The sequence below is a fragment of the Rhodanobacter sp. B04 genome (assembly GCF_002001125.1).
GTDB lineage: Bacteria > Pseudomonadota > Gammaproteobacteria > Xanthomonadales > Rhodanobacteraceae > Rhodanobacter.
In genome coordinates this window covers 173,015-288,357 of sequence record NZ_MUNV01000009.1, presented here as the reverse complement: position 1 = coordinate 288,357, position 115,343 = coordinate 173,015, and the positions used below count along the sequence as shown (strand labels likewise).

Below are 115,343 nucleotides of genomic sequence, written 5' to 3'. Positions count from 1 at the left end.
TTCGCCAGGCTTACGTAGGAGATGCCCACGCGGGCCTGCACCGTGCTGCCGGGAGCGAAGCCGACCCACGCACCGGAGCCCTTGCCCAGCGGCGGGAAACCCTTGGCGGCGTAGCTGGTGCCACCACGGGCCGAGCTGCCGCCGGGATGCACGCGGGCATCTTGCCAACTGCCGGTGCGGATGAACGGCTGGTCGAATTCGGCGACGAAATACAGCGTGTAATAGCTGCGCTGGTCGGCCTTGGCCAGGTAGCCGCAGAAATTGCCGCTGGTGACCGCGCCGGTAACGGTGCGGCTGGCGGGATCGATGCGAATGTCGGCCGCGCTGCTGCCGACCTCGGAGTCGGAGGCGCGTATCAGCAGGTTGGCCGGCTTGCCGGCGGGGAAGCCGAAACTGGCCATGCCGCTGTGCATGGCTGCACTCAGCTGCACATCGGCGCCGTTGGCCAGCTGTACCTGGTAGTAGCCGGCGGCGGCATGTTCGTCGGTGTGGCGGAAATCGCTGGCGTAATAGCTGTCCTTGTCATCGGCGGACGGCGAGATGGGGATCGCCGTGGTGATGGGCATGAACGGCACGTCGCCACTGGCGCCAGCACAACCGGTACCCGACAGGTGGGTGAGGCTGAAGCCGCGAATGCGCGGGGCGCTGTAGAGATAACCACCCGGTGCCGCGGTGCGATTGTGCTTGCCGCGGGTATTTTCCGGACTCCACTGCAGCATGCCGAACGGCAGCAGCGCGCCGGGAAAGGTATTGCCGCCGTTGCTGCTGCCGATCAACGGATTGACTGCCGACGCGGGTGACGATGCTGCGTCCTGGGTCATGGCGCCGCTACTGGCGAGCAGGGAGATCAGCATGGCGACAAGTGGAATGGGTCGGAACGGACGTGACATGCAATTCTCCAGTTCGGCGCGCTGTCGGAGCGATTTCAGTCGTGATCGCTCTGCGCCGATCGATCGGCATAGCGAGCATTGCGACCGACGTCGCTCCCGCAGGAATTCAGCGTGCCGGCATCACATGCAACAGTTCGTAGCACGCGCCCATGGTGTGGTAGTCGGTCTTGCCCGCCGGGCTTTTCTGGTCGTCGATCTTGCGATTGTCGCGGGTGAGGATGCGGTACCACGCACCGTATTGGTGATCGACGAAATGCTGCCATGCGTAAGCCCACAGCTTTCCGTACCACTCGTCGTAGACGGCCAGGCCGGTGCGCGCATGCAGCAGGGCGGCAGCGGTCAGTGACTCGGCCTGCACCCAGAAATACTTGTCGCCGTCGCAGACACTGCCATCCGGTGCGAAGCCATAGCAGATGCCGCCGAATTCCTTGTCCCAGGCGCGCGCCAGCGCGGTGTCGAACAGTTGCCGCGCGGTCGGCAACAGCCAGTGTTCCTCGCGGCCGCGCTCAAGCAGCAGGGGTTCCAGGATCAGCAGCAGCTTGGCCCATTCGGTCTGGTGGCCCGGCTGGAACCCCCAGGGGCGGAACAGGTGCTTGGGATCATCGCGGTGGTAGTCCCAGTCGATGTTCCAGTGGCTGTCGTAGTGCTCCCACACCAGGCCACCGGCCTTGGCGGCCTGGCGGCGTGTCATGCGGTCGGCGAGCATGAGCGCGCGATCGAGATAGCGCGGCTCGTCGCTGGCCTGATAGGCCGCCAGCAGCGCCTCGCACAGGTGCATGTTCGCATTCTGTCCGCGGTATTCGCTGAAGTGCCATGCCGTATCCGCCTCGTCTCGATAGAGGCCGGCCGCGGCATCCCAGTAACGCTGTTCCAGCAGGCGCCAGGTTTCGTCCATCCATGCCTCCGCCTCGATGATGCCGGCCCGGTAGGCGGTGGCGTAGGCGAGCAGCACGAAGGCCACACCATAGGCGTGGTTGGTGCGGTCTTCCGGTTGGCCGTCGCGGATCGTCCAGGCATAGCCGCCGGTATGCGGGTCGCGGTGCACTTCGCGCAGATAATGCAGGCCATGCCGCACGGCATCGAGATACTCGCGGTTGAGTGCAGCGGACGTGTCGAGTTCGATCGCCGCCATGGCGTAGTTGAAGACGAAGCGTGTACTGCTGACCAGGTGGCGATGCCGGCGATCGTAGATCGTGCCGTCGTCCTTGAAGTAGTGGAAGAAGCCGCCGGCCGGATCGATGGCGCGCGGGTGGTAGAAGGCCATCGTCTGCGCCACATGGCTGCGCAGGAACGCGGAGGAGCGAAAATCGGGAGTGGCGGCGGTGGGCGCGTTCATGCCTGCTGCTCCATGAAGGCCAGCACTTCGTTGCCGCGCGGCATCGCGCTGAACGAACCCTGCCGGGTCACGGTGAGCGCGCCGCAGGCGGCGGCAAAGCGCAGCATGGCGTGCAATCGCGGCAGTTCGGTCACCAGGTGTTCGATGCGGTCGGGAGTGGCCGCAAGCTCGGCCAGGCAGCACAGCAGGCCGCCAACGAACGCGTCGCCGGCAGCGGTCGTGTCGACGACCTCGGCCGAATAGCACGGCAGTTCGCCGTCGGCGTCGGGATGGAACCAGCGCAACGGCTTCGCGCCATCGGTCACCACCACCAGCCGGGTGCGCCCCAGCCACAGCCGATCGAGCGCGGCCTGCTCGCCATCCACGGCCAGCCAGGCGAATTCCTCCGCGCTCAGCTTCACTACATCGGCCAGGTGCAGGGCTGGCCACAGTAGCGGGTAAGGATCGACTTCGGCTGGCCACAGCGCGAGCCGAAGGTTGAGATCGAAGCTGACCAGCGCGCCGGCGCCGTGGGCCCGCTGCATCCCTTCGCGGGTCGTTTCCGCTGACGCCGGATCGGTCATGCTGTTCGAGCAGACATGGAACACGGCGATATCGCGGAACGTGTCTTGGCGAAAATGCGCCGGGCGGAACAGCAGGTCGGCCGTGCGCTCGCGGTAGAAGCTGAAGCTGCGTTCGCCGTGGGCATCCAGCGTGACCAGCGCGAGTGCAGTGTTTGCCAGCTTGGTGCGCACGACGTCATCCGTGCCGACGCCGGCCTGCCGCAGGCTGTCCAGCAGGAAGTCGCCGAAGCGGTCATGCGACAGCATGCCGGCGAAGCGTGCCGCGCCGCCAAGACGGGCGGCCGCCACCGCCACGTTGGCGGGCGCGCCACCGGCAAACGGCACGAAGTGCTGCGCAAAGCCGCGGCCATCGCCGCCCTCGGCATGAAAGTCGATCAGTGCCTCGCCGAAGCACAGGATGGGGCGCATGTTCATGGTCAGGATTCTTGGGTGAAAGGTGAATCGCCGCTGCGCCATCGCTTGCGATGGCGGCTCACGGGATGCCGCGTACTCGGGAGCCGCTGATGCCGTAGAACACGATGTAGAGGTAGCACAGCAATGGCAGGAAGAAGGCATGCTGCAGGCCGATGTGATCGGCGAACAGGCCTTGCAGGGGCGGAATGATCGCGCCGCCCACGATCGCCATGATCAGCAGGCTGGAGGCTTTGCTGGTCATCGGTCCGAGTCGCTCGATGCCGAGCGCGAAGATGGTCGGGAACATGATCGAGTTGAACAGGCCGATCGCGATGATGCTGTACATCGCCACGCTGCCGCTGCTCAGCATGGTGGTCAGCACCAGCAGTGCGTTGATCGCGGCGAACAGGGCAAGCAGCCGGCGCGGCGAGAACTTCGCCATCAGTGCCGAACCGACGAAGCGCCCGATCATCGCGCCGCCCCAGTACCACGACACGTAGTTGGCGGCCTGTTGCTCGCTCATGTGGCCGATGTCCGGCATCGACAGGTAATTGACCATGAAGCTGCCGATCGACACTTCGGCGCCGACGTAAAAGAAGATGCCGAGCACGCCGAACAAGACATGCGGATGGCGTAGCACTTCGGCGAAGCTGTGTTTGGCGTGGTCGCTCTTGCCGGTGGCTTCGGTGAGTGCCGGCAGACGGAACAGCCACACGAACACGGCCAGCAGGAACAGCACCACGGCCAGCGCGATATACGGGCCTTGTACCGCGTGCGCCTGCTGGGTCTGGTAGGCCAGTTGCTCGGCTGGCGCCAGCTTGGCCAGTTCAACCGAAGACAGCACCACGCTGGACAGGATCAACAGGCCGCCGAGCCTCGGTGCCAGATAGGTGCCGAACGAGTTCAACGCCTGCGCCAGGGTCAGCCGGCTGGAGCTGGTGCGCTCCGGGCCGAGCAAGGCGACATAGGGGTTGGCCGCCACCTGCAGCACGGTGATGCCGGTCGCCAACACGAACAACGCGGCGAGGAAGGCCGCGTACAAGTGCAGCCCTGCGGCGGGCCAGAAGCCGAGTGCACCAAGGCCGGCAATCGCCAGCCCGGCCACAATGCCTTTCTTGTAACCCAGCCTGGCGACCAGCCAGCCGGCCGGCAATGCCATCAGGAAGTACGCGCCGAAAAAGGTGAACTGCACCAGCATCACCTGCGCGTAGCTGAGTTCGAAGATCGACTTCAGGTGCGGGATCAGGATGTCGTTGAGGCAGGTCAGGAAGCCCCACATGAAGAAGATCGTGGTGAGCACGCCCATCGCCATCGGGTAATCGGTATAGCGCTCGCGGCGTCCACCGGAGGCAGATGCGGGCGACGGTTGGGGCGGAGTGGCGAAGGCCATATGGGGTTTCCGTGGGCTGGTCAGACGGTGGCTGGAGGGCAGCTGCTCGCGCGTACCACCAACTGCACCGGTGCGATGGTGCGGCGGGTTGCGGCGGCGGGGTCGCGCAGGCGCAGCAGCAGCAGTTCGGCCGCCTGGCGGCCGCGCGCGAGCGGCGCGGTGGTCAGTGTGGTCAGCGGCGGCGTGCTCATCGCGGCTTCGGCGATGTCGTCGAAGCCGGTCAGGGCAAAATCGCGGCCCGGCCGTAGGCCGCGCTGGCTCAGGCCCAGCATCAGGCCAAGCGCCACCGCGTCGTTGTAGCAGACGGCGGCGGTCGGCGCCGGCGCAGTCGCAAACAGTGCGGCGGTCTGGTTGGCGGCGTCGAGCCGGGTTGGCGCGCATTCCACCTGCCAGTGCGGCTCGATGCGCAGGCCGGCTGACTGCATCGCTTCGGTATAGCCGGCTTGGCGCTGCCGGTAGGAGCTGGCCGTGGAATGGCCACCGAAGAAGGCGATGCGCCGATGGCCTTGCGCGATCAGGTGCTCGGTGGCGAGTCGCGTGCCGTGCTGGTTGTCCAGCGCCAGCAGATCCCAGTGCGCGTATTCGGGCAGGCTGCCGCCCAGTTCACGGTTGAACAGCAGCAGCGGTGTCTGTGCGCCCATCGCCGCCAGTACCTGCTGTGCACTGCTGCCTTCGGCCGGCGACAGGATGATGCCGGCCGGCCCATGTTCGATCAGCGAGCCGAGCACGGCCTGCTCGCGGGTCGAGGATTCGCTGGTGCAGCCGAGCAGGGTGACGAAGCCGGCTTCGCCGACCACCGCGTCGACGCCGGCGGCGAACTCCGCGAAAAACGGATTGGTGAGGTCGTTCAGCACCAGGGCGATACTGGAGGATGTGCGTCGGCGCAGGTTGGCGGCGGCGCGGTTGTAGACGTAACCCTGTCGGCGCAGCTCTTCCTCGACCCGGGCGCGGGTGTGCTTGTTCACCAACGGACTGCCGCGCAGTACCAACGACACCGTGGCGCGCGATACGCCGCACCCGGCAGCCACGTCGCTGAGGGTGATCTTGCGCCGGACCGGGGTGATGCTCTGCATCGTTATTTCCAGATTGGAACGATCCAAATGTAACCATGTCTGTGCAACGCCGTCGATCTCGCAGCGCAACATGCGATGCGCGGGCGGCAGTGCTAGCGTGCCGCATTTGGAACGATCCAAACTCGGAGTATCGCGCGATGGCCAGCCCCTGGTTCCGCCTGTTGATGGTCGCCCTCAGCCTGGGTCCGGTGTCCGCGATGGCGGCTTCCGGCCATGCCGATGCGGTCGATCCGCGCATCGGCACCGGTGGCGATGGGCATACCTTTCCGGGGGCGACGGTGCCGTTCGGGATGATCCAGCTGTCCCCCGACACCGCGGTGCCGGATTTCAAGCACGCCTACAAGTGGGCGGCCGGCTACCAGTACGGCGACCCCACCATCATGGGCTTCTCGCACACGCACTTCTCCGGTTCGGGCCATTCGGATCTGGGCGATGTGCTGGTGATGCCGATCACGGGCGACGTGAAACTCGATCCGGGTGATGCGACCAAGCCCGGCAGTGGCTATCGCTCGCGCTTCAGCCACGCCAGCGAAGTGGTGCAGGCCGGCTACTACGCGGTGACGCTGAGCGATTACGGCGTGCGCGCCGAACTCACGGCCGGGCGTCGGGTGGGCTGGCATCGATATGGCTTCCCGGCCGGCAAGCCGGCGCATGTGCTGCTCGACCTGCGCCCGAGCATCTACGACTACGCCGGCAAAGTGCTGTGGGCCAATCTGCGGGTCCATCCGGATGGCACCGTCACCGGCTGCCGCACCACCCGCGGTTGGGCACCGGGGCGCGAGCTGTGTTTCGCGCTGCGCTTCTCGCAACCGATGACGTCGCGCGAGCTGTACGACCGCGAGACGGACGTGGTCTACAAGGGGTTCGCCGGACCGGGCAACCAAGCGGAAGACCAGAATGCGCAGAACGGGCGGGCCCTGGTCGGTGTGTTCGATTTCGGCGTGCTGAAGCAGCCGCTGGAAGTGAAGGTGGCGATCTCGTCGGTGAGCCAGGCGAACGCGATCGCCAACCTCGACCAGGACGGTGCCGGTTGGGACTTCGATGCCCGTCGCGCCGCGGCGACGGCGGCCTGGAACAAGGCGTTGTCGGTGATCGATGTGGACGGCACGCCGACGCAGCGCACCGGCTTCTACACCTCGCTGTACCACGCGATGCTGGCGCCGACGCTGAGCATGGACGTCAACGGCGACTACCGCGGCCCGGATCATCAGGTGCACCACGCGGACGGTTTCGAGTTCTATTCCAGCTGGTCGATGTGGGATGTCTACCGCGCGGAGGAGCCGCTGATGGTGCTGCTGCGCCCGGACCTCAGCACGCAGTTCATCCGTTCGCTGATCGCCGCGCAGCAGGCCAGTCCATTCGGCATGCTGCCGGTGTGGAGCTATCAGGGACTGGAGACCTGGTGCATGACCGGCTATCACGCCGTGGCGATCATTGCCGATGCGTACATCAAGGGTGTGCGCGGTTTCGACAATGACAAGGCGCTGCAGGCGATGGTGTCCACCGCCACCTATGGCAACTACGGCGACCTCGCCGATTACATGAAGCTCGGCTACGTGCCGATCGACAAGGAAGTGGAGGGTGGCTCCAAGACCCAGGAATACGCCTATGACGACTGGGCGATCGCGCAGATGGCCAAGGCGATGGGCAAGAGCGACATCGCCGCGACGTTCGAGAAGCGTGCCGGCAACTGGCGCAACGTGTGGGATCCGAAGACCGGCTTCATGCGTGCGCGCCTGAGCAACGGCCAGTTCCGCGAGCCGTTCGATCCGGCCTCCGCCGCGTATGGCAGCGACTACACCGAGGCCAATGCCTGGCAGTACTCATGGTACGTGCCGCAGGATGTGGCCGGACTGATTGGCGCCTTCGGCGGCGATGCGAAGTTCGTCAGCAAGCTCGACCAGCTGTTCGACGCCAAGGTCGATCCGTCCATCTTCAAGGACGTGGAGGACATCACCGGCCTGATCGGCTGGTACGCGCACGGCAACGAGCCCAGCCATCACATCGCCTATCTTTACGACTACGCCGGCGCGGCGTGGAAGACGCAGCAGCGGCTGAAGCAGATCATGGACAGCCAGTACGCCACGCGACCGGACGGCCTGGTCGGCAACGACGACCTTGGCCAGATGTCGGCGTGGTACGTGTTCACCGCACTCGGTTTCTATCCGGTCACGCCAGCCAGCGACGAGTACGCGATCGGCCGGCCGTTCGTGCCGAAGGCGGCGATCCATCTGCCCAACGGGCATACCTTCACCGTGGTGGCCGAAAAGCTGGATGACGCGCATCCCTACGTCGGCGCGGTGACGCTCAACGGCAAGCCGCTGGACCGCGTCTATCTGCGCCACGCCGACATCCTTGCCGGCGGCGAACTGCGCTTCACCATGCAGCCCGAACCGAACCGGGTGTGGGGCCGCAGCGACACCGCGCGACCGGGTTCGACGAGCCGTTACGGCCAGTGAACGGAAGCGCGGATGTCGTCGATGCAATGAGCTGATGGCACCATCGGCTAGGCCGGTGGATGGCCTGCGAAAACATGCCAGAATGACCGAAGTTGCTCCCATGTCGGGCTGGCCGGTGTTGCAAGTCGAATGAAAGTCAGAGGGATCCTGCGCTGGCGCACAGCCGGCTTGCTGCTGGCGATGCTGATCATCGTCATCCTGCCGTATATCGTCACGCTGACCAATTCGCGCGAAACCGAGACCGCCACCGAGTGGGTGCCCCATTCGGCGACGGTGAAAGCGCTGACTTACCAGATCGCCTTTGTAGTGCACGACAGTGAGGTCGGGTGCTATCGGCTGCTGGTGGGGGACGGCACCGACATGACCCGCAAGCGTGCTGCCCGGGCCGGCGAAGATGTGCCGGGCATGCTGAGGGATCTGCGCGAGATGACGCGCGACAACCCTGATCAGCAGATCCAGGTCGGTGCGCTGGAAAGCAGCGTCAACGGCCGCATCGCCATGATGGGCCAGGCGCTGGCCCGTCTGCAGCAGGACAATCCGGCCGGTGCCCGGCAGTCGCTGCGCGACGCCGCCGATCTGTTCCCGATGAACGCGAAGATCGGCGCGATCGTGAGCACGGAAGAGCATCTGTTGCAGGCCCGCCGCATGCGGGCCGCGAAGAAGGCTGCCAACGGCCGCCTCGTGCTCACCATCACCGCGCTGGCACAGCTGCTGCTGCTGGTGATCATCGTGATCGCGTCCGAGCGTCAGATTGGCCAGCGTCAGCTGGCAGAGACCCGCGAAGGGCGTGCGGTGCTGCGTTCGCAGCTGATCTTCCAGGCCGTGCGCGAACCGATCGCCTTGTTCGATGAGAACCTGAACAGTCTGCTGGTGAACAACGCCTTCAGCGAGCTGTACGGACTCGATCCGAAGCGGCGGGTGCAGCAGCTGGCCCAGATCGGCGAGGGTGCGTGGAGCGATGGCGTGCTGTTGCAGCGGCTCAATGACGTGCTGCTGCGCGACCGCGAGCTGTGGGATTACGAGATGATCCAGCGCACCGCCGACGGAGTCGAGCGGCATGTGGTGATCAATGCACGCAGGCTGCAGCAGCAGGACAACGATGCGCATGCGCTGTTGTTGACGGTCAGCGACGTCACGGCGCGGGCACTGGCCGAGCAGCGGGTGAACGAACTCAACCACCAGCTCGAAGGCAAGGTGGCGCAGATTTCCGACGTCAACCGCGAGCTGGAGGCGTTCAGCTATTCGGTGTCGCACGACCTGCGCGCGCCGCTGCGGCACATCGCCGGGTTCGCGCGCAAGCTGGAGCAGCACCTGGGTGAACGGGTCGACGACAAGGTCGGCCATTACATCGAGGTGATCAGCAGCTCGGCGCAGCGCATGGCACTGCTGATCGACGACCTGCTGGTGTTCTCGCGACTCGGCCGGGGCGCCTTGCGCCTGCAGGCGGTTGACATGCAGTCGCTGGTCGACGAGGCGCGCGCGCTGGCCGAATCCGTTGAGCCGGACCGGCGCATCGTATGGAACATTGCGCCGCTGCCGATGGTGATCGGCGACGAGAACATGCTGCGTACGGTGTGGCAGAACCTGCTCGGCAACGCGGTCAAATACACCGGCCATCGCGAGGTAGCGCACATCGGGGTGAGTCTGCAGCAGGGTCGCGACGGCGAGTACGAGTTCACCGTGGCCGACAACGGCGCCGGCTTCGACATGCAGTACGCGGACAAGCTGTTCGGTGTTTTCCAGCGGTTGCATCGCAGCTCGGAATTTCCGGGCAACGGCATCGGGCTGGCCAATGTGCGGCGCATCGTGGCGCGGCACGGCGGGCGTGTCTGGGCCGATGCCGAACCCGGGCAGGGCGCCCGCTTTCATTTTTCGCTGCCGGCCACCGATCTGGCCGGGGCACGTACCTGAGGACCTGGCATGAACAAACAGGATCTGCGCACCATCCTGCTGGTGGAAGACAGCATGGCGGACGCCGAAATGGCCATGGACGCGCTGGCCGAGGCGCATCTTGCCAATCCGGTCGTGCACCTGGAGGACGGTGTGGAATGCCTGGACTATCTCCATGCGCGTGGCGCGTGGGCGTCGCGTGAGCCGGGCGATCCGGCCGTCGTGTTGCTGGACATCAAGATGCCGCGCATGAACGGGCTGGACGTGCTGACCCATATGCGCGGTGACGAGCGGCTGCGGCGGATTCCGGTGGTGATCCTGTCGTCGTCGCGCGAGGAGAGCGATCTGGCACGCAGCTGGGACCTCGGCGCGAATGCCTATGTGATCAAGCCGGTCGACGTGGATCAGTTCTTCGATGCGGTACGCACGCTGGGGCAGTTCTGGGCCGTGCTCAACCAGGCGCCGGAGCAGGACTGAGCAGATGATGCAGTGGCAGGGGGCGCGGACGCAGGACTGCGGTTCGCGAAAGGTGGCAGGGCGTCGATGCAGGCGAGAGCGGTCGTGAGAACCCAGATGTCCAATCCGCAGCTTCGAACCATGCCGAGCATCCGTGTGCTGCAGGTCGAGGACAGCGAGCTCGATGCCGAGCTGGTGCTGGCCGAACTCGATGGCGACGGCATCGAGCACGAGGTGCAACTGGTCGACGACGAGGCAAGTTTCCTCGCCGCGCTGGATGAATTCAGGCCGCACATCGTGCTGTCGGATCTGAGCATGCCGGGCTTTTCCGGCCAGCGCGCGCTCGAGCTGCTGCGCCAGCGCGACGAGGACCTGCCCTTCATCTTCGTCTCCGCCACGCTCGGCGAAGAGGCGGCGATCGAAGCGCTGCGCAACGGTGCCACCGATTACATCCTCAAGCAGAATCCGGCGCGGCTGGCCAGCGCGGTACGTCGCGCACTGGCCGAGGTCGAGGCGCGCAAGGCCAGCCGCCGTGCCGAGGCGGAGCTGATCCGTGCGCAGCGCTTCGAGAGCCTGGCGATGCTCGCCGGTGGCCTCAGCCATGACCTGCGCAACCTGCTGCAACCGCTGTTGCTGGCCGGCGACAGCCTACAGGACTACCAGCACGATCCGCGCCTGGCCCGCCTGGGCAAGCTGGTGCGCGACTGCGGCAAGCGCGGCCTGGACATGGTGCACTCGATGCTGTCGTTCGCGCGCGGCGCGCGGCGCGCGGAACAGGTGCGGCTGGGTGCGCTGTTCAGTGCCTTCGACCTGCTGATGCAGGGCAGCGTACCGCGCACGGTGACGATGGAACTGGCCATCGATAATCCCGAGCTGTCGTTCGAGGGCAACCACACCGAGCTGCAGCAGTGCCTGCTCAACCTGTGCCTGAATGCGATCCAGGCGATGCCGGAGGGTGGGCACCTGCGTATCGAGACTTCGCAGGTGCAGCTGTCGGAGGATTTCTTCCTGTTGCCCCAGGAGTCGCCGCGGTCGGGCCACTATCTGCGCATCAGCGTGATCGATAGCGGTCCCGGCATGGACCAGACGGTGCTGGAGCATCTGTTCGAGCCGTTCTTCACCACCAAGGAGGCCGGCACCGGGCTGGGCCTGCTGTCGTGCAAGCGCATCGTCAGCAGTCATGGTGGCGTGATGCGGGTGGACAGCGCGCCGGGCCGCGGCACCCGCTTCGACCTGTATATCCCGCTCGACGAGCTGGTTGCCGACAGCGAGCAATCGGACGAGATGGACAGTCTGGAAGGTGCGGCCGAGCGCGTGCTGGTGGTGGTGGAGGAGGCCGGCCAGCTGTCGCTGCTGGCCGACATGCTGGATGCCTACGGCTATCAGGCGCACGCCAGCCAGAGCGGCACCGCCGCGTTGCAATGGATCGAGGCCGGCGGCCTGCCCGACCTGGTCCTGCTGGATGCGGACATGAACCTGTTTACCGGCGTGCGCACGCTGGCCGCGCTGATCGAGCAGGGCTACGGCGGCGCCGTGGTGCTGCTGGCCCGCCCTGACGCGCGGCCGGATCTGCACGAACTGCCACCGCTGCAGCATCTCTACCTGCTGGACAAGCCGGTCACTACCCAGGCGCTGTTGCGTACTCTGCGCAAGGCGCTGCAAGCCGCCGATGGCCACGGCTGAGTCGATCGCCGCGCACATGACAGCAACGGCGCCCGGCACATGATGGCGTACTACCTCGGTCTGGCCCTGCGCAGCTCTCGCCGCAGCCGGGCGCTGACCGCGCTGGTGATCGTGCTGATGGGGTGCGGCGTCGCCACCTGCATGGTCAGTTATGCGGTGTTCCGTGCCACCGCAGCCGATCCGATACCGTGGAAATCGAACCAGCTGTTCGTGGCGCAGGTCGATAATTTCGGCCCCACCAAAACCTATCAGGGCGAGCCGCCCGATCTGCTCAGCTACACCGATGCCACGGCGCTGCTGGCCGCGAGCAAGGCCGTACGACAGGCCCTGGTCTACCCGGTCAGCCTGTCGATCGTGCCCGGCGACAGCCAGCGGCAGCCGTTCTCGCTGCCCGGGGATGCGGTCACCAGCGATTTCTTCGCGATGTTCGACGTACCGTTCCGGTATGGCAGCCACTGGAGCGCTGCCGATGACGCGCATCGCGCCGCGGTAGTCGTGATCAGCGATGCGCTCAACCGGCAGCTGTTCGGCGGAGCCGATAGCGTGGGACGCGTGATCAACCTGGATGCACACGATTACCGCATCGCCGGGGTACTGGATGACTGGAATCCACGCCCTCGCTTCTTCGATCTGGCCAGCAGCGCCGGTGGGGCTTTCGGCGCTCCAGGGCAGATCTATATCCCGTTTGGCCATGCGATCGATCTGCAGAAAAGCAGCAGCGGCGCGTCCTATTGCAGCAGCACCGACGACAGCAGTTCCCATGGCCCCGGCTGGAGCGCCTTCCTGCGGGGCGAATGCGTGTGGATCAGTGCCTGGGTGGAACTGCCGACCGCTGCCGACACCCGGCGGTACCGGCAGTATCTGGGCAACTATGCCGCCGAGCAGCAGCGCGTCGGCCGCTTTGCATGGGCGCCGAACGTGCGCCTGCGCAGCGTGATGCAGTGGCTCGATGTCGAGCATGTGGTGCCGAAGGCGTCGAAGCTTTCGATGATCGTCTCGATGGGTTTTCTGCTCATCTGCCTCGTCAACGTGATGGGTCTGTTGCTTGCAGGATTCATGCGCCGCGCGCTTGAGGTCGGTGTGCGCCGTGCACTCGGTGCGTCGCGCGGGGCGATCCATCGACAGTTCCTGGTCGAGGCGGCGGCGCTCGGACTGGCCGGCGGCGTGCTGGGCCTGCTGCTGACGCTACTCGGCCTGTCCGGCATCCGGCTGGTGTTCGAGGCGAAGATTGCGGGCTTGGTGCGGCTGGACCCGGCATTGGTGCTGCTGACCGTGCTGGTGGCCGTGATCACGACCTTGATCGCGGCGCTCTATCCCGTTTGGCGTGCGGCGCAGGTGCAGCCTGCGTGGCAGCTGAAGTCCAGCGGATGAACGCGATGCAGATCCAGCCGATCCTCGTTGCGTTGCGCCGGCATCGGGTGGCGACGAGCCTGATCGTGCTGCAGGTCGCCTTGACCTTGATGATCGTCAGCAATGCCCTGTTCATCGTGCAGACCCGGTGGGTGCACCTGTCGCGCCCGACGGGCACGGACGAGGCGCATCTGTTCGTGATCAGGAACGAATGGGTGGGCAAGCTGGATGTGGCGCAGGTCGATGCGCGGATGCGCGCGGATCTGGCCACGTTGCGCAGCATGCCAGGCGTACGTGACGCATTCGCCAGCGAGGCCTATCCGCTGGAAGGCGGCTGGGGGCTGCTGGCTGGCGTCAGGCGGCAGCCGCAGCAGACGCAGCGGCCACAGTTTTCCATCGTCTACTTTGCCGACGAGCACGCGCTGGACACGCTGGGCATCAGCCTGCTCGCCGGCCGCAACTTTCGCGCCGACGAGATCGGCAGCCTGGGACCGTACGACCGTGTCGCGCCAGCCGTGGTGATCATCACCCGCGACCTGGCATACAAGCTTTTTCCGGATGGCTCGGCGTTGGGAAAAACCGTGTACCTGGTCGGTGGCCCGACCACCATCATCGGAATCGTCGATGTCCTGCAGGGTCCTTATGCCGGCAGTACCACGCGTACGATCGACGAGGACTCCATCCTGGTGCCCGCGCGACTGGCCGATCCGGCCGGCGCTGTCTACCTGGTGCGTGCACGCCCTGGCGAGTTGCCGGCGCTGCTGCAGGCGGCGCCGGCAGCCTTGCTGGCGAACAATCGGTTGCGCGTGATCAATCCGGATGGCGTGATCACCCTGGCCGAGGCGCGTGCCGGGGGTTACGCCACCGACCGCGGCGTGGCGATCGCGATGGGCGTGGCTTGCGTGCTTCTTCTGCTGGCGACGGCCGGCGGCATCGTCGGCCTGAGCAGTTTCTGGGTCAGCCAGCGGCGCCGGCAAATTGGCATTCGACGGGCGCTGGGCGCGACGCGTCGTCACATCCTGCGCTATTTCCAGGTCGAGAATTTTCTGATCGTCAGCGGTGGCATCGTGTTGGGCGCGCTGTTCGGCGTGGCGGCCAATCTGATGTTGATGAAGTACTGGGAACTGCCGCGAATGCCGTTATGGGTACTCGGCATGGGAGCGTTGCTGCTGTGGCTGCTGGGGCAGGTCGCCGTGTTCGGTCCGGCGCGTCGCGCAGCGGCGGTGCCACCGATAGAGGCGACGCGGGCAGTGTGATGGTTGTGCGCCCGGTGCCTCCGGGCGCAGGGTCCGGCGTATCAGTCGATGCCGAGTTTCTTCAGCTTGTAGCGCAGCGCGCGGAACGTGATGCCTAGTTTCCGCGCGGCGGCGGTCTTGTTGTAGCGCGATTCTTCGAGTGCCTTGACGATGGCGGTGCGCTCGATGTTGCTGATGTAGTCGTCGAGGCCGCCATCGGCACCGTTGGCGGCGGGCGGGGCCGGCGTGGCTTCATGGCCGGAGGCGGGCAGGTCGGGGCCGGCCGCGCGTGCACTGCGTTGCGGCAGCATCAGATCCGACGCGTCGATGCTGTTGCCGTCGCACATCGCCATCGCGCGTTCGAGGATGTTTTCCAGTTCGCGCACGTTGCCCGGGAAGTCATAGCCCGCCAAGGCTTCGCGTGCGGCCGGCGACAGCTGGCCGACGCTGTCGCCGCTCTTGCCGGCGAGTGCCTTGAGGATGAAGCCGGACAACAGCGGCACGTCGCCGCGACGCTCGCGCAGCGGCGGCACGCGCAGCTCGATCACGTTGATGCGATAGAACAGGTCCTGGCGGAACTGGCCCTGCTCGACCAGTTGGCCGAGGTTCTTGTGGGTGGCGGACAGGATGCGCACGTCCACCGGGATCTCGTCGCGTCCGCCGATCGGGCGCACCGCCTTCTCCTGGATCGCGCGCAGCAGTTTCACCTGCATGTGCAGCGGCAGTTCGGCCACTTCGTCGAGGAACAGCGTGCCGCCCTGGGCGGCCTGGAACAGGCCTTCCTTGTCGGCGCTGGCGCCGGTGAAGCTGCCCTTGCGGTGACCGAAGAACTCGCTTTCCATCAGTTCGGAGGGAATCGCGCCGCAGTTGACCGGCACGAACGGACCGCTGGCACGCGGACCCTGTTCGTGGATCAGTCGCGCGACCAGTTCCTTGCCCACGCCGGATTCGCCGGCGATGTACACGGGCGCCTGGTTGCGCGCCAGCTTGGCGATGGTGGCGCGGACCTGCAGCATGGCCGGCGAGTCGCCGACCAGGCGTTCGCTGGAGCCGCCACCTTTTGCCGCCGCGCCGCCGTTGCGCTTTTCCTCGGCCAGCCGCAGGGCAGTGCGCACCAGGCCCCGCAGCATCTGGATGTCGACCGGCTTGGAGACGAAATCGAACGCGCCGGCCTTCAGCGCATTGACCGCGGCGTCGACATTGCCGTACGCGGTGATCATCGCGACCGGGGTGTCCGGGCAGGTCTCGGCAATCAGCTCGATGATCTCCTGGCCATTGCCGTCGGGCAGCCGCATGTCGGTGAAGCACAAGTCGTAGCTGCGTTCGGTCAGCGCGCGGCGCGCCTCGGCCACGGTGCCTACGGCTTCGACCTGCAAGTCCATCCGACCCAGCGTGATGGTCAGCAGCTCGCGAATGTCGCGTTCGTCATCAATGACCAGGACGGTCTGTGGGTTCATGGCACGGCGCGTGGCTGTCGATGCACCAGAGAATACCCGGCCCCACGCTGCGGGGCAAAGGCTGTCATCGGGCGTTCGGCGTTCTAATGTCCCAGCATGCGGTTAAAGAATCTCGCCGTGACGACATAGGCTTCGCGGGACTCGGGCAGCTCAGGGTCCGAGAAGAACGAGTGCCACATGCCTTCCCACACATGCAGCTCGGTCGGCACGCCGGCCCGGTCGAGCAACTGCTGACTGTGGACCACCGAGCTCATCGCCATGTCGCGGGTGCCGGTGATCAGCAAGGTAGGCGGGAATTTCGCCAGCAACGCCGGGGAAAGGCCAGGTTGCACCAGCGGGTCCTGGGGATTGGCGCCATGGAAATAAGGCAGGTCGGTCAGGCCGAGTCGCTGCCTCGGGACGCCCTGGCCGTTCAACAACGGCGCGACATAGGACGAATCGCCGCTGAGGTCGGTCAGCGAGCCGCAGAAGGTACCGATGGCGCCCGGCACCGGCAGCTTGTCGGTGATGAAGCGGGCGACGGCTTCGGCGGTGAGTATGCCGCCGGCGGAGCAGCCGTAGATGCCGATCTCGGCAGGCTTGTACTGCTTGAGCAGCGCGCGATAGACCGCCTCCACGTCGTCGCTGGCGGCGGGGAAGCTGTACTCGGGACCTTGCCGATAGTCGACACTGATGACCTTGATGCGGCCGATGCCGGCGATCGGGATGGACTCGACCAGGCCGCCGCTGTGCGCGCCCCACAGGAAGCCGCCGCCGTGCAGATTGATCAGCACGCGATGCGCATTCTCCGCGGCCACGCCTTGTGCGGGCAGCACGACATCGGTGCCGACGCCGGCGATGGTCTCGGCGTGGATCTTCACCGGATACAGTTTTTTCATGCGCGCGGCCCGATCGCTGTTGATGCGGTCGTAGAACGCGCGACTCTGCGCGATCGGTGCGGTCAGCGGTGGCGCCTTGCTGCCGGCAGCAAGCATTTTCGGAAAGAACGCTCGTGCTTCCGGCGACGCGAGATCCGAATAAGGCACGGTTGCCGCGGGCGACGTCACGCTGCCGTCGGCCTGCACGCCGGGCGACGACGTCTGCGCGAGCGCTGCGGTGACCGAAAGGCCTGCGCACAGCACGATGCCGGACAGGATGCGTGGAAGACGTGGTGCATGCATGGTGTTTCCTCCGGTATCACTTCATCGTGTTGTCTGCCGATATTTCCGATGCGGGCATGGCGTCACCGTGCAGGAGCTCCTGCAGCTTCAGGTACACGCCATTCGTCCAGCCGAAGCCGACGACGTTCTGGGTGTAGCCGGCGCTGATATGGACGTCCGCATTGCCGAGCACCATGTTGTATTTCTCGCGGATGGTGCCGTCCGTGGCCACGCCGCGATCGACGGTTGCGCAGAACTTGCCGGCGAGGCGGCGCGCGTCATCGTGGTAGCGATAGGCATCTAGGCCCGAGATGGCGAGCCAGTTCGTGGGTGCCCAGCCGAAGGGCTCGTCCCACTGCGCGCCGCTCGGCTGATCGTCCATGGCGAGGCCGCCCGACCGCTCGAAGATCGATAGATGTTTACGCGCCGCGCCGGCTTGCTGCACGGAAGCTGCGTGTGCCCAGAGCGGATAGAAAGCCGTGATGTAAGGGTGGGTCGCAGGCTTCCCGGCAACGAAGTCGTAGTCCATGTAAATGCCCGTGTCGGGGTGCCACAGGTAGCGATCCATGGCCTGCTTGCGCGCCTGTGCGACGTTTGCCCAGTGCGCGGCCTCGGCCGGTTTGCCGAGCTGCAGTGCAAAGTCGTGCAGATCCGTTTCATAGCGATAGAGCAGGCTGTTCAAGCCCACCGCCGCATAGTGATGGGTGGATCCGGCAAACGGACCGAAGTGGAAATTGACGTCGAAACCCGATTCGCGCATGGCGCGATCACCCAGGTAATAGTCGGCGCTCAGCCGGAAGCCGCCCAGCCACGCGTCGGCGCACACCTTCGAGCTGCGCACGTCGCAGCTCGCCGACTTCAGATGGGCGGCTTCGGCGTCGTCCGGATGTCGGGATGCCTTCACGAGGTAGCCCGGATTTTCCGAAGGATGCGCAAGCAACCACTTGATGACGCCGCGGTAATAGTCGGCGTCGCGCGCTTCAAGCACCGGGCCGCTGCCCAGGTCGAAGTAACGTGCCAGCCCGGTATCGCCGGCAAGGTGTTCGGTGCGGGTCCAGATATCGTGGTTGCGCACGGCCAGGGGATACGCCTGCGCCAGCCATGCTTGCCTGTCCGCGTTGCCGTGGAAACTGGCCGGATCGCCGAGTACCGCGGACATCATCGCCGCAAGAAAGGGTGGCTGCGAGCGACTGAGGTAGTAGGTGCGGTTCGCATTCAGCACGCCGCCGTAGTACTCGACCTCGAACAGGGCATTGTCGACCATGTCGCGTGCGAGTCCGCTGCGATGGTCGGCGACCAGGCCCAGCACGATGAAATAGCTGTCCCAGCCATACATCTCGTTGAAGAAGCCACCTGGCACGACATAGGGATGCGGCAGGTAAAGCAGCCCCTGCACGGGCAGTTGCGTGGGGTCGATGTCGCCAAGCTTGCCGATGGTGCGCGGCAAGCTGCGCAGCCCGACGCCGCAGCGCTTCGCGATCCCGCGAAGCTCCTCCGACACGGGCAACTGCGCGGGCAGATAGAGCACCGAATGCGTGCTCACCTTGCTGTCGGCCAGTGCCGAGCAATCATCCAGCGAGCGGGTCAGGGTGTCCCACGCATGATCGATGTAGACGCGGGTCTTGACCGGATCCGGGCTGGCTGCCGCGGCGGTACTGGCCGCGAATGCGATGGCGAGCAGCACGAAGATGCGCAGGGCGCCGTTCGCTGACTGACCCAGCCGACGGGCGTGCGCATGAGCTGCATGGTTGTGCTTCCGGGACAAGTCTTGCGGGTCGGTCATGTCTTGCATCCGGTTCGTCGAGTGCGAGCACCCTGAGGTGCCCGAGTGGGATCGGCGTATCGCGTGGTGAAGCATCAAAGTGTTTTCCGCGTCAGGCGGGTCTTCCCGCTGGCATCGCGATCAAGGGTGATGTCGTAATGCCTGCCGCGGAACGTGATGTCCTTCAGCGTCATCGATTTCCATGTCGGCGGCAGCACCGGCGGATAGGTTTCGAGCAGGCCATCCGGTTCGATGCGCAGCCCGGTCAAGCCGTAGAGCAGGCCCTGCACGTAGCCACCCGAGCCGGTGAGGAAGTAACCCGTGTTGTTGGTGGCGGTTTCGGGGCGCACGTTGAACGGCGGCTTGAACATGTCATCGGCGGCATTGCGCGCGATCCAGCGGGCCGCTTCGGCTGCATTGCCGCTGGCCGCAGCGGCGATCGGCGCCGGGCCGAGTCCCATCGTGGTGGGGATTCGCTTCGATGCATCCATCGGCTTCATCGCGATCGCGTAGTCGTTGCGGCGTACCTGCGCGCTCATCGGCAGGTCGAGGGAGGGAAACGCCAGGAAGGTGAGGTCGCTGCCGCCGCCCAGGTCGTGCCGCACCGTCTCGTCCATGTCGAGGTGATGTTGGCCATTGGCGGAAGACGGCAGGTAGAGCTTCGCGGCGATCTCGGCCCAGCGCGGATCGGGCTGCTCGCCGACGATGGCCGCGGCAGCCGTCGCGATCCGCAAGGCCTTGGCCGCGTCGGCATTGGTGAAGGTGTCGTTGGGCACGTCGTTGTAGTTCTCCTCGACCGAGGTGACGTGGAGGATGTCGTAGCGCTGCTTGCCGGGGTTCCAGCTCGCCCGGCTGGTCCAGTAGCGCGCGACGTCGCGGATCACCGGCCAGCCGTCTGACTTCAGCCAGGCTTGGTCACCGCTGGCCAGGTAGTACTGCCATTGCGCGATCGCCACGTCGGCATTGACATGGATCTCGCGCTCGCCCAGCACCCAGGCGGCATGCACGACCTGCTCGGTGCCGTTTTGCGGGTCGGCCTCCCACGGAAACATCGCGCCCTTCAGCCCGCGTGCCTGTGCACGCTGCTGCGCGGCGGGCAATGTGCGGTCACGGAACATCACCAGCGACTTGGCGAATTGCGGATGCAGCAACACCAGTGCCGGGAAGATCCACGAATCGCTGTCCCAGAAGATGTGGCCGACATAGCCGGTGGTCAGGCCGCAGGCGCCGATCGCCCATGCGGTATCGGGCGTCGCGTTGGCAAGCAGGTAGTACAGGTCCGAATGCACGACGCGTTGCGCGTTCGGATCGCCGTCGATGCGGATGTCGGTTTTCCACAGGTTGGTCCATGCCGCCTTGTGTGCATCGAGCAGGGCGTCGAAGCCTTCGCTGCGAGCAGCTGTGGCCAAGGCGAGATCGGCCTTGGCATTGCCGCCCCAGTCCGCGCGCGATGCCGCGACGTATTTGGTGAAGGTATAGGTCTGGCCCCTGCGCACCTGCACGCGAAGATCGAGCGAGAGCCGATAGATGCCCTTGTTCAGCGTGACCTCGACCGGCGTGAGTCCCGTGGGCAGGCTGACCGCGGCCGCCTCGGCCATGCCGAGACCCTGCTCGGCGCGGCCATCGAGCCACAGGGTCAGATTCTTGCTGTCGCCGTCATCGGCCAGCACGTGGGTGTCGCCGTGATACCACACGGCGGCGCGATCCGGCGTGGCCGGTGGAATCGCCTGGAAGTTCAGGTTGTGCGCGGCCACGGCGGTCTGCATCTCGTCGCCGCTCAACGTCGCCAGCGGCAACCTGGGCTGGTATGGCGCCCACAGGTTGAACGCGAACGACAGTTGCACCACGCCATCGAACTCCGGCGTGACCGAGATCTGGCTGGCAGCCAGATGCGGCGACGCTTCGCTGACCAGGGTCACCACCTTGATCCGCGTGGCCTTGCCGTGATCGAGGTAGCGATAGCTGGTCGTCAGGGTGGCATCGTGCAGGTTCAGCACCTGCTGGTAGTCCTGGAATACCGAAGGATCCAGGTCGACCTGGTTCATCCAGAAATGACCCGCGTCGGACTGGCCGGTGCTGTAGTCGATCTCGGTCCAGCCGGGAATGGCGGCGGGCCGGGACATGTCGTCCTTGCCGTAGTCCATGAAGCCGACCAGGTAGGACAGGTTGCCCTCGGTGCCGCGTGGCGCAGTCGTGGTGGACAGATAGCCGTTGGCCAACTGGCCGGGGAAGTAGCTGGCGAAATCCTTCGAGGTGGCGGTCAGCAGGAAGCTCGGGTCGGCAGTGGCCTGCACGATCGACGCATAGCAACCGATCGCTGCTAGGAGCAGCACGACGAACTGCTTGGCCTGATGCTTCATCTGACCTCTCCGAAGTGCCGCACCGGGATGCCCGGCCCGGCCTCTATTCGACTATTCCGCGTGACGGGTGAGCGTGGCCTTGCCGCTGGCATCGCGCCCGATCACGACGTCGAAGCGCTTGCCGCGGAAACTGATCCGTTTGAGGGTCAGCGATTTCCAGGACGGTGGGAGCACCGGGGCATAAGCCTCGACCAGCCCCTTGTCCTCGATGCGCAGGCCGGACAGGCCGTAGACGAAGCCCTGCACGAAACCGGCCGAGGTCGCCAGGATGTAGCCGGCGTTGTTGGCGACGGTTTCGGTGCGCACGTTGAACGGCGGTTTCAGGAAGCCGACCAGGTTGCGCTGGATCCAGTCGCCCGCGGCCTTGCCGTCGCCCAGTTCGGCCTCGCCGACGGCGAGCATCACCATCATCATCTCGTTCGGGTCGTCGCCGTGGGTCTTCAGCTCCTGCAACTGGAACGCGAAATCGTTGCGGCGCACCTGCGCGGACATCGGCAGGTCGAGGTTGGGATACATCAGCCATGCCAGCGACGAGCCCATCCAGGTGATCTTGTCGTGCGGCACCGAGGCATCGAAATCCAGATGCCGCTGATTCGCGCTGTCGAACGGGATATACATCTTCGCGGCGATCTCGGCCCACTTCGGGTCGGCTTCGGCGCCGACGACCTTGGCCGCCTTGCCGGCGATCTCCAGCGCCTTGCGCGCCGCGGCGTTGGTGAACGAGTCGTTCGGCACGTCATCGTAGGCTTCGTCCGGCGACGTGACGTGCATGATCTCGTAACGATCCGCGGCCTTGTTGTAGGTCACCCGGCTGGTCCAGAACTCGGCGATCGCCTGGATCACCGGCCAACCGTCCTTTTTCAGCCATGCATCATCGCCGCTGGCGAGGTAGTACTGCCATTGCGCGATCGCGATGTCCGCGTTGACGTGGATCTCGCGGAAGACGCCGTAGGCGAAGTGGGGCGTGTTGTCGACGCCGGTCTGCGGATCCGCCTCCCACGGGTACATGGTGCCGCCGGCGCCGTATTGTTTCGCGCGCGCGCGCGCCGGCTCCATCGTGCGGTCGCGGAACATCACGATCGGCTTGGCCCGTTCCGGGTGCAGCAGCAGCAGCGCGGGGAACACCCACGAATCGCTGTCCCAGAACGCATGGCCGGCGTAGCCCGGGGTCAGCGCGCAGGCACCCATCGGCCACGCGGTGCCGACGGTGGTGTTGGACAGCAAGTAGTACAGGTCCGAATGCACGGCCGACTGCACCTTCGGATCGCCCTCGACCACGATGTCGGACTTCCACAGCTCGTTCCATGCTGCGGCATGGCGGGCGAGCAGGCTGTCGAAACCGGTCTTGCGCGCCGCCTCGGCAAGCGTCACGTCGGCCTTGGCGTCGCCACCCCAGTCCTGCCGCGAGGCGGCGATGTACTTGGTGAAGGTATAGGTCTTGCCCTTCTGCACGCTGACGACCAGGTTCAGCGACAGCTTGTCGGGACCTTTTTCGAGTTTCACCTCGTCGACCTGGATCCCGGCCGGCAGGCTGATCGCCGCTGCCTCGGCCATGCTCAGTCCCTGTTCGGCCTTGCCATCGAGCCAAAGGGTCAGTTCGCGGGTGTCGCCGTCGCTGGACAACACCTTGGTATAGCCGGGATACCAGACCGCCGCCCGATCCGGTGTCGGTACCGGCTTGTTCTGCAGGGTCTGACCGCTGGCGATCACCGCGTCGATCATCTCGTCGCCGGTCATGCTTGCGATCGGGAAGCGCGGCTGGTGTTCGGACCAGAGTCTGAGCGGGAAGGTCAGCTGTACCTTCCCATCGAATTGCGGGGTGATCGAGAGCTGGCTGGCGGCGAGGTGCGGATTGGCCTGGCTGACGAAGGTGGTCACCTTCACGTCGGTGGCCTTGTTCGCGTAGGCGAAGCGGTAGCGGGTGGTCAGCGTGCCGCCGTGCATGTCCAGCGTCTGCGCGTAGTCGACGAAGATCTTCGGGTCGAGGCGGATCGAGTTGAGCCAGCCGCCGCCCGGGTTGTAGTCGATTTCGCTCCAGCCGGGGATCGCCGCAGGGCGCGAGATATCGCCCTTCGCATAGTCCATGAACGCGACCATGTAGCCCATGTTGGGCTCGGTCCCACGCGGCGAGGTCATCGTCGAGAAATAGCCATTGGCCAGGTAGCTGGGGAAATAGCTGTCGAAATTCTTCGCCGTGCCGGTGAGCAGGAAGCTCGGATCGGTCTGGCCGAATGCGGGTGCCGTGACGATGGCTGCAATCACGGAAAGACAGACAAGCTTGATGAGACGAAATGTCATGGTGGCTCCATCGTGGCGACGTGCGCGTTCCTCCTCCGGGAGGGCGCCTATTTGGCGGCAAGACCGACCTTGACCGAAGTGACGGCGGTCGAGCGATCGGTTTCGCGCTTGAACAAGAACAGCAGGATCAACAACAACGTCATCGGGATCAGCGAGAAATAAAACGCATGGATGCCGTCGAAGCGCGCGAACACGATCGCGGTGATGCGCGAGCCCAGCGTGCCGCCGAGCGCGGAGAAGATCACGATCAGCCCGGTCATCGCCGCATGCGAAGGTTTCGGCAACGAACTGAGCGCCACCGAATTGATCACCGGATAGATCGGCGCCATCAGCAGGCCGATCAACGGAATCAGGTAAGCCGCGACCGGTGCGTTGAACCAGTCGATGTCGGCACGCGCCACCACGTTCCTGGCCAGCGGCAGGACCACGATGACCAGCAGGCCCATGCCGACCACGCAGATGTTCAGCAGCACATGCCAGGGCACCCGGCGCAGCACCTGACCGGCGAGCAGGCGGCCGATCGCGGTGGCCCCGGCGAGGATGCTGGCAACCTGGATGCTCATCGCGTTGGGCAGTTTGAGCACCTCGTTGTTGAACGTCGGCAGCCAGGTGCCGAAGCTCTGCTCGATCAGCACATACAGGAAGGCGGAAATCAGGAACACGTAGACCAGCGGGCGCAGGAACAGCTGCAGCATCTCCTGCAGCGAGCCGCGCATCGAGTTGGTCTTTTCGCTGTGTGCGGCCGATTCGTCCAGTTGCGAGCTCGCCAGCAGCACGATCACCAGCGCGCAGATCGCAGCCAGCAGCCAGTAGACATGCAGCCAGGACGGGTTCGCCGGGTCGGCATGGTCGATGAAGGCACTGAAGATCCAGCCGCCGGCGAGCACGCCGACCATGAACAGGCCCTCGATGGTATTGGTCAGGCGGCCGTGTTCCGCCTTGTCGCGGGTCAGCAGTCCGATCGACGAATAGACCGCGACCTTGGTCAGCGCAAACGAAATGCCGATGCAGGTGAACAACAATTCGGTGGTGTGGAAGCCCGGATACAGCGGCATCAACAGGCACGCCGCGCCGACGATCGCCAGTGCCAGCATCATCGCGCGCCGGTAACCCAGCAGGGGCAGGAACGAGGCGACCAGCAGCGAGGTCACCGCGATGGTCAGGTCCTTGAACAGTTCCAGCAGGCTGGCCTGTGGCTTGTCCACGCCGAAGGTGTGGATCGCCTGCAGGATCACCGTGCCCACGCTGTTGAGCAGGATCGCGAACACCATGTAGATCAGTGCCAGTGCAGCGATCATGCGCAATCGGTTCATGGGCGCCTGCTTCGTGTGGGTTCACGGATGAAGAGCGATCTGCGTTGTTTCCGGGTGCGCGGCAGATCAGCCATGCGGGGTCGAATCGGGGCATGCAATCACAGTGTGCCGAAAAATGATATCGGTATCAATCGAGTCGGCGGTATCATCCAGGCCGGGTTGGCCCGAGGCAAATCACAGCGACGGCGTCCGGTTGCGATGCTCGGGCCATTGATCGGCGGACTCGCCTCGTGATCCTATGCAGGCTTGGTGATCGGGGCCTCCCCGGACGGGCAGATCCTGGTTCGCCCAGGTTGCGGCCTGAAGGTCGTGGCTGCCCAGCCGCCGGCTCGACGGCATCAGGGAAGCAATCGCAGGCCGATGAGGATGGGCCTGCGATCTGGCGCCGCCAACATAGAGGGTTGGGAATTGAGTCGGACTGGCAAGAAGCAGGTGGACAAACTGGGCTCGACCGGACCGACGATGGCTGATCTGGCCGAACTGGCCGGGCTGTCGAAGATCACCGTGTCGCGGGCCTTGAGCGACAGTCCGCTGGTCAATCCGGAAACGCGCGAGCGGATTCGCGAGCTGGCGCGGGAGCACGGCTACAAGCTCAACATCAGCGCCCGCAACCTGCGCCTGCGCCGCAGCCACACGGTGGCGGTGATCGTCGAGATGAAGCCGTCCTCGGATCGCACGATGTTCGATCCCTACCCGTTGGGGTTGCTCGGCGGCATTTCGCAGGAGTTGACGGCGGCCGGCTACAGCGTGCTGCTGACCACGCGGCAGGGCGCCAATGCCGCCGCGGTGCAGGCGGCCGACGGGCTGATCCTGCTCGGTCAGGGCGTGCATCAGGATGCGGTGCACCGGTTCGACAAGCTGGGCGTGCCGATGGTGGTGTGGGGAGCGGGCCTGAAGGACGACTCGCATGTGGTGGTCGGCAGCGACAACCGGCTTGGCGGCGCGGTGGTGGCCGATCGTTTCTTTGGCCTGGGCCGACGGCGGCCGGTCTTCATCGGCAATCCCAGCCACCCCGAGATCTATGACCGACTGAATGGTTTCGTCGATGCGCTGGGGGTGCATGGCATCAAGCCCCTGCTGATGCGGCGCGACGAGTTCACGCCGGACTCCGGGACCGACGCGGTGCACTCCCTGCATGCTCGTCGGGTCGATTTCGATGCCATCTTCGCCTGCAGCGACCTGCTGGCGATGGGTGCCATCCGCGGCATCCAGGAAATGGGCCGTTCCGTGCCGGGCGATGTCTCGGTAGTGGGTTACGACGACATGCCGCTGGGGGCCAGCTTTCTGCCGCCGCTCAGCTCGGTCCGGCAGGACTGGCAGGAGGGCGGCATCCTGCTGGCGCGCAAGGTACTGGCGTTGATCCGGGATGAGCCGGCCGAGTCGGAGATCCTGCCCGTGAGCCTGATCGTCCGCGCGACCTAGACTTCTGCAAGCGGGTTGTCATGACGGTCATGACGTGCGTGCTGCGGGAAGCGCCTCACGCTGGACGCACGTCCTGGTAAGCGCTGTACCCTTCGCGTCCGATGTCCGGAAATGGGCGCAGCGTCGCTGCCGCGCCACCTGTGCCGATGCGCCAGGACGAGGCGTCGTCATGCACATGCTGTGCCGACAGCAGCGTGCGCCGGTCCAGCGGAACCGGCACAGTCGCATCGCGCGGGCGCATCAGCACCAGGGGGCCGGCGAGCAGGGCCACCGTGTCCGGATGTTCGGGATCGATGCTTTGCAGCCGCATGTGCAGTGGCAGGTCGAGCTCGATCCGGTCTCCCGCATGCCATGCGCGCCGAATCGTGGCGAAAGTTCCCGCGGCCAGCGGATGCCTATCGAGCTTGCCATTGACGCGCAGGCTTGCACCGGCGGCCCACGCAGGAATGCGCAGGTTGACCGAAAACACCTGTGCTGAGGGCGTCTGCACGGTGATCGCGATCGCGCTGGCATACGGGTAACGCGTGTCGATGCTCAGCCGCGACTCGGTGCCACCCTGGCGCCAACGGATCTGTGCCGGCACGTACAGGTTAACGTAGATGCCTTGCGGATCGGTAAAGGCACTGCTGATGTGATAGTCCGCTGCAACAAGCGGCAGCGTGCCGGAGCAGCATGGCCAACGGTCGGGGTGAAAGCCCTTGTGCGCCTGGCGGGTGTAGTCGGAATAGTAGAACGCGTGACCGTCCGGCTGGATCGGCAACGCGCCGAGCACGGTGTTGTAGAGCACCCGTTCCATGCTGTCGCCATACCTCGGGTCGCGCGTGACGCGCAACAGGTAACGGGTCAGCTTGAAGTGCGCATAGGAGCCGCACGGTGTCTCGAAACTCTTGTGCTCGGTCGCCAGGCCGACGCCGAGCTTGCCACTGCCGGGTGTCACGAAATGCTCGTCCGGACCCCAGCCGCCGGTGGCGAAGCTCTGCGCATCGACCATGGCAAAGCCTTGCTGCGCGGCCCGCAGGTAGACCGGCTGGTTGAGCGACAGATACGCCTGGGCCGCCGAGCTCAACGCGTTCATGTGGCTGTAGGCATGCTTGCCCGGCAACACGTTTTCCCCGCGCGCCAATGGCAGAAAGAAATCGTCGTAAAGGAAGCGCTTGGCCAGCAATCGATGCTGGCTGTCACCCGTGAGGCGAAAGGCGAGAAACTGGTTTTCCGGCAAGGTATAGCTTTCGTCCCAGGCGTGCTGGCTGAAATCTTCGCCGGGCCTGGCCGCTTCATTGCGGGGCACCGCGTGCGGCGGAAGATAAGGTAGTGCAGCCCGGGTCGTGCGCCCGAGTGTGTCGAGCGCGATGCCATTACCGGCCAGCTGCCTCGCATCGACCAGGCCGGCGACCAGCTTGTCGTAGATATAGGAAGGGAAGCGGTTGTCGCGATAGAACTTGCCGCCTGCATCGATCGTCGCGGCATATCCGTGCACCAGTCGATCGATCTTCGCGCGCGTCTTGGCATCGCCGGTGATGGCGTAGTGACGCGCCAGGGCACTGAGCCATTGACCGAATGTGGCGCCTGGTGCGAACCCCCACGTGTCATACCAGCCGCCAAGTTCCTGCCCTGGTGCGGGCAGGCCGCCGCGCAGGCGAAACGGCCGCAGCAACGAATCCTCGTCAAGCTGCAGGACAAGTTGATGGTTCTCGCGGACCTGTCGCTCCAGCGGACCCGGCCCGAACTGCACTTGCCCGTGATGGAGTTCGCTCAGTGGCGACAGCGCCGCTGACATGGCTGCCGCGTTCGGATTGCCTTGCCGCAGCAACCATCCCGCCGTCGAAAGCGCGCCGTATTTGAGTACCGACCGGCGCGCCGGATTGAACTCGCTAGCCATGGCGACGCGACACCATTTGGATCGATCTGCGCCTGATCCTACGCCGGGCAAGTGGGCGTGTCACGGCGCTGGGAATGGCCTTGTGGCGCAGAGCTGATGTGCATCCGCAGCAAATGTTATCGGTATCTTGATACCGATAACATTTGCTGTTAGGTTCGCACCCAGATCTGCCAGGGGGCGGGTCGAACACTGCTATCGGTGCGTGTGCCAGTCGGGAGGGGGATGCTTGTCATCGGGAAAATCCATCATTCGAGATTGCGCATGGCCAGGTCGGCCGAAGGCGTCGTCTTGGGCTGTAAACAGCCCGGTTCACTGGTTCCCATGAGCGGCAATCACCTACACACGAGACCGCAGGTTGTCCGAGGTGTCGATCTCGCCGGGGAAGCGGTGCATCCCGACGGGTTCGATGCGCCTGTTGCAGACGCCGACACGTGGCGGCTGACCCAATCGCATTGGCAGCCGGCCCATGCCGCGCGCGACGAAACCCTGTTCGCGCTGGCCAATGGAGCGCTCGGCGTACGCGGCGGCTTTGAGGAATCCCGCAGCCCAACACAGGGAAGCTTTCTTGCCGGCGTATGGGAACGCGCGCCCATCCACTATCACGAACGCCACTTCGGTTTCGCACGCGACACGGACACGCGCCTGCCGGTCGCCGAAGCGACCGCTGTACGCATTCGTCTGGGCGATCTGCATATCGACCCGGCGCATGGTGAAATTCTTACGTTCAAGCGAGTGCTCGATCTGCGTGAAGGAAAGCTCTCCCGCTTCCTGCGCTGGCGTACTGCGCAGGGACATACGTTCGAGCTCGAGACGGAACGCGTGGTGCCGATCGCGCACCCGGGCCTGCTGTGCATCCGCATGCGCCTGCGTTCGGTCGACTATGCCGGTCCGGTGTCTTTCGAGTCATCGATATCCGGCGATCGGGCCGCGGCGGCGCAGGGTGACGATCCGCGCTTTGGCGCCGGCAGCGGTCTGGCCCTGCACGTATCGCATACGTCCGCCACGGAAGGCGAGGCATGGCTTGCGCAACGCACCGGCGAGAGTGCGATTGGCGTGGTCTGCATGCAGCGCCACCGGATCGGCGGGCTCGCCTTCTCCGGTGCCGCAGCGGACGCTGGCTGCGTGCAACAGAGCTATCACGGGCATCTCGCTGCAGGCGAGTCGGTGCTGATCGAAAAGTTTGTCGCGTATGCGTGGAGCCAGCCGCAGCAGGAGATATCCGACGCCGCCCTGCATTTGCGTGCCGTGAGCGAGCTTTCCAGTGCCATCGACAAAGGTTTCGACGCGCTGCTGCAGACCCAGGCGCGCGATTGCGCCGCTTTCTGGGATCGCGCCAGCCTTTCGATCGAGCATGACCGGCGCAGCGAACAGGCGCTGAAGTTCAACCTGTTCCACATCTTCCAGTCCGCCGCGCGCGACGGTCATGGCGGCATCGCCGCGAAAGGCCTGACCGGCGAGGGCTACGAAGGCCATGTGTTCTGGGATTCGGAAACCTTCGTGTTGCCTGCGCTCGCGCTGACCGCGCCGGCGCTGGTCAAGCCCAGCCTGCTCTTCCGCCTGCACACGCTCGATCACGCACGAGCCCATGCCCGCGAGATGAATCATGCGCGTGGCGCGTTGTACCCGTGGCGCACGATCGGCGGTGACGAATGCTCGGCCCATTACCCGAGCGGGTCGGCGCAATATCACATCAACGCCGCGATCGCCTTCGCGATCAAGCTCTATGTCGAGGCCAGCGACGATCGCGCATTCCTTGCCGAGGGTGGCGCGGAAATGCTGATCGAGACCGCGCGCATCTGGCTGCAGGTCGGGCATTTCAACCAGCGTCGCGGCGGTGCGTTCTGCATCAACGACGTGACCGGGCCGGACGAATACACCGCGCTGGTCGACAACAACTACTACACGAACCGGATGGCGCAGGAGCATCTGCGCTATGCGGTCGAGGTGGTGCGCGAACTGGCCAAGAGCTCGCCAGGGACGTTTGCCGCGCTCCGGCAAAAACTCGCATTGTCGGAACCTGAAATCGCCGACTGGTCGCGTGCGGCCGATGCGATGTACCTGCCGCATGACGAGCGTCTTGGCATCGTCGCGCAGGACGACACGTTTCTGGACAAGCCGCGATGGGATTTCGCCGGCACCCCGCCGGAAAAATACCCCCTGTTGATGCATCACCATCCGCTGACGCTGTATCGGCACCAGGTGTGCAAGCAGGCGGATGCGCTGCTGGCGCTGGTGCTCGCGGGCGAAAACATCGATCGTGCCACCAAGCGGCGCAGCTTCGATTATTACGAGGCGATCACGGTCCACGATTCCACGCTTTCCGCGTCCACCTTCGCGGTACTCGCAGCGGAAATCGGTTACGCCGACAAGGCGCGCGACTATTTCATGGACGCGTTGCGCGTCGATCTCGACGATCTGCACGCCAACACCAGCCACGGTGCACACATGGCCGCCATGGCCGGAAGCTGGTTGGCCCTTGCGTGGGGATTCGGCGGCCTGCGCATCGCGGCTGGCGGCATTGGCTTCGATCCGATCCTGCCGCCGGGATGGCGCGGGTACCGCTTTGGCGTGGCGTGGAAGAACCGGAACATCACCGTGGCCGTCGATGCGCAGACGGTCCGCTACACCCTGGCCGGCGGTGCACCGCTGGGCATCATGCATGCCGGCGAGCCGTTGCTGCTGACGGAAGGCAATGCGCAATCGCTGATGCTGGACAGACATCTGCCGCCCGTCGATGCGTCGCAACATGCGGCGGTGGTGTTTCCGCGCGCATTCCGGGCGTTGCTCTTCGATCTCGATGGCGTACTCGCGGACACCGCACATCTGCATCATGCCGCCTGGAAACGCTTGACCGAGGAGATCGGTCTGCCGTGGAACGAGGACATCGGCGAGAAGCTCAAGGGTGTCGACCGCGCCACCTCGCTTGAAATCGTTCTCGGTACAGCCGCTTCCGGATACACGCGCGAGCAGAAGCAGCAGCTTGCCGATCGAAAGAATGGCTATTACCGGAAGGCCATCGAGACCTTTTCGGCCGGTGATCTTCTACCGGGTGCGCTGGCTACGCTGAAGGCCGCGCGCAAGGCCGGCTTGAAGATCGCGCTGGCGTCGGCCAGTCGCAGCGCCGGCGAGCTCGTCGAACGCATGGGCATCGGTGAATTCTTCGATCACATCGTCGACGCCTCGACGATTGCGCGGGCGAAGCCCGATCCGGAAATTTTCCAGCGCGCCGCCGCGGCGCTGGGTGTCGACGCTGCCGACTGTCTGGGCATCGAGGACGCGCAAGCTGGCATAGCGGCGATCAAGTCTGCGGGCATGGCCGCCCTGGGTATCGGCGATGCACGGATCTTGGGGGAGGCGGATGCAGTACTGCCCGATCTGGCGTCATTCAGGCTGGAGCAGTTTGTCGAGCCGGGCTGAGATCTGCGCCATCGCGGTGTCGTCAATGAATTGATAAATCAGAACGAAAACAACGTCGAGTCGAAACCGGTGTTCCAACACCATCTTGAGGAGGGATTACCATGAATCACCCCGAACTAGTCAAACTGGCACTGGTGACCGCGATCACGGCGGCGCTGCCGCAGATGGTCTGGGCGGCAGGCCAGGATGCAGCTGCACCGGCCGCGCAGACCGACACCAACACGGCGCCTGCCGGCAAGGAAAAAACCAGCACAGGGCTCAAGGAGGTCAAGTCCCTGCAAGCTGTCGTCGTGACCGCCAACGCGGGTGGCGTCAAGAAAATCGACGCGAGTTACAACGTCGTCACCGCCGACCTTCAGCAGATCACGGACGCCAACCCGAAGAGCACCGCCGACCTGCTCAAGATCTCGCCGGGAATCTGGCCTGAATCCAGCGGCGGCCAGACCGGCGCCAACATCGAGATCGCCGGCTTCCCGGGTGGCGGCGATGCGCCGTTCTTCACCATGATGGTCAATGGCACCCCGTTGTATGGCATGCCGTCGTTGTCCTTCATGGACAGCAGTTCGCTGTTCCGTCTCGATGACACGATCCAGCGCGTCGAGATCGTGCAGGGCGGTCCGGGCGCCATCTTCGGTCCGGGTCAGATGGGCGCCACCGCAAACTTCATCCTGCGCCAGGGTACCGAGGTGCCCTCGGGTGACATCGGCGTGACCTACGGCTCCGAAGGGCTGTATCGCGTGGATGGCTTTTACGGCTTTCCCATCGCGGAGAACTGGTATGGCAGCATCGGCGGCTTCTACCGCAGGTCCGATGGCGTGCGCGATCCGCAATATCCCTCCGACAACGGTGGGCAGCTGACCGCGACCCTGACCCACGACCTGGACAACGGTACGCTGATGTTCTGGGCACGTTCGCTCGACGACAAGAACCAGTTCATTACCCCGACCGCATTGATCCAGGGCAGCGGTTCGAACTACTCCAGCTTTCCCGGCATCGATGCGCTGACCGGTACCTACTACAGCCACGCCATCCAGAACGTCCAGGTGCCTGGACCCTACGGCAACATGCTGAACGCGAATCTTGCCAATGGCCGTGGCGGCAAGCTCAACTACTTCGGTGGCACCTACAGCGCCGACTTTGGCGACGGCTGGAAGGTGGACGACCACTTTGTCGTGGGCGGAGGCCAGCTCAATACCAATGCGCTGTTCTCAGGCCCCAACCCGAAGCCGCTGGGCTACTACCTCTACGGCTGCAACACCGCGCAGCCGGCGGGTTATTGCAGCAGCACCAACCAGCCGGTGGACAGCGACACCCTGGGTCTGCCGGCCGGCACCAACGTCCAGGCCAACTATGTCGGCGGCGGCGCGGTGCCACTGAACCAAAGCGTCATCCATCAGGGTTGGTGGTATATCCAGAAGCAGCTGCATACCTTCAACAACGATTTCCGGCTGAGCAAGGAATTGTTCGACGGCAATACCCTGACCGCGGGCTTCTACTTCGCGCGCTCGACCGACAACGACAACTGGTCGCTCGGCAACCAGATGCTGATGAGCAACACGAACAACGCCAAGCCGATCACGGTCAGCTATGTGCAGAATGGACAGACCTATTACGTCACCAACCCCCAGGGCTTCGTCAGCTTCAATGGCAATTACGACATTGCCGAGAATGGCGTGGCGACCAACAAGGCGTTCTACCTGTCTGACTCGTGGAAGGTGGGTCCGTGGCTGCTGGATGCCTCCGCACGAATTGAAAACATCCATGCCACTCAGAACACGTGCAACTTCGTGACCGTCGACCTGGATGGCAACCCCTATACGCTGTATGACAATGCCGTCTCGATCTGCAATGGCACGTTCACGCACCTTGACTACAACAAGACCCATCCGTCGTTCACGGTCGGCGCCAACTATGAGCTGGCCAGCAACATGAGCATATACGGCCGTGCCAATACCGGCGGCCATTTCGACGATTTCGACAACGGCATCCGCGGCAGCGGCGGCAATTTTTCGCCGATGGAGAAGATCCGCAACCTGGAAGGCGGCTTCAAGTACCAGACCCCGGTTCTCTACCTCGATGCCAGCGTCTACTATCGGAAATTCACCGGCCTGCAGTACCAGGAAACCAACGGGGCGGGCGTTCCGATCGGCGCGATCTCCAATTACGGATCATCGACCAAGGGTTTGAATCTGAACGCCACCTGGTCGCCGATTGAAAACCTGAAATTCGCCTTGGTCGGCGACTACATGGACGGCCACTACACGAATTACAACGGCTGTGCCCAGTACACCGATATCAATGGTGGTGTGCAGTGCGTCGGCCTTGACGGCGAACCTCTGCAGCGGCAACCCAAGGTGCGTTACATGTTCACGCCGAGCTACCGGATCGTGACCAGCTGGGGAGACATCACTCCCTATGTCACGTACACCCACATTGGTCAGCGTTACGAAGACCAATCCGGGTTGCAGCCGCTCGGTTCGTATTACACCCTGGACGCAGGCATCGTCGCCAACTACAACCAGAACTGGCAATTCACCCTGCGCGGAACCAATCTGACCAACCAGATCGGCCTGACCGAAGGCAATTCACGTGTCTTTGGCGTCAATACGGGCATCGGCGGCGTCATCATGGCGCGTTCCATCGAGGGGCGCGAAGTGAATCTGCAGGCGAAATACAACTTCTAGGTCTGATGGCCTGCTTCGCTTGCGGTACTGGACGGCCCGGATCGTTTCCCTCGACGATCCGGGCCGTTTCGTTTGACCGCGTGGCGCGCTAGATTTGTGCTTCAGTTTCGTTTCCACGGCAGTGGCGCGCTTCGGGAAGCTGGCGGGCAGAGGTCGATCTCGCGTGCCTGGAACAGCCCGTGTCTTGCGGCTGATGCCTGCGGTCACGAACCGGGGATCAAGCAAGCTGTTCCCCTCTTTCGCAAGCGAAATCATGCAATGCCCGCATGCAGGGGCGAGTCGTTTTGACGATGAATCAATCAAGCCAGTCCGCCGTGGGATACCCATGATCTCGTCCGCTGTCATTGAGTCCCTGCGACACATCAGTACGTTGCTGCAGGCCGGGAATTTCCGGCTTGCGCATGAGCAACTCGAAGCGGTCGTAAGCGAAAACCCGCAGTTCGCCGAAGCGCGCCGACTGCTCGCCGGTGCCAAGCAGGCGCTTGGCGATGCTGCCGGTGCGGAAGCCAGCTTGCGTGAAGCGCTTGCGCTCGATCCCGGTTGGACGCCCACGTTGGCAACCCTCGGCGAGCTGCTGCTCGGCAGCGGTCGGGCCGGCGAAGCCGAGCCCCTGCTGCAGCGCGCCTGTGCGGGATCGCCGCCGTATCCACGCGCAGCGTTGGTGCTTGCGCGCTACTACAACGACACGCAGCGTCCAGCCCAGGCGGTGGAGGTGACTGCCCGCTTTTGCGCGAACGGTCAGGCGGACGCGGAGTTGGTTGCGCAGCATGTCGCCGGTCTTGCCGCGCTCGGGCGTCAGGGCGAAGCGGTGGCCACGTTCCGCCAGGCGGTGGCGGCTGCGCCCGGGCATCCTCTCGCTGCGCATGCCCTGGCGATGGCCCTGGATGCCGCGAACCAGCCTGCCGAGGCGGAGCGCGTCGCCCGCCAGGCGCTGGCCCAGGGACAACCGAATGCGATGCTGCATTACACCCATGCGCGCAGCTTGATCGCGCTCGGCGACTTCGATCGGGCCGAGACGGCGTTGCGCGCCTGCCTGCGGCTGGAGCCGCGCCTGCTGGAGGCGCACAACCATCTTGCACGGCTGGTATGGATGCGTACCGGTGACAGCGCGCAGGCAACCGCCACGATGGATCAGGCCTTGCGGACGTTTGCCAACGACGATGCCCTGTGGGCGGCGAAGGCGGCCATTCTGCAGGGGGCGGGGGATGCGCGCAGCGCGTACGCCTGTCTCGCCGAGCCGGTTTCGCGTGCGGGTGCTCCGCCGGCACTGCTGGTGCGCGCCGGTCTGGCGGCGCTGGAATTCGATCCCGCGGCCGCGTTGGGCCTGGCCGGGCGCGCCTTGCGTGCCATGCCGAACGACATGGGGGCACGCAAGCTCCTGCTCGCCGCCCAGCTCGGTATCGGCGACGCTGCCGGCGCGTTGCCCCATTGTGACGCGTTGCTGGCGAGCACTCCCGACGACCAATATCTCATCGCGCTGCAGACCACGGCCTGGCGCCTGCTGGGCGATGCGCGTTACCAAGAGCTTTGCGATTACCAGCGATGGGTCGTGCCGCAGCAGCTCGACGTGCCATCGCGATGGTCGGATCTGGGCAGTTTTCTCGCCGATGTGAAGAGCAGCCTCGAGCGCCTGCATCGTGCCCACAACCACCCGCTGCTGTTTCAATCCTTGCGGCATGGCACGGAGACCACCGAGGAACTGACGCGCAGTACGGACCCGGTGATCCAGGCCTTGTTCCAGGCCTTCGAAGCGCCCATCCGGCGCTATATGGAGCAGATCGGTCGCGGCAACGATCCGCTGCGCCGGCGCAACCAGGGGAGCTGGCGCTTCAATGGCAGCTGGTCGGTGCGGCTGCGCACGTCGGGCTTCCACACCAACCACGTGCATCCGCGCGGATGGATTTCCTCGGCCTGCTATATCGAATTGCCTGACAGCATGGCCGATCAGCGAAGCCAGGACGGGCTCCTCACGTTCGGCGAGCCCAGCATCGCCACGACGCCTAGCTTGCCGGCCGAGCACGCGGTACGTCCCGAGACCGGCATGCTGGTGCTGTTCCCGTCCTATTTCTGGCATGGCACGGTGCCTTTTTCAGGCGACCAGACGCGTCTTACGGTGGCCTTCGATGTGGTGCCCGATCGCCGGTAGCTTGGTGCCCCTGGTCTACGCCGTCACCGCATTGAAGGAGATCGAGATGCGCGGCTCGTCGCTGTCGTGGGGTTCCACGAAGTGTTCCATCCAGCTCGGGAACAGCACCAGCAAGCCGGCATCGGGGGTCAGCTGGATATCGCTGTAGCCGTTCGGCACGGCACCCTTCACGTAGCCATGAATGACACCGGGCCGCGGATCGCGGAACACCAGCTTGCCCGAACCCGCGGGCACTTTGAGGTAGAAGCAGCCCGACAGCAGGCAGCCTTCGTGCACATGCAGGAAGTTGAAGCCGCCGCGGTCATGCAGGTTGATCCATGATTGCAGCTGGAACGGGACATCGCGCACGCCCATCTCGCTCAACGCGCTGGTGCAACCCGAACGTATCGCCTGTCGCAGCGGCGCAAAGACGGGCTGCTCCAGTACCGCCATGTCCTCGCTGTTCCAGCCCTGGCGATTGGTACGTCCTGCCGGTCGCGGGCTGGCAGCCCGTAGCGCCAGCACGGTACTTGCCCACTCCTGCAGATGCGTTGTCAGCGCGGGCATCTGTGCCTGCCAGATACGGGTAGGGAAGAGATCGAACGATCGCAATGCCGGGGCAACCGTCGGCGTGGCGACGGAGTAACTGATTGAGCCGGGCGCGCTGGAGCTGACCGTGAAACCTGCCTGATTGCCGCTGTGCGATCCCTTGGAAGGGAAACTGGAATTGCCCGCCATTCGTCGATTTCCTGTCCTGCTCGGTGATTCCCATACTGCGCGCGAGCCCGCGTGGCCCGCAAGATTCACCCGCGCGGTCAGTGTGTGGATTCCACATCGAAATGCAGGGCCGCCGTACTTGGTGTGGGGTGCGCCGGAGCCCCATGCAGCTTCGCGATGTATTCGGTGAAGAATGCATTGGGCCAGCCGAAATCCTCGCGGGTGAATTTCGTGGGATCGCGAGGATCGAAGGATTCATGCAGCCGGTGGTCGCCCGGGTCGCTGGCCAGCAACATGGCCAGCACGCGCTGCTGCTCGGCCGGGTCGTTCGTGGTGAATCCTTCGGCAAGCAGCCCCAGCGGCCAGATCATGCCGACGGGAGTGTGCGGGCTGCCCAGTCCGGCTGCGAGCGGACCGGAGTAGTAAAACGGGTTGGCCCGTGAGAGCACGAAATGCCGGGTGTTCCGGTAGATCGGATCGTCAATGCCGACATAACCGAAATACGGCGCCGAAAGCAGGTTCGGAAGGTTCGCATCGTCCATCAGGTTCGCGTGGCCGAGCCCGTCGACTTCATAGGCATAGATCGGTTTGCCGTCAGGCCCCTTCACGATGCCGTATCTCTGGATGCCTGCATGCACTTGCCGGCGCAGCTTCCCGGCGCGTGCTGCCATCCGCGGATCGCGATAGACCGCGGCGATATCCACAAGCGCCGACAAGGCCTGCACCGCCATCATCTCGGCGGGGATCAGGTAGTTGTAGACGCACGGGTCGTCCGAGGGACGGAAGCCGGTCCAGATCATGCCGGTATGGGCGACCGGATTGATGCCGGCTTCCTCGGTGTCGGACTTGAAGCGGTACCTGCTGCTGCGTCGGTGATCCTGCTCGATCTTCATGACGTCGAGCACGTGCAGAAAGGCTTGTCTGAGCTCTGGCGTGAATACCGACGCATCGCCGGTCACCCGGTAATACTTCCACGCGAGCAGAATCGGATAGCACAGCGAGTCCAGTTCGAACTTGCGTTCCCACACCGTGTAGTCCTGTTTGAACGCGTTGGCATACGGATCGACGATCAGGTACTTCGCCTGACGCTGGATCACGGCCTTGAACAGGGCGCGTACCTGCGGATCGCGGGCGTAGTCGAGATAGGTTGCCTCGACCTGCACGCTGGAGTCGCGCAGCCATTCGGCGGGAATGTCGCCGGTTCTCACGTAGGCGGTGCCATCGCCCGCTTCCACGATCTGCGTGCCAGTGTTGAGCAGGGCCGAACGCAGCATCGCCTGCAATGCCGGGTTCGGATTCCGATACGCGGCTGCGGCCGCGATGATCACCCCAGGCTGGACCACCAGCCTGCCGTTCTGCAGCCTGTCGTCCTGATGCGTTTGCGTCGCGGATGCGTTCGTTTCGACCTGGGCCCCGGCAGCCTGTCGCGACGTGAATACGGCGCAGGCAAACAACACTGCCAGCACCAGGTGATGTCTGGAGGTCATCGCAAGGCCTCGATCGTCACCAGTTCGGACGAGTCCGCCATGGGCAGCGCCACGACAAGGCCAGCCTGCATCAGCTCGCGCCCGCTTGCTTCGCGATCAGGCGACGAGTGATCCCTGAAATGCAGCCGGTATCTGCGATTGCCGCGCAGTCCACGCAAGTTGAAGCGGAATCCGCCCGGCGTGGCCGCGCTGCCATGGAAAGCGTAGAGCACGCCCCGGTCCCGGCCGGCATCGAAATATTCCAGTCCGTCCCAGCCCTTGCCGTCCGGCCGGGGTCCCACGTGGTACAGGTCGGCATCGCGGATCAACGGGCGCAGGGTCGATTTGTAGAATGCGATCTCCCTGGCCGCGGCGGCATGCTGCTGCGGACTCCAGCTGTTGCTGTCGATCATCACCGTCAGCCAGCCCATCATCCCGCTGCGCAGCATGTAGCGGAAATTCTCGATGTGCGGCGTCGGCCATGCCTTCACATAGGCCTCGAGCATCGCCGGTGGCAGTACGTGGCTGGCGTCGTAGAACGCCTGCCGGTTGGATAGCGGGTCGTAGGCGTCGACGATGGAGAAGTAATCGCCGTGCGCGGCGCTGCCGAAATCGACCATGCGCCCGCCGTCGTTGCAGATTTCGAGCATCAGGCCTGGGTGCGCGCGTCGCAGCCCTGCCTGTATCTCGTAGTAAGCCTGCGTGGCGTGCAGGCTGACATCGGTCGAATTGGAACTGTCGACCCAGAGGAAATCATCATCGCTGTAGCGCCGGGTGCCGGCGGGGTCGGCCGGCGCATGCGGATGATCGGCGCGGGCGCAGCCCTGGGCGACGACATAACCGTCGTGCTCAAGCATGTCGACGTGATAGTCGCGCACGATGCGATCGACTTCGCGCGTCGCCCACGCCTGTGCGGCGGGTGCGCCCAGGTCGATGGTGATGCCCTTGAACTCCGCGGGTTGCCAGCCCGCTGGCGGATCGGTGGTCAGCCAGTCGCGCACATGCGGATCGGCGACGTTAAGTGCGCCGCGCTGCGCACTCGTGCCCGCCTGCGCCCAGTCGGTCCAGAGGCCGAACTTCAGGCCGCGGCTATGCGCGTAATCCGAAATCGCCGCAATGCCGTGCGGAAATTTCCGCGGGTCCGGATACCAGTCGCCGACCGCGCGGAACCAGCCGGCATCGAGATGGAACATCTCGAAACCCAGGCGGCGTGCATCGTCGATCATGTGCCGGGCCTGTGCGTCGGTGATCGCCATCGCGCTGCCCCAGCTGTTGACGGTCACCGTCGGATAGGCGGGATCGCGCAAGATGGCGGGATCATTCAATACCTCGCGCACCCAGCGCCGCAGCGTGTTGCCGGTAGTGTCCACGTCGCCATCGCTGGCGCCGACGAACACGGTCGGGGTGCTGAAGGTTGCTCCGGGCGCCAGGCGTGTGCGGAAGGGGCCGGGTTCGGGATCGAGCCCCGCCACGCCTTCGAGCACATCGCCGTGCCGCTTCAGCGCCATCGCGATGCGGCCACTGAACTCCACCCCGACATACCATCCACGATGCGTGGAGCCCTCGTCACGGACCAGGAAGTACGGGATGATCTCGCGCGGCTCGCCCGCTGCCGGATGTGCGAACGTGCTCGATGCGCCATGCCAGCGATAACCCTCGCTGACCGGCACCAGATGCGTCCCGACGGGTGGCGCTTCGCCGGCGCCCTTGTCGATCCACAACTGCTCCAGCGGCTGATCCGCGGCGACCTTCCAGGCAAAGCGAAAACTGTCCTGCAACGGGATCCAGACCTCGTGCCGGCCCGGGTTCTCGATGCGGATCACGTGTTCGATCGGGCCATGCCGTGCCGTCGCCCGCCATTCCCAATAAAGCCGCAGGCCGGTCGACCGATCCGCGTAGGCGAGGCTGACGGAATCGCTGCGGATGCGGCTGGCGCCAGGGTCGAATCGCCAGTGCAGCGCAACCGCCACACCATCGATCGTCGCGCTGCCGACAAAGGTCTCGGCATCCATGCCTTGCCAGGTGGTACCGCCGCTGCCGGCCAGGCGCAGCACCTGCGGGACAGACGCCGCGGGTAGCAACGCGATCTGGTTGTCCGTATTCCCGACCAGGATCGGTGTGGACGCAGTGTCGGCAGCAGCATGCTGCGTGAAGATCAGGCCGAGCGAGAGGCAGATCCATGCGGCGGGCTTCATCGTGTGACCTGTCTTCGGTTATCCAGCAAGGTCGCAACGGTTCACGCCCGAAACGTCAACGCGAAGCGCCTTGGGTGGTTTCGGCGGGTTCGGCGAGGCCGCGGGCCGGCGGTGTCAGCACCAGCCGGAAACAGCTGCCGCCCCCGGCCACGCGAACGTATTCCAGCGCGGCCTGGTTGGCCTCGCTCATCTGCCGGGCCAGGTACAGGCCCAGCCCGGTGCCGTATTCGTGGGTGGTATAGAACGGTTCGAAGATCTGCGCGGCGACCTTGGGCGCGATGCCGGGGCCACGATCGATCACTTCGAGGATCGGCACGCCGTGCTCGCCCTGCCGGGTCACCACCATCACCCGCGCCGGCTCGCCCGGCAGGCGGCCATAACGCAGCGCGTTCTGCACCAGGTTCCACACCACCTGCTGCAGTTGCTGCGGATCGGCCACCGCCGCCACCGGCGCACCATTGCTCGCGATCGCACGCAGCGAATCGATGCCGAGGTCGTTGCCCTGTGAATATTCCTCGACGAAGGCCTGGGCCCAGTGGCCGAGGTCCAGCGTTTCCGGGCGCGAGCGCTCGCGGCGCGACAGCTGCAGGATGTTCTCGATGATCTCGTTGAGCCGGATGCAGTGATTGTTGATGATCTCGACCATGCGCTGGTCGGTGGCATCCATGCTGGTCGATTCGGCCAGCAACTGCGCCGAGTAGCGGATGGCTGCCAGCGGGTTGCGGATCTCGTGGGCGATCGAGGCGGACAGGCGGCCCAGCGAGCTGAGCGTGAGCTCTTCCGCGCGGCGCGACAGCAGCGAGGTGTCGTCCAGGAAGATCAGCACGTGTGAGTCATCGTTCGGCGCCAGCCGGCTGAAGCGCGGCACTACCTCGGGCACGCCGTCGGCGAGCTGGGTGGCGGTTTCGTCCAGCTTGCCCGAGGTCATCCAGTGATACAGCCGGCGCGACAGTTCCGGCGCCAGCTGGCCCAGGTCGCGCTGGTCGGCACGGGGGTTGCCCATCAGCATCCAGGCAGATTCGTTGATCTGGTGGATGCGGTTGGCGTCGTCCACCAGCAGTACGCCGGTCTTCATGCGGCGGATGATCAATTCGTTGACCTGGGCCAGGTTGGCCAGATCGGTGCTGCGCTGCTCGGCCAGCGCCTCGGTGGCGCGCAGCTGGCGGCCCAGCACGTGGCATAGCGTGCTGCTGGCGAAATAGGCCAGGCCGAACAGTGCCGCCTCCAGCAGGTCGCGATCGGCCGGATTGTTCGACGACGTGCCGAACAAGGTATGGCCGAGGATGCCCAGGGTGGCCAGCGCGGCAAAGAAACTGGACAGCCGCAAAGGCAGGATCAGCGCGCCCGCGCTCAGGTTCACCGCCAGCATCATCGCGATGCCGATACGCGCATCGTGCATCGCGCCAATGGCCAGCACGGCGGCGAAGATGTCCACGGCCAGGGTCGCCGAAACCGCGGTGTTGACGTATGCCATGCTGCGCCGGTTGAACAGCAGCGCAATCAGCGCAAACAGCAGATAAGCCGAGGTTACCCCACGGGCAAGACCGGGCTTGGCCAGTTCCGGCCACCCCATCCCGCCCGGACTGAACGCCAGCCCGGCGTAGACCAGCGCCTGCACCAGCCGGAACACGTTGAGGAAGGTCAACTCGTGGCGGATCGTCGCAGTACCCGCGCGGGGGGTGGTGAAGGGTGGCGTGCTGGACACGTGGGATGCACTCCATGGCGGTTCCGGGCGAGTATAGACGGGCTGATCGGCGTTGGAGTGCGCTCGCAAGGCGCATGAAACCGGGCTGCGGGGCGGCCCGGACACGCCGCTCTTTCCATTACCGCCCGCTTCCGCGAAAATAGGCGGCCGTATTGCGCGGTTTTTGCCGGTTCACTGGCATGCGCACTGCTTTCGGCAGCGTGCCACTCCGCTGTCCGATCTTCCCTGACCCACGTCGTGTTCAAGCGTGCGGCCGCCATGTTTTCCCGTTCGCTCGAGGTATCGAATGAATTTCCACGAATACCAGGCCAAAGAACTGTTCGCGCAGTACGGCATTGCCGTGCCGCCGGGCAAAGTTGCCAACTCCCCCGACGCCGCCGTCGATGCCGCCAAGCACCTCGGCGGCACGCAATGGATGGTCAAGGCGCAGATCCACGCCGGTGGCCGCGGCAAGTCCGGCGGCGTCAAGTTCTGCCGCAGCTTTGACGATGTGCGTGCCGCCGCCAAGGGCATGCTCGGCACCCACATGGAAACCTACCAGTCCGCCGGCCGCGCGCTGCCGGTGAACCTGGTGCTGGTGACCGACGCGACCAATATCGCCCGCGAGCTGTACCTGTCGATCCTGGTCGACCGCGACAGCAAGTCCGTTTCGTTCATCGCTTCCAAGCATGGCGGCGTGGACATCGAACAGGTCGCCAAGGACACCCCGGAAGACATCCACACCATCGTGGTGGATTTCGTCGAAGGCCTGCAGCCGTACCAGTGCCGCCAGCTCGGTTTCGCGATGGATCTGACCGCCAAGCAGGTGAACCAGCTGACCAAGATCATGCTGGGCCTGTACAAGTTGTTCAACGAGAAGGATCTGGCCCTGGTCGAGCTGAACCCGCTCGCGGTGCTGGAAGACGGCAACCTCGCCGCGCTCGACGGCAAGGTGAACTCCGACGACAACGCCGAGTTCCGCCATCCCGACCTGGCCGCGATGCGCGACCTGACCCAGGAGGACGCGGCCGAAGCAGCCGCAGTGCAGAACAACCTCAACTACGTGACGATGGACGGCTCGATCGGCTGCATGGTCAACGGCGCCGGCCTGGCGATGGCCACGATGGACGTGATCAAGCTGGCCGGCGGCGAGCCGGCCAACTTCCTCGACGTCGGCGGCGGCGCCACCAAGGAGCGCGTCACCGAGGCGTTCAAGCTGATCCTCTCCTCCGACAAGGTGAAGGCCATCCTGGTCAACATCTTCGGCGGCATCGTGCGCTGCGACCTGATCGCCGAGGGCATCATCGCCGCGGTGAAGGAAGTGGGCCTGACGATTCCGGTAGTGGTGCGCCTGCAGGGCACCAATGTGGAGAAGGGCCGCGAACTGCTGGCCAACTCCGGCCTGGCGATCACGCCGGCCGACGATCTCAACGACGCGGCGCAGAAAGCCGTGGCTGCGGCCAAGGCCTGAGGAGCAATCGAACCATGAGCGTTCTCGTCAACAAGAATACCAAGGTGCTTGTGCAGGGCTTCACCGGCCAGCAGGGTACCTTCCACGCGCAACAGGCACTGGACTACGGCACCAAGGTCGTCGGCGGCGTCACGCCAGGCAAGGGTGGTTCCGAGCACATCGGCCTGCCGGTGTTCAACTCGATGGATGAGGCTGTCCTCGAGACCGGCGCCGATGCGTCGGTGATCTTCGTGCCGCCGCCGTTCGCGGCCGACTCGATCCTCGAAGCGATCGACGCCGGCATCCGCGTGATCGTGGCGATCACCGAGGGCATCCCGGTGCTGGACATGCTGCGCGTGAAGAACGTGCTGGCGCAGCATCCGGAAACCGTGCTGATCGGGCCGAACTGCCCCGGCGTGATCACCCCGGGCGAGTGCAAGATCGGCATCATGCCGGGCCACATCCACATGCCGGGCAAGGTCGGCATCGTGTCGCGTTCCGGCACGCTGACCTATGAAGCGGTGTTCCAGACCACCAACGAAGGCCTGGGCCAGTCCACCTGCATCGGCATCGGCGGCGACCCGATCAACGGGCTCAGCTTCATCGACTGCCTGAAGCTGTTCCAGGACGATCCGCAGACCGAAGGCATCATCATGGTCGGCGAGATCGGCGGCAGCGCCGAGGAAGACGCCGCCGAGTTCATCGGCGAATACGTCACCAAGCCGGTGGTCTCGTTCATCGCCGGCGCCTCGGCCCCGGCCGGCAAGCGCATGGGCCACGCCGGTGCGATCATCTCCGGCGGCAAGGGCACCGCGGCGGCAAAGTTCGCCGCGCTGGAGAAGGCCGGCGTCACCACGGTGAAGTCGCCGGCCGATCTGGGCAAGACGCTCGCCAAGCTGATGAAGAAGTAAGTCGGGTCTGCACGACCGATATGGAAAGGGCCGCGAGACGCGGCCCTTTTCGTTTGCCGACTGCCATCACTTGTGCATGTGCGAGGTGCTTCGAAGTCCTTGCCGGGCAGCCTGCAGCAGGGCTTTCGTCACTGTCGACAGGGTGTTCGAACGGATCGACCAGTGCTGCCAGTACAGGGGCACGTCCAGCCAGTGGTCGGGTGCGATTGGCTTGAGCGCGCCTTCCGCGAACGACTTGGTCAGCATCGACTCCGGCGCCATCGCCCAGCCCAGGCCCAGCGCTGCACCTTCCACGAAGGCGGTGGAGGATGGCAGGTAGTGCATGGGCGGTGCGAGTCGCGCGCGCGTCACGCGGTGCATGAAGCGCCACTGCAGCGCATCCTTGCGGTTGAACACCAGCATGGGGGCCTTGCCCAGCGAGATGGCATCCAAGCCTTGTGCGAAATGCCGCGCGACGAACGCAGGTGAGGCCACGGGCAGGTAGCGCATCACCCCCAGTTTGCTCACGTTGCAGCCCTGCACCGGCCGGGCGCTGGCCGTGATGGCGCCAAGCACCGAGCCATCGCGCAGCAGGTCGGTGGAATGATCCTGATCCTCCACGCGTATGTCGAACAGCAGCCGGTGCTGCTCGTGCAGATTTGTCAGTGCCGAGAGGAACCAGGTGGCGAGCGAGTCCGCGTTGACGGCGATGGCGACGGACGTGGGGGCGGCGCCATCGTCGTCGACCTGGAATGCTTGCAGCGCCTCGGCTTCCAGCAATCGCATCTGCTGCACGCTGCGCAGCAGGCGCTCGCCGGCAGGGGTGGCCGTGCATGGGGAGTGCCGCAGGATCAGCACCTGGCCCAGGCGATCCTCCAGCGCCTTGATCCGCTGCGAGACGGCCGATGGCGTCACGGAGAGTCGCCGCGCCGCGCCCTCGAAGCTGCCTTCGTCGAGCACGGCGACAAGGGCGGCGAGTTGGGGATTGAGGAGGCTCATGAGCGGGTGCCCGTCGATTTTGATGTGGCTTCGTCTGCCTGATTAGTAAAACTAAATATGGCTAAGGATATTTAGTTTTACTGAATCATGGGCGTTCGCCACAGTGACGGTCTTTCCGAGGGCTTCGGACATGTTCTTTTCGGCTTACCTGGCCGGCCTTGCAGCGGGTGCGGGCCTGATCATCGCGATCGGTGCACAGAACGCCTTCGTGCTCCGGCAAGGGCTGCAGCGCAGCCATGTCGGTGCCGTGGTGCTGGTGTGCATCGTGGCGGACGTCTGCCTGATTCTGCTCGGCGTGGCTGGCATGGGGCTGGCTGTGCAACAGCATCCAGGCCTGCTGCAGTGGCTGCGCTATGCCGGCGCGGCGTTCCTCGCGGCGTATGGCGCGCTGGCGTTGTGGCGCGCATGGCGCGGGAAGAGCGGGCTGCAGCCAGCCAGCGACGGCGCCGGCGACTGGCGGCGCGTCGTGCTGGCCTGCCTGGGCTTCACTCTGCTCAACCCACACGTCTATCTCGACACGGTGGTGCTGCTCGGCAGTCTTTCCACCCATTACGCCGGCGATGGGCGTTGGGTCTTCGCGGGCGGCGCGTCCACGGCCAGCGTGCTGTGGTTTCTCTCTCTGGGCCATGGTGCTCGCGCGCTCCTGCCGGTATTCCGCAGCCCGGTGGCGTGGCGGGTATTCGACGTGGCCGTGGCCGCTTTCATGTGCACCCTGGCGGTGTTGTTGCTGATCCAGCCGGTGGGTGCGTAGGCGAGGGTGGACGGGTGCCTCGGGTATCATTGGGAACTGCCCCGAAACACGGATTTGCCGGTATGTCCCCGCTACGTCTCGCGCTTGCGCAGTTCGATTTTCCGGTTGGCGCGGTCGCGGCCAATGCGGCCAAGGTGGAGGACCTGATGACGCAGGCGCGTGCGGGCGGCGCGTCGCTGGTGGTTTTCCCCGAGCTGAGCTTGAGTGGCTATCCGCCAGAGGATCTGCTGCTGCGGCCAAGCTTCCTCGCTGCCTGCGAGAGTGAGCTTGACGTGCTGGCACAAGCGACCAATGGTGTTGCCGCGCTGGTCGGGCATCCGCACAGCGAGGGCGAGGTGTACAACGCTGCCAGTCTGCTGCGCGGCGGACGCATCGAGGCAACGGCCCACAAGCAGGCGCTGCCGAATTACGGCGTGTTCGACGACAAGCGTTATTTCCGTCCGGGCCATGCGACGGCAGCCACGGTGATCGATGGCGTCTGTATTGGGCTGTTGATCTGCGAAGACATTTGGCAACCAGAGCCGGCGGCGCAGGCCGCAGCGGCAGGTGCCGAGCTGATCGTGGTGATCAACGCCTCGCCATGGGACGAGGCCAAGCAGGCTGGGCGTGAGGGGGTGCTGATCGAGCGCGCGCGCGAAACCGGTTGTGCGATCGTCTACCTGAACCTGGTCGGTGGCCAGGACGAAGTGGTCTATGACGGCGCTTCGCTGCTGGTCAACGGCGACGGCTCGATTGCTGCGCGCGCGCCAGCCTTCGTCGACGCGCTGCTGTGGGCCGAGTTCGATCCGGCGACACGGAGGTTGCACGCCGAGGACTGGCCGGTGTGCGCGGATGCATGCATCGAGGCCACGCTCTATGCGGCCTTGGTGCGCGGCATCCGCGACTACATCGACAAGAACGGGTTCGGCGGCGTGCTGCTGGGCTTGTCCGGCGGCATCGACTCGGCGCTGACGCTGGCGCTGGCAGTCGATGCGCTGGGCGCCGAACGCGTCACCGCGGTGATGATGCCTACGCGCTACACCTCGCAACTGTCGCTGGACGGCGCGCGTGCGCAGGCGGCGCGGCTGGGCGTCGACTACCACGTGATCGACATCGAGCAGACCTGCCAGTCGTTCGTCGACGCGCTGACCCCGGCATTCGCCGGCAAGGGCGCCGACACCACCGAGGAAAACCTGCAGTCGCGCACCCGCGGCGTGATGCTGATGGCGCTGTCGAACAAGCATGGCCGGCTGTTGCTGGCGACCGGCAACAAGAGCGAGATGGCGGTGGGCTACGCCACCCTGTACGGCGACATGTGCGGCGCCTACGCGCCGTTGAAGGACGTCTACAAGACCGTGGTGTACAAGCTGTCGCGCTGGCGCAACGCGCACGCCGCAGGGCGGGGCGAGCCCGAGTGCATTCCGTCGGCCGTGATCGAGCGTCCGCCGTCGGCCGAGTTGCGCGACAACCAGACCGACCAGGATTCGCTGCCGCCGTATGACGAACTGGATGCGATCCTTGAACGCTTCATCGAGGGCGAGCAGTCGCAGGCTGAAATCGCCGCGCAAGGCTTTCATGCGGACACCGTGCGCCGGGTGGTGCGGCTGGTGCTGCTGAACGAATTCAAGCGCCGGCAGTCGGCGCCCGGACCGCGCGTGACCACGCGAGCGTTCGGTCGCGAGCGGCGTTATCCGATCACGTCCGGTTGGCGCTGAGCCAGTCCCGGACGGAGCCGACGACAGCGGGTCGCGTCAGTGTGCCCGCTTCTGTTTTGCCAGGGTGATCACCAGCACGCCGAGCAGGATGATGGACATGCCGGCCAGGTCGTAGGGTCCGATGTGTTCGCCGGCCAGCAGCACGCCGAACAGCACCGCCACGGGCGGGTTCACGTAGGCGTAGCTGGTGCTCAGCGCAGGCCGTGCATGTTTCAGCACATACAGGTAGGCGCTGAACGCGATCAGCGAGCCGAACACGGCCAGATAGACCACCGCCAGGGTGGCGCGTGCGGTGGGATGTGCAGGAAAGTGTTCGCCGCTGGCGAAGCCGAAGATCAGCAAGGCGACACTCGCGCAGAGCATCTGCGCGGCGGTGTTCATGGGCCCCGGCGGCATTTCGCGGCGGCGACTCCAGGCCGAGCCGAATGCCCAGCACATCGCCGCCACCAGCAGCGCCAGCGCGCCGAACCGTGAGCCGGACAGGCTGCTGCCAAGGTTCAGCACGATCACGCCGGCGAAGCCGATCGCCAGGCCGATGCTCTCGCGCCGGTTCGGCCACTCGCCATACATGCCGGAGAACAGCGCGGCGAACAGCGGCATGCTGGCCACCGCCACGGCGGCAATGCCGGAGCTCACCCGCTCTTCCGCGAAACAGACCAGGCCGTTGCCGAAGCCGAGCAGCAGCAGGCCGGTGAAAGCCGCATTGCGCCATTGCAGCGGCGTCGGCGGCGCGATGCCACGCAGGCGCAGAAAGCCATACAGCGCGGTGCCGGCGCAGACGAAGCGCACGCTGGCGAGTAGGAACGGCGGGTAGCTTTCCAGCGCGTAGCGGATACCCAGGTAAGTCGAACCCCAGATCACGTACAGCGCGAACAGCGCCAGCGGAATCAGGAGTCGGGGCTCACTCAGGCGATGCGGCGCGGCGGCCACAGGATGGTCGGACATGGGGGCGGATCGTGAGGGGACGGCGGATTATCCGCGAGCCCGACGGATTTTGTGAGCGCGATTTGGGCCGCGATGCGGCCCGGACCGTGGCGGCACGCGCCTCAGTGCGTGACTGGACGACCCTGCTGGATCACCACGAACTCGCCTTCCAGTATGTCAGGCTGGTGTGCGGCGCGCGCTGCGGCGGGTCCGGCGGGCGACTTCGCCTGTCGCCACTGGCGCCAGGCCAGCAACAGGCTGCCGCCGACCAGCAGCACGCCGGCAACCACCAGGCCAAACACCAGCAACACGCCGAGCACCGCCATGCCGACCAGCAGCGACAGGACGCGAACCAGCGGATGACGGGAGCGACGCAGGGAGGGCAGGGTGAAGTACATGTGTTAAAAATCCGTATGGTAAAATCAACGACTTACGCTTGAAATCATGCGTGCAACCATGGGGCCATCCGGCCCGCGAGGCAAGTGCCGATGGATACAGTGACCTCCGTCCCGTTGTTGTGCCGGCTGGACGAGATTCCCGATGGCGGCGCCACCGCGGTCGATGCCCCGCTGCCGGGTGGCGAGGAGAGCCTGATCCTGCTGCGGCAAGGCGATCGGGTGTGCGGCTATCTCAACGTCTGCCCGCATGCCGGGCGCCGGCTTGACTATGCACCGGGCAAATTCCTGCTGAAGGACGGCATGTTGATCTGCGCCGTGCACGGCGCCAGCTTCAGCCAGGCCGATGGGTTGTGCATCGCCGGTCCCTGCCGCGGCGAGCATCTGCGCCAGGTGGCCGTGCAGGTGGCGGATGGTGCGGTTCATCTCGATGCAGGCGTGTAGTCACCTGTGGAAACCTCGAAAGCCCTCGTCATTCCTGCTCTTGTCTCCTGTTCGGGTTCGCCGGCATGACGAGCAAAGGCGCGGTTTTTCGAGGCCCCTTTCGTCATCGAGACTCAGGCAACGGGGTCCGGCCATGTCCGGGGGTGTCCGCATATGCATAAATCCGCTGGTCATTACGCAAACGGCGTCGCCCCGACTAGAATCCCGACGGATATCAACGGCAGCGACATGACCAACATCGACACGCTTGCGCACGCATCGCATCTAAATCAACTGGAATCGGAAAGCATCCACATCCTGCGCGAGGTGGCGGCGGAATTCCGCAACCCGGTGATGATGTATTCGGTCGGCAAGGACTCCTCGGTATTGCTGCACCTGCTGCACAAGGCGTTTTATCCGGCGCCGCCGCCGATCCCGCTGCTGCATGTGGACACCACGTGGAAATTCCGCGAGATGATCGCCTTCCGCGATCGCCGCGCCCGGGAAACCGGCTGTCGGTTGATCGTGCACATCAACCAGGACGGCGTGGCGCAGGGCATCGGCCCGTTCAGCCACGGCGCGACCGTGCATACCGACGTGATGAAGACCCAGGCGCTGAAGCAGGCGCTGGACAAGTACCAGTTCGATGCCGCGATCGGCGGTGCCCGCCGCGACGAGGAGAAGTCGCGCGCCAAGGAACGCGTGTTCTCGTTCCGCAATGCGCAGCACCGCTGGGATCCGAAGAGCCAGCGGCCGGAGCTGTGGAACCTCTACAACGCGCGTATCGCCAAAGGCGAAAGCGTGCGCGTGTTCCCGCTGTCGAACTGGACCGAGCTGGACATCTGGCTGTACATCTATCGCGAGAAGATCGAGGTGCCGTCGCTGTACCTCGCCGCCGAGCGGCCGGTGGTCGAGCGCGACGGCGCGCTGATCATGGTCGACGACGAGCGCATGCCGTTGCAGCCGGGCGAGATCCCGCAACTGCGCAAGGTGCGCTTCCGCACGCTGGGCTGCTATCCGCTGACCGGTGCGATTGAGTCCGAGGCCGATACTTTGCCGGCCGTCATCCAGGAAATGCTGGTGGCGCGCACCTCCGAGCGCCAGGGCCGGGTGATCGACCATGACCCGGCCGCGTCGATGGAGAAGAAAAAGCAGGAGGGCTATTTCTGATGGGCATGGAGCACGAGGCAGCCAGCGCGATCGACGCCTACCTGCAACAACATGAAACCAAGAGCCTGCTGCGCTTCATCACCTGCGGCAGCGTCGACGATGGCAAGAGCACCTTGCTTGGACGCCTGCTGTACGACAGCAAGCTGCTGTTCGACGACCAGCTGGCGGCGCTGGAAGGCGACAGCCTGCGCCACGGCACGCAGAACGGCGAGCTGGATTTCGCCTTGCTGGTCGACGGGCTCTCCGCCGAACGCGAGCAGGGCATCACCATCGATGTCGCCTACCGCTTCTTCAGCACCGATCGGCGCAAGTTCATCGTGGCCGATTGCCCCGGCCACGAGCAGTACACGCGCAACATGGCCACGGGTGCGTCCACTGCCGATCTTGCCGTGATGCTGGTCGATGCGCGCAAGGGCCTGCTGACGCAGACGCGCCGGCATACGTATATCTGCGCGCTGCTCGGCATCCGCCATGTGCTGCTTGCGGTAAACAAGATGGACCTGGTGGATTACGCCGAAGACGTGTTCCGGCCGATCGAAGTGGCTTACCGTGAGTTGGCCGCTTCGATGGGTATCGAACAGGTCACGGCGGTGCCGCTGTCGGCGTTGCGTGGCGAGAATGTCAGCAGCCGTTCGCGCAACCTTGGCTGGTACGACGGCCCCAGCCTGCTGGAACATCTGGAAACGGTGCAGCTCGTGCGCGCCGCCGATGCGATCGGTTTCCGCCTGCCGGTGCAGTGGGTGTGCCGGCCGGATCAGAACTTCCGTGGCTACGCTGGCCAGGTGGTCGCCGGCTCGATTGCGCCCGGCGACGAGGTCGTGGTGCTGCCCAGTGGCGTCCGCTCGAAGGTCGCGCGCATCGTCACCGCAGATGGCGACTTGCCGCATGCCGGCCGTGGCGACACGGTCACGCTGACCCTGGCCGACGAGCGCGACATCAGTCGCGGCGACGTCATTGCCGCCGCCGTGCGGCCGCCGCAGGTGGCCGACCAGTTTGCCGCGCACCTGCTGTGGATGGGCGAGTCGCCCTTGCTGCCGGGGCGCTCCTATTGGCTGAAGATCGGCACGCGCACGGTCAGTGCGCAGGTCACCGAAATCAAGCACAAGGTCGACGTCAACACGCAGGAATCGCTGGCGGCCAAGCGGCTGGAATTGAACGAGGTGGGCTACTGCAACATCAGCCTGGATCACGCCATCGCGTTCGAGTCGTATGAGCACTGCCATGCGCTGGGCGCGTTCATCCTGATCGATCGGCAGAGCAACGGCACGGTGGCCGCCGGCACGCTGAACTTCGCCCTGCGCCGTGCCGACAACATCCACTGGCAGCACCTGGACGTCGATCGCACCGCGCGCGCGCGGATCAAGGGCCAGGCACCAGCCTGCCTGTGGTTCACCGGCCTGTCCGGCTCCGGCAAGTCGACCGTCGCCAACCTGGTGGAGAAGCGCCTGCACGCCTTGGGTTATCACACCTACATGCTGGACGGCGACAACGTGCGCCATGGTCTCAACCGCGATCTGGGCTTCACCGCCGAGGATCGCGTCGAGAACATCCGTCGCGTGGCCGAGGTGGCGAAGCTGATGGTGGATGCCGGTTTGATCGTGCTGGTCTCGTTCATCAGCCCGTTCCGCAGCGAGCGGCGCATGGCGCGGGACCTGTTCGCCGAGGGCGAGTTCAGCGAGGTCTTCATGGATACGCCGCTGGCGATCTGCGAACAGCGCGACGCGAAAGGGCTCTACGCCAAGGCGCGTGCCGGCGAGATCCGCAATTTCACGGGTATCGATTCACCGTACGAGCCGCCGGAGCATGCCGAAGTGCATCTGCACGCGGCGGAACGCAGCGCCGAGGCCATGGCCCAGCAGGTGGTGGACGTGCTTCTCGGCCAAGGTTGAGCTTTCGGGCGGATCCTGCGCGAGCCCGTCCGCGCAGGATCCGCCGTGGCCATGTTGCTGCCGGGACGGCCCGGCAACTCAGCACTCGATGACGTTGACCGCGAGCCCGCCGCGGCTGGTTTCCTTGTACTTGTCCTTCATGTCGCGGCCGGTGTCGCGCATGGTCTTGATCACCTTGTCCAGCGAGACGCGGTGCTTGCCATCGCTCTTCAGTGCCATGCGGCTGGCGTTGATCGCCTTCACCGAGCCCATCGCGTTGCGTTCGATGCAGGGGATCTGCACCAGGCCGCCGATCGGGTCGCAGGTGAGGCCGAGGTTGTGCTCCATGCCGATCTCGGCGGCGTTCTCCACCTGCATCACGCTGCCGCCGAGCGCGGCGGTGAGGCCGCCGGCAGCCATCGAGCAGGCCACGCCGACTTCGCCCTGGCAGCCTACTTCGGCACCGGAGATCGAGGCGTTTTCCTTGTACAGGATGCCGATCGCGGCGGCGGTCAACAGGTAGTCGACGATGCCGTCGTCGTTCGCCTTCGGGCAGAAGCGCAGGTAGTAGTGGCCCACCGCCGGCACGATGCCTGCCGCGCCGTTGGTCGGCGCGGTGACCACGCGGCCACCGGCGGCGTTCTCCTCGTTCACCGCCAGTGCGTAGAGGTTGACCCAGTCCAGGATGGTCAGCGGATCGCGCAGGGCGGCTTCCGGCTGGGTGCGCAACTCTTCGGCCATCGCCGGCGCGCGACGTGCCACCTTCAGGCCGCCAGGCAGCGTGCCAGGCGAACGCAGCCCGCGGTCGACGCAATCCTGCATCGCCTTCCAGATCGTCAGCAGGCCGGCGCGGGTTTCCGCTTCGGGGCGCCACACGCTTTCGTTCGCCATCATCAGCTGGGCGATCGTCATGTCGTGCTGCTTGCACAGCGCCAGCATCTGGTCGCCGGTGGAGAACGGATAGGGCTGCTCGGTGGTGTCGGCGACGATGCGGTCTTCCGCTGCTTCGTCGTGATTCACCACGAAGCCGCCGCCGACCGAGTAGTAATCGCGCGTGGCCAGTTCGTTGCCCTCGGCGTCGTACGCGCTGAAGCGCATGCCGTTGGTGTGGAACGGCAGCTTCTGGCGCTTGTTGAAGACCAGGTCGCTTTTTTCGTCGAACTCGATCTCGCGTTTGCCGAGCACGCGAATGTGGTGCGAGGTGCGGATGCGCTTGAGGATTTCCGGGATCCGGTCGGGATCGACGGTATCCGGGTGTTCGCCCTCGAAGCCGAGCAGCACCGCCTTGTCGGTGCCGTGGCCGCGGCCAGTCATCGCCAGCGAGCCGTACAGCTCGGCGCGCACGCGGGTCACCCGGTCGAGCACGCCTTTCTCTTCCAGCCAGCGTTCGGCGAAACGTGCCGCCGCGCGCATCGGTCCCACCGTGTGCGAGGAGGACGGGCCAATGCCGATCTTGAACAGGTCGAATACGCTGACGGCCATGGGTTTGCTGCTGGGTTAAGGGAGTGAACCGGTTATTCTACGCGGCGTCCCCGCCTTTGGCAGTCCATTCGCAAGCGCATGTCCGATCTGATTCTGTACCAGCGTGATTACTGCCACCTGTGCGACCTGGCGCTGGCCGTGCTGGCCGAGGCGCGTGCGCCGGAGTTCGACAGCGTGTGGGTGGACGACACGGTCGAACTGGAGCAGCGCTATGGCATCCGGGTGCCGGTGCTGCGCGATGCACGCAATGGCCGCGAGCTGGACTGGCCGTTCGATGCGGCAGCGGTGCGTACCTTCCTCGGTTAGGAGCGCACCGGGTGCGCTCCTGGCGAAGCGTCGATGACGGTGTCGCTCAGCCGGCCAGTGCAGCGGCCACGGCAAACGCGCAACCGGTCTTCGCCTTCACGTCGGCCAGCGTCACGCCGTCATGCAGTTCGATCAGGGTCAGGCCCTGGCCTTTCGCCACCTCGAACACGCACAGGTCGGTGATGATCAGGTCGACCACCTGCTTGCCGGTCAGCGGCAGGTCGCAGGCGTCCTTGATCTTCGGCGAGCCGTCCTTCGCGTTGTGCTCCATCAGCACCACCACGCGCCTGACGCCGCTGACCAGGTCCATCGCGCCGCCGGGGCCCTTGACCATCTTGCCCGGCACCATCCAGTTCGCCAGGTCGCCGTGCGCGGACACTTCCAGGCCGCCGAGGATCGACAGGTCGATGTGGCCGCCGCGGATCATCGCGAACGAGTCCGCGCTTGAGAAGAAGCTCGAGCCGGGCAGGGTGGTGATGGTCTGCTTGCCGGCGTTGATCAGGTCGGGATCGATCCGGTCCTCGGTGGGGAACGGGCCGATGCCAAGCAGGCCGTTCTCCGACTGCAGGATCACGTCCATCCCTTCGGGGATGAAGTTCGCCACCAGGGTCGGGATGCCGATGCCGAGGTTGACGTAGTAGCCGTCGCGCAACTCCTTCGCGGCGCGCTGCGCCATCGCGGTGCGGATCGGGCTTTCCTTGCCGGTGTTGGCGCCGGCGATGGTGCGGAACTCGATGCGCTTCTCGTAGTTCGCGCCCTGTATGATGCGATCGATGTAGATGCCCGGCACGTGGATGTTGTCCGGATCGAGCGCGCCGACCTCGACCAGTTCCTCCACCTCGGCCACGCAGATCTTGCCGCAGGTGGCGATCATCGGGTTGAAGTTGCGCGCGGTCTCGCGGAATACCAGGTTGCCGAGGCGGTCGCCCTTCCACGCCTTCACGATCGAGACGTCGGCGTGGATGGCTTCCTCCAGCACATATTCCTTGTCGCCAAAGACCTTGGTTTCCTTGCCTTCGGCCAGCTTGGTGCCGTAGCCCGTGCGTGTATAGAAACCGGGGATGCCGGCGCCACCGGCGCGCAGCTTCTCGGCCAGCGTGCCTTGCGGGGTCAGGTGCAGCTCCAGCTCGCCGGCCAGCACCTGGCGCTCGAATTCCTTGTTCTCGCCCACGTAGGAGGCGTACACGCGCTTCACCTGATGCGTCTTCAGCAGCGGACCCATGCCGAAATCGTCCACGCCGGCATTGTTGCCGACGATGGTCAGGCCCTTGGTGCCGGCTTCCAGCAGCGCGCCGATCAGGTTCTCGGGAATGCCGCACAGGCCGAAGCCGCCGGCGGCGATCGTCATGTCGTCGAACAGCAGCCCGTCGAGAGCCTTGGTTGCGCTTGGGTAAACCTTGTCCATTGCCATGCCTTCCGCAGGGAGAGTCAGCTGCCAAGGATACGACGGTTTGCCCGTGCACGGCCTTGTACCAAGGTCGCAGGCCCAGTTTTGCATAGGCAAATCATGGCTTGACGCGATCATTTACGCGTGTAAACATAACATCACTTACACGCGTAAACGGTGACTCATGGCAATCAGCGAAGCCGAGGCGGTGGTGATGGATGTGCTGTGGCGCAAGGCGCCACGCACGGCCGAGGAGATCCTCGCCGAGGTCGGCCCGGCGCAGGACTGGCAGGAGGGCACGGTGAAATCCCTGCTCAACCGCCTGCTGCGGAAGAAGGCCGTGCACGCCGAACGCGACGGCCGCCGTTACCTGTACACGCCGCTGCTCACCCGCGAACAGTACGTCCAGCAGGAGAGCAAGGGTCTGCTGGATCGCCTGTTCGGCGGTCGCGTGGCACCGCTGGTGGCGCACTTCTCCGAGCAGCGCAAGCTGTCGAAGAAGGATGTCTCTGAACTGCGGAAACTGCTGCAGGAGCTTGATGATGAGCAGCATTGATCTTGCCGGCATCGACTGGATTGGGCGGGGCTGGCTGTTGATCCTCGCCTTCACCGCCGCGGTGCTCGTTGTAACTGTGCTGCGCAAACTTTGCCGATACCTGTTCGGTGCGGAACGCGCGTTCCAGCTGTGGTGGTTGCCGCCGCTGGCGATGCTGGCCAGTCAGTTGCCGCACACCGGCAGCGCAAGCGTCGCTGCGCTGCCTCCGCTGGTCTACATGATCACTTCGGTGACCAGCATGCTTCCGGCCCATGCCAGCAGTGCGGTTGCTGTTGAGTGGCGAGGTTTTGCCGTGCTGATCTGGTGCGCAGGTGTCGTGATGGCCATGCTGCTCGCCGTGCTGGCGCAATGGCGTTACCGCAATCGACTGCTTGGCGCTACGCCGATGGCTGGTGTGCCGTCACATCCGCCCGTGCTGCGTGCAGCACGGGCGGATGTCGGGCCTGCTCTGGTGGGTGCATGGCGGGTTCGCATCGTCGTGCCCGTCGATTTCGAGCAGCGCTATGACACGACCGAACGGGCGTTGATCCTCGCCCATGAGGCCATGCATGCGCGTCGTCGCGACGGTTGGTGGTGTTTGCTCGCGCAAGCCACGGCCGCCGTGTTCTGGTTCCATCCGCTGGCGTGGTGGGCGCTCGGTGCATTGCGACACGACCAGGAACTGGCCTGTGACGCCGCCGTGCTGCGACATCACGGCGAGCAACGCCGCAACTATGCCAATGCCATGTTGAAGACCCAGACGGCGCTGTTTGCGTTGCCGGTGGGTTGCCCCTGGTCCCCTCGTCACCCACTTACGGAGCGTATTGCCATGTTGAAGTCGCCCTTGCCAGGTCGTCTGCGGCGCAGTGTCGGGATGATCGCCAGTCTCACACTCGCCAGCGTGGTGGCTGGCGCTGTATATGCCGCCAGTGCAGTGGCTGGCCAGCCTTCGGGCATGCCGGCGACATCCGCCACGGATGCGCACGAGTATCAGCTGAACATGAAGGTCGAGCTGACCACGGATGATGCGCATCGCAGTCATGCCGAGCGGGCGACCCTTGCGCTCTGCGTGGTTCCCGGCAAGGGCGCGGCAGTGAGCACCCAAGGCTGGAGGGTCGATGCCACCACCTTGCCCGAAGGCGACAATCGGGTGCGCATCGATCTGGCCGTGACCGGGACAGACAGCAAAAAGCTTGCAGACACCCAGTTGCATGGTGCCCTGGGCGAGTCCTTGCATGCTGACGGCATGGGCAAGGACGGCAAGCACCGCTACGCCATCGACGTGACCCCGCTGGCCGGGTGCCCTGCGCGTACCCAGGCGGCCGATACCGGCGCGCGCCTGAAGCTGCTCAGCCAGAGCGTGAAGAATGAACCGGTACGTGCCGTGGCGAAGACGGTGGCAGCCAAGGCGGGACTGGTATTGGTCAATCCGGAATTGCTGGATGAGCGACCCGTTACCTTGAATTTCGAGCAGATAACCGCCGAACGCGCCATGCAATTGCTGGCCGATATTGACGGCATGAAAGCCGTGTTCGAGGGTAGCCGGGTGCACTTCGAGCCAAAGTGACACCTGGAGCTGGCTATACTCATCCCGCCATGATCGGGAGAGTCAAGTGAAGTTCCGTCGTCTGTTCATTGCCCTTGCCAGTGTTGGAATCGCCACCATGAGCCACGCCGCCGTCTCACCCGTGCTGGTGATCCATGGCGGCGCTGGCGTGATCAAGCGCGACATGACGCCGGCGAAGGAAAAGGCCGTGCGTGCGGCGATGACGCTGGCGCTGCAGAACGGCTACGCCCAGCTCAAGGCCGGCAAGCCGGCGCTGGATGCGGTGACGGCGGCGATCACCGTGCTGGAGGACGATCCGAACTTCAACGCCGGCAAGGGCGCGGTGTTTACCCATGACGGCAAGAACGAGCTGGATGCGGCGATCATGGACGGCAACACCCTGGGTGCCGGCTCGGTGGCCGACGTGCATCGGGTGAAGAACCCGATCCTGCTGGCGCGTGCGGTGATGGAGCATTCGCCGCATGTAATGCTGGCCGGCGAGGGGGCCGAGGAGTTTGCCAAGGAGCAGGGCATCACCCTGGTCGACCCCTCGTACTTCCGCACCGAGGAGCGCTGGCAGCAGTTGCAGAAAGCCTTGAAGGAAGACGCCGCGAAGCAGCCGCATGCAGACGTCGATACGGCGAAACACTTCGGCACGGTCGGTGCGGTGGCGCTGGATGCCGAAGGGCATCTCGCCGCGGGTACCTCCACCGGTGGCATGACCGACAAGCGCTGGGGGCGCATCGGTGATTCGCCGATCATTGGCGCAGGCACTTATGCCAACAGCGGTTGTGCGGTGTCCGGCACCGGCTGGGGCGAGTACTACATCCGCACCGTCGCCGCGCATGAGATCTGCATGATGGTGACCCAGATGCGCGTGCCGCTGAAGCGCGCCGCCGCCCAGGTGATCAACGAGGAAATCCCGTCGATGGGCGGCAACGGTGGCGCGATCGCGCTGGATGCGGACGGCCATATCGCGATCCCGTTCAACACCGATGGCATGTACCGCGGCTGGATCGGCGCCGATGGCGTGCCGCATGTGGCGATCTACGGCGACGAGGACGACGGTATTGCCGAGCCGCCGGCACCGGCCGACAGCACGGCACAGCCGTAATTGCCGCTGCATCCGGCGAGCTGTTTCAGTTGTGCAAGCCGGCTGTCATCGTCATGGATCATCACGCGCGCGGCATCGGGTCGCCACGGTTCGTATCGAGCAGGAAGTTGAGACGTTCGACCTGTGCAGCTCCTGACGCGGCAAGACCCGTATGGGTAATCGTGTTCGGTCAGTTTCGCGGCAGCGGCCGGCGAGTGCAGGAAATCGTAATGGCTGGCGACCGCCGTCCAGCGCCAGAGAGGACGGCTTTCTTGTGCGCGAAATCGTGCGTACAAAAAAGCCGGCGATGGCTCGCCGGCTCGGGTGATGCGAAAACTAAAAGCATCAGTGATGCCCGGAGAACGGCACCATCTTGCGTAGCGTGGATGGCGCACGCGGCCATTTGGGGTCGGTCAGATAAGGATGGTTCGGATAGTTCAGCGCCAGCACCTGGCGTGCCTGGTCGGCCAGCTCCTTGTGACCGAGCGCGATATAGCTGCGGGCGAGGATGGCCAGCGCATCGCCGGTTTGCGGCGCCTGCTGGTAGTGTTCGATCACATACTGCGCGCGATCGGCCGAGGCGATATACGCCTTCTGGCGCAGGTAGAACTCGGACACATTGATTTCGTACTGGGCCAGCGTGTTGCGCAGGTAGATCATGCGCTGCCGCGCATCGGCGGTATACGCACTGTCAGGGAAGCGGCGCGACAGCTCCGAAAAGTCGTCGAACGCTTGCAGGTTGTAGCCCTGATCGCGGCGGGACTGGTTGTCGTGCTTCTGGGAATAGCGCTCCAGCCAGCCGGTGGTGCGATCGAAATTGATCAGACCGCGCAGGTAATAGGCATAATCGACATGTTTGTTGGTCGGATAGGTCTTGATGAAGCCGTTGATGGTCGACAATGCATCGTCGGGCTGGTTGTCCTTGTACTGGGAATAGGCCAGGTCGAGCTGGGCCTGCTCGTTGTACGGGCCCGACGGGAAGCGTGCGATCAGGCGCTGGTAGCTCTTGCTGGCTGCCGCATAGTCGGCGTTCTCCAGCGAGTTGTGCGCCTTGGTGTAAAGCGCTTCCAGCGGCAGGTTGTCGTCGGTTACGCGCTTGTTGTGGCCGAACATCGAGCAGGCGCTCATCGACACGGCGAGCGCGAGTACGGCGAGCACCTTCAGGGCAGGCAATTTGGACATCGGCAACTTGATTACGCGCATGAGGACAGGATTCAGATGTTTGATCGAAAAGGAATGATAGCCGAAACCGGCCACCGCCCGCGGATGCCGGCATGACCACGATCCGGCACGAGGCGACGGTGCCGCTGGGCGCCGCTGGACGCAGGTTCGACCAGGCTCTGGCCGAGATGTTCCCGGATTATTCGCGTTCGCGGCTCAGCGGCTGGATCAAGTCCGGCGCGGTGAGCCTGGATGGCGCCGTGGCGCCACCGCGCCAGCTGCTGCGCGGCGGCGAGCTGGTGCGGCTGCAGGTCGAGCTGGAGAACGAGGTAACCAGTGCGCCGGAGGATATTGCGCTGGTCATCGTCCATGAGGACGAGCATCTGCTGGTGCTGGACAAGCCCGCCGGGCTGGTGGTGCATCCGGGCGCCGGCAACCCGGCCGGCACCCTGCTCAACGCCTTGCTGCATCACGATCCGAAGCTGGCCGAACTGCCGCGCGCCGGCATCGTGCACCGGCTGGACAAGGACACCTCCGGCCTGATGGTGGTGGCGAAATCGCTGCCGGCGGTGACTGCGCTGGTGGACATGTTGTCGCGCCACGAGGTGGAGCGGCAATACGAGGCGGTGGTGCTGGGTACGATGGTGGCCGGCGGCACGGTGGATGCGCCGATCGGCCGCAGCATGGGCGACCGGCTGCGCCAGGCCGTGCGCGACGAAGAGGACGGCAAGCGCGCGGTGACCCATTACCGGCTGCGCGAACGCTTTCGTGCGCACAGCCTGCTGCAATGCCAGCTGGAGACCGGCCGCACGCACCAGATCCGCGTGCATCTGGCGCACATCAATCATCCGCTGATCGGCGATCCGCTGTATGGCGGCGGCCTCAAGTTGCCCAAGGGCGCCACGCCGGAGCTGACTGCCGCGTTGCGCGGCTTCCGGCGGCAGGCACTGCATGCGGAACGGCTGTCGTTCGAGCATCCGGTCACCGGCGAGCTGCTTGCGTTCGGTGCCGAACGGCCGGCCGACCAACTGGCGCTGATCGAGGCGCTCCGCGCGGATCTGCTGCAGCACGGTTCGGACGATTATTGATGCCTGGCATCGGGAACAAGAGCCGTGGTTATGCGATGCTCTGCGTTTCCTGATCCCCGCTCCCCCGGAAAAATGACCGACACCTGGATCTTCCCCGACTGGCCGTCGCCGTCGCGTGTCCATGCCGCGGTCACCACCCGCCATGGACCCGGCATCTCGGCGGCACCATTCGAGCGTTTCAATCTGGGTTTGCGCAGCGGCGACATGGCCGATGCGGTGGCGGCCAACCGCAGTGCTTTGCAGCAGGTACTGGCGCTGCCGGCGCCGCCCCGCTGGCTGCGTCAGGTACACGGCACCAGCGTGGCCGAACTGGGGCCGCTGCCCAGTCCGGACGAGCCGCAGGCGGATGCTGCGGTGTCGCATATTCCTGGCACCGTGCTGTCGATTCTCACCGCCGACTGCCTGCCCGTACTGTTCTGTACCGACGACGGCAGCCAGATCGGTGCGGCGCATGCCGGCTGGCGCGGATTGGCAGCCGGCGTACTGGAGGCGACGCTTACCCAGCTGCATTCGCCGCCCGAGCGGTTACTGGCGTGGCTCGGGCCGTGCATCGGTGCGGCTTCGTACGAGGTCGGCGAGGAAGTACGTGCCGCGTTTGTGGCGCACGCGGCGGCGGCGGAGGGTTGCTTCATGCCGACTCGGCCGGGTCACTGGTCGTGTGATCTGACGGGACTGGCACGACGCCGGCTGGCTGCTGCCGGAGTGACGCGAATCCACGGTGGCGGCTTCGATACGTTCAGTGACGCGCGTTTCTATTCGTACCGCCGCGACGGTGCCCGCAGTGGTCGTTTCGCCAGCCTGATCTGGCTGGCCGACAGCTGAGGCTCTTCAGCCGGCCGTTGGCTGAAGCTTGACGCGGCGTCGGCATAGGGTCTGCTTGAATCGCTTGCCGCAGTCCGCATCTCTGCGGGCAGTGGCGGCGGGTCCGCCAAATCCTTTCACCTCTTGCAGGGGATCTCGATATGCGGATGGACAAACTCACCTCGCGTTTCCAGCAGGCGCTGGCGGACGCGCAGTCGCTGGCCGTGGGCCGCGACAACAACATGCTGGAGCCGGCCCATGTCATGGCGGCGCTGCTCAACCAGCAGGGCGGCTCGACCGGTCCTTTGCTGACCCAGGCCCAGGTCAACGTGCCGGCGCTGCAGCAACGCGTCAACGACTTGCTGGAACGCCTGCCGAAGGTCAGCGGGCAGGAAGGCAACATCCATGCCGGCAACGAGCTGACCCGGTTGCTCAACCTCACCGACAAGCTGGCGCAGCAGCGCGGCGACCAGTTCATCGCCAGCGAGTTGTTCGTGCTGGCCGCGCTGGACGACAAGGGCGAGCTGGGCGCGGCGCTGAAAGCGGCCGGCGCGACCAAGCCGAACCTTGAAGCGGCGATCGAGAAGCTGCGCGGTGGCGAGAAGGTACAGAGCGAGAACGCCGAGGAACAGCGCCAGGCGCTGGAGAAATACTGCATCGACCTGACTGCGCGCGCCGAGTCCGGCAAGCTCGATCCAGTGATCGGCCGCGATGAGGAAATCCGCCGCACCATCCAGGTGCTGCAGCGGCGCACCAAGAACAATCCGGTACTGATCGGCGAGCCCGGCGTGGGCAAGACCGCGATCGTCGAAGGGCTGGCCCAGCGCATCATCAAGGATGAGGTGCCGGAAGGCCTGCGTGGCCGCCGCGTGCTGGCGCTGGACATGGGGGCGTTGATCGCCGGGGCGAAATTCCGCGGCGAGTTCGAGGAGCGGCTGAAGGCGGTGCTCAGCGACCTGTCCAAGCAGGAGGGGCGGGTGATCCTGTTCATCGACGAGCTGCATACCATGGTCGGCGCGGGCAAGGCCGACGGTGCGATGGATGCGGGCAACATGCTCAAGCCCGCGCTGGCGCGCGGCGAGCTGCACTGCATCGGGGCCACCACGCTGGATGAATACCGCAAGTACATCGAGAAGGATGCCGCGCTGGAACGCCGCTTCCAGAAAGTGTTCGTGGGCGAGCCAAGTGTCGAAGACACCATTGCGATCCTGCGCGGGCTGAAGGAGCGCTACGCGGTACACCACGGTGTCGAGATCACCGATCCGGCGATCGTCGCCGCGGCGACGTTGTCGAACCGCTACATCGCCGACCGCCAGCTGCCGGACAAGGCGATCGACCTGATGGACGAGGCCGCCTCGCGCATCCGCATGGAGATCGACTCCAAGCCGGAGGAGCTCGATCGGCTGGAGCGCCGGCTGATCCAGCTGAAGATCCAGCGCGAGATGCTGAAGAAGGAGAAGGACAGCGAATCGAAGCAGCGCCTCGCCGATCTGGGCACCGACATCGAGAAGCTGGAGCGCCAGTTCTCCGACCTCAACGAAATCTGGAAATCCGAGAAGGCCGCACTGCAGGGCGCAACCAAGGTGAAGGAGCAGATCGAGCAGGCACGGCAGGAACTGGACGCCGCGCAGCGCCGGCAGGACTACGCCAAGATGAGCGAAATCCAGTACGGCCGCCTGCCGGAACTGGAGAAGCAACTCGCTGCCGCGCAGGCTGCCGAGACGCAGGACTTCAAACTACTGCAGGACAAGGTCACCGCCGAGGAAATCGCCGAAGTGGTGGCGCGCTGGACCGGCATTCCGGTCGCCAAGATGCTCGAAGGCGAGCGCGAAAAGCTGCTGCACATGGAAGACGACCTGCACCGGCGCGTGGTCGGCCAAGACGAGGCGGTGCGCGCGGTGTCCGATGCGATCCGCCGTTCGCGTGCCGGTCTGTCCGATCCGAACCGGCCGAACGGTTCGTTCCTGTTCCTCGGTCCGACCGGCGTGGGCAAGACCGAGCTGTGCAAGGCGCTGGCCGAGTTCATGTTCGACACCACCGATGCGATGGTGCGCATCGACATGAGCGAGTTCATGGAGAAGCATTCCGTGAGCCGGCTGGTTGGCGCACCGCCGGGCTATGTCGGTTACGAGGAAGGCGGCTATCTCACCGAGGCGGTGCGGCGCCGGCCGTACAGCGTGATCCTGCTGGACGAGGTGGAGAAGGCGCACCCGGACGTGTTCAACATCCTGCTGCAGGTGCTGGACGACGGCCGCCTCACCGACGGCCAGGGCCGCACGGTGGATTTCCGCAACACCGTGATCGTGATGACCTCGAACCTCGGCTCGCAGATGATCCAGGATGCCTCAGAGAACAGCGAGGGCCGCGACGCCGAGGAGCAGTACACGCAGATGAAGGCCTCGGTGATGGGCGTGGTGCAGGCGCACTTCCGCCCGGAGTTCATCAACCGGCTCGACGAACTGGTGGTATTCCGCCCGCTCGACAAGAAGCAGATCCGCGCGATCGCCAGGATCCAGCTGGCATACTTGGGGAGGCGCCTGGCCGAGCGCCAGCTCAAGCTGGAGGTCAGTGACGATGCGCTGGCCCTGCTTGGCAACGTCGGCTTCGATCCGGTCTACGGGGCGCGGCCGCTGAAGCGGGCGATCCAGCAGCAGCTGGAGAATCCGCTGGCGAAGCAGATCCTGGAAGGGCGTTTCCCGCCCGGCGACACGGTCAGTGTCGCAGCTGCCGGCGGCCACCTGGTATTTCACAAGGCTGGAGCGGGTCCAGCCTGACATCCTCGTATCGGTTCGCAGGCCGCAGCAGCGGGCCGATTGGGGGCGGCGGAAGGGATGCCGCTGCGACCTGCGAAGAGTGTGACCAGCCGGGTCCCGTCCTGCCGGTTGTGCAAGGTGTGTGCTGCCATGGATGGGCGCCTGGTTTGCAGGGCGGACTGGATGCGCCAGCCCGCCCTGCGATCACTCGGACAAGGGCAAGCGAGCGGGCCGGTCCGTCAGAGGCTACCGCTTGATCTGCCGCTACTCGAGATCGAGTGAATTCTTGTCGTTCTGGCGGCGACGCTGCTCCTTCTGCTGGAAGCGGGTTTCGCAGTCGTCACGTTTGACCATCACGCAGTCGAGGTAATCGCTGGCCTCGATCAAGGCTGCGCGCACCGCCTTGCTCGCCGGGGTCTTCTGCGAATGCTGCACATCGCCACCAATCCCATGGCCGAAATAGCCGCCGGCATTGACCGCGCTGTCGGTGCTGTGGCCTTCGACGGTGCGTGAGTACACGACTTCGGATGTCTCTGCGTCGATCACGCGCAGGTCGATCGCGACATAGGCCTGCTTCTGGCCACCGCCCAGATGAAAGCCGGCGATGTTGACGCCGCCGCCGGTATTGGACGTGTCCTCGGTATACGCGCTGACCGAACCGGTGACCAGGTACTGCGCACCGGTGATATTGCCGGTATGCGGCGTGCTGCCCGGGCGCATGCGATACGAGCTGGCAAGATCCTGTTCGGACAGCACGGCGTTGATCTTCTGCCGCTCGATCACCTTGAAGTCGCCGGTGGCGCTCAATTCATTGCTGAGCATGTCGGCGAGCTGTGGGCCGACGTCGCCGCCCCACCACGAGGCGGAACTGGTCTGGTTGGTGAAGTCGATCACGGCGACGGCCAAGGTTGGTGCTTCGCGGGCCATCGCCGCGCCGCTCGCAGTCAATGCCAGGGTGAGTGCAGCACTGATCGCGATGCAATTCATGCGTTTCATGAGATTCCCCTCCGGTTTGTGGATACGACACTGCCCCAATTTCAGTCCCGGCGCGGGTCTTGCGGCCCCGCGTGGCGGTCGCGACGCGGGTCGGCCCCCCTTTGCCGACCCGTGGCGAATGCATCATGCGCCAGTCAGGATTTTCCTGCCTGTGGTCAGACCGCCATGTTCTTGGGGGAGGGTCCGTACTGGTTGTTTCCCGGGCTGCTGTCCAGCACGGCGAACACCAGCAGCACGAGACCGCCGATCCCGGGCAGCAGTGAAATCCAGAACCACCAGCCACTGTGATCCGTGTCGTGCAGCCGACGCACCAAGACGGAAATGCTCGGTACGAGAATCAGCAAGGCGAAGACTGCATAGACGACAGTGAGAGCCAGCGGCGAATGCCCGGCGCTGGCGGTCATGGAGATGGCGATGGCCAGCCCGGTCAGGATGGCTGCATTGATCAGTCCGAAATACCAGTATTCCTTGCGTGGCGCGCGGCCGGCGAAGGTGGCGTATTTGCCCAGTGCCCTGAAGTACCAGTTCATGATGATGACCCCCACTCGATGCTCCGTGGCTAGGGTCGACGGCTGCCGGAGCGGGATGGCCGTCGATGGATGGTGTCCGCCCCTGGACGAATGCCATCGCTCTTGCATGCCTTGCCTGCGGAACCTGCACCGATTGTCCCGGCAGGTTCGCCGGTGGATGCGGCTATGCCGTTATCGTCCGTACGAACCATTGCCGGCACATGCCGGTAACACGGCATTTTCAGTGGTCGGATTCCGACAACATGTAGTCGCAGACACCCATGTTTTGACCGGGATGGCCGACATGGGTGGTCAGCGGCGAACCGTTGGCCATGCCATCGTGTGCAATCTGCTGACGGCGCCATATTTCGCGCGGCATCGGGCCCGTGTCACGTCACGAAGCGTTATGCAGCGTTATGCCGTGTTATGCCTGTCCCCACAGAATGCGGTCGCTCGCCGGATCGTGCGAAGGACAAGTGCGGGTGGCGTGCGTACTGCCATGGCTCTGATCGGCAAGGCAGTGCCGGCGCCGCCTGCCGCGCGCGACGTGCTTGCATAGTTACGGAACAGTTCGTTGGGCGCGCTGTCGCGCTTGCTGTAGCCGCCGAAGGCGTAGAAGTAGACACCCGGCGCGATGGTGTACTGCACATTGAGCAGCACGTCCTTAGTTCTACACATCCGGATCGCCATAGCGTTGGCCCGGAAGCAGCGCGGTATAACCCGCGCGGTTGGTGTAGTCGCTGTGGCCGTCCTGCAGCGCCAGGCGTAGCCAGCCGCGTCACCGTTGAGCGGTATGCCAAGGTTCGCCGAGCCCAGCGACTGGTGGCCGTCGCCCTTGCTGTACTGGCCGTTGCTGGCGGTGACCGAGCCGCTTGACGCGCCGCCTTTCAGCGTGATGCTGATCACGCCGGCGTCGCGTCGGAGCCATCTGCGTGCAGATGGAAACAGCATGGCGATCGTCAATGACGTTCAGAGGGGTGCTGGCTCATGGAGACTCCCTTGGGATAAGTTTTCTTGCGTTGCTGCAAGTCCGGCCTGGTGGTTTGCCAAGCATTTATCAATAGATGTATAGACGGCTAAATGAAACGATCATGGGTTGCGTCGGCGTGCCGGCGGTCTGGGTGCGTATTTACGGTGCATGACGCCGGCGCGCGCCGCGCCGCGGGGATGCGGCGCGCCATGTCGCACGTTGAAATCCTGGTGGATAGCCCGATAATGGGTCGCTGCCGGTGCCGAGGCGGGGCCGGCAAGCTCAGGAGTATCCATGCCCATCTACGAATTCGAATGCAGCCATTGCGGCCATCGTTTTGATCGCCTGCAGAAGTTGTCCGATACCGACCCATCGATCTGCCCGGCTTGCGATGCGCCACAGCTGCGCAGGCGGGTCAGCGCGCCGTCATTCCGCCTGGCCGGCAGTGGCTGGTATGAGACCGATTTCAAGAAAGAAGGCGACAAGAAGCGCAATCTGGTCGATACGGCCGGTGGCGACAAGCCTGCCGCTGGCGGCGACAGTGCGGCAGCCGCGACGCCCGCGCCGGCCGCGGCAGCCCCGGCCGGCAAGGTCGCCGGCAGCGAGTGAGCAGCGCGGTGTCGTCACCGCCGGGCTGGTGAAGCCAGCCGATGTTCCAGTAGGGTTGGCATGGCACGCGATGGGCGTGGCGGATTCTTCAGGGAGAGGCCTATGCACCTGTTAGACGGAATTCCCGGCGGCATCGCAGCAAGCCTGGCTGTCGCACTGTCCTTGGCAGTCGTCGCGCCAGCCGTGCCGGCACAGCAGGCAAACAGGGCAATCCGCTGCGAGAGCAGCAATGGTCAGTTCAACCGCTGCATGGTGCCGTGGCGCGATGCCCAGCTGGTTCGGCAGGAGTCGAAGGGTGCATGCATCCGCGGCCAGAGCTGGGGTGTGGATCGTCAGGGGCTGTGGGTCGACCGCGGCTGTCGCGGCCAGTTTGCCGAAGTGGTTCGTGGCGGCCGTCCCGGCTGGGACGAGCATGGTCCGGGCGATGGTGGATGGCGCCCTGGTCCGGATTGGAATCGGCAGATCCAGCTGCAATGCGACAGCAACAGCAAGCGCTACAGCTTCTGCCAGGTCGATGTCGGCGGCCATGGCCGCGTGCGGCTGGTGAAGCAGCTGTCGGACACCCGCTGCAGCGAGGGTTACAGCTGGGGCTGGAACCGCGCCGGCGTCTGGACCGACCACGGTTGCCGTGGCGTGTTCGTGGTGGATCGACGCTGGTAAGCCTTGTCTATACCGCATCAGCCGGGCTGCAGGCCGCCCGGCGATGCGGTGCAGTGGTAACATTCCGGGTCTTTTCCACCTGTTTTGCCGCCCCGCGGCCCGGAGTTCCAAGCGCATGCGCACGCATTACTGCGGCCTCATCGACGAATCGCTGATCGACCAGACTGTCACCCTGTGCGGCTGGGTCAACACCTTGCGCCTGCAGAGCCATGTCGCCTTCGTCGATCTGCGCGATCACGAAGGGCTGGCGCAGATCGTGATCGAGCGCGACAACGCAGCGGCGTTTGCGGTGGCCGGCGAGATCGGCAACGAGTATTGCCTGCGCGTCACCGGCACGTTGCGCAAACGCCTTGCCGTCAACGACAAGCTGAAGACCGGCACGGTCGAGTTGCTCGCCGACACCGTCGAGGTCCTCAACGCCGCGAAGGACCTGCCGTTCGCGCTGCACGAGAGCCCGAACGAGGACATGCGGATGACCTACCGCTACCTCGATCTGCGCCGCCCGGAAATGCAGGCGATGATGCGCAAGCGCATCAAGCTGGTGCAGGCGTTGCGCCGCTATCTCGACGAGCGCGGCTTCCAGGACGTCGAGACGCCGATCCTGACCAAGGCCACGCCGGAAGGCGCGCGCGATTACCTGGTGCCGAGCCGCGTGCATCCGGGCCAGTTCTATGCGTTGCCGCAGTCGCCGCAGCTGTTCAAGCAGATCCTGATGATGGCCGGCTTCGACCGTTACTACCAGATCGCGCGCTGCTTCCGCGACGAGGACCTGCGCGCCGACCGCCAGCCGGAATTCACCCAGCTCGACCTGGAGTTCGCCTTCGTCGAGGAAAAGGACGTGCAGGATTTCGTGGAGGAGCTGATCCGCCACGTGTTCCGCGACGTACAGGGCGTGGAACTCGCTGCGAGCTTCCCGCGGATGACGTGGGCCGAGGCGATGCGTCGATTCGGCTCCGACAAGCCCGACCTGCGCATCGCGCTGGAGCTGGTCGACATCGCCGAGGCGGTCAAGCATGTCGATTTCAAGGTGTTCGCCGAGCCGGCCAATGATGCCGGCGGCCGCGTCGCCGCGCTGCGCGTACCGGGCGGCAGTGCGCTCTCGCGCAAGGACATCGATGGGTTGACCGAATACGTGTCGCGCTACGGCGCGAAGGGCCTGGCCTGGTTGAAGGTCGAGGATATGGCCAAGGGCCGCGAAGGCATCAATTCGCCGGTGGCGAAGTTCCTCGACGACGCGGCGCTGGACGGCGTGCTCGAGGCCACCGGCGCGCAATCGGGCGACATCGTGTTCTTCGGTGCCGGCAGGTGGAAGACGGTCACCGACTTCATGGGCGCCTTGCGCCTGAAGGTCGGCAAGGATCGCGGGCTGGTGGAAAACAGCTGGAAGCCGCTGTGGGTCACCGACTTCCCGATGTTCGAATACGACTCGGAAGAGCAGCGCTACGTCGCCCTGCACCACCCGTTCACCGCGCCGAAGATCGACGACGTTGCCGATCTGCGCGCGAACGCCATGAATGCGGTAAGCCGTGGCTACGACATGGTGCTCAACGGCAACGAGATCGGCGGTGGCTCGATCCGCATCCATCGGCCGGAGATGCAGAGCGCGGTGTTCGAGTTGCTCGGCATCGGCGCGGCCGAGGCCGAGGCCAAGTTCGGCTTCCTGCTGAAGGCGCTGAAGTTCGGCGCACCGCCGCATGGCGGCCTCGCCTTCGGGATCGACCGCATCGCGGCGCTGATGGCCGGTACCGAGTCGATCCGCGACGTGATCGCGTTCCCCAAGACCACCAGCGCGCAGTGCCTGATGACCGACGCGCCGTCGCCGATCGCGGCGCCGCAGCTGAAGGAGTTGCACGTGCAGGTGCTGGGCGGCGAGGCATCCGGCGCTTGAGCCTTTGCGCAGCCACAGATGGCTGGCGTCAGCGCGATCGTGCTGACGCGGCCATGCACGGCAGCGTTGTCGTTGCTTTCACTTCGCGTCAGGCTTCGTTTGCGCCATGTCTGATCATGTGATCCTGCTGCACGGCCTGTGGATGCGCGGTTTCGCGCTGTCCATGCTGCACCGTCGCTTGATCGAGGCGGGCTTTCGTGTGCACCGCTTCGATTACCTGAGCGTGGCGGCCACCCAGCAGCGCATCCTCGATCGCTTGCAGGCACGCATGAATGGGTTGGCGGCGGAAGCCGATGCGGTGCATCTGGTCGGCCACAGCCTCGGTGGCCTGCTGGCCTTGCGCGCCTGCCTCGATGGCGGGCTGCCGCCCGGACGCATCGTCTGCCTGGGTTCGCCGTTGAAGGGCAGTGCCGCTGCACGCGGTTTTGCCGCCTGGGGGCGTGGCGGCGAGGTGTTGCTGGGGCACAACCGCGAATTGTTGCAGCAGGGTTTCGAGCGCTGGGACGGGCCACGCGAGGTGGGCATGATTGCCGGCCGCATGCCGCTCGGCTTGGGCGCCATGCTCGGCCATCTCGCCGGCGAGCACGATGGCACGGTGGCCGTGGAGGAAACCCGCCTGGCCGGTTTGACCGCCCATTGCGTGGTCGAGGCCAACCACACCGGACTGCTGTTTTCCGCCGAAGTAGCCCAGCGCGTTGCACGATTCCTGCGCCAGGGCCGTTTCGAGGCCGATTGAACATCATTGCCGGCGGCCAGCCGGCTGTTGCCGGGGTTCCGGCACGCGGCCCGAAATCAGGTAAAATTCCCGGTTCATTCATCTGATCCGAGTGCAGGCATCGTCATGGGTAGAGGCCCGTCCATCGAAGGTCGCAAGAATGCCGAGGACGCCAAGCGCGCCAAGGTATTCACCAAGCTGATCCGCGAAATCACCGTCGCCACGCGCGCCGGCGTCGCCGATCCGGCGGCCAATCCGCGCTTGCGCGCGGCGGTCGACAAGGCGTTGTCGGCGAACATGACCAAGGACACCATCGAGCGCGCGATCAAGCGGGGCTCCGGTGCCGATGGCGGTGCCGACATGCAGGAGCTGCGCTACGAGGGCTACGGGCCGGCCGGTATCGCCCTGATCATCGACTGCGTCACCGACAACCCCGTGCGTACGGTCGCCGATGTGCGCCATGCGTTGACCAAGCACGGCGGCAACCTCGGCACCAGCGGCTCGGTGGCGTTCCAGTTCAGCCGTTGCGGTGAGCTGGTGTTCGAGACGGCCGGCGATGCGGCGCTGGAAGAAAAGATTCTGGAGGCCGCGCTCGAGGCGGGTGCCGACGACGTGGTGAACGAGGCGGGCGAGAGCAGCGTGCTGTGCGCGCCGGAAAGCTTCGAGGCGGTGCAGCAGGCGCTTGTCGCCGGCGGCCTCAAGCCGGCGCGTGCCGAGGTGGTGATGCGCCCGGCCAATCGCGTGGCGATCCCTGCCGAGGCACAGGAAACCCTGCTCGACCTGATCGATTGGCTGGAAGAACTCGACGACGTGCACGAGATCTACCACAACGCCGCGTTGCCGGCCGAGGCCCATCCGTAAGCGCCGGCCGGCAGGCTCGCCTGCCGCCGCGCCTGGCTGCGCCCCATGACCAGAATCATCGGCATCGACCCGGGCAGCCAGCGCACTGGCGTGGGCATCATCGACGTGGACGACGCGGGCAAGCTCAGCCACGTCTTCCATGGCGCGCTGGCGGTGGCCGGCGAAGCGACTTTCCCGTTGCGCCTGAAACGCATCTTTGACGAGCTGTGTGACATCATCGCCGCGCATCGGCCAATCGAGTGCGGGATCGAGCGCGTGTTCATGGCGCGCAATCCCGACTCGGCGTTGAAGCTGGGCCAGGCACGCGGCGCCGCGATCTGCGCGGTGGTCAGTCAGGGGATCGTGGTGCACGAATACGCAGCAACCGAAGTGAAGCAGTCCGTCGTCGGCAGTGGCCGCAGCGACAAGAGCCAGGTGCAGCACATGATCGGTGTGCTGCTCGGCATCAAGGGGCCGCTGCAGGCCGATGCGGCCGATGCATTGGCGGTTGCGGTGACCCATGCGCATACCCGCGCCAGCCTGATCCGTGTCGGCATCCCGCGCACGGCCTGGAGACGACGTCGATGAAGATGGTATGGAGGCGACGCCGATGATCGGGCGTCTGCGCGGCATCCTGATCTCCAAGCAGCCGCCGGCCCTGCTGGTCGAGGTCGGTGGCGTCGGCTATGAAGTCGAAGCACCGATGTCGACGATCTACGACCTGCCTGGCATCGGCAAGGAAGTGATCCTGCTCACCCATCATGCGGTGAAGGAAGACAGCGTGACGCTGTACGGCTTCCTGCACGAGGCCGAGCGCGCGCTGTTCCGCAACCTGCTGAAGGTCAGCGGGATCGGCGCGAAGATCGCGCTGGCGGTGCTGTCCGGTGTTTCCACCGATCATTTCGCGCGACTGGTGCATGCCGGCGACGTGGTCGCCTTGACCAAGATTCCCGGCATCGGCAAGAAGACCGCCGAGCGCATCGTGGTCGAGCTGCGCGATCGTCTGGACGGGTTGTCAGCGCCGCATGGCGGAACAGTGCAAAGTCCCGGCGCGCCGCTGGATGCGGCCGGCGAAGCCACCGTGGCATTGCAGCAGCTTGGCTACAAGCCGGTCGAAGTGACCCGGCTGGTACAGAAGGTTGCCGCCGAAGGCGACAACGCCGAAGCCATCATCCGCAAGGCGCTGCGCGCCGCGCTGGGGGGTTGAATTAGTGAGCCAGGAAACCATGCACGGAACAAACGAGTCTGAAACCAGGCGGCGCCTTGCTGCACTCGCATTGGGCGCGATCGGCGTGGTCTACGGCGATATCGGCACCAGTCCGCTGTACACCTTGCAGACCACGCTCAGCCACGACGGCATGAAGCCGACGCCGGAAAGCATCTATGGCGTGCTCTCGCTGATCTTCTGGGCGCAGATCCTGGTGGTTTCGCTGAAGTACGTGGTGTTCATCATGCGCGCCGACAACAAGGGCGAGGGCGGCATCATGGCGCTGATGGCGCTGGCGCAGCGCAGCGTGCGCGAGCAGCCTAAGCTGCGCTGGGTGCTGGCCATCCTCGGCATCTTCGGTGCCTCGCTGTTCTACGGCGACGGCGTGATCACCCCGGCGATTTCCGTGTTGTCGGCAGTGGAGGGCGTGAAGGTGGCGGCGCCAGGCCTGGCGCATTGGGTGGTGCCGGTAACGGCGGTGATCCTGTTCTTTCTGTTTGCGATGCAGCGGCATGGCACGGCACGCGTGGGCAGCGTATTCGGGCCGGTCATGGTGGTCTGGTTCGTCGTGATCGCCTTGCTTGGTGTGCATCTGATCGTGCGCAATCCGCAGGTGCTGTGGGCGATCAATCCGGTCCATGGCGTGCGCTTCTTCTTCACGCACGGGATACAGGCGTTCATCGCGCTCGGTGGCGTGGTGTTGGCGCTGACCGGTGCCGAGGCGCTCTATGCCGACATGGGACATTTCGGCAAGCGGCCGATCCGCATGGCCTGGTTCAGCTTCGTGCTGCCGGCGCTCGTGCTCAACTATTTCGGGCAGGGCGCCCTGTTGCTCGCCCATCCCGACGCGATCGACAACCCGTTCTTCAAGATGGTGCCGCAGATCCTGCTTTATCCGATGATCGGCCTGGCCACGGTGGCCACGGTGATCGCCTCGCAGGCGGTGATTTCCGGCGCGTTCTCGATGACGCGCGAAGCGATGTCGCTGGGCTACTCGATGCGCATGCAGGTGGTGCATACCTCGCGCGAGATGTCCGGGCAGATCTTTGTGCCGTGGGTCAACAGTTTCCTGCTGGTGATGGTGCTGGTGGCGGTGTTCGGGTTTCGCAGCTCCGACAGCCTCAGCGCGGCTTATGGTATTGCGGTGACCGGCACCATGACGATCACCACCTTGCTGGCCCTGGTGGTGGCGCGCTATCAGTGGCATTGGCACCCGATCGCGGTGTTGGCGGCGGGTGTGCTGTTCCTGACCATCGATTTGTCCTTCCTCGGTGCGAACCTGATCAAGATCGAATTCGGCGGCTGGTTCCCGCTGGTGCTGGGTCTGGGCGTGTTCGTGCTGATGACCACCTGGCGCCGCGGCCGCGAATTGGTAGTGCGCGAGATCAAGCAGGGCGGTCTGGCGCTGGCGCCGTTCATCGCGAACATCAGCGAGCACCCGCCGTTGCGGGTGCCGGGCACGGCGGTCTTCCTCACCGCGAACCAGAATTCGGTGCCGCATGCGTTGTTGCACAACCTCAAGCACAACAAGGTGCTGCACGAGCGCAACGTGATGTTGACGGTGGACATGCTGGAGACGCCGCTCGCGGAAGCCGGCGAGCGCATCCACATCACCACCATGGGCAACGAATTCTTCGGCCTGGAGCTGCGTTTCGGCTTCGCCGAGGATCCGAACATTCCGCAGGCGCTGTCGATGTGCTCGTCGACCGGGCTGCCGTTCGACCTGATGGACACCACCTTCTTCCTGTCGCGCGAGAATATCGTCGCCGACAAGCGCCGTCCCGGCATGGTGCTGTGGCGCGACAAGCTGTTCGCCTTCATGGCGCGCAATGCGGTGCCGGCCACGGCGTTCTTCCAGATTCCGGGCAACCGCTTGATCGAGCTGGGTGCACAGGTCGAAATCTGAGGTGTCTAAGAGCGCTTTGTGCGCGATGCTCTTTCTCCAACCGGTGAGGGCTATCGCGCACAGGATGCGCCTACATGTCTGGCGTGGGCCTGCCATAATGTGCGCATGACCGACCACCGCATCATCACCGCTGCCGCCCAGCTCGACGACGAGGCGCTGGAGGCCACGATCCGCCCGAAGCGGCTGGCCGAATACCTCGGCCAGCAGGCCGTGCGCGAGCAGCTGTCGATCTACATCGAGGCGGCCAGGAAACGCGGCGGTGCGCTCGATCATGTCCTGATCTTCGGGCCACCGGGCCTGGGCAAGACCACACTGTCCCATGTCATCGCCAATGAGCTGGGCGTCAACGTGCGTTCCACCTCCGGCCCGGTGCTAGAGCGCGCCGGCGACCTCGCCGCGCTGCTGACCAACCTCGAAGCGAACGACGTGCTGTTTGTCGACGAGATCCACCGCCTGTCGCCGGTGGTCGAGGAGGTGCTGTATCCGGCGATGGAGGATTTCCAGATCGACATCATGATCGGCGAGGGGCCGGCTGCGCGCTCGATCAAGCTGGATCTGCCGCCGTTCACACTGATCGGCGCCACCACCCGTGCCGGCATGCTCACGGCGCCGTTGCGCGACCGTTTCGGCATCGTGCAGCGGCTGGAGTTCTATACCACCGAGGAGCTCGCTGCGATCGTGCGGCGCGCGGCGCGCATTCTCGGCATCGCCTGCGCGCCGGAAGGTGCGCAGGAAATCGCGCGTCGCTCGCGCGGTACCCCGCGCATCGCCAACCGCCTGCTGCGCCGCGTGCGCGACTACGCCGAGGTGCGTGCCGCCGGCGAGATCACCCTGGCGGCGGCGCAGGCCGCGCTGGACATGCTGAAGATCGACCCGGAAGGTTTCGACGAGCTGGATCGACGCCTGCTCGGCCTGATCATCGAGAATTTCGACGGCGGTCCGGTCGGCGTGGAATCGCTGGCTGCCGCCTTGAGCGAGGATCGCGGCACGCTGGAAGACGTGGTCGAGCCGTACCTGATCCAGCAGGGTTATCTGGTGCGCACCGCGCGTGGCCGCATGGTCAGCGCCAAGGGCTGGCGCCATCTGGGCCTGACCCCGCCGCCGCGGCAGGCGCAGGTGGTCGATCTGTTCAGTGCGGAGGCCGGCGATGTCTGAATCGGCTTCGACGTCCCCTTTCAGCTGGCCGGTGCGGGTGTACTGGGAAGACACCGACGCCGGCGGCGTGGTCTATCACGCCGGCTACCTGCGCTTCATGGAGCGCGCCCGCAGCGAGTGGATGCGCACACTCGGCGTCGACCAGATGGCGTTCAAGCACGCTACCGGCCTGGCTTTCATGGTGCGCGACATGCGGATCGATTTCCTCAAGCCAGCCCTGCTGGATGATGAACTGTCGGTGACGGTCGAAGTCAAAGAACGGCGCGCAGCCAGTATCCTGTTCACCCAGACGATCACCCGAATGGACGGCAGCTGCCTGATTCGCGCACTGGTGCGTGTGGCGTGCGTGGATATCCAGCGCATGCGTGCGGCGCCGATTCCCGCCGATCTGATTCCCGAAGCTGCCCCTCAAGACAACCAAGCCGACTGGCGGAGAACCTTCAAGCAATGAACGGTGGACTGAACATTTTCTCGCTGATCGCGGATTCGAGCTGGCCGGTAAAGATGGTGCTGCTGGTGCTGTTGGTGTTCTCGTTCCTGTCGTGGGTGATCATCATCCGCAAGTACACGCAGACCAAGGCGGCGCTGGAGGATGCCGAGGCGTTCGAGGAGCGTTTCTGGTCCGGTGGCGACCTGGCCCAGCTGTTCCGCGAGGTCAGCAACCGCGGCGGCGAAAACGGCGGCATCGAGAACATCTTCGAGTCGGGTTTCCGCGAATTCGCCCGCCAGCGCCAGCGCAAGACGCACGACACGCGCAGCGTGATCGAGGGTTCCGAGCGCGCCATGCAGGTCGCCGGCACGCGCGAGGTCGGGCGGCTCGAGCGCAACCTGGAGTTCCTCGCCAACGTCGGCTCGATCAGCCCCTACGTGGGTCTGTTCGGCACGGTGTGGGGCATCATGGGCGCGTTCCAGGGCCTGGGCGAGATGAAGGATGTGACCATCGCGGTGGTCGCGCCGCACATCTCCGAGGCGCTGATCGCCACCGCGATGGGCCTGTTCGCGGCGATTCCGGCGCAGTGGGCGTACAACCGCTACGCCACCAAGGTCGAGCGCATTGCCTCGCGTTACGACGTGTTCCAGGAAGAGTTCTCCTCCGTGCTGCAGCGGCAGATCCAGACCGACGACGTGGCCTGAGCGGAGCAGCAGTCATGGCCACTTCCAGGCGCCAGAAGCGCTACAAGCTCAAATCCGAGATCAACGTCGTGCCGTACATCGACGTGATGCTGGTGCTGCTGATCATCTTCATGGTCACCACGCCGATGATGAACTCCAGTGTCGACGTGCAATTGCCGCAGGCCAACGCCAAGTCGCTGCAGCAGAAGAAGGATCCGGTGCTGGTCTCGGTGCTGCAGGACGGCCAGCTCTATCTGACCCTGAGCGGCGCCAAGAAAGAACTGGTCGACGAGGACACGCTCAAGCTCAAGGTGGGCGCGTTCGTGCGCGAGAACCCCGAAGTCAGCGTACTGGTCGGTGGCGACGAGCGCGGTGCCTACGGCGGCGTGTTCAAGGTGCTGGCCGACCTGCAGCAGGCCGGTGTCGCCAAGGTCGGCTTGATGGGTCAACCCGAGCAGGGCAAGAGCACGTCCAATGGACGAAAGTAAGGGTACGCCCAAGGCGGTCGTGTTCTCCGCCATCCTGCATATCGGCATCGTGGGGTTTCTGTTCCTCGCGATCCTGCCGTGTTCGAGCTACGAGGCTTTCTTCGACGCCCTGGGTCTGCCGGCCTCGATGAATCCGATCACCTGTTCCAAGCCGCTGCAGCTGCAGGGCCAGATCATCGAGGCGACCCTGATCGGCACCACCGGCAGTCCGCCGCCGAAAGCGGTCAAGGTCAAGCCGATACCCGATACCGTGCCACCGCCGCCGACGGTGCCGCCACCGACGCCGCAGGTCGAGGCGCCGCAGGTGAAGACCCTGCCGCCGCCGCCCGAGCATCCGGACGTCAAGGATCAGGAGCGAGTGGTCGAGGACGCGGCGGAACAGGCCGAGGCCAAGCAACTGCAGGAAGAGAAGCAGCGGCAGCGCCAGGCCGAGATCGATGCGCAGGCCGCCAAACTGAAAGAAGAAAAGCAGAAGCAGATCGATGCCTTGTTCGCCAAGATGGACGCAGCGGCGCAGCAGACCAAAAAGCTCGACAGCAAGGCGAAGCAGGCCCAGCAGCAGATGCAGGATTTGAAGAATGCCCAGGACAACGCCCAGCCCGATCTGCCGAATGCGGCCCAGCGCCAGACCGGCAACAACAGTCCGAACAGCAGCTTGGCCGACGAATATGCCGCAGCCATTCAGAATGCGGTCACGCCGAACTGGCTGCGTCCGGATAACATGCCGAGCGTTGCGTGCCAGGTTCATATCGTGCAATCACCCGGCGGCGACGTGATGAGTGCCACCGTGGATTCCAGCTGTCCCTACGACGATGCCGGCCGACGTTCGGTCGAAAATGCGGTGCTGCGAACCAAGACCTTGCCGTACAAGGGTTTTGAAAGCGTGTTCCAGCGCAACCTTACCTTCACCTTCAGGCCGCAATGATCAAGCCCATGCGCAAATTCAGCCCAAGCTTCGCTGTCATCCTGCTGGCCCTGGCGGCTTGGTTCGCCGGCCCGGTGGCTGCCCAGTCGCTCAATGTCGACATCGTCGGCGGCGTCAAGACCGCCACGCCGATCGTGGTCGTGCCATTCGCCCAGCAGGGCGGCACGCCGCCGTCGACCGACATTGCCGACGTGATGCGCAACGATTTCAACCGCTCCGGCAAGTTCCGCTCGCTGGCCAAGAGCGATGTCGTGGAATTCCCGGCGCAGGGTTCGGACATCAAGTTCGCCACCTGGCGACTGCTCAAGCAGGACTACATCGTGGTCGGCCGGATCAAGGATGCCGGCGACGGCATGCTGCGGGTCGAGTACGAGTTGTGGGACGTGAACAAGCAGCAGAGCCTGCTGGCCCAGGCGTTCACCGCGCCGGCGGGTGACTTGCGCGGGGTGGCTCACCAGATCGCCGACCAGATCTACGAGAAGATCACCGGCGTGCGCGGCGCATTCTGGACCCGCATGGCCTACATCACGGCGGTGGGTCTGGGCAACAACACCACCTATTCGCTGATCGTGGCCGATTCGGACGGCTTCAATCCGCAGGTGGTGGCCCGTTCCAAGGAGTCGCTGTTGTCGCCGGCGTGGTCGCCGGATGGCCGCAAGATCGCCTATGTCTCGTTCGAGAGCGGCAACTCCAACATCTACATCCAGGACATCACCACCGGTTCGCGCCAGCTGGTTTCTTCCCACAAAGGCATCAATGGTGCCCCGGCCTGGTCGCCCGACGGCAGCAGGCTGGCGCTCTCGCTGTCCTATGTCGGCAACCCCGAGATCTTCGTGCTGAATCTGGCCACCCGTCAGGAAACCCGCCTGACCAACAACCTGGCGATCGATACGGAGCCGGTCTGGGCGCCGGATGGCCAGAGCATCTATTTCACGTCCGACCGTTCCGGCCGCCCGCAGATCTACCAGGTTTCCGCCAGCGGCGGCGATGCCCAGCGGATCACCTTCCAGGGCCAGTACAACGCCAAGGCCTCGGTAAGCTACGACGGCAAGCAGATCGCCATGGTGCAGGGCAACGGGAACGTGTATCGTATCGCCATCCTGGATCGTAGCTTGGGCGGGCAGGTGCGCTTCATCTCGCCCGGTCCGATCGACGACGCCGTCAGCTTTGCGCCGAACGCAAGCATGCTGTTGTACGCCGCCACCGAGGGCAGTCGCGGAGTTCTGTATTCGGTTTCCAACGACGGGATGGTCCGGCAGCGGCTCGCACTTGCCGATGGCAATGTGCAGGAGCCTGCCTGGGGTCCATACCGGCAACGCTAGATTCTTCATGCTGCCGCGCACCAATGTGTGGCGGCATGATGCCCAAGGACTGGGCCCGAACAGCGCCTCTGGCGTATGTCGGTTTCAGGTTGTGACGCTTTGCCGCGTCATGACCAGTCAGGTCGATTGTGCACTGTCATGCACAATCGACCTTTCACGTGTCAAAATAACAGCCGGTTAACCGGCGTCGTTGTCCCGTAACCCAGATCGTCATCGTTTGTCGGAACTCAACTCGTAAGGAACGTCACCATGAATAAGACCGTTCGCGTCGCCCTGGTCGCCCTGCTCTGCGTTGGCGCGGCCGCTTGCTCCAAGAAGCAGGAAGTCAAGCCGCAGGCTCAGCCTCCGGAGCAGGTTGCCCAGACTGAGACCAACCAGTCCAATGGCAAGTACACCCCGGCCGATCTCGATACCGATGCCTGCCTGCGTCAGCGCGTCGTGTACTTCGATTTCGACAAGACCGAAATCAAGCCGGAGTTCCAGCAGATCATGGCGTGCCACGCCAAGTACCTGCAGGATCGCCCGATGTCGCACATCCGTCTCGAAGGCAATACCGACGAGCGCGGCACGCGCGAGTACAACCTGGGCCTCGGCGAGCGTCGTGGCAATGCCGTCTCCAGCGCGCTGCAGGCAGCCGGTGGTTCGGCCAGCCAGCTCGAAGTGATCAGCTACGGCAAAGAGAAGCCGGTGTGCCGCGAGCACAACGAGGATTGCTGGAGCAAGAACCGTCGCGTCGAGATCGTCTACACGGCGCAGTAAGTGATGAAGCGACTGGCTAACAGCTTTGCAGCCAGGGTCAGCATGGCGGCCGCGATCGCGTCCGCCATGCTGTTCGCGTTGCCGGTGTGTGCACAGGATTCACGGCTGAGTCTCGCCGATCGTGTCGCGGCGCTGGAACAGCAGGCACAGAACAAGGACCAGTCCGGCATCGGCATGGTCAACCAGGTCCAGCAGTTGCAGTCACAAGTGCAGCAGTTGCAGGGCCAGATCGAGGAATTGCAGCATCATCTGCAGGAACTCGAGGACAAGAACAAGGCCCAGTACACCGATCTCGACGCGCGTCTGGGACGCATCGAGAACGGCAGTGCGGGCGCGGCCGGCGCCCCCGCCCTGGCGGCAGGCAATGGCAACATGGCTGCTCCGGCCGGCAATCCTGCTGCCGCACCTGCAGCAGCCGGCACAGGCGGCAATGCGGTCGGCGCTCAGAGCGCCCAGCCCGCGGCAGCAGCCGACCCGGCTGCAGCCCAGGCCGCCTACGACGTGGCCTTCAAGGCGATCCGTGCCGGTGACTATGTGCAGGCATCGCGCGAATTCCGCAGCTTCATCAAGCAATACCCGAACAACGCATTGACGCCCAATGCCTGGTACTGGCTGGGTCAGTCGTATTACGTGACCACCAATTATTCGGTGGCGCTGGAGTCTTTCCAGCAACTGCTCAACCAGTTCCCGCAAAGCGACAAGGCGCCTGAAGCGCTGCTCAAGGTCGGCTACAGCCAGATCGAGCTGAAGCAGAACGCCGCGGGCAAGGCGACCCTGACGCAGGTGACCACCAAGTATCCGGGCTCCAAGGCTGCCAGCCTGGCCAAGGAACGCCTGCAACGCATCCAGTTGCAGTCGGCCAACTGAGGTCGTCGTGGTGAACGGCAACAGCGCAAGCGTGGACGCTTCCACGCCTGCCCCGGTGGTCAGCGAGCGGCTGCGCATCACCGAGATCTTCCACTCGATCCAGGGCGAGGCCGACGCGATCGGCTGGCGCACGGTGTTCGTGCGGCTGACCGGATGCCCTCTGCGCTGCGTCTGGTGCGATACCGAGTATTCGTTCTATGGCGGCAACTGGCATGCGATCGACGACATCCTCGCCGAGGTGGCCTCGCATGGCGCTAAGCATGTCTGCGTGACCGGCGGCGAGCCGCTGGCGCAGAAGCGCTGCCTGATCCTGCTGCAGAAGCTATGCGACGCCGGGTATGAGGTGTCGCTGGAAACTTCCGGTGCGCTCGATGTCGCGGCAGTCGATCCGCGCGTGCGCAAGGTGATGGATCTGAAGGCGCCGGATTCCGGCGAGAGCCAGCGCAACCTGTGGTCGAACCTCGACCACCTGCTGCCGCACGACCAGATCAAGATCGTGATCGCCAGCCGCGCCGACTACGAGTGGGCACGCGCAATGCTGGTCGAGCATGCCCTGGCGCAGCGCTGCATGGTGCTGTTCTCGCCGGTGCACGGCGCAGTGCAGCCGCGCGAACTGGCCGAATGGATCATTGCCGACAAGTTGCCGGCAAGGTTTCAGTTGCAGCTGCACAAGCTGCTGTGGAACGACGCGGCCGGACATTGAGGCGAGGAGTGAGCGAAGAGGAGTGAGTAGGGAGAGCAAATGCTGCGTGCTTTTCTCTCGCTCCTCTTCATTCACTCCTGTTTTATGCGCGCCGGCCTGTGCTGCCGGTGGCGCCTGCGGCCGGTGACCGGCCACTCCAAGGTGAAAAACATCATGTCCGAAAACATTCTACGCAAGGCTGTCGTGCTGGTTTCCGGCGGCATGGACTCGGCCGTCACGATAGCGCTGGCGCGCGAGCAGGGCTATCAGGTGCACGCCCTGAGCGTGGCCTATGGCCAACGGCACAACTCCGAACTGGCCGCGTCCGACCGCGTCTCGCGCATGCTCGGTGCGGTGGAACACAAGACCGTCGGCATCGACCTGCGCAGCATCGGCGGCTCGGCGCTGACCGCCGACATCGACGTGCCGCTGGACGACAGCGCACACGACGGTGACGGCCACATCCCGGTGACCTATGTGCCCGCACGCAACACCATCATGCTGTCGATCGCGCTGGGCTGGGCCGAGGTGTTGGGTTCCAGCGACATCTGGTGCGGCGTCAACGCGGTCGATTACTCGGGCTATCCGGATTGCCGGCCAGCCTTCATCGAGGCCTTCGAGGCGTTGGCGAATGTCGCCACCAAGGCCGGCGTCGAGGGGGCGGGTATCCGCATCCATGCGCCGCTGATGCGCATGAGCAAGGCGGACATCGCGCGCGAGGGCCAGCGCCTCGGGGTGGATTTTTCGGCCACGGTGAGTTGTTACAAGGCTGACGACGAAGGGCGCGCCTGCGGCCATTGCGATGCCTGCCGGTTGCGTGCGCAGGGCTTCCGCGAGGCAGGCCTGCCCGATCCGACGCATTACGTCTGAACGGATGCTTGCTTGTGCCGCTGACGCCCAGCCCGTAAAATTGTCCGCTTGAGTTTTCTCATGATGGGTCGTTAGCTCAGTCGGTAGAGCAGTAGACTTTTAATCTATTGGTCCCGAGTTCGAATCTCGGACGACCCACCATCTTACGTTCCAACGCAGTCCAACGAAGGCCGACAACCCTAGCGACAGCAAAGGTTTCGGCCTTTTTTGTGCCCGATACCGTCCAATCTAGTCCATTGCAATCTGGGGGCAACTGGGGGCAACATCGGGGGCAACAGCACCTATCTCCGTGAGGGTTGCCCCCATGACGCTTACATCCGTCGCAATCCGCAATGCCAAGCCCAGCGACAAGACCCAGCGCCTATTCGATGGCAGCGGCATGTACTTGGAGCTATCGCCATCAGGTGGCAAGTGGTGGCGCTTGAAGTATCGGTACGGGGGCAAGGAGAAGCGTCTATCCCTCGGCACCTACCCAGATACCAGCCTCGCTGATGCACGCGAGAAGCGCGACGCGGCTCGCAAGCTACTGGCTTCTGGCGTCGATCCGGGCGAACAGCGCAAGGCCGTCAAGGCTGCTGGTGAGGAGCGTGCTGCGAACAGTTTCGAGGTGATCGCGCGCGAGTGGCATGCCAAACAATCTGCAACATGGGTGGATCTGCACGCCAGTCGAATCATGTTGCGGCTGGAAAATGACGTATTCCCGTGGCTTGGTAGCCGGCCGATTGCCGATATTCCGGCTAAGGAATTCTTGACGACGGTCAATCGCATTGTTGGCCGCGGTGCGGTCGAGTCCGCACATCGCGTGTTGCAGTACTGCAGCCAGGTGCTGCGTTATGCCATTGCCACCGGTCGCGCCGAACGCAACCCGGTTGCCGACTTGCGCGGCGCGTTGCCGCCGGTCAAACAAACCCATCACGCGGCCATTATCGAGCCGGCAGCCATCGGCGGACTGCTGCGCGCGATCGACGGCTATCAAGGATCGTTCGTCACCAAATGCGCGTTGCGGCTGGCACCCTTGTTGTTCGTTCGTCCCGGCGAGCTTCGACATGCTGAGTGGGCCGAATTCGATCTGGACGGCGCGCAATGGAACCTGCCGGCCGAGAAGATGAAGATGCGCGAGCCCCACCTTGTCCCGCTGGCACCGCAAGCTGTGGCGATCCTGCGCGAGCTCCACGAGCTGACCGGGCGAGGGCGCTACGTGTTCCCCAGTGCGCGCGGCCCAAAACGCCCCATGAGCGATAACGCGGTGCTTTCGGCGTTGCGTCGCATGGGCTACACCTCCGACGAGATGAGTGGCCACGGCTTCCGCGCGATGGCGCGCACCGTGCTGGATGAGGTATTGCACTTCCGTCCCGACTACATCGAACACCAGTTAGCCCACGCAGTGAAAGACCCGAACGGTCGCGCGTACAACCGCACAGCGCACCTAGCCGAGCGCCGGAAGATGATGACCGGATGGGCGGACTATCTGGACACGTTGAAGGTGGGCGGCAACGTCCTGCCGATGACACGCAAGGTAAGTTGATCGACAACCGTTGAACGCCGCGCCTAGGACGGCCATCCGAACTCCGGGCACCTTCCCCGGCTGGCGCGGCACCTATTGGAGGGCGCAGAGGTGTGCGCATGTCGGAATATCTGTTGCAAGAATACCGACCGATTGCTAATTCACTTTTGACTAAACATCGGTTATCCGTTCCCGACGAAACGTGCGACATGTTGGCAAAGACCATTATGTACTTGCATCGTGTGCCCCGTTCCGAAAGACGCGAACCATACTCACCCGTTGCAGCATTGACCAAAGCGACGAAGCACGTGCGCGCTCTTCTCAGGTATGCCGAAAAGCCGTCTACACACAAGGACAGTGTTCCGAAGCGTTGTGCCAGCCTTCATGCTGCATTGCTGAGTAGCGGAATGCTGGTGTTTGAACTGGGCGTGGCTCAGGTAGAACGCGATGAATTTGAGTACGCCGCGCTGCTTGATTCACTTGAGGCAGGGCACCCGGATGTTTCGTCCTTGGCAATGCTGCTTGACTCACTGAACAACATTCAATCGAACCAAGGCGATTGGCAAAAGGTGGGTCGACCGTGGGGGTCGGCTAAGCGAGTTGTTCGTGACGGCTGTATCGCATGGTGGAGTGCTGGTCGCACCGATAGCTTTACGTGGAATGATGATCGAGAAGAGTTGCTTGGGCCAATGCCTGACTTTCTTCGCGACCTTATAGCGTGCTGCAACGGTACGCATGAATTGATGGTGCAGCACAAGCGTACACATCGCCCCGAGCTACCAAAGGGGTATGAATTTAAATGGCCGAAATCGAAGGGTGACAGCCTGAGGGTGACCGACAAGTCACTACAAATGGCCATCATAGACTGCAAAAACGAGGGACTTATTTAGCTTCGACGGTGAATTCCGTCCTTTCTAGTCTTGCTTCGAACCTACTGGAACGGAGCTGGACAAATGCACAACTTCCCTGTAACCGGTTTCGCGCGCTTGCCACAAATCATCGGCAAGCCTGCAACCGAAACTGAGCCGGCAATCCCAGCGATCATCCCTGTCAGCAAATCCACATGGTGGTCAGGCGTTCGATCCGGCCGCTACCCGCAGCCGACACGTGCACTGGGCGACCGCATCACTGCATGGCGATGGGAGGACATCATCGCCTTAATTGAGAAAGGGGGCGCGGCATGACCCGGCCCGAAAGCAGCGCCAGCCCCAACCTGAGTCCGTCTGCGCTGCTGCTGGCGCGACTTGAAGGCGTCCAAAAGACCGGCAACGGCTGGCGCTCCATGTGCCCAGCCTGTGGCGGCAAGTCCCGTAAGCTAAGCGTATGCGAGGGTGACAACGGCACGTTGCTGGTGACCTGTTTCAGTTGTCATGACACCCCAGCGGTCCTGGCCGCGGTCGGATTGACCATTGCTGACCTGTTCACCGATCGCATCCGCGACCAGACGCCAGGGGGTCGACGCGAGGCACGACGTGCGTTCAAGCAAACAGCATGGGCCGCTGCGCTCAGTGTCGTCGGACGTGAGGCGAAGGTCATCAGCATTGCCGGTTACGATCTGGCTGCGGGTCTGGTGCTGAGCAAGACGGATGCCGACCGGCTGGCGCTCGCTATTGATCGGGTCGACGCGGCTCGGGACGTGCTTGTATGACCGGCGCACCCGAGAAGTTGCCGGCCAGCATCCGCAGTCTGGACGAACGGGCCGACCGTGACTTGGCTGTGATCGAGAAAGCACGCAAAGGCAAGTTGAAACCCGCCCACACCAAAACAGGCGGAGATGACCGGGACAGTGGGGACACCGCACCGCACAAGGGTTTGGATCGTCCCCAGCCTTGCAGGGTTACTGGGGACAGTGGGGACAAACTGCCGCGCGCACACTTCGATCTGCTGCACGAATGGACTGGTGGACGCGCGCCTGGCGTCTACTGGGTTGGCGTCATCACCGATCATGAATCGGGGGCCGTCATCGGTGAGGCCGATCCGCAGTGGATCTGCTCGCCGCTGACCATCGCCGCACTGACGCGTGACCCACAAAGCTCCGAATGGGGGCGTCTGCTGGTGTTTCCCGACAACGACGGCAAGGAACATCGCTGGGCTATGCCGATGCGCATGCTGGCAGGCAGTGGTGAGGAACTGCGCGCGGAGCTGCTGAGCGAGGGACTTGTGATTGCTTCAAACCCCAACACTCGCCGAATGGTCACTGACTACATCGCGCGCGAGAACCCCGCAGTGACAGCCCGATGCGTTGCCCGCACCGGCTGGCATGGCGATGTGTTCGCGCTGCCGCGTGAAACCTTCGGTGACACTGAGGCGGAGCCAGTCATATTCCAGACGGCCGCGTCGGATGGTGTTGCGCTTGGTCAGGCCGGCACGCTGGATGGCTGGCGCGAGCACATTGCCCAGTGCCCAAGTACTCCGACTGGTGTTGCATGAGTCGACACCGGAAGCGCAACTTTGCCCTGACTTTCAGCAAAGGCGTTTGCCTGCTTGATCACATCAGCTTGAAGCCTTGCCTGACTGCCAAAGATGCCGGCGTGGTCTTCTTTCGACAGCATGTAGGTGTTGCCTGATAGCCGAACGATGCCGGGATTCGCGCAGCCGCTCAGAATTAGAAAGAAAGTGGCAAACGCTACAGCGGATGTGATCTTTTCCATGATTGCTCCCCCTTGGCAATTGGCAGCTTACAGGCGAGTCGCCGGAATCCGATGGGGGCAACTTTGGGGGCATCTCGGAATCGTCGAGTGTCTTAATCGTTGCAGCCCAAGGCTTGCGACGGTCAGTTCAATAGACGGACGACAATTCGCAGAGCGCCCCATGGGCGCTCTTTTTTTGTCCACCGCCTGGGTGTGGCGGGACCGCTTCAACTGCTCCCGCGTGCGGACATCCACACGGCCTGCATCGTGGCGCGCAGCAGCTGCGGCGAGACAGGCTTGTGCAGCAGGGGGATTCCACGGGCGGTGACTTCGCTCAGTCGATCCTTGCGGGTTTCGCCAGTGATCAGCAGGCGCGCGAACGGTGCTTCGCCATCGCGCAGATAGTGCTGGTCGAGTACGGCAAACACATCGAGCGCGCGCTCCCCATGGCGCAGGTGCAGGTCGGAGATCACGAGGTCTGCCGGCGCTGGCCAGTTCTCGACCGCTTCGAGCGCCTGCAGCCGATCCTCGGCGACGGCCACCTCGCAACCCCAGCTGTGCAGCAGGAAGCGGATGCCGGAGAGCGTCGCCGGATCGTCGTCCATCACCAGCACGCGCTTGCCGGAAAGATGATCGGCCGGCATGTCGTCGCCCGGCGTCGCCGGTTCTTCTCGGGCAGCAGCACCAGGCAATTTGAAGTGGAACACGCTGCCGCGCCCCAGCCGGGATTTTACCCGCACTTCGGTATCGAGTAGCTGAGCCAGCCGTTGCACCGTGGCCAGGCCAAGGCCGAGGCCGCGCGACGAACTGTCGTGATGATGATCGTCGATGCGGTAGAACTCGTCGAACACGCTGGCAAGATGCTCGGGGGCGATGCCGCGGCCGGTGTCCCATACCTCGATGCGCAGATGATCCGCACCCTCGCGGCGCGCGCCGATCAGCACGCCACCGAGATGGGTGTAACGCAAGGCGTTGCTGATCAGGTTGTTGAGCATGCGTGTCAGCATGGTGCGATCGCTGCGCACCCACAGGCCGGTGTGGCGTGTGGTCAGCTGCAGCCCGCGCTGTTCGGCCACCATGTCGAAGTTGCGGCAGACCTCGATGAAAACCCGATCGAGCGGAAATTCGCTGAGTTCGACCTGGATCGCACCCGACTCCAGTCGCGACAGGTCGAGCAGCTCGCTGAACAAGTGATCGAGCGACTGCACGCATTCCTGGATATGCGCGATGCGGTCCAGTCGGCGCGGATCGGTTTCGTCGACCGCAAGCGCCGCGGAGAACAGGGTCAGCGCATACAGCGGCTGGCGCAGATCGTGCGAGGCCGCCGCGAGAAAGCGTGCCCTGGCCACACTGGCAGCTTCCAGTGCGGCGTTCTTGTGGGCCAGTTCAAGCGTGGCCTGCTCGATCTGTTGTTGCATGCCGCGTTGTATGTCGAATAGCGCAGCCGACGCGTGATTGAAGCCCTGCTGCAGTTCGCCTATCTCGGTACGATCGGTCACGGCCACCACGACCTTGCGGTTGCCGGCGCCGAGTTGTTGCACGGCGTCGGCCAGATGGCGCAATGGCGCGCTGATCCAGCGCGCGGCAAGCCAGCCGATCAGCCCTGCGACCATGAGACTCAGCAGCAGCACGAGCAGGGCGTGGCGCAAGCTTGCATGCTGGGCGGCAATCGCCTCGTGCAGGCTCACCCCGACCAGCACCGAGCCGAGTACCGTTGTTTGCCCGGACGGGGCGCGATCGACCACGTCGCGCATCACGGTCAGGATTTCCTGCGGGTGGTGGCTGTCCTCCGGTGCGCGATGGTCGGCAAGGATCTGTCCGGCCGCTGTGCGGATCTGCACCCGCGTCACATGCGGCAGTTCGCCGACCGAGTCGGCGATGCTCAGCAGCTCGCGCAATTGCTGGTTGCGCAATGGCTGCACGCAGATCGAGGCGGTCTGGATGGCAACGGTGTCGGCATTGCTTTGTGCCATGCGCCGCAGATTGACCAGTTGATGCCGGGTCAGCAGGGTTACCAGCAAGGCGGCGGTAATCAGCGTGGGCAGCATGGCGATCAGGGCCAGGCGCTGCATCAACGACGTCCGTTGCCACAGCCGCGTGGGCCAGGAGTTCGTCGCCATCTTCATTTGCCGGATGCCCCCTGGATCGCCCGCATGCGAGAACGTCGAGCTGCTTCAGTGTTTCGGTCACCTGATGCCGGTGTGGCACAGCTGCGCATCACACTAGCGCGAAACGGCCGGATTGGCAGCTGTCACATAGGCAGCATGGCTCTGGGCGCCTCAGTCGACGTGGTGGCTGCTGCGGCGATACCGCCGGGTCATCCGTTCGATCAGCAAGGGCAGCAGTGCGAGCAGGGCGATCGCTCCCAGCGGCAGCAGCACTTCGCGGTGCATGAACAGGCCCACGCTGAACGTGTCGCTCCGGCCCATGGCGTTGCCCAGGCCGGCGCCGATCGAGGTTTCGAAGAGCAGGGTGATCGTGCCGCCCAGCCAGCTGGCGCCGATGAACAACCATAGCGGGCAGCGCAGCCAAGCCAGCGCGACAGTCACTGCCCCGAACGGCACCACCGGCACGAAGCGCAGGAACAGGGTGTAGCTCACCGGGTGCCGCTCGAAGCCGTGGTGCAACTTCGCCACGATGGCCGGCGGATGTCGGCTGCCGGCGCCGAACGCGTAGCGGCTGGCCAGGTACAGGATCAGCGAGCCCAGCGTCAGCCCCACCGATGAGCACAGCGTGCCGTCCACCACGCCAAACGCAAAGCCGCCGGCGAGGATCACCACGATGGTGCCGGGCAGGCCGGTGGACATGGTCAGGGTCAGCAGGCCGATGAAGGCGAGCCGGGTCGCCCACGGATGTTCGGCGATATGTGCGTGCAGTTCGTTCTGGTGCGCCACCAGCTGCTGCGGAGTCAGCTGGTCGAGCCAGCCGGAGGCGAACAGCACGATGCCGGCCAGCACCAGCAGGATCAGTGGCAGCGCGGCGCGCCAGCGGCTCAATACGATGTGCCGCCAGCGCCATAGGCGGCCAGCACGGTGCGCGCGTGGTCGCGCAGGATGTCGCGGCGCACCGCGATGTGGCGGCGCTGCAGTTCGCCGATCCAGTCGGCCGGCAACGGACCTTCGTCGAATTGGGTGAGTTCCTCGACGTCCTCCGAGCGCGCGCCGATCAGCAGCTCGTCGATGCCGGCCCAGATCGTGGCGCCGTAGCACTGGCAGCACGGCTGCGCGCTGGTGGCCAGAATGTAGCGACCACCCTGTTCGTTGAGCCGGAACGCCGCGAGGCGTTGTTGCGCCGTCATGTACGCCATCATTTCCGCGTGCGCCACCGAGCAGGTCTGCGGCACCACGCGGTTTACGCCGACCGAAACCAGTCGACCGGCCTCGTTGAACACCGCGGCGCCAAACGGACCGCCATGGCTGCGTTCGACATTGTGCTTCGACAGCTCGATCGCCAGGCCGACCTTGTCTTCATCGGTGAGGTAGCTGCGGCTTTCATCGGCAACTTCGCCAATCCATGGCGGCAGGGTGAGGTGGATCTGCAATCGCAACATGCTCAGGCTCCCGCTGGCTTCGCCCATACGTCGCGCAGGGTCACGGTGCGGTTGAACACCGGCGCCGCGGCACGATGATCGACGCGGTCGGCGACGAAATAGCCCAGTCGCTCGAACTGGAAGCGCTGCTCCGGCTCGACCCGCGCGGCAGCCGGTTCCAGCCACGCCTGCACCACGCGCTTGGCATCCGGGTTGACGTGATCGAGCCAGCTCTTGCCGTCTTCCTCGCTGTCCGGCGCCGCCACGGTGAACTGGCGGTCGTACAGGCGCACCTCGGTGGCCACCGCATGCACCGCGCTGACCCAGTGGATCGTGCCCTTCACCTTGCGGTCCGCACCGGGCAGGCCGTGGCGGGTTTCCGGATCGAGCGTGCCGCGCAGCTCGGTCACGTTGCCGTCGTCATCCTTGATGACCTGCTCGCACTTGACGATGCCGACGCCGCGCAGGCGCACCTCGCCATCGGGTTTCAGGCGATGGAAACCTTTCGGCGGCAGCTCGGCGAAATCCTCGCGCTCGATCCACACCTCGCGCGCAAACGGCACCTGGCGCGTACCGAAGCTCTCGTCCTTCGGATGGTTGGCGAAGGTCAGGCTTTCCTCGTGGCCTTCGGGCAGGTTGGTCAGCACCAGCTTCAGCGGATCGAGCACGGCCATGCGGCGCGCGGCGGTGGCATCCAGGTCCTCGCGTACGCAGTTCTCCAGGATCGCGTAATCGATCACGCTGTTCTGCTTGCTCACGCCGACGCGCTCGATCAGCAGGCGCAACCCGGCGGGCGTGAAGCCGCGCCGGCGCAGGCCGCGCAGCGTGTTCATGCGCGGATCGTCCCAGCCGTCGACATGGCCTTCGCTGACCAGCTGCGCCAGCTTGCGCTTGCTGGTGATGCAGTAGCTGAGGTTGAGGCGCGAGAACTCGATCTGGCGTGGCTTGGCCGGCTTGGCCTCCAGGCCCGCGGCGACCACCGACTGCCACAGCTCCGGATGATTCGGCAGGTCGACCTTGTCGACGAACCAGTCGTACAGCGGGCGGTGATCCTCGAACTCCAGCGTGCAGAGCGAGTGGGTGATGCCTTCCATCGCGTCGGACAGGCAATGCGCGTAGTCGTACATCGGGTAGATCGGCCACGCGTCGCCAGTGTTCTGGTGGGTGACCTTGCGGATGCGGTAGATCGCCGGGTCGCGCAGGTTGATGTTGCCGGCGCTCATGTCGATCTTCGCGCGCAGCGTCTTGCTGCCGTCGGCGAATTCGCCCGCGCGCATGCGGCGGAACAGGTCCAGGTTATCCTCCACGCTGCGCTCGCGGTACGGCGAGTGGCGGCCGGGCGCGGTCAGCGTGCCACGGTACTCGCGCATCTCCTCGGCGGTGAGGTCGTCCACGTAGGCCACGCCGTCCTCGATCAGCTTGAGCGCCGAACGGTAGAACACCTCGAAATAATCCGAGGCGTGGCGCAGCGAGTGCCAATCGAAGCCGAGCCAGCGCACGTCGTCCTTGATGCCCTCGACGAACTCCGGATCCTCCTTGCCCGGATTGGTATCGTCCAGGCGCAGGTTGCACCAGCCCTTGAACTCGCCCGCGATGCCAAAGCTCAGGCAGATCGCCTTGGCGTGGCCGATGTGCAGGTAGCCGTTCGGTTCCGGCGGAAAGCGGGTATGCACCACGTGATGCTTGCCCGAAGCCAGGTCGTCGCGCACGATCTGCCGGATGAAATCCTGGGGAACGGCCGCAGTCGGAGTGGCGGGAGCGGCGGCGGGATTTTCAGTCGACATCGGGCAAAGCTCGCGTGCGGTGGCGGAAACGCCCAAGTTTACCCTGTCGGCGCCATCGGGCGCAGATCGCCAGGATTCGCGCGATGGGACAAGGCATCGCTTGCCCCGCGCCCGCGCCGGGGTTAGCGTGCAGGTCATGCACACCGTCTATCGCGCCGAAAACCTGTTCGATGCCCATCTGGTCAAGGACGCACTGGAGGCCAGCGGCGTTCCGGCCTTCATTGCCGGCGAATACCTCACCGGCGCGGTAGGCCAGCTGCCGGCGATGAACTACATCGAGGTGCGGGTGCCCGAGTCGAGCCTGGCGCTCGCCAGCGGCATCGTGGGCGAGGTCGAGGCCCAGTTGAGCGAGGCCCGACTGGCCATCGACGAGATCGGCGAACAGCCCGACGGTCCGCTGCTCATGCCCTGCTGAGCCGCATCGCGCCAGCACTGCTCCACAATCGCATCACCCTCAAGGGAAGCTGCATGCAAGACCTCGCCGCCCTGATCCGTGCCGTACCGGATTTCCCCACGCCCGGCGTGATGTTCCGCGACGTCACCCCGTTGCTCGCCGACGCCGGTAGCTTTGCCTGCTGCATCGACGCGCTGGCCGAGCCGTGGCAGGGCAGTGGCGTGCAGGCGGTGTGCGGGATCGAGGCACGCGGCTTCATCTTCGGTGCTGCGCTGGCGCAGAAGCTGCACGCCGGGTTCGTGCCGCTGCGCAAACCCGGCAAGCTGCCGCCGCCGGTAGCGACGGTGGACTATCAGCTGGAATACGGCAGCGACCGGCTGGAGGCGCAACGCGATGCGCTGAAGCCCGGCGAGCGCGTGCTGATCGTCGATGACGTGCTGGCCACCGGCGGCACGTTGGCGGCGGCGCGTGCTCTGGTCGAACAACTTGGCGGCGAGCTGGTAGGCGCTGGCGTGGTTATCGAACTGATCGCGTTGCATGGGCGGAATCGTTGGCCCGGGGGACCGCAGTTGCACAGCCTGTTGCATTGCTGAAACTTTGCCTGTGCGTCGTTGCGACCTGGTCCGCTTCGAGGCGCTGCTTCATATCGACATAGGCGGCATGGATGAGCTTCGTCAGCGCTACGTCATCGACCGGCTGAGCGGGCCTGAGCTTGACGTGGCGCATGAACCTGCCGGTGCCTTCAAGCAGGTCGCCCGGATCGGCAAGCTCGACGCCACGAAAGAATCCAATGTTGACGTGGGCCTTGAAGGCGTTGGCGTAGGCGAATGCCGCGTCACCCACACATGCCGTGGGATGACCGTCATGCAACAGTTCCAGAACATCGTCTCCACAGTTACGCATGATCTCAAACCAGCACCGCGCGATTTCTCCCAATTCATCCGCATGCGCTTGCATCCATGCCTCGACGGCTTGATCGCGCTTGGTGGCACTCGGAAATCGCAGCAGTTGGCTCATCGCGCTTTTACTCTTGCCGTATTACGCACTTGCTCCGGCGCCAAGCTGAGTTGGCGCGGTGGTTGCGCAAGCAAACGCCGTGACAATGTACCTTGGTCGTTCAACAACAGTTTGTTATGTTTCGAGTTTCTTGGAAACATGTTCCATTAGGGATGATCAGACCATCCTTAGCGCGTCCGCTTGAATGAACTTTTAGGCGCGCCAATTATGGTTGCACCGAATATGCCCACGTGAAAGCCAGCATGCTTCAGTTTTCGGTTTGCCTTATAGTTAAGTACGAGAATAATGGCTACGTTGGCAAATGGTAGAAGCATTGATGCGAGGCATAGATATTTTTTGAGTGGCTTATATTCCAAACCATTGCAAATATCCAGAACACCTAAAAAACCAAGTAACAGTAGTATGCCTAGGACCGGGAACGGAATGCTTGAAAAGCGCGGCACATTTACAGCGACAGCCACGGCTATAAAGTAGCCTGCAATTGCTGTCATGACCATCCTTTGGCCTCGGGCTAGGGCAAGATGGCGAGAGCTTGGGTGGCTAGCATCGTTCATGGTTGCAGTCCTTGCCTAACGCTGGAGTTCAGCGGTGCCGGAGGCGTCCGCCTTGAACTAGTAGTTAGAAGCCAACTCGTAGGTGGATAAGCTGCAGCTCTTGCGCATATGAAGGCCCACCGTACCTGCGATCGAAAGGTGCGGCACGAAGAATATGTCCTGAAAGAACATACAAAAGATAAATTTGGCCGGGCCTGACCTCGACACTCTTGAACATGTCAGCAACGTAGCAACTCACCGTAACGCCACTTTGCCAAGATAGCGGCAATATGCCAGAAGCGTGGCCCTTAAAAGCGCTGATGACGGAAAAAGTGGCTGAGGAAGAGTCCATAGGTGCGGAAATTGTGCGGGCAACGACAATTAGATCAGCTTGGTCTGATAGTTCTTTGACGAGTTCTTGTTGGCGAGCGAAGTCAACGGCGTCCTGAGCGGATTGTTCTGCCTGCGTCGTAACCTGACAACAGGTGCCAGTACCAGGGAGGGCTGCTAGACCTAATGTCAATATTAAACGAAGAATTCTCATTGGCATCTAACGCTGGAGTTAAGCGGCGGCGGAGCCGTCCGCCTTGAACGAATTGTTAGCCTGGGCCGGCGCGCTTTTCTGCGATTGAGCCAAGTAGACCAAGTGCTTCGTGACGCATGTTTGGAGCTGCATCTTTGAATGTCTCGGCTGCCGCCTCGGCCTCGTCTAAACGGCCAAGAGCTAAAAGTGACATCGTCTTGTACATCAAATGCATTGAGCTCGCCGGAAATCGCTGGAGGCGCGCCGAGGTAAAGGCAAGTAACTCCAAGTGCTTGCGGGTTTCCCACAGGCTTTTCATTTTTTGATAGTCGCCGTTATGCCGAGAGTTTCGATAGTTGCAGGCGATATTTCCGAGTAAAACGATGCCAAGCACGCCTGTGAGGATCCAAAGGTGGATCTGCATTGCGGCTAGTTGAGCTGCCATATCCTGTCCGATGAAGGCTAACGCTTAGTATTAATACACCTCAAAAGTGAGGTGCTGCGCCGAGTATGTTGCCCTGGCTGTGCTCCATGCAAGTCGCGAATTTCCTTTTTAGATAAGACGTTGCGTCGGGCTGACGTGCTGGGTGAGCTTTTGGGGACGTCGTGTTATCCGGCACTTTTGAGGGTGTATGAGTTACGTCCGAAAAATCGGGGGGTGTAATAGCCATCACGGCGTGACGATATCGAGGCTCTCCACATAAACCAGCTCGCATGCGCCGGCGCCGACATCGTCGCGGGTCATCGAGGTGTTCCAGTGCCAGCCGTCGGGGCGGCTGGCGTCGACCAGGAAGCCCTCGATGTGCACGACCTCGCCCGGACGTAATTCCTTAAGTGTGTGCAGCACGCCGGCATCGGCGGGGATCATGTGCATGTTGGCGCTGTGTGTCTCGATCTCGCGACGCGGGATCGGGAATTGCTTCACGTGCCAGTAGTAGAAGCGGTCTGACTGGCTGATCTCGATGCTCGCCAGTACCGCGCTGTCGGACATGCGGCCCCAGCCGAGCGCGAGGTCTTCGGGGATCAACTTGCCTTCGGCGCCCCAGGAATAATCGGCGCGCGACAGCACGCGGGCGGTGAGGATGAAGCGGGCGCGCGTGCTGAGGGTAACGTCGCCGCGTTGCAGCTTCGCGCCATTCTCGATGTCGTCCTGCTCGGGTTCGTCCGGTGCCAGCACGCCGGGTGGCTGCTGCAGCGGTCGATGCCGCCACCACGAGGCTCCTCCCCACAGCACCAGCAGCAGGGCGATGGCGACTATGAACTTGCGCATGTTCAGCTGAAATCGGCCGCCAGCATGCAGCGCTGTTCGGGTGTCAGGGTGGCCTCCACCGGCATCGCCGGCAATGTCGAGGCCAGCGTGACTGCTGCGCCGGCATTCCAGTCGGCGATCATCGCTGCGCCGAGCTCGAAACGCAGGAAATGCACGGCGGCGGTTTTTTCGTCGTTGCTGCGCTCCATGTCCTCGTCGGCGATCGCGGTGACCGGCGCGTGCCCATACACGGTCAGCGTGATGGCGTGCTCGATGTGGCGCAGACGTACCAGCTCGCGTTTGCGCTGCTCGACGTCGTCGTACTCGATCAGCAAGGTGGCCTTGAGATTGCGGCCATCGGGGATCAGCGGATTGTAGGCGTCGAGTTCATCCTGGATGCCGGCGGTCTCGAAGATGCGCTCGATGCGCAGCATTTCCTGCACTTGGTACTGCACGCTCAGGCGATCCTCGAAGATCAGCCTGAGATGTTCGCCGAGGTGCACGCTGCGCTGCTTTTTGTGTGCGATCACGCGGGCGCGGAATTCGCCGCGTTGCTGCGCGTAGGCTTCGAGGGTGAGCAGGTCGGCGCGGGTCAGTTTGTTCATGGAACCAGGAGTGAGTGGAGAGGGGTGAGATAGTGAAAGGAGAGCAAAGTGCGGAGAGCGGCTTGGCGAGCGGCGAGGGTTTCACTCACTGCTCACTCCTCTCCACTCGCTCCTCAAATGCCATAAGCCTTGCGCAGCAGGCTCAGCGGATGTTCCGCCGCCGGTTTGTCGTCGAGGCCGTGGGCGATATGGCCGCCGGCCATCGGGCAGTCGCTGGTGAAGTGGTCGGGATCGGCCTGCTCGACGCGATTTTCCACCGGTTTGGCCAGTTTGCGCGAGAGCGCATAGGTCGCATGCTTCACGCCGTAGGTGCCGTCGTGGCCGGAGCAGCGCTCGATGGTGATGACTTCGGTGTCCGGCACCAGTTGCAGGATGTCGCGCGTTTTCGGCCCGATCTTCTGCACGCGCTGGTGGCACGGTACCTGCCAGGCGACCTTGCCCAGCGACTGCTTGAAGTCGGTCTGCAGCAGGCCGGCCTTGTGCCGCTCGGCGAGGTATTCGAACGGATCGAAGAAGCGCTCGCGCACCAGCGCCACGTCGGCATCGTCGGGGAACATCAGCGGCAGTTCCTGCTTGAACATCAGCACGCAGGACGGGATCGCCGCGGTGAAGTCCCAGCCTTCGCGCGCCATCTTGGCCAGCAGCGGGATGTTGCGCTCCTTGTACTTCTTCACCGTCTGCAGGTCGCCCAGTTCCAGCTTGGGCATGCCGCAACAGCTTTCCTGCTCGACAAGTTTTGTCGGGATCGCGTTGTGGGCAAGGATCGCAGCCAGGTCCTCGACCACGACCGGATCGGAATGGTCGCAGTAGCAGGTGGCGAACAGGGCGAGCTTGCCGCGCGTACGGCCGGCCGGTGCCGCCGTACCGCTGCCGTCGAGATCGCGCAGACGCCTGCGCGCGGTGGGCGTGTGGTACTCGGGCACCCGCGCGTCGGCATCGACGCCCATGGTTTTCTCCAGCAGCTTGCGTGCGCCCGGGTTGCGGTTGGCGGCGTTGATCACCTGCACCACCACCGGGATCGAGGCGAGCTTGCCGACGGCGCGGGTGTTGGAAAGGATCTTCGCCGAAAGCGGAGCGCCATCACGCTCGAACGCCACCGCCTTGGCGCGCAGCATCAGGTGCGGGAAATCCACGTTCCACGGATGCGGTGGCGTATACGGACACTTGGTCTGGTAGCACAGATCGCACAGGTAGCACTGCTCGGTGACCTTGGGATAGTCGGCCTTGTCGACGCCGTCGATCTCCATCGTGTTCGATTCGTCGATCAGGTCGAACAGGGTGGGAAAGGCATGGCACAGGCTGACGCAGCGGCGGCAGCCGTGGCAGATGTTGAACACGCGCTCCAGCTCGGCGTCGAGCGCCTGCTGGTCCATGAACTCGGGGTTGAGCCAGTCCAGCGGATGCCGGGTAGGCGCTTCCAGGTTGCCTTCGCGGGTGCCGCCGATCGGCTCGGCCATCATCGTCTCCAAGACCCGGATGGGACTTGCTTGAACGCCGCCATTCCCGCGCAAGCGGGAATCCAGTGACTTCAGGAACCCGGGTAGTACAAGGCACTGGATCCCCGCTTGCGCGGGGATGACGAGCTTTATTCCCTCAGCCCAGTTCGCCCAGCGCCTTGGTGAAGCGGTTGGCATGCGAGCGTTCGGCCTTGGCCAGCGTCTCGAACCAGTCGGCGATCTCGTCGAAGCCTTCGTCGCGTGCCGACTTGGCCATCCCCGGATACATGTCGGTGTATTCGTGGGTCTCGCCGGCGATGGCGCTTTTCAGGTTCAGGTGGGTTTCGCCGAACGGCAGGCCGGTGGCGGGGTCGCCCACGTTTTCCAGGTATTCCAGGTGGCCGTGGGCGTGGCCGGTCTCGCCTTCGGCGGTGGAGCGGAACACCGCGGAGACATCGTTGTAACCCTCGACGTCTGCCTTGGCGGCGAAGTAGAGGTAGCGGCGGTTGGCCATCGATTCGCCGGCAAAGGCGTCTTTCAGGTTCTGCTCGGTCTTGGAGCCTTTCAGGTTGCTCATGACATCACCTCGTGGCGTTGGGCTGGGAGGGGTTGCGAGTTGGCCTTGGCGGTCGTGACCGGCCGAGCGTAGCGCCCGGCGGGCAGCGGATGAAATTGATTGTGTCGATGGAGCGGATAGCTTGTGGCTATCGGCGTGCAGTACGGCGTTTCGTCGCTGGCGCGGCCAGCGGCGTGGCAGCGGTGTGGGCGTCGAGCAGGTCGGCCGGCAGCTGCTGGAAGATCGCCGCGAGCCGGCGCAGGAACCCGTCCATCGCCGAGCTCTTGCGCCAGACCATGGCGATGCGCCGGCTCGGCGGATGGCCCTTGAACTCGATCAGGTGCAGGTTCTCCACCGGCGCCACCGGCGGCTTCACCGCGGTGACCGGCAGCAGGGTGATGCCGACATTCGCCGCCACCATCTGCCGCAGTGTCTCCAGGCTGGTGGCGCGGAAGCCGCTGCGCTCGCCGGCGCCGGCCATGTGGCATACCTCCAGCGCCTGATCGCGCAGGCAGTGGCCGTCTTCCAGCAGCAGCAGGTTCTGGTTGGACAGGTCGTCCAGTTTCAGTTGTGCCTGCCTGTGTGCCAGTGGGTGGTCGCCGGAGACCGCCAGCAGGAACGGTTCCTCGAACAGGAACTCGGTATGCAGGCTGTCCTCGTGCAGCGGCAGGGCGAGGATGCCGGCATCCAGCTTGCCTTCGCGCAGCAGGCGCAGCACTGCCTCGGTCTTCTCCTCGACCAGCAGCAGTTCCAGCCGCGGGAACGCCGCGCGCACCAGCGGCAGCGCGTGCGGCAACAGGTAAGGGCCCAGCGTCGGGAAGATGCCCAGCCGCACGGTGCCGGATTCCGGATCGAGCGTGCGCCGGGCCACGCCGCGGATCTGCTCGATCTCGTTGAGCACGTCGCGTGCGCGGATGGCGATGTCGCGGCCGACCTCGGTCAGCAGCACCTTGCGCGGCGTGCGTTCGACCAGCGGCACGCCAAGCTCGTCCTCGAGCTTCTTGATCTGGGTGGACAGGGTCGGCTGGCTGACGAAGCAGGCGTCCGCGGCGCGGCCGAAGTGGCGATGTTCGGCCAGTGCCACCAGGTATTGCAGATCCCGCAGGTTCATCGTGCGCCTCGCTGAAGCAATAGATTCAACCTATGGCAGCGATGGTAACAATCAATTTGAACGATGCAAGCATGGGTTCTATGGTTTGTGCCGTCGGCGTCGCCCATGGTGTCCCCGCCACCCGACGGGCCGACAGCAGCCCATGCGCGTCAGGAGTCCCCTCCCTCCCTGATGCGCAGACCCCACCGGCGGTGAAGTCATTTCACCGCCGGCTTTTTTTCGCCCTCATGCAGGCGGAGCGCGCCGGGTGTGCCGGGTTTCGGGCGCGGAGCTGCCATGCCTTCTGGCACTGGGTCGAAAGTCATGTTGGGTCTTAGCGTGGGTGTTCTACACAACCCAGGGAAAGCCCATGCGCCGCATCGTTCGCCCCCTCCTGACGACCGCGCTCGCCGCCTGCTGCGGTGCTGCATTCGCCACCACCGAACAAGCGCCCCAGGGCCGCCTGCCGCACTGGGCGGTGCCGCAGTCGTACCAGCTGTCGTTCAAGGTCGATCCGGCGAAGGAGGATTTCTCCGGCACCACCACGATCAAGGTCAAGCTGACCCAGGCTTCCGACCACCTGTGGCTGGACGGTAATGAGCTGAAAGTGTCCAAGGTGGAAATCACCGACGCGGCCGGCAAGGTGCATGCGGGCAAATACGTCAATGCGGATCCCAAGGCCGGCGTGGTGCGGGTGGATTTCGGCAGCACGCTGAAGCCGCAGGAGCTGACCTTGCGCTTCGACTACACCGCGCCGCTCAATGCGCAGCTGCAGGGCCTGTACAAGGTCAGCGCCAAGGGCCAGCCGTATGCGATGACGCAGATGGAGCCGATCAGCGCACGCTTCGCGTTTCCGAGCTTCGACGAGCCAGGCTTCAAGACGCCATTCGATATCAGCCTGACGATTCCCGATAGCGATACCGCGGTGGCGAACACCCAGCAGACCAAGGAGACGCCGGCCGGTGCCGGCTGGAAGACGCTGACCTTCGCGCAGACGCTGCCGCTGCCGACCTATCTGGTGGCGTTCGGCGTGGGGCCATGGGACATCGCCAAGGGTCCGGACATCGCGCCGAACGCCTATCGTTCCACGCCGCTGCCGCTACGCGGCATCGCCTCCGCCGGCGAAGCCCATCGCATGTCGCATGTGCTCGGCGAGACGCCGAGCATCATCCAGGCGCTGGAGAACTACTACGGCTTCGGTTATCCGTGGGACAAGCTCGACGTGCTCGCCGCGCCGGACTTCGCCGCCGGTGCGATGGAGAACGCCGGCCTGGTCACCTTCCGCGACTGGCTGCTGCTGCTCGACAAGGATTCGCCGGCGCGCAACGTGCAGGGGTCGTTCAACGTCACCGCGCACGAGCTGGCGCACCAGTGGACCGGCGACACGGTGACGCTGGAATGGTGGAACGACATCTGGCTCAACGAGGCGTTCGCCACCTGGATGCAGCAAAAGGTGACGATGCAGGTGCATCCGGAATACCGCGCCGATCTCGACCGGGTGCGTGGCGTGCAGGGTGCGATGAGCAGCGACAGCCTGGTCAGCGCGCGCAAGATCCGCCAGCCGATTACCGGCAATGGCGACATCGAGACCGCATTCGACGGCATCACCTACCAGAAGGGTGCCGGCGTGATCGCCATGTTCGAGAACTACGTCGGCGAGAAGACCTTCCAGAAAGGCATGCAGGCGTATATCCAGCAGCACAAGTTCGGCAATGCCGTGGCCAGTGATCTGGTCGGCGCGATCGCCACGGCCGCCGGTAAGGGCGACGCGTTCAAGCATGCGTTCAACAGCTTCCTCGACCAGTCCGGCGTGCCTTACGTGCAGACCAGGCTGGAGCAGAAGGATGGCAAGACCGTGCTGCATTTGAGCCAGAGCCGCTACCTGCCGGTCGGCAGCAGTGGCGATGCGAAGCGCATCTGGGGCGTGCCGGTGTGCGTGCGTTACGGCACGGCGGACGGCAGCAAGGTCAGCTGCGACATGCTCGACCAGGCGACCGGCTCGATGGTGCTGGCCGACGCCAGCAACCCGACCTGGATCATGCCGAACGCGAATGCCAGCGGCTATTACCGCTTCAGCCTGGGCAAGACCGAACTGAGCGGCCTGATCAAGCAGGTCGGCAAGCTCAGCGACGCCGAGCAGTTGGCGTATGCCGACGCGGTCAACGCCAGCTTCCGCCATGGCGATCTGGATGCCGGCGACGTGCTGGCGGCATTGCAGCCGCTGACGAGCTCGAAGATCCGCGAGGTGAGCACCGCTCCGCTGAGTCAGGTCGAATGGATTTACCACAACGAAGCCACCACCGATGCCCAGCGTGCCCGTCTGGCCGCATGGGTGAAGGACGCCTACCTGCCGCGACTGGAACAGCTTGGCTACCGGCGCAAGGCGGGCGAATCCGAGGGCGATGCCTTGTTGCGCAGCACGCTCGCCAGCAGCCTGGCGTTCGACTTCAAGTTGCCCCAAGTGCGCGCAGCCCTGCTCAGGCAGGGTGAGGCTGCACTCAAGCCCAGGCCGGATGGCCGCCTGGATCTGACTGCAGCCGATCCTGATCTGCTTGGTGATGCGCTGGGCGTGGCTGCCCAGGAGCAGGGCAAGCCGGCAGTCGATGCCTTGCTCGGCGAGCTGCCGAAGACCAGCGACGCAGCGCTGCGCAACAGCATCCTCGGTGGCCTGTCGAGCGTGGAGGATCCTGCCCTGACCGACGCGGTGCGCAACTTCGCGCTGGACAAGCAGGTCAAGGTGGGCGAAATGGCCATGCTGCTGATGGGCGATCGCGACACCAACACTGGCCGCGATGCGATGTGGCAATGGTTCACGACGCACTACTCGCAGGTGCTGGCGCGCACCGGCAGCTTCGCGGGCGGATACCTGCCGCGACTGGCGGCAGGCGGTGGCTGCTCGCAGCCGGAACACGATCGCCTGCAGGCATTCTTCAAGTCGCGCATGCAGGACGCCGACGGCATCGATCGCGGCCTGGCGCAGACCAGCGAATCGATCCAGTTGTGCAGCGCGCTGAAGGCGAAGCAGGATCCGGTGGCGATCATGCGCTGAAGGCGTGGCAGGGCTTCAAGCAGGCCGGTACCTGCAAGGTGCCGGCTGCTTCGGCCATTCATCGGGGCACCCGTCTGGTCCGGGTGCGGTGAGGTTTTTCGGCGCGGTACCGGAAGCGCTTCGCACAAATGCCGCCCCGTAGATCATAGAATCCAGACCTGTCATTGCAGTCTTCAGCTGCAGCCCATCGTCTGTACGCCGAGACGGACATCGCATTCCTCACAATCTGCTTCACCGGCATCGAATACAGGGGGGCCTGATGATCGAGCTGGAAATCCAGGCGCTCTCGGAAAGTCGGGAGGGCCTGCTCATTGAAGTTGGCGGGTTCGTCATCGCCAACGGATTCACCTTGCAGCGGCAGCGTCTGGTGCAGGATCCGCACGGCATCCTGATGACGATGGTGGTGCGCGGACCCTGGCTCAAGAAGCGGGCGCTCGTGTCGGCGTTGAACGCGTATGACCGCTTTCTCAGTTTGAAAGTCGAGCCGTACGTCGAAGGCGAATCGAGGCCGCATTTCGCCGCATCGCGCAAGCCGTCGCCGTATACGGCTCCGCCCGCTCCCATGCTGGAACCAGCGCCAGCTGCTGCGGCAGTGGCACCAAAGCTAGTCGATCAGCCCGAGCCGGTGGTGGCGCCTGCGATCGTGGATGTGCCGGAAGCACAGCAGTTGCCGCCCGAGCGGGAGTCCGAGCCGGAGTTCGAGTTCATCCTGCCCAATCCGCCGCGACCGGCTGCAGCACCTGCACCCGCGGCGGCGGCACCGTTCGTCGAGTTGATCCCGCAGGGGCCGGACGAACCGGCTGTAGACAAGCTGTTGCGTGGACTGGAATACGACTATCCACGGATCGTGCCGCAGTTGCTGGCGCTGGATCGCACGGTTGCCGAAGCGGCGCGCGAGTCGTCGCTGGCATTGGCTGGGCAGCGCATCGGGGGGTGGGTGTTCGAGCGCGAGTACGCGCTGGATGGAGGGCTCGATCTGCATGACGCGATCGAGCGTATCGGGGTTCCGGCGCTGCGCGCCCTGGCCGAGGTTGACCTGCAGGGCGCCCAGCTGCACATCCAGGACAGTGCGCTTTGCGCCGAGCATGGCCACTCCGGGTGCAGTTTCTTCAGTGGTTTCCTGGAGGGGTTGCTAGGGGCTGCCATTGCGCCGGGCAGTCTGTCGATCTTTCCGGTTTGTTGTCGCAGTTACGGTGCGGATGAGTGTGTGTTGGCGATTTCGGATTGAGTGGGTTTGGCGGTTTCGGCCGTTGCCATTTTTGAAGCAAGAGCTTTCGTCCTCCTTCGGAGGGCGAGTCACTTTCTCTCGCTTGCCCGAGAGAAAGTAACCAAAGGGAGGGGCACCCCGCTTACGCGCCTTGCGGGCATCCCTGCCCGCAAGGTCCGCGGTCGGGCTACGGGGTTTGTCGACAGGGCATCCTGCCCTGACGCCAAACTGGCCGGCATCCATGCCGGCCACCCTGCGGGCTTTCCTCCACCCGCCCGCCGCTTCAGAGGGGCCCCGGGTAGAGCAACGCGCATCCTGCGCGTACTTTTCAGAAGAGCCAGATCAAAAGAAGTGGAACAAGAGCAAAACAACCGTTGAGCGATGCTTTGCTCTTGTTGTTGCTTGTGTGCTTTCAGCTCTCCATCGAGTGCGGGGCACGATGGCCCACTGCTCTACCGGGGCCCCGGCTCACGGACTTGCCGGGCAGGATGCCCGGCAAGCGCCAAGCGGGGTGGCCTTTCTCTTTGGTTAGCTTTCTCTTTGGCCACGCAAAGAGAAAGTAACTCGGGTGCCGAAAGCGCACGAAAGCTCTTGCTTCAACGCCGTTCGCGAATCAGCCAGAACGATATTGACAAACTGCTGCATCGACCGGTTGAGGCAGCAACCGGTAGCGGAGATTAGCTACATGCCGTGTCGTTCTCGCAGCAGAGACCGATAGGTGGGAACGTCAGCACAAGGAGAATTCCACTCATTGAGCCTTTGAGCCGAGGCAGCCATTAGCGTGATGTTCAAAATCACCGTGTGGAAAACAGCTCCGAAGCTCGATAACTGCGTTCTCATAATTTCCCTGTGCGGATCTCTTAAGCCAGTAGAGGGCTCGACGTTGAGAGATCGGGTCGTCACTGACTCTCAAAATATTGTATTCATCAAATTGCGATGCGAGGTAACCGTTTTCAGCCGCAATTAATACCCAATATTTCCATTTCGCATCGTAATTTTTCTCATAGCGAAAGTAGTCACTTAATAGCGACGCCGCTACCGCATTGCCCATTGATGCATCGACAGAGAGCTGCTCGACGCTAGAGGTGAGTTCAACTGGAGCTGCGCCAACTTTCGATACACCCCCGTGTGGAATTGGTGCGACTCCGGCTACCTGAAAAGCAAGGGCAAATATCCACGAACCAAGCATCTGAGGGCCCCCAATCTAACGAATTCCCGAAACCGGCTGCGTCCGCTATGGCTGATAGTGGACATTACACAACAAGCGCACCTTATGACTGCGGGTCCACCCGCAACACCAACTTCCCCCGATGACTCCCATCAAACAACCGGTTGAGTACCTCGGGCGCATTCTCCAGTCCCTCCGCCACCGTCTCCTCGGCCTTCAACTTCCCCTCGCGAATCCACCCACCCAGCACCTGCACCGCCTCGCGTGTCTTCGTGTAATCAAGAATCAGAAACCCCCGCATGCTGAGGCGCTTCATCACGAATACGCCGTAGTCGTCGCTGGGGCGCTCGTTGCTGTTGTAGCCGGAGATCAGCCCGCACATCGCGATGCGGCCGCCGATGACCATGCGTGAGAGCACCGCGCGCATCACTTCGCCGCCGACGTTCTCGAAGTTGACGTGGACGCCGTCGGGGGTGGCCGCCTTGAGTTGCTGCTTGAAGTCTTCGGCCTTGTAGTCGACGGCGGCGTCGAAGCCGAGTTCGTCGACGAGGTGGCGGCACTTGTCGGCGCCGCCGGCGATGCCGACTACGCGGGCGCCGTGGATCTTGCCGATCTGGCCGGCGATGGAGCCGACCGAGCCGGCGGCGGCGGAGACCACCAGGGTTTCGCCGGGCTGCACCGGGGCGATGTCGGTGAGGCCGTAGTAGGCGGTGACGCCGCTCATGCCGCAGGCGCCGAGCAGGGTGGGCAGTGGAATGCCGGGATCGGCGGGCAGGCGCACGTAGCCCTTGGCGCTGTCGTGCAGTACCAGATAGTCCTGCCAGCCGGTGATGCCTTGCACCAGGTCGCCCACCTGGTAGTGCGCCGAGCGCGATTGCACCACGCGGCCCAGGCCGAGCGCGCGCATCACTTCGCCGATCGCCACCGGCGGCAGGTATTGCGGGATGTCGCGCATCCACACGCGGTTGGTCGGGTCCATCGAGAGGTACAGCACACGCAGCAGCACCTCGCCGTCCTTCAGCTCGGGCACGGCCTGTTCGACCAGGTCGAAGTTCTCGCGCTTGACCAGGCCTTCGGGGCGGGTCTTCAGGCGCAGCTGACGATTGGCGTAGGACATGGGATTCACCGTGATGCAGGAAAGGGAGTGGGTGTATTCGACTATACGGCGCAGGCGCCGCCATCGATCACCATTTCGGCGGCGGTGACGTAGCGGCTTTCGTCGGAGGCCAGGTACAGCACGGCATAGGCGACATCGTCCGGTTCGCCGAGGCGATGCATGGGAATGCCGTGGGTGAGCTTGCGGGTGGCTTCCTCTTCGCCCAGCGCCTCGAAGAACGGCGCCACGATGCCGGTGCGGATGAAGGCTGGGTGGATCGAGTTGCAGCGCACGTCGATCTTTTGCCTTGTGCAGTCGATCGCGACGGATTTCGTCAGCATCGCCACCGCGGCCTTGGAGGTGTTGTAGGCGGTGTAATCGGGGCCGACCTTGAACGCGGCCAGCGAGGAGATGTTGACGATCGACGCGGGCTGATGCGCGCGCAACAGCGGCAGCGCATGTTTGCAGCCGAGCATGATGCTCTCGACGTTGACGCTCATCACGCGGCGCCACTCCTTCAGTTCGATCTGTTCCACCGTGCCGAGTGAGCCGATGCCGGCGTTGTTCACGAGCACGGAGAGGCCGCCCATGGTCTCGCTCGCTTCGGCCAGCAGCGCGTGCCAGCGTTCCTCGTCGCGCACATCCTGTGCGGCGGACCAGGCGACCTGCCGGCCACGTTCGCGATTGATCTCGTCGGCCACGGTGCGCGCGCCGGCTTCGTCGATATCGGTCAAAAAGACATTCGCGCCGTGCCGCGCGAGCATGCGCGCGATCGCGGCGCCGAGGCCTCCGGCGCCGCCGGTGACGAAGGCATGCTTGCCGGCGACGCGTTGTGCGGAAGGTTCGGTCATGGCGTATTCCTGCGGATGTTGATGAGGCCGATGCTTATGGGGATGTCGATGGTTTTTCGAGGTTTCCTTATGAGAACGGAGTCGATGGGAGTGATGTTGATCGGATCAGACACAGAGGTAGCCGCCATCGACGTTCAGCACTGCGCCGGTGGTGTACGACGACGCGTCGGAGGTTAGATAGAGTGCGGCGCCGGCCATCTCCGACGGCTGCGCCACGCGGCGCATCGGCACGTGCGCCAGCGCCTGCTTGAGGATCGCCGGCGTATTCACCAGCACCGAGGCGAACTTGGTGTCGGTCAGTCCCGGCAGCAGCGCATTGCAGCGAATGCCAGCGGCGGCGCATTCCACGGCGAACGCCTTGGTCATCGAGATCACCGCCGCCTTGGTGATCGAGTAGATGCCCTGCTGGAAGCCCGGCACCACGCCGTTGACCGAGGCCACGTTGACGATCGCGCCGCCGCCGTTGGCCGTCATCAACTTCGCGCCATGCGTGGACATGTAGAAATAGCCGCGGATGTTCACGTCGACGGTTTTCTGGAAGATGCCCGGATCGGTATCGAGGATGCTGCCGAAGTAGGGATTGGTGGCCGCGTTGTTGACCAGGATGTCGAGCCGGCCATGTTTCTGCGTCACGTGCGCGAACAGCGCCTCGATCTGCGCCAGCTCGCCGATATGGCAGGCGAAGGCTTCGGCCGAGCCGCCTGCTGCGACGATCTCGTCGACCACCAGCTGGCAATCGGCTTCGCGCCGGCTGGAGACGATCGCATGCGCGCCGTGTGCGGCCAGCAGCTTGGCGATCTCGGCGCCGATGCCGCGGCTGGCGCCGGTGACGATGGCGATCTTGCCCTTGAGATCGAAGTTCGTAGTGGTGCTCATGGCGAGGTCTCTTGGCGGAAGTGGAAGGGAGTCAGCGCAGTGTGATGAGATGATGCTCGTTCGCGTGTTCCAGGTGCGGCCAGGCGTTGTAGGTGATCAGCGTGGCGCCGCGTTGGCCTAGCCGCAGTCGGGTGAGGCCGGTGTTCACCAGCGGCCAGCTGAGCTTGAAGGTCTGTGCAGCGGGCGCCTCCATCAGCGCGTTGGCGAGTACGGCGATCGGTCCGCCCGAGGTGAAGGCCCAGATCGTGTGCGCCGAATGTTCGGTCAGTGCCTGCAGTGCATGCATGACGTTGCCGCGAAAGCGCGGCCAGGTGAGCTGGTACTCGGTGTCGTGTGCACCGTCGACCCAGCGGGCGACGGCATCGGCGAACAGACGCTGGAAAGCGCGGTGTGGATCGGATGCCTGCTTCAATTCCTTGCGCAGCACGCCTGGCCCGCTCAGATCAGGTCGATGCCGCGCGAGCAGTTCGTGGTGATCGACTTCGTCCAGACCATCCAGTGTCACCAGCGGGAGGTCGATGCCGGCGGCTTCGAGACAGAGTTCGGCCGTGCGTCGATGCCTCGCGCGCGGCCCGATCGCGATCAGGTCCGGGGTCGGGCCGCACGCGGTAAGCCACGAACCCAGCCGTCGCGACTGTTCTTCGCCAAGCGGCGACAAGCGATCGTAGTCATCGGCGCCAAAACTGGCCTGGCCATGGCGTATCAGCAGCAGGCTGCGCGCGCTCACAGCGTGGAACGACCGATGATGCGGCGGCAGCGACCGCCCATGTAGAGGGCGGCGTGGCCGAAGCCGGCGAACTGCGGGTTGCTGGTCTGGCCCAGCGCGAAGCGGCGGTAGATCTGCTGGATGATCACCATCAGCCGGAACAGCCCGAACACTTCGTAGAAATCGAAGTTGTCCACGTGCAAGCCGCTGCGCTGGCCGTAGTAATCGATCACCTCGCGGCGCGTCAGCATGCCGGCCACGTGGGTGGGTTGGCGGCGGAAGGACTGGAAGGTGGCGTCGTCGTCGGCCTGCACCCAGTAGGCCAGCGAGCCGCCCAGGTCCATCAACGGATCGCCGATGGTGGCCATCTCCCAGTCCAGCACGCCGACGATGTCCAGCGGATGCTCGGGATCGAGCACCACGTTGTCGAAGCGGTAGTCGTTGTGGATCACGCAGCTGGCGTTGTCGCGCGCCGGCTGTTTTGCCGCAAGCCACGCGACGACGTCGGTGCAGGCATCGGTGTCCTCGGTGAGCGACTTCTGCCAGCGGTCGCTCCAGCCGGCGACCTGCCGTGCGATATAGCCGCCGCCCTTGCCGATGTGTTGCAGCTCAGGCAGCGAGGCATCGACCCGATGCAGCTCGATCAGCCGGTCGATGAACCCCCGGCAGAGTTGGCGCACGCCTTCCGCATCGAGATACAGTTCGGCCGGCAGTTCGCGGCGCAGGATGCTGCCGCGCAGGCGCTCCATCACGTAGAAGTCATGGCCGATCACCGATGTGTCGTCGCAGGTGGCGAGGATCGCCGGCACATATGGGTAATGCGGTTTCAGTGCCGCCATCACTTGCGCCTCGCGCAACATGTCGTGTGCGGATTTCGCTTTGGCGCCGCCCGGTGGGCGACGCAACACCAGTTCGCGATCGCTGTAGGTGATCAGGTAAGTGAGATTGGAGGCGCCGCCGGGAAACTGTGCGAGCGTCGGTATGCCTTCGAGTCCGGCAATATGTTGCTTCAGAAATGCATCGACGCGTTGCAGATCGAGTGCATCCTCGTCGCGCACCGCACGCGGTTGATCCAGCGGCGTGGTCATCGTGCCGCCTCCTGTGCGCCTTGCGCCTTCATTTCCAGTCGTGCGATCACGCCGCGATGCACTTCGTCCGGGCCGTCGGCCAGACGCAGCACGCGCGCATACGCGTACAGCTGCGCCAGCGGAAAATCGTCGGACAGGCCGGCGCCGCCGTGGATCTGGATTGCCGCATCGGCCGCCTGCTGGGCTATCGCCGGCACGGCCACCTTGATCTGCGAGATCAGGCTGAGCGAGGCCTTGGTGCCGTGTGTGTCGAGTGTCCAGGCGGTCTTCAGCGTCAGCAGTCGCGCCTGCTCGATCGCCATGCGCAGGTTGGCGATGATGTCGGGATTGCTGCCCAGTTCAGACAGCGGCTTGCCGAACGCGACGCGTGAACGCGCACGAGCGCATAGCAGGGTCAGCGCGCGCTCCGCCGCGCCGATCGCGCGCATGCAGTGATGCACGCGTCCGGGTCCCAGCCGACCCTGGGCGATCTCGAAGCCGCGGCCTGCACCGAGGATCACGTTCTCCGTTGGCAGCCGCACATTGGTAAAGCTCAACTCGCCATGGCCGCTTGGTTCGTCGAAGTGATGGAACACCGGCAGCATGCGTTCGATGTTCACGCCGGGCGCATCAAGCGGGCAGATCACCATGCTGTGGCGCCGGTGTGGCTCGGCGTGCGGATCGCTCAGCCCCATGAAGATCACGAAGCGGCAATGCGGGTGGCCGGCGCCAGTGGTCCACCATTTGCGCCCGTTCAACACGACCTGGTCGCCTTCGATCGTGGCGGTGGCCTGCATATTGGTGGCGTCGGAAGAGGCCACGTCCGGCTCGGTCATGCCGAAGGCCGAGCGGATCCGGCCACCCAGCAAGGGCTGCAGCCAGCGCTGCTGCTGTTCCGGCGTGCCGTAGCGGTGCAGCACTTCCATGTTGCCGCTGTCGGGCGCGCTGCAGTTGAACACTTCCGGCGCGATGAAGGAGTGCCCCATGATCTCGGCCAGCGGCGCGTAGTCCATGTGGCTTAGCCCCGCGCCGTGTTCGGCATCGGGCAGGAACAGGTTCCACAGTCCCGCCGTGCGCGCCTTGGCCTTCAAGGCCTCCATCACCGCCGGTTGCCGCCATTGGCGATGGTTGCTGCTGCCGCTCAGTTGTGCGGCGTAGATCCGCTCGGCCGGAACCACCTCGTCGCGCATGAAGGCGCAGAGGCGTTCGACCAGAGCCTGGGTGCGTTCCGAGGCGGCAAAGTCCACGTGCATTCCTCCTGACCAGCGGCCAGCCTACGCCTCACCCATAGAATTAGTGAAATGAATATGCTTTATGACTACCCATTAGAATGGTCGATGGGTTTTCGCTCATCATCCCTGCGCAAGCAGGGATCCAGTGCCATTGGATTCGGTCGCTGGAAGTCGCCGGGTCCCTGCTCGACCAGCCATTCGGCTGTCGAAAAGCGCGTCGAGGGAATGACGATGGTTTTTCGAGGCACCCTTTACGGAGCAGCACATGGACCGCACCGACAACCGCATCGACCTCAACCTGTTCCGCGTGCTCGACGCGATCTACAGCCATGGCGGCGTCAGCGCCGCTGCGCGCGTCCTGCATCTGACCCAGCCGGCGGTCACGCATGCGTTGCAACGCCTGCGCGACCAGTTGGGCGACCCGCTGTTCGTGCGCCAGGGCAACCGGTTGCTGCCTACCGAAAAGGTGCGCACGATGATGCCAGCGGTGCGGATGCACCTGAAGGGCCTGCATGCCAGCGCGCACGCGCAAGCGCGCTTCGACCCGGCGCAGCTGGATATCGAGCTGGCCGTCGGATTTCGCGACATCCTCGAATCGATCGCCCTGCCTTCGCTGCTGGCACGGATCGAACGGCACGCACCGCAGTTGCGCGTGGTCAGTCGCCGCGTCGCCGCCGATGACGTGGAACGGGAGCTGGCGGCAGGCACGGTGGACCTGGTGGTGGACCGGCCGTTGCGCGCCAGCGCACGCATCTCCCGCAAGCGCCTGCTCGACGAGTCGCTGGTGGTGGTGATGCGTGCCGATCATCCGTGCGCCACGCAGCTTCGGCGCAACGACTACATGAGCGCGCGCCACGTCGCCGTGTCGGCGCTGGGCGAGGCCAATGCGCTGGACATGCTGCTCGGCCAGAACGGCATGTTCCGTCACGTGCAGCTGGTCAGCCAGCACTATTTTTCCGCCTGCCAGATTGCGGCGGCCACGCAGATGCTGCTGACCGTGCCGCGCTCTTATGCCAACCACCTGGCCACGCTGCTGCCGATTGCCGTGCAGCCGTTGCCGATAAGGCTGAAGGCATTTCCGATCCTCGCCTACTGGCATGCGTCGAAAGACGACGATCGCGCGCACGGGTGGTTTCGGCAATGGGTGTTCGAGGCGATCACCCAGGCGATCGAGCCGGCGCAGCGCTGATCAAGGCGCGCTGGTTTCCGCCGGCACCGCCATGGATTCCGCACGCCGATGCGCGTGGATGAATTGCACGACATCCTGGATCACCGGCGCCTTGTCGCGCAGCGGCTTCGAGATCGAGAACAGGATCGCGAAGTGGCCGATATCCGGATAGAGCTTGACCTCGACCGGCTCGTTTTCCTGGCGCAGGGCACGTGCCAGCGATTCGGTATTGCGCGGCCACACGATCTTGTCGGTCGTGCCCTGCATCAGCAGCATCGGCGGCTCATCGCCATTGACGAAGTGCACCGGCTGCGAGCGCAGTTGTGCCGCATGCGTGGCGCCGAACATGTCGATGAAATCCGGATCCTTCAACGGCAGAAAATCGTACGGCCCGGCCAGGCCGATGAAGCCGGCCAGCTGCCGCGGCTGCATGCCTACCTCATTCAACCAGTGCGCATCGGTGGCCAGCAGCGCGCCGATGTGCGCGCCGGCGGAGTGACCCATCACGAACAGGTCGTCCGGGTTGCCGCCGTATTCGTCGGCGTGTGCATGCGTCCATGCCACGGCGTGTGCAGCGTCCTGCATGAAGCCATCCAGTCTCACCTTCGGCCACAGGCGGTAGTCGGGAATCACCACCACCAGGCCACGCCTTGCGAGCGTTTCGCCCACCCACGCGTACCACGACCGTTTGCCGGACTTCCAGCTGCCACCATAGAAGAACACCACCACCGGCGCATGGCTGGCGTCGCTCGGCCGATAGATATCCAGTGCCAGCTGGTGCGCAGGGTCGAACACCATGCCGCGTTGCACGACCACCCCCGCCTTGCTGGTGGCGGTGTTGAGGCTGCCGAAAAGCACCGCCTGGCAGCCTGTGAGCAGGGTGCCGCCGAGCAGCATCAGCGCAGTGGCAAGAAGGCCTCGACGTAGCGGGCCGCGGGCGGCGCGGGGTGTACTGGTCGGCATGCGGTTTCCTTTGGATGGCCTGCGGGGTTGACCCATGTGGCGGACCAGTCAACCCCGTTATGCAGCAGGCTGCGTTTCATCAGGGGTTGAGGTGGCATGCATGCAGATACGAGCAACGACTCCTTCAGGATGCAGTTGCCGCTGTGTGCCTGCCGCGTACCACTTACACTGTGCCGGCCTCGCGGGCACACAGGGAGAAATACATGCTTCGTCGATCGCCAGGGTTGCTGGGCTTTGGGTTGCTGGGTGTGTGGCTGCTGCTTGCCGCGCCCTTGCTGGCGCAGGACGTACCGCCGCCGTTGCGCGACTGGCAGGGCTGGGTGTTGCACGACGTGCCGCAGCATGGCTGTCCGTTTCTTGCCAACCAGCCGCCGGGCGATGGCAGCTACCAGTGCGCGTGGCCGGGACGATTGACACTGGACGCCGACAAGGATGGCGGGCGCTTCAGCCTGGATGTGCATGTGGATGCGCCAAGCTGGGTGGCGTTGCCGGGCGACAACATCCACTGGCCACAGGAGGTGACGCTGGGCAAACAGCCGGCCATCGTGCTGGAGCATGAAAACGCGCCAATGCTGCGGCTGGAGCCCGGCGACTACCAGGTGAAGGGCACGTTGCCATGGGTGTCGCGGCCGGCCATCCTGCGTGTCCCGGCTGCGATCGGCCTGATTACGCTGACTGTTGACGGCGCCGCCGTCACCCGAATCGAGCGTGAGGACGAATTACTCACGCTGGGCGAAGCGGCCAATGCGCAACGCGCTGCCGATGCGCTTTCGCTGCGCGTGTATCGCCGTCTCGCCGATGGCCTGCCGGCCACGCTGGAAACGCAGCTTCAATTCAATGTCACCGGTACGGCGCGCGAGCAGGTGCTGGGACCGGCACTGCCGGATGGCTTTGTGGCGACTGCTCTCCGTGGTGATCTGCCGGCGCGGCTGGAAAAGGACGGGCGCCTGCGCGTGCAGCTGCGGCCAGGCCAGTCGACGTTGACGCTGGTTGCGCGCAGCGTCGCGCCACTGGCAAGGATCGGCCTGACCTTGCCGCCATCGCCATGGCCAAAGCAGGAGGTCTGGAGTTATGCCGACGACAACGCGCTGCGCAGCACACGGGTCGAGGGCAATCCTATCGATGCCAACCAGGCTGGTGTGCCGGATGACTGGAACATGCTGCCGGCCTATCTATTGGACGGGGCCAGTGGTCTGAACGTGGAGCAGGGTAACCGCGGCAACGAAGGTGGCCAGGGTGACGCGCTGCACCTGCAGCGCGAGATGTGGCTGGCTTTC

The 115,343-nt window shown here is 64.6% G+C and carries 99 protein-coding genes and 1 tRNA gene (2 of these 100 running past the window's edge); 54 read left to right on the top strand and 46 right to left on the bottom strand.

The features are described from left to right. The 5 genes from B0E46_RS08960 to B0E46_RS08940 all read right to left on the bottom strand — a co-directional run. Window positions 1-890, bottom strand: the start of a protein-coding gene (locus B0E46_RS08960; protein WP_077555431.1) for a GH92 family glycosyl hydrolase. The gene continues 1,504 nt to the left of window position 1, outside the view; only the first 890 of its 2,394 coding nucleotides appear in the window; the start codon lies at window positions 888-890; the stop codon falls past the left edge of the window. A gap of 106 nt (window positions 891-996) precedes the next feature. Further along, entirely contained in the window at window positions 997-2,226 is a 1,230-nt protein-coding gene (locus tag B0E46_RS08955; protein WP_077555430.1) for an AGE family epimerase/isomerase, read from the bottom strand. Next, window positions 2,223-3,203, bottom strand: a complete 981-nt coding sequence (locus B0E46_RS08950) for a carbohydrate kinase (protein WP_077555429.1) — start codon at window positions 3,201-3,203, stop codon at window positions 2,223-2,225. Before B0E46_RS08950 ends, B0E46_RS08955 begins: the two co-directional genes overlap by 4 nt. A gap of 58 nt (window positions 3,204-3,261) precedes the next feature. Further along, window positions 3,262-4,494: an L-fucose:H+ symporter permease gene (fucP, locus tag B0E46_RS08945; RefSeq protein WP_254425103.1), complete on the bottom strand. Its 1,233-nt coding sequence runs from the start codon at window positions 4,492-4,494 to the stop codon at window positions 3,262-3,264. Between the two features lie 98 nt (window positions 4,495-4,592). Further along, window positions 4,593-5,645: a substrate-binding domain-containing protein gene (locus tag B0E46_RS08940; RefSeq protein ID WP_077555511.1), complete on the bottom strand. Its 1,053-nt coding sequence runs from the start codon at window positions 5,643-5,645 to the stop codon at window positions 4,593-4,595. 164 nt (window positions 5,646-5,809) lie between these two features. Here B0E46_RS08940 and B0E46_RS08935 point away from each other — a divergent pair, with 164 nt between their 5' ends. From B0E46_RS08935 to B0E46_RS08910, 6 genes are all read left to right on the top strand, one after another. Continuing rightward, the gene (locus tag B0E46_RS08935; protein WP_254425102.1) at window positions 5,810-8,104 is read left to right on the top strand and encodes a GH92 family glycosyl hydrolase; all 2,295 of its coding nucleotides are present in this window, start codon (window positions 5,810-5,812) and stop codon (window positions 8,102-8,104) included. Window positions 8,105-8,233: 129 nt separating this feature from the next. After that, window positions 8,234-10,015: an ATP-binding protein gene (locus B0E46_RS08930; protein WP_077555426.1), complete on the top strand. Its 1,782-nt coding sequence runs from the start codon at window positions 8,234-8,236 to the stop codon at window positions 10,013-10,015. A gap of 9 nt (window positions 10,016-10,024) precedes the next feature. Beyond that, a complete protein-coding gene (locus B0E46_RS08925) occupies window positions 10,025-10,471 on the top strand; it encodes a response regulator (RefSeq protein ID WP_077555425.1) in 447 nt (148 codons plus the stop codon). A gap of 120 nt (window positions 10,472-10,591) precedes the next feature. After that, entirely contained in the window at window positions 10,592-12,133 is a 1,542-nt protein-coding gene (locus B0E46_RS08920; RefSeq protein WP_077555510.1) for a response regulator, read from the top strand. Window positions 12,134-12,172: 39 nt separating this feature from the next. Beyond that, a complete protein-coding gene (locus tag B0E46_RS08915; RefSeq protein ID WP_077555424.1) occupies window positions 12,173-13,504 on the top strand; it encodes an ABC transporter permease in 1,332 nt (443 codons plus the stop codon). Next, window positions 13,480-14,739, top strand: coding sequence for an FtsX-like permease family protein (locus B0E46_RS08910; protein ID WP_343124470.1), 1,260 nt, complete (start codon window positions 13,480-13,482; stop codon window positions 14,737-14,739). Before B0E46_RS08915 ends, B0E46_RS08910 begins: the two co-directional genes overlap by 25 nt. A 41-nt stretch (window positions 14,740-14,780) precedes the next feature. Here B0E46_RS08910 and B0E46_RS08905 read toward each other — a convergent pair whose 3' ends face one another. From B0E46_RS08905 to B0E46_RS08880, 6 genes are all read right to left on the bottom strand, one after another. Next, window positions 14,781-16,175, bottom strand: coding sequence for a sigma-54 dependent transcriptional regulator (locus B0E46_RS08905; protein WP_077555422.1), 1,395 nt, complete (start codon window positions 16,173-16,175; stop codon window positions 14,781-14,783). Between the two features lie 83 nt (window positions 16,176-16,258). Further along, window positions 16,259-17,335, bottom strand: a complete 1,077-nt coding sequence (locus B0E46_RS08900; RefSeq protein WP_077555421.1) for an alpha/beta hydrolase fold domain-containing protein — start codon at window positions 17,333-17,335, stop codon at window positions 16,259-16,261. A gap of 16 nt (window positions 17,336-17,351) precedes the next feature. Beyond that, window positions 17,352-19,097: a trehalase family glycosidase gene (locus B0E46_RS08895; RefSeq protein ID WP_077555420.1), complete on the bottom strand. Its 1,746-nt coding sequence runs from the start codon at window positions 19,095-19,097 to the stop codon at window positions 17,352-17,354. Window positions 19,098-19,171: 74 nt separating this feature from the next. Beyond that, window positions 19,172-21,436, bottom strand: coding sequence for a glycoside hydrolase family 65 protein (locus B0E46_RS08890; RefSeq protein ID WP_077555419.1), 2,265 nt, complete (start codon window positions 21,434-21,436; stop codon window positions 19,172-19,174). A gap of 51 nt (window positions 21,437-21,487) precedes the next feature. Further along, window positions 21,488-23,734 carry a glycosyl hydrolase family 65 protein gene (locus B0E46_RS08885; RefSeq protein ID WP_077555418.1) on the bottom strand — a complete coding sequence of 749 codons (2,247 nt, stop codon included), beginning with the start codon at window positions 23,732-23,734 and terminating at the stop codon, window positions 21,488-21,490. A 47-nt stretch (window positions 23,735-23,781) separates the two neighbouring features. Further along, on the bottom strand, window positions 23,782-25,047 hold the full coding sequence (locus B0E46_RS08880; protein ID WP_254425097.1) for an MFS transporter: 1,266 nt from the start codon (window positions 25,045-25,047) through the stop codon (window positions 23,782-23,784). 462 nt (window positions 25,048-25,509) lie between these two features. Here B0E46_RS08880 and B0E46_RS08875 point away from each other — a divergent pair, with 462 nt between their 5' ends. After that, window positions 25,510-26,469 (top strand): LacI family DNA-binding transcriptional regulator, encoded by a 960-nt coding sequence (locus tag B0E46_RS08875; RefSeq protein ID WP_077555509.1) that lies wholly within the window; start codon window positions 25,510-25,512, stop codon window positions 26,467-26,469. A 55-nt stretch (window positions 26,470-26,524) separates the two neighbouring features. On the opposite strand, the gene B0E46_RS08870 is transcribed toward B0E46_RS08875, so the two are convergent. Next, window positions 26,525-28,348, bottom strand: a complete 1,824-nt coding sequence (locus tag B0E46_RS08870; RefSeq protein ID WP_077555416.1) for a beta-L-arabinofuranosidase domain-containing protein — start codon at window positions 28,346-28,348, stop codon at window positions 26,525-26,527. A 222-nt stretch (window positions 28,349-28,570) separates the two neighbouring features. Between B0E46_RS08870 and pgmB the strand changes: the two genes are divergently transcribed. The 3 genes from pgmB to B0E46_RS08855 all read left to right on the top strand — a co-directional run bounded on the left by pgmB (window position 28,571) and on the right by B0E46_RS08855 (window position 36,595). Next, entirely contained in the window at window positions 28,571-31,765 is a 3,195-nt protein-coding gene (gene pgmB, locus B0E46_RS08865; protein WP_343124469.1) for a beta-phosphoglucomutase, read from the top strand. Window positions 31,766-31,866: 101 nt separating this feature from the next. Further along, window positions 31,867-34,449 (top strand): TonB-dependent receptor, encoded by a 2,583-nt coding sequence (locus B0E46_RS08860; protein ID WP_077555414.1) that lies wholly within the window; start codon window positions 31,867-31,869, stop codon window positions 34,447-34,449. Between the two features lie 325 nt (window positions 34,450-34,774). Beyond that, window positions 34,775-36,595 carry a tetratricopeptide repeat protein gene (locus tag B0E46_RS08855; protein WP_168171168.1) on the top strand — a complete coding sequence of 607 codons (1,821 nt, stop codon included), beginning with the start codon at window positions 34,775-34,777 and terminating at the stop codon, window positions 36,593-36,595. A 15-nt stretch (window positions 36,596-36,610) separates the two neighbouring features. On the opposite strand, the gene B0E46_RS08850 is transcribed toward B0E46_RS08855, so the two are convergent. The 4 genes from B0E46_RS08850 to B0E46_RS08835 form a co-directional block, all read right to left on the bottom strand. Further along, window positions 36,611-37,312: a TIGR02466 family protein gene (locus B0E46_RS08850; protein WP_077555412.1), complete on the bottom strand. Its 702-nt coding sequence runs from the start codon at window positions 37,310-37,312 to the stop codon at window positions 36,611-36,613. Between the two features lie 77 nt (window positions 37,313-37,389). Beyond that, window positions 37,390-38,778, bottom strand: a complete 1,389-nt coding sequence (locus B0E46_RS08845) for a glycoside hydrolase family 125 protein (protein WP_077555411.1) — start codon at window positions 38,776-38,778, stop codon at window positions 37,390-37,392. After that, a complete protein-coding gene (locus tag B0E46_RS08840; protein WP_077555410.1) occupies window positions 38,775-40,952 on the bottom strand; it encodes an alpha-galactosidase in 2,178 nt (725 codons plus the stop codon). Before B0E46_RS08840 ends, B0E46_RS08845 begins: the two co-directional genes overlap by 4 nt. A gap of 55 nt (window positions 40,953-41,007) precedes the next feature. After that, window positions 41,008-42,657 (bottom strand): ATP-binding protein, encoded by a 1,650-nt coding sequence (locus B0E46_RS08835; protein ID WP_077555409.1) that lies wholly within the window; start codon window positions 42,655-42,657, stop codon window positions 41,008-41,010. A 286-nt stretch (window positions 42,658-42,943) separates the two neighbouring features. Here B0E46_RS08835 and sucC point away from each other — a divergent pair, with 286 nt between their 5' ends. Together sucC and sucD are read left to right on the top strand one after the other, a co-directional pair. Next, window positions 42,944-44,107 carry an ADP-forming succinate--CoA ligase subunit beta gene (sucC, locus tag B0E46_RS08830; protein ID WP_077555408.1) on the top strand — a complete coding sequence of 388 codons (1,164 nt, stop codon included), beginning with the start codon at window positions 42,944-42,946 and terminating at the stop codon, window positions 44,105-44,107. 14 nt (window positions 44,108-44,121) lie between these two features. After that, window positions 44,122-44,997, top strand: a complete 876-nt coding sequence (gene sucD / locus B0E46_RS08825; protein WP_077555407.1) for a succinate--CoA ligase subunit alpha — start codon at window positions 44,122-44,124, stop codon at window positions 44,995-44,997. A gap of 66 nt (window positions 44,998-45,063) precedes the next feature. On the opposite strand, the gene B0E46_RS08820 is transcribed toward sucD, so the two are convergent. After that, a complete protein-coding gene (locus B0E46_RS08820) occupies window positions 45,064-45,975 on the bottom strand; it encodes a LysR family transcriptional regulator ArgP (RefSeq protein WP_077555406.1) in 912 nt (303 codons plus the stop codon). A 130-nt stretch (window positions 45,976-46,105) separates the two neighbouring features. Here B0E46_RS08820 and B0E46_RS08815 point away from each other — a divergent pair, with 130 nt between their 5' ends. Then, complete coding sequence (locus B0E46_RS08815; RefSeq protein WP_077555405.1) at window positions 46,106-46,726, top strand: LysE/ArgO family amino acid transporter; 621 nt, start codon at window positions 46,106-46,108, stop codon at window positions 46,724-46,726. 62 nt (window positions 46,727-46,788) lie between these two features. Beyond that, window positions 46,789-48,420, top strand: coding sequence for an NAD+ synthase (locus B0E46_RS08810; protein WP_077555404.1), 1,632 nt, complete (start codon window positions 46,789-46,791; stop codon window positions 48,418-48,420). A 36-nt stretch (window positions 48,421-48,456) separates the two neighbouring features. Here the strand turns inward: B0E46_RS08810 and yedA are convergent, their stop codons facing one another. Both yedA and B0E46_RS08800 read right to left on the bottom strand, forming a co-directional pair. Next, the gene (yedA, locus tag B0E46_RS08805; protein ID WP_077555403.1) at window positions 48,457-49,365 is read right to left on the bottom strand and encodes a drug/metabolite exporter YedA; all 909 of its coding nucleotides are present in this window, start codon (window positions 49,363-49,365) and stop codon (window positions 48,457-48,459) included. Between the two features lie 101 nt (window positions 49,366-49,466). Further along, window positions 49,467-49,742: a hypothetical protein gene (locus B0E46_RS08800; protein ID WP_077555402.1), complete on the bottom strand. Its 276-nt coding sequence runs from the start codon at window positions 49,740-49,742 to the stop codon at window positions 49,467-49,469. Between the two features lie 90 nt (window positions 49,743-49,832). Here B0E46_RS08800 and B0E46_RS08795 point away from each other — a divergent pair, with 90 nt between their 5' ends. From B0E46_RS08795 to cysN, 3 genes are all read left to right on the top strand, one after another. Beyond that, window positions 49,833-50,183, top strand: coding sequence for a Rieske 2Fe-2S domain-containing protein (locus tag B0E46_RS08795; RefSeq protein WP_077555401.1), 351 nt, complete (start codon window positions 49,833-49,835; stop codon window positions 50,181-50,183). Between the two features lie 228 nt (window positions 50,184-50,411). Continuing rightward, window positions 50,412-51,332 (top strand): sulfate adenylyltransferase subunit CysD, encoded by a 921-nt coding sequence (cysD, locus tag B0E46_RS08790; protein ID WP_077555400.1) that lies wholly within the window; start codon window positions 50,412-50,414, stop codon window positions 51,330-51,332. Next, entirely contained in the window at window positions 51,332-53,221 is a 1,890-nt protein-coding gene (gene cysN, locus B0E46_RS08785) for a sulfate adenylyltransferase subunit CysN (protein ID WP_139350481.1), read from the top strand. Before cysD ends, cysN begins: the two co-directional genes overlap by 1 nt. A 78-nt stretch (window positions 53,222-53,299) precedes the next feature. On the opposite strand, the gene B0E46_RS08780 is transcribed toward cysN, so the two are convergent. Then, window positions 53,300-54,682 (bottom strand): L-serine ammonia-lyase, encoded by a 1,383-nt coding sequence (locus B0E46_RS08780; RefSeq protein WP_077555399.1) that lies wholly within the window; start codon window positions 54,680-54,682, stop codon window positions 53,300-53,302. Window positions 54,683-54,760: 78 nt separating this feature from the next. On the opposite strand from B0E46_RS08780, the gene B0E46_RS08775 reads away from it, so the two are divergent. Next, window positions 54,761-54,988: a glutaredoxin family protein gene (locus tag B0E46_RS08775; RefSeq protein ID WP_077555398.1), complete on the top strand. Its 228-nt coding sequence runs from the start codon at window positions 54,761-54,763 to the stop codon at window positions 54,986-54,988. A gap of 46 nt (window positions 54,989-55,034) precedes the next feature. Here B0E46_RS08775 and B0E46_RS08770 read toward each other — a convergent pair whose 3' ends face one another. Continuing rightward, the gene (locus tag B0E46_RS08770; RefSeq protein WP_077555397.1) at window positions 55,035-56,393 is read right to left on the bottom strand and encodes a 3-oxoacid CoA-transferase; all 1,359 of its coding nucleotides are present in this window, start codon (window positions 56,391-56,393) and stop codon (window positions 55,035-55,037) included. A gap of 166 nt (window positions 56,394-56,559) precedes the next feature. On the opposite strand from B0E46_RS08770, the gene B0E46_RS08765 reads away from it, so the two are divergent. The 3 genes from B0E46_RS08765 to B0E46_RS08755 all read left to right on the top strand — a co-directional run bounded on the left by B0E46_RS08765 (window position 56,560) and on the right by B0E46_RS08755 (window position 59,570). Continuing rightward, window positions 56,560-56,931 carry a BlaI/MecI/CopY family transcriptional regulator gene (locus B0E46_RS08765; protein ID WP_077555396.1) on the top strand — a complete coding sequence of 124 codons (372 nt, stop codon included), beginning with the start codon at window positions 56,560-56,562 and terminating at the stop codon, window positions 56,929-56,931. Beyond that, entirely contained in the window at window positions 56,918-58,477 is a 1,560-nt protein-coding gene (locus B0E46_RS08760; protein ID WP_077555395.1) for a M56 family metallopeptidase, read from the top strand. The genes B0E46_RS08765 and B0E46_RS08760 overlap by 14 nt, the downstream gene beginning before the upstream one ends. Before the next feature lie 97 nt (window positions 58,478-58,574). Beyond that, window positions 58,575-59,570, top strand: coding sequence for an isoaspartyl peptidase/L-asparaginase (locus B0E46_RS08755; protein WP_077555394.1), 996 nt, complete (start codon window positions 58,575-58,577; stop codon window positions 59,568-59,570). A gap of 324 nt (window positions 59,571-59,894) precedes the next feature. Here the strand turns inward: B0E46_RS08755 and B0E46_RS08750 are convergent, their stop codons facing one another. Beyond that, on the bottom strand, window positions 59,895-60,731 hold the full coding sequence (locus B0E46_RS08750) for an outer membrane protein assembly factor BamD (RefSeq protein ID WP_077555507.1): 837 nt from the start codon (window positions 60,729-60,731) through the stop codon (window positions 59,895-59,897). A gap of 92 nt (window positions 60,732-60,823) precedes the next feature. On the opposite strand from B0E46_RS08750, the gene rluD reads away from it, so the two are divergent. The 3 genes from rluD (at window position 60,824) to clpB (ending at window position 65,373) form a co-directional block, all read left to right on the top strand. Further along, window positions 60,824-61,798, top strand: coding sequence for a 23S rRNA pseudouridine(1911/1915/1917) synthase RluD (rluD, locus tag B0E46_RS08745; RefSeq protein ID WP_077555393.1), 975 nt, complete (start codon window positions 60,824-60,826; stop codon window positions 61,796-61,798). Window positions 61,799-61,870: 72 nt separating this feature from the next. Then, window positions 61,871-62,620, top strand: coding sequence for a peptidoglycan editing factor PgeF (pgeF, locus tag B0E46_RS08740; protein WP_077555392.1), 750 nt, complete (start codon window positions 61,871-61,873; stop codon window positions 62,618-62,620). Between the two features lie 140 nt (window positions 62,621-62,760). After that, window positions 62,761-65,373: an ATP-dependent chaperone ClpB gene (gene clpB / locus B0E46_RS08735; protein ID WP_174567070.1), complete on the top strand. Its 2,613-nt coding sequence runs from the start codon at window positions 62,761-62,763 to the stop codon at window positions 65,371-65,373. A gap of 243 nt (window positions 65,374-65,616) precedes the next feature. Here the strand turns inward: clpB and B0E46_RS08730 are convergent, their stop codons facing one another. From B0E46_RS08730 to B0E46_RS08720, 3 genes are all read right to left on the bottom strand, one after another. Then, on the bottom strand, window positions 65,617-66,348 hold the full coding sequence (locus B0E46_RS08730) for a CsgG/HfaB family protein (protein ID WP_077555390.1): 732 nt from the start codon (window positions 66,346-66,348) through the stop codon (window positions 65,617-65,619). Window positions 66,349-66,503: 155 nt separating this feature from the next. Further along, a complete protein-coding gene (locus B0E46_RS08725; RefSeq protein ID WP_254425096.1) occupies window positions 66,504-66,893 on the bottom strand; it encodes a DUF805 domain-containing protein in 390 nt (129 codons plus the stop codon). A 378-nt stretch (window positions 66,894-67,271) separates the two neighbouring features. Further along, on the bottom strand, window positions 67,272-67,763 hold the full coding sequence (locus B0E46_RS08720; protein ID WP_139350480.1) for a hypothetical protein: 492 nt from the start codon (window positions 67,761-67,763) through the stop codon (window positions 67,272-67,274). 358 nt (window positions 67,764-68,121) lie between these two features. On the opposite strand from B0E46_RS08720, the gene B0E46_RS08715 reads away from it, so the two are divergent. The 24 genes from B0E46_RS08715 (at window position 68,122) to B0E46_RS08600 (ending at window position 87,767) form a co-directional block, all read left to right on the top strand. Continuing rightward, entirely contained in the window at window positions 68,122-68,436 is a 315-nt protein-coding gene (locus B0E46_RS08715) for a zinc ribbon domain-containing protein (RefSeq protein ID WP_077555387.1), read from the top strand. A gap of 102 nt (window positions 68,437-68,538) precedes the next feature. Continuing rightward, complete coding sequence (locus B0E46_RS08710) at window positions 68,539-69,096, top strand: DUF3011 domain-containing protein (protein WP_077555386.1); 558 nt, start codon at window positions 68,539-68,541, stop codon at window positions 69,094-69,096. A 115-nt stretch (window positions 69,097-69,211) separates the two neighbouring features. Further along, a complete protein-coding gene (gene aspS / locus B0E46_RS08705) occupies window positions 69,212-70,984 on the top strand; it encodes an aspartate--tRNA ligase (protein ID WP_077555385.1) in 1,773 nt (590 codons plus the stop codon). A gap of 106 nt (window positions 70,985-71,090) precedes the next feature. Then, on the top strand, window positions 71,091-71,720 hold the full coding sequence (locus tag B0E46_RS08700) for an alpha/beta hydrolase (protein ID WP_077555384.1): 630 nt from the start codon (window positions 71,091-71,093) through the stop codon (window positions 71,718-71,720). Window positions 71,721-71,825: 105 nt separating this feature from the next. Beyond that, the gene (locus B0E46_RS08695; RefSeq protein WP_077555383.1) at window positions 71,826-72,560 is read left to right on the top strand and encodes a YebC/PmpR family DNA-binding transcriptional regulator; all 735 of its coding nucleotides are present in this window, start codon (window positions 71,826-71,828) and stop codon (window positions 72,558-72,560) included. A 45-nt stretch (window positions 72,561-72,605) separates the two neighbouring features. Beyond that, window positions 72,606-73,127, top strand: coding sequence for a crossover junction endodeoxyribonuclease RuvC (gene ruvC, locus B0E46_RS08690; protein ID WP_077555382.1), 522 nt, complete (start codon window positions 72,606-72,608; stop codon window positions 73,125-73,127). Window positions 73,128-73,149: 22 nt separating this feature from the next. Beyond that, on the top strand, window positions 73,150-73,746 hold the full coding sequence (gene ruvA / locus B0E46_RS08685) for a Holliday junction branch migration protein RuvA (protein WP_077555506.1): 597 nt from the start codon (window positions 73,150-73,152) through the stop codon (window positions 73,744-73,746). 19 nt (window positions 73,747-73,765) lie between these two features. Further along, entirely contained in the window at window positions 73,766-75,652 is a 1,887-nt protein-coding gene (locus B0E46_RS08680; protein WP_077555381.1) for a potassium transporter Kup, read from the top strand. Window positions 75,653-75,757: 105 nt separating this feature from the next. Next, window positions 75,758-76,807: a Holliday junction branch migration DNA helicase RuvB gene (gene ruvB / locus B0E46_RS08675; RefSeq protein ID WP_077555380.1), complete on the top strand. Its 1,050-nt coding sequence runs from the start codon at window positions 75,758-75,760 to the stop codon at window positions 76,805-76,807. Beyond that, the gene (gene ybgC, locus B0E46_RS08670) at window positions 76,800-77,258 is read left to right on the top strand and encodes a tol-pal system-associated acyl-CoA thioesterase (RefSeq protein WP_077555379.1); all 459 of its coding nucleotides are present in this window, start codon (window positions 76,800-76,802) and stop codon (window positions 77,256-77,258) included. Before ruvB ends, ybgC begins: the two co-directional genes overlap by 8 nt. After that, window positions 77,255-77,941 (top strand): protein TolQ, encoded by a 687-nt coding sequence (gene tolQ, locus B0E46_RS08665; protein ID WP_077555378.1) that lies wholly within the window; start codon window positions 77,255-77,257, stop codon window positions 77,939-77,941. Before ybgC ends, tolQ begins: the two co-directional genes overlap by 4 nt. A 14-nt stretch (window positions 77,942-77,955) precedes the next feature. Beyond that, window positions 77,956-78,408 carry a protein TolR gene (gene tolR / locus B0E46_RS08660; protein WP_077555377.1) on the top strand — a complete coding sequence of 151 codons (453 nt, stop codon included), beginning with the start codon at window positions 77,956-77,958 and terminating at the stop codon, window positions 78,406-78,408. After that, complete coding sequence (gene tolA, locus B0E46_RS08655) at window positions 78,395-79,333, top strand: cell envelope integrity protein TolA (protein ID WP_077555376.1); 939 nt, start codon at window positions 78,395-78,397, stop codon at window positions 79,331-79,333. Before tolR ends, tolA begins: the two co-directional genes overlap by 14 nt. Window positions 79,334-79,341: 8 nt before the next feature. Further along, the gene (tolB, locus tag B0E46_RS08650; protein WP_077555505.1) at window positions 79,342-80,655 is read left to right on the top strand and encodes a Tol-Pal system beta propeller repeat protein TolB; all 1,314 of its coding nucleotides are present in this window, start codon (window positions 79,342-79,344) and stop codon (window positions 80,653-80,655) included. A gap of 249 nt (window positions 80,656-80,904) precedes the next feature. Continuing rightward, entirely contained in the window at window positions 80,905-81,414 is a 510-nt protein-coding gene (pal, locus tag B0E46_RS08645) for a peptidoglycan-associated lipoprotein Pal (RefSeq protein WP_077555375.1), read from the top strand. A 42-nt stretch (window positions 81,415-81,456) separates the two neighbouring features. After that, entirely contained in the window at window positions 81,457-82,281 is an 825-nt protein-coding gene (gene ybgF / locus B0E46_RS08640) for a tol-pal system protein YbgF (RefSeq protein WP_077555374.1), read from the top strand. 31 nt (window positions 82,282-82,312) lie between these two features. Next, window positions 82,313-82,984: a 7-carboxy-7-deazaguanine synthase QueE gene (queE, locus tag B0E46_RS08635; protein WP_139350491.1), complete on the top strand. Its 672-nt coding sequence runs from the start codon at window positions 82,313-82,315 to the stop codon at window positions 82,982-82,984. A gap of 153 nt (window positions 82,985-83,137) precedes the next feature. Further along, the gene (queC, locus tag B0E46_RS08630; protein ID WP_077555503.1) at window positions 83,138-83,833 is read left to right on the top strand and encodes a 7-cyano-7-deazaguanine synthase QueC; all 696 of its coding nucleotides are present in this window, start codon (window positions 83,138-83,140) and stop codon (window positions 83,831-83,833) included. A 65-nt stretch (window positions 83,834-83,898) separates the two neighbouring features. Further along, a tRNA-Lys gene (locus B0E46_RS08625) sits at window positions 83,899-83,974 on the top strand. A gap of 163 nt (window positions 83,975-84,137) precedes the next feature. Then, window positions 84,138-85,358 carry an integrase arm-type DNA-binding domain-containing protein gene (locus B0E46_RS08620; RefSeq protein ID WP_077555373.1) on the top strand — a complete coding sequence of 407 codons (1,221 nt, stop codon included), beginning with the start codon at window positions 84,138-84,140 and terminating at the stop codon, window positions 85,356-85,358. A gap of 98 nt (window positions 85,359-85,456) precedes the next feature. After that, the gene (locus tag B0E46_RS17310) at window positions 85,457-86,227 is read left to right on the top strand and encodes a hypothetical protein (protein ID WP_139350479.1); all 771 of its coding nucleotides are present in this window, start codon (window positions 85,457-85,459) and stop codon (window positions 86,225-86,227) included. Between the two features lie 63 nt (window positions 86,228-86,290). Continuing rightward, window positions 86,291-86,521: a transcriptional regulator gene (locus B0E46_RS08610; RefSeq protein ID WP_077555371.1), complete on the top strand. Its 231-nt coding sequence runs from the start codon at window positions 86,291-86,293 to the stop codon at window positions 86,519-86,521. Then, window positions 86,518-86,985 carry a hypothetical protein gene (locus B0E46_RS08605; protein ID WP_077555370.1) on the top strand — a complete coding sequence of 156 codons (468 nt, stop codon included), beginning with the start codon at window positions 86,518-86,520 and terminating at the stop codon, window positions 86,983-86,985. Before B0E46_RS08610 ends, B0E46_RS08605 begins: the two co-directional genes overlap by 4 nt. After that, on the top strand, window positions 86,982-87,767 hold the full coding sequence (locus B0E46_RS08600; protein ID WP_077555369.1) for a DUF927 domain-containing protein: 786 nt from the start codon (window positions 86,982-86,984) through the stop codon (window positions 87,765-87,767). The genes B0E46_RS08605 and B0E46_RS08600 overlap by 4 nt, the downstream gene beginning before the upstream one ends. Here B0E46_RS08600 and B0E46_RS17305 read toward each other — a convergent pair. The 5 genes from B0E46_RS17305 to B0E46_RS08580 form a co-directional block, all read right to left on the bottom strand. After that, the gene (locus tag B0E46_RS17305) at window positions 87,695-87,988 is read right to left on the bottom strand and encodes a hypothetical protein (protein ID WP_139350478.1); all 294 of its coding nucleotides are present in this window, start codon (window positions 87,986-87,988) and stop codon (window positions 87,695-87,697) included. The genes B0E46_RS08600 and B0E46_RS17305 overlap by 73 nt on opposite strands. Before the next feature lie 206 nt (window positions 87,989-88,194). Further along, on the bottom strand, window positions 88,195-90,087 hold the full coding sequence (locus tag B0E46_RS08595) for a hybrid sensor histidine kinase/response regulator (RefSeq protein ID WP_254425095.1): 1,893 nt from the start codon (window positions 90,085-90,087) through the stop codon (window positions 88,195-88,197). 159 nt (window positions 90,088-90,246) lie between these two features. Beyond that, entirely contained in the window at window positions 90,247-90,963 is a 717-nt protein-coding gene (locus tag B0E46_RS08590) for a VTT domain-containing protein (protein ID WP_077555367.1), read from the bottom strand. Beyond that, window positions 90,960-91,517 (bottom strand): nucleoside deaminase, encoded by a 558-nt coding sequence (locus tag B0E46_RS08585; RefSeq protein WP_077555502.1) that lies wholly within the window; start codon window positions 91,515-91,517, stop codon window positions 90,960-90,962. Before B0E46_RS08585 ends, B0E46_RS08590 begins: the two co-directional genes overlap by 4 nt. A gap of 2 nt (window positions 91,518-91,519) precedes the next feature. After that, complete coding sequence (locus B0E46_RS08580) at window positions 91,520-93,280, bottom strand: glutamine--tRNA ligase/YqeY domain fusion protein (RefSeq protein ID WP_077555366.1); 1,761 nt, start codon at window positions 93,278-93,280, stop codon at window positions 91,520-91,522. Between the two features lie 136 nt (window positions 93,281-93,416). On the opposite strand from B0E46_RS08580, the gene B0E46_RS08575 reads away from it, so the two are divergent. Together B0E46_RS08575 and B0E46_RS08570 are read left to right on the top strand one after the other, a co-directional pair. After that, window positions 93,417-93,695, top strand: coding sequence for a DUF2007 domain-containing protein (locus B0E46_RS08575; protein ID WP_077555365.1), 279 nt, complete (start codon window positions 93,417-93,419; stop codon window positions 93,693-93,695). 53 nt (window positions 93,696-93,748) lie between these two features. Beyond that, window positions 93,749-94,267, top strand: coding sequence for an adenine phosphoribosyltransferase (locus tag B0E46_RS08570; protein WP_077555364.1), 519 nt, complete (start codon window positions 93,749-93,751; stop codon window positions 94,265-94,267). Here the strand turns inward: B0E46_RS08570 and B0E46_RS08565 are convergent. The 8 genes from B0E46_RS08565 to B0E46_RS08535 form a co-directional block, all read right to left on the bottom strand. After that, a complete protein-coding gene (locus B0E46_RS08565; RefSeq protein WP_254425101.1) occupies window positions 94,191-94,577 on the bottom strand; it encodes a DUF1801 domain-containing protein in 387 nt (128 codons plus the stop codon). The two genes, B0E46_RS08570 and B0E46_RS08565, sit on opposite strands and share 77 nt — an antisense overlap. 281 nt (window positions 94,578-94,858) lie before the next feature. Continuing rightward, window positions 94,859-95,245 (bottom strand): hypothetical protein, encoded by a 387-nt coding sequence (locus B0E46_RS17300; protein WP_139350477.1) that lies wholly within the window; start codon window positions 95,243-95,245, stop codon window positions 94,859-94,861. A gap of 578 nt (window positions 95,246-95,823) precedes the next feature. Continuing rightward, entirely contained in the window at window positions 95,824-96,192 is a 369-nt protein-coding gene (locus B0E46_RS08560; protein ID WP_139350476.1) for a hypothetical protein, read from the bottom strand. 225 nt (window positions 96,193-96,417) lie between these two features. Next, window positions 96,418-97,017: a hypothetical protein gene (locus B0E46_RS08555; protein WP_077555361.1), complete on the bottom strand. Its 600-nt coding sequence runs from the start codon at window positions 97,015-97,017 to the stop codon at window positions 96,418-96,420. A 2-nt stretch (window positions 97,018-97,019) separates the two neighbouring features. Beyond that, complete coding sequence (locus tag B0E46_RS08550; protein WP_077555360.1) at window positions 97,020-97,601, bottom strand: DUF3501 family protein; 582 nt, start codon at window positions 97,599-97,601, stop codon at window positions 97,020-97,022. Between the two features lie 113 nt (window positions 97,602-97,714). Continuing rightward, a complete protein-coding gene (locus B0E46_RS08545) occupies window positions 97,715-99,058 on the bottom strand; it encodes a heterodisulfide reductase-related iron-sulfur binding cluster (RefSeq protein WP_077555501.1) in 1,344 nt (447 codons plus the stop codon). 136 nt (window positions 99,059-99,194) lie between these two features. Then, window positions 99,195-99,614 (bottom strand): rubrerythrin family protein, encoded by a 420-nt coding sequence (locus B0E46_RS08540; RefSeq protein ID WP_077555359.1) that lies wholly within the window; start codon window positions 99,612-99,614, stop codon window positions 99,195-99,197. Window positions 99,615-99,741: 127 nt separating this feature from the next. After that, window positions 99,742-100,704: a LysR substrate-binding domain-containing protein gene (locus B0E46_RS08535; protein ID WP_077555358.1), complete on the bottom strand. Its 963-nt coding sequence runs from the start codon at window positions 100,702-100,704 to the stop codon at window positions 99,742-99,744. Between the two features lie 349 nt (window positions 100,705-101,053). Here B0E46_RS08535 and B0E46_RS08530 point away from each other — a divergent pair, with 349 nt between their 5' ends. Together B0E46_RS08530 and B0E46_RS08525 are read left to right on the top strand one after the other, a co-directional pair. Next, window positions 101,054-103,732: a M1 family metallopeptidase gene (locus B0E46_RS08530; protein WP_077555357.1), complete on the top strand. Its 2,679-nt coding sequence runs from the start codon at window positions 101,054-101,056 to the stop codon at window positions 103,730-103,732. 259 nt (window positions 103,733-103,991) lie between these two features. Then, complete coding sequence (locus B0E46_RS08525) at window positions 103,992-104,960, top strand: hypothetical protein (protein WP_077555356.1); 969 nt, start codon at window positions 103,992-103,994, stop codon at window positions 104,958-104,960. A gap of 727 nt (window positions 104,961-105,687) precedes the next feature. Here B0E46_RS08525 and B0E46_RS17295 read toward each other — a convergent pair. From B0E46_RS17295 to B0E46_RS08495, 7 genes are all read right to left on the bottom strand, one after another. Further along, entirely contained in the window at window positions 105,688-106,128 is a 441-nt protein-coding gene (locus tag B0E46_RS17295; protein ID WP_139350475.1) for a hypothetical protein, read from the bottom strand. A gap of 82 nt (window positions 106,129-106,210) precedes the next feature. Beyond that, window positions 106,211-107,224, bottom strand: coding sequence for an NADP-dependent oxidoreductase (locus tag B0E46_RS08520; RefSeq protein WP_077555355.1), 1,014 nt, complete (start codon window positions 107,222-107,224; stop codon window positions 106,211-106,213). A 41-nt stretch (window positions 107,225-107,265) separates the two neighbouring features. Then, window positions 107,266-108,054, bottom strand: coding sequence for an SDR family oxidoreductase (locus B0E46_RS08515; protein WP_077555354.1), 789 nt, complete (start codon window positions 108,052-108,054; stop codon window positions 107,266-107,268). A gap of 105 nt (window positions 108,055-108,159) precedes the next feature. Beyond that, entirely contained in the window at window positions 108,160-108,930 is a 771-nt protein-coding gene (locus tag B0E46_RS08510) for an SDR family oxidoreductase (protein ID WP_077555353.1), read from the bottom strand. A gap of 31 nt (window positions 108,931-108,961) precedes the next feature. Further along, complete coding sequence (locus tag B0E46_RS08505) at window positions 108,962-109,657, bottom strand: histidine phosphatase family protein (RefSeq protein WP_139350474.1); 696 nt, start codon at window positions 109,655-109,657, stop codon at window positions 108,962-108,964. Continuing rightward, window positions 109,654-110,724 (bottom strand): phosphotransferase family protein, encoded by a 1,071-nt coding sequence (locus B0E46_RS08500; protein WP_077555352.1) that lies wholly within the window; start codon window positions 110,722-110,724, stop codon window positions 109,654-109,656. The genes B0E46_RS08505 and B0E46_RS08500 overlap by 4 nt, the downstream gene beginning before the upstream one ends. Continuing rightward, window positions 110,721-111,950, bottom strand: a complete 1,230-nt coding sequence (locus B0E46_RS08495; RefSeq protein WP_077555351.1) for an acyl-CoA dehydrogenase family protein — start codon at window positions 111,948-111,950, stop codon at window positions 110,721-110,723. The genes B0E46_RS08500 and B0E46_RS08495 overlap by 4 nt, the downstream gene beginning before the upstream one ends. Window positions 111,951-112,200: 250 nt before the next feature. Between B0E46_RS08495 and B0E46_RS08490 the strand changes: the two genes are divergently transcribed. Further along, window positions 112,201-113,124 carry a LysR family transcriptional regulator gene (locus B0E46_RS08490; protein WP_077555350.1) on the top strand — a complete coding sequence of 308 codons (924 nt, stop codon included), beginning with the start codon at window positions 112,201-112,203 and terminating at the stop codon, window positions 113,122-113,124. On the opposite strand, the gene B0E46_RS08485 is transcribed toward B0E46_RS08490, so the two are convergent. Beyond that, entirely contained in the window at window positions 113,125-114,066 is a 942-nt protein-coding gene (locus tag B0E46_RS08485; protein WP_077555349.1) for an alpha/beta hydrolase, read from the bottom strand. A 203-nt stretch (window positions 114,067-114,269) separates the two neighbouring features. Here B0E46_RS08485 and B0E46_RS08480 point away from each other — a divergent pair, with 203 nt between their 5' ends. Continuing rightward, window positions 114,270-115,343, top strand: partial view of a hypothetical protein gene (locus B0E46_RS08480; RefSeq protein WP_077555348.1) — the 5' portion only. Its footprint extends 3,069 nt past the window's final position; the window shows 1,074 of its 4,143 coding nt (coding positions 1-1,074); its start codon is at window positions 114,270-114,272; its stop codon lies off the right edge, out of view.

Excerpts from the sequence above, each read along its gene's own strand:
- queC (WP_077555503.1), top strand. The coding sequence starts at position 83,138 with ATGTCCGAAAACATTCTACGCAAGGCTGTCGTGCTGGTTTCCGGCGGC.
- B0E46_RS08500 (WP_077555352.1), bottom strand. The coding sequence starts at position 110,724 with ATGACCACGCCGCTGGATCAACCGCGTGCGGTGCGCGACGAGGATGCA.
- B0E46_RS08510 (WP_077555353.1), bottom strand. The coding sequence starts at position 108,930 with ATGAGCACCACTACGAACTTCGATCTCAAGGGCAAGATCGCCATCGTC.
- B0E46_RS08535 (WP_077555358.1), bottom strand. The coding sequence starts at position 100,704 with ATGAACCTGCGGGATCTGCAATACCTGGTGGCACTGGCCGAACATCGC.
- B0E46_RS08815 (WP_077555405.1), top strand. The coding sequence starts at position 46,106 with ATGTTCTTTTCGGCTTACCTGGCCGGCCTTGCAGCGGGTGCGGGCCTG.
- B0E46_RS17310 (WP_139350479.1), top strand. The coding sequence starts at position 85,457 with ATGTCGGAATATCTGTTGCAAGAATACCGACCGATTGCTAATTCACTT.
- pgeF (WP_077555392.1), top strand. The coding sequence starts at position 61,871 with ATGACCGACACCTGGATCTTCCCCGACTGGCCGTCGCCGTCGCGTGTC.
- B0E46_RS08860 (WP_077555414.1), top strand. The coding sequence starts at position 31,867 with ATGAATCACCCCGAACTAGTCAAACTGGCACTGGTGACCGCGATCACG.
- B0E46_RS08525 (WP_077555356.1), top strand. The coding sequence starts at position 103,992 with ATGATCGAGCTGGAAATCCAGGCGCTCTCGGAAAGTCGGGAGGGCCTG.
- ybgF (WP_077555374.1), top strand. The coding sequence starts at position 81,457 with ATGGCGGCCGCGATCGCGTCCGCCATGCTGTTCGCGTTGCCGGTGTGT.
- B0E46_RS08600 (WP_077555369.1), top strand. The coding sequence starts at position 86,982 with ATGACCGGCGCACCCGAGAAGTTGCCGGCCAGCATCCGCAGTCTGGAC.
- tolR (WP_077555377.1), top strand. The coding sequence starts at position 77,956 with ATGGCCACTTCCAGGCGCCAGAAGCGCTACAAGCTCAAATCCGAGATC.
- cysN (WP_139350481.1), top strand. The coding sequence starts at position 51,332 with ATGGGCATGGAGCACGAGGCAGCCAGCGCGATCGACGCCTACCTGCAA.
- cysD (WP_077555400.1), top strand. The coding sequence starts at position 50,412 with ATGACCAACATCGACACGCTTGCGCACGCATCGCATCTAAATCAACTG.
- B0E46_RS08550 (WP_077555360.1), bottom strand. The coding sequence starts at position 97,601 with ATGAACAAACTGACCCGCGCCGACCTGCTCACCCTCGAAGCCTACGCG.
- B0E46_RS08490 (WP_077555350.1), top strand. The coding sequence starts at position 112,201 with ATGGACCGCACCGACAACCGCATCGACCTCAACCTGTTCCGCGTGCTC.
- ybgC (WP_077555379.1), top strand. The coding sequence starts at position 76,800 with ATGTCTGAATCGGCTTCGACGTCCCCTTTCAGCTGGCCGGTGCGGGTG.
- B0E46_RS08520 (WP_077555355.1), bottom strand. The coding sequence starts at position 107,224 with ATGTCCTACGCCAATCGTCAGCTGCGCCTGAAGACCCGCCCCGAAGGC.
- B0E46_RS08810 (WP_077555404.1), top strand. The coding sequence starts at position 46,789 with ATGTCCCCGCTACGTCTCGCGCTTGCGCAGTTCGATTTTCCGGTTGGC.
- B0E46_RS08760 (WP_077555395.1), top strand. The coding sequence starts at position 56,918 with ATGAGCAGCATTGATCTTGCCGGCATCGACTGGATTGGGCGGGGCTGG.
- yedA (WP_077555403.1), bottom strand. The coding sequence starts at position 49,365 with ATGTCCGACCATCCTGTGGCCGCCGCGCCGCATCGCCTGAGTGAGCCC.
- B0E46_RS08935 (WP_254425102.1), top strand. The coding sequence starts at position 5,810 with ATGGTCGCCCTCAGCCTGGGTCCGGTGTCCGCGATGGCGGCTTCCGGC.
- B0E46_RS08775 (WP_077555398.1), top strand. The coding sequence starts at position 54,761 with ATGTCCGATCTGATTCTGTACCAGCGTGATTACTGCCACCTGTGCGAC.
- B0E46_RS08605 (WP_077555370.1), top strand. The coding sequence starts at position 86,518 with ATGACCCGGCCCGAAAGCAGCGCCAGCCCCAACCTGAGTCCGTCTGCG.
- B0E46_RS08765 (WP_077555396.1), top strand. The coding sequence starts at position 56,560 with ATGGCAATCAGCGAAGCCGAGGCGGTGGTGATGGATGTGCTGTGGCGC.
- B0E46_RS08555 (WP_077555361.1), bottom strand. The coding sequence starts at position 97,017 with ATGCGCAAGTTCATAGTCGCCATCGCCCTGCTGCTGGTGCTGTGGGGA.
- fucP (WP_254425103.1), bottom strand. The coding sequence starts at position 4,494 with ATGGCGATGGGCGTGCTCACCACGATCTTCTTCATGTGGGGCTTCCTG.
- B0E46_RS08565 (WP_254425101.1), bottom strand. The coding sequence starts at position 94,577 with ATGCGTAACTGTGGAGACGATGTTCTGGAACTGTTGCATGACGGTCAT.
- B0E46_RS08890 (WP_077555419.1), bottom strand. The coding sequence starts at position 21,436 with ATGAAGCATCAGGCCAAGCAGTTCGTCGTGCTGCTCCTAGCAGCGATC.
- B0E46_RS08905 (WP_077555422.1), bottom strand. The coding sequence starts at position 16,175 with ATGAACCCACAGACCGTCCTGGTCATTGATGACGAACGCGACATTCGC.
- B0E46_RS08930 (WP_077555426.1), top strand. The coding sequence starts at position 8,234 with ATGAAAGTCAGAGGGATCCTGCGCTGGCGCACAGCCGGCTTGCTGCTG.
- B0E46_RS08955 (WP_077555430.1), bottom strand. The coding sequence starts at position 2,226 with ATGAACGCGCCCACCGCCGCCACTCCCGATTTTCGCTCCTCCGCGTTC.
- B0E46_RS08610 (WP_077555371.1), top strand. The coding sequence starts at position 86,291 with ATGCACAACTTCCCTGTAACCGGTTTCGCGCGCTTGCCACAAATCATC.
- B0E46_RS08770 (WP_077555397.1), bottom strand. The coding sequence starts at position 56,393 with ATGGACAAGGTTTACCCAAGCGCAACCAAGGCTCTCGACGGGCTGCTG.
- B0E46_RS08940 (WP_077555511.1), bottom strand. The coding sequence starts at position 5,645 with ATGCAGAGCATCACCCCGGTCCGGCGCAAGATCACCCTCAGCGACGTG.
- B0E46_RS08880 (WP_254425097.1), bottom strand. The coding sequence starts at position 25,047 with ATGAACCGATTGCGCATGATCGCTGCACTGGCACTGATCTACATGGTG.
- B0E46_RS08875 (WP_077555509.1), top strand. The coding sequence starts at position 25,510 with ATGGCTGATCTGGCCGAACTGGCCGGGCTGTCGAAGATCACCGTGTCG.
- B0E46_RS08545 (WP_077555501.1), bottom strand. The coding sequence starts at position 99,058 with ATGGCCGAGCCGATCGGCGGCACCCGCGAAGGCAACCTGGAAGCGCCT.
- B0E46_RS08530 (WP_077555357.1), top strand. The coding sequence starts at position 101,054 with ATGCGCCGCATCGTTCGCCCCCTCCTGACGACCGCGCTCGCCGCCTGC.
- pal (WP_077555375.1), top strand. The coding sequence starts at position 80,905 with ATGAATAAGACCGTTCGCGTCGCCCTGGTCGCCCTGCTCTGCGTTGGC.
- rluD (WP_077555393.1), top strand. The coding sequence starts at position 60,824 with ATGACCACGATCCGGCACGAGGCGACGGTGCCGCTGGGCGCCGCTGGA.
- B0E46_RS08570 (WP_077555364.1), top strand. The coding sequence starts at position 93,749 with ATGCAAGACCTCGCCGCCCTGATCCGTGCCGTACCGGATTTCCCCACG.
- ruvC (WP_077555382.1), top strand. The coding sequence starts at position 72,606 with ATGACCAGAATCATCGGCATCGACCCGGGCAGCCAGCGCACTGGCGTG.
- B0E46_RS08900 (WP_077555421.1), bottom strand. The coding sequence starts at position 17,335 with ATGCATGCACCACGTCTTCCACGCATCCTGTCCGGCATCGTGCTGTGC.
- B0E46_RS08620 (WP_077555373.1), top strand. The coding sequence starts at position 84,138 with ATGACGCTTACATCCGTCGCAATCCGCAATGCCAAGCCCAGCGACAAG.
- pgmB (WP_343124469.1), top strand. The coding sequence starts at position 28,571 with ATGCTTGTCATCGGGAAAATCCATCATTCGAGATTGCGCATGGCCAGG.
- B0E46_RS08895 (WP_077555420.1), bottom strand. The coding sequence starts at position 19,097 with ATGACCGACCCGCAAGACTTGTCCCGGAAGCACAACCATGCAGCTCAT.
- B0E46_RS17300 (WP_139350477.1), bottom strand. The coding sequence starts at position 95,245 with ATGAACGATGCTAGCCACCCAAGCTCTCGCCATCTTGCCCTAGCCCGA.
- B0E46_RS08850 (WP_077555412.1), bottom strand. The coding sequence starts at position 37,312 with ATGGCGGGCAATTCCAGTTTCCCTTCCAAGGGATCGCACAGCGGCAAT.
- B0E46_RS17305 (WP_139350478.1), bottom strand. The coding sequence starts at position 87,988 with ATGGAAAAGATCACATCCGCTGTAGCGTTTGCCACTTTCTTTCTAATT.
- B0E46_RS08515 (WP_077555354.1), bottom strand. The coding sequence starts at position 108,054 with ATGACCGAACCTTCCGCACAACGCGTCGCCGGCAAGCATGCCTTCGTC.
- B0E46_RS08855 (WP_168171168.1), top strand. The coding sequence starts at position 34,775 with ATGATCTCGTCCGCTGTCATTGAGTCCCTGCGACACATCAGTACGTTG.
- B0E46_RS08845 (WP_077555411.1), bottom strand. The coding sequence starts at position 38,778 with ATGACCTCCAGACATCACCTGGTGCTGGCAGTGTTGTTTGCCTGCGCC.
- B0E46_RS08715 (WP_077555387.1), top strand. The coding sequence starts at position 68,122 with ATGCCCATCTACGAATTCGAATGCAGCCATTGCGGCCATCGTTTTGAT.
- B0E46_RS08950 (WP_077555429.1), bottom strand. The coding sequence starts at position 3,203 with ATGAACATGCGCCCCATCCTGTGCTTCGGCGAGGCACTGATCGACTTT.
- B0E46_RS08710 (WP_077555386.1), top strand. The coding sequence starts at position 68,539 with ATGCACCTGTTAGACGGAATTCCCGGCGGCATCGCAGCAAGCCTGGCT.
- B0E46_RS08870 (WP_077555416.1), bottom strand. The coding sequence starts at position 28,348 with ATGGCTAGCGAGTTCAATCCGGCGCGCCGGTCGGTACTCAAATACGGC.
- B0E46_RS08795 (WP_077555401.1), top strand. The coding sequence starts at position 49,833 with ATGGATACAGTGACCTCCGTCCCGTTGTTGTGCCGGCTGGACGAGATT.
- B0E46_RS08885 (WP_077555418.1), bottom strand. The coding sequence starts at position 23,734 with ATGACATTTCGTCTCATCAAGCTTGTCTGTCTTTCCGTGATTGCAGCC.
- B0E46_RS08780 (WP_077555399.1), bottom strand. The coding sequence starts at position 54,682 with ATGGCCGTCAGCGTATTCGACCTGTTCAAGATCGGCATTGGCCCGTCC.
- ruvB (WP_077555380.1), top strand. The coding sequence starts at position 75,758 with ATGACCGACCACCGCATCATCACCGCTGCCGCCCAGCTCGACGACGAG.
- B0E46_RS08700 (WP_077555384.1), top strand. The coding sequence starts at position 71,091 with ATGTCTGATCATGTGATCCTGCTGCACGGCCTGTGGATGCGCGGTTTC.
- B0E46_RS08925 (WP_077555425.1), top strand. The coding sequence starts at position 10,025 with ATGAACAAACAGGATCTGCGCACCATCCTGCTGGTGGAAGACAGCATG.
- B0E46_RS08750 (WP_077555507.1), bottom strand. The coding sequence starts at position 60,731 with ATGTCCAAATTGCCTGCCCTGAAGGTGCTCGCCGTACTCGCGCTCGCC.
- B0E46_RS08920 (WP_077555510.1), top strand. The coding sequence starts at position 10,592 with ATGCCGAGCATCCGTGTGCTGCAGGTCGAGGACAGCGAGCTCGATGCC.
- B0E46_RS08755 (WP_077555394.1), top strand. The coding sequence starts at position 58,575 with ATGAGCCACGCCGCCGTCTCACCCGTGCTGGTGATCCATGGCGGCGCT.
- B0E46_RS08800 (WP_077555402.1), bottom strand. The coding sequence starts at position 49,742 with ATGTACTTCACCCTGCCCTCCCTGCGTCGCTCCCGTCATCCGCTGGTT.
- B0E46_RS08695 (WP_077555383.1), top strand. The coding sequence starts at position 71,826 with ATGGGTAGAGGCCCGTCCATCGAAGGTCGCAAGAATGCCGAGGACGCC.
- B0E46_RS08595 (WP_254425095.1), bottom strand. The coding sequence starts at position 90,087 with ATGGCGACGAACTCCTGGCCCACGCGGCTGTGGCAACGGACGTCGTTG.
- B0E46_RS08540 (WP_077555359.1), bottom strand. The coding sequence starts at position 99,614 with ATGAGCAACCTGAAAGGCTCCAAGACCGAGCAGAACCTGAAAGACGCC.
- B0E46_RS08820 (WP_077555406.1), bottom strand. The coding sequence starts at position 45,975 with ATGAGCCTCCTCAATCCCCAACTCGCCGCCCTTGTCGCCGTGCTCGAC.
- B0E46_RS08585 (WP_077555502.1), bottom strand. The coding sequence starts at position 91,517 with ATGTTGCGATTGCAGATCCACCTCACCCTGCCGCCATGGATTGGCGAA.
- aspS (WP_077555385.1), top strand. The coding sequence starts at position 69,212 with ATGCGCACGCATTACTGCGGCCTCATCGACGAATCGCTGATCGACCAG.
- tolB (WP_077555505.1), top strand. The coding sequence starts at position 79,342 with ATGCGCAAATTCAGCCCAAGCTTCGCTGTCATCCTGCTGGCCCTGGCG.
- B0E46_RS08485 (WP_077555349.1), bottom strand. The coding sequence starts at position 114,066 with ATGCCGACCAGTACACCCCGCGCCGCCCGCGGCCCGCTACGTCGAGGC.
- sucD (WP_077555407.1), top strand. The coding sequence starts at position 44,122 with ATGAGCGTTCTCGTCAACAAGAATACCAAGGTGCTTGTGCAGGGCTTC.
- B0E46_RS08575 (WP_077555365.1), top strand. The coding sequence starts at position 93,417 with ATGCACACCGTCTATCGCGCCGAAAACCTGTTCGATGCCCATCTGGTC.
- B0E46_RS08560 (WP_139350476.1), bottom strand. The coding sequence starts at position 96,192 with ATGGCAGCTCAACTAGCCGCAATGCAGATCCACCTTTGGATCCTCACA.
- B0E46_RS08730 (WP_077555390.1), bottom strand. The coding sequence starts at position 66,348 with ATGAAACGCATGAATTGCATCGCGATCAGTGCTGCACTCACCCTGGCA.
- sucC (WP_077555408.1), top strand. The coding sequence starts at position 42,944 with ATGAATTTCCACGAATACCAGGCCAAAGAACTGTTCGCGCAGTACGGC.
- B0E46_RS17295 (WP_139350475.1), bottom strand. The coding sequence starts at position 106,128 with ATGCTTGGTTCGTGGATATTTGCCCTTGCTTTTCAGGTAGCCGGAGTC.
- B0E46_RS08680 (WP_077555381.1), top strand. The coding sequence starts at position 73,766 with ATGCACGGAACAAACGAGTCTGAAACCAGGCGGCGCCTTGCTGCACTC.
- tolA (WP_077555376.1), top strand. The coding sequence starts at position 78,395 with ATGGACGAAAGTAAGGGTACGCCCAAGGCGGTCGTGTTCTCCGCCATC.
- clpB (WP_174567070.1), top strand. The coding sequence starts at position 62,761 with ATGCGGATGGACAAACTCACCTCGCGTTTCCAGCAGGCGCTGGCGGAC.
- B0E46_RS08915 (WP_077555424.1), top strand. The coding sequence starts at position 12,173 with ATGATGGCGTACTACCTCGGTCTGGCCCTGCGCAGCTCTCGCCGCAGC.
- tolQ (WP_077555378.1), top strand. The coding sequence starts at position 77,255 with ATGAACGGTGGACTGAACATTTTCTCGCTGATCGCGGATTCGAGCTGG.
- B0E46_RS08840 (WP_077555410.1), bottom strand. The coding sequence starts at position 40,952 with ATGAAGCCCGCCGCATGGATCTGCCTCTCGCTCGGCCTGATCTTCACG.
- ruvA (WP_077555506.1), top strand. The coding sequence starts at position 73,150 with ATGATCGGGCGTCTGCGCGGCATCCTGATCTCCAAGCAGCCGCCGGCC.
- B0E46_RS08580 (WP_077555366.1), bottom strand. The coding sequence starts at position 93,280 with ATGTCGACTGAAAATCCCGCCGCCGCTCCCGCCACTCCGACTGCGGCC.